Source organism: uncultured Eudoraea sp., assembly GCF_947490415.1.
In the GTDB taxonomy this organism is placed as follows: Bacteria; Bacteroidota; Bacteroidia; order Flavobacteriales; family Flavobacteriaceae; genus Eudoraea.
Genome location: NZ_CANLGX010000001.1, coordinates 634,386 through 749,728 on the forward strand (window position 1 = coordinate 634,386; position 115,343 = coordinate 749,728).

Below are 115,343 nucleotides of genomic sequence, written 5' to 3' on the forward strand. Positions count from 1 at the left end.
TTATAGCTCTGATTGTTGAAGATTGTTATGAAATTGAAAATAAGGACAGAATCTTAGTAGGATTAAACCAATTACTTAAAGATGGATTTCTAGATTTTTCAGCACAGAAAAAATATGAGGTAATTGAGCAACTAGACATAGAAGCAAATTCCGCAACCCAAAAAATCCCTCATTATTTTAAGGACCTTAAGTCACTAACACAGTGGGGATATTTTTCATCCAAAATAGGGATCACTAAAGGACTGAGATACAACCCCATCCCCGGATACTACAAAGGCTGCGTTCCTTATAATGGTGAAATAGCCTGGTATTAATGACAATACATCAGTGTAAAGACTATACCGAATTAAGCAAGGTTGCTGCTGACTGGTTAATCCAGAGGATCAGTAAAAACCCCTTGAGCAAGATTGGTGTTGCCACCGGAAATTCTCCATTGGAAATGTATAGAAATATTGCAAAGACAAGAGACCTGAACACCAAATCTCTTTCTTTGTTTCAATTGGATGAATGGATAGGGTTATCCGAATATCAACATAGTTGCATGAGTTACATTGAAAAAGAGGTAAGAATCCCCTGGGGAATACCTTTGGAAAGAGCATATTATTTTTCTCCTGGTTTAACCCTTCCTGTCAATAAAATTCAGGCGGAGGAGGCAGCCAATTTTATGGGAAAAAAGCTTGAAAAGAAAGGCCTTCTGGATATCCTCATTTTAGGAATGGGAAAAAACGGACATTTGGGTTTTATAGAGCCCGACGAAAATTGGCCTTCTGATGAATGCTATGTTTCCGAATTGGCGCCATCTACTCAGAATCACAATATGATTAGCTCAGAAAATACACCCCCTGAATTTGGAGTAACTCTGGGTATTAAATCAATCCTGGAAGCAAAAGAAATTTTATTTATGGTAACCGGAACTGAAAAAAAAGGCATCTATTCGGAATGGCTTAAAAAGGTGGTCACCCCAAAATTGCCTGCAAGTATTTTATGGAAACATCCCAGAGTTTCCCTGATAACCGATTTGTAACTCCTAAATAGCCTTGATTTTTTCTAAGCACAGCTGATCCTGATCATTTACTGCATTAAGCCTGTTTCAGATATTTACTGATTAAAGGGAACCGAATTCGTGCCTATACTGTAGATAAAAATACTGGTATTTTTTAAAAAAATCCGACATCATCTTTTAACTAAAAGCCTGCCTGCCATACTGGGAGGCAAGTTCAGCAAATACTTGCTATATGCCCTGGGGGAAATTGTCTTGGTAGTGGTTGGGATACTCATAGCTTTAAGTATAAATAATTGGAATGAAGATCGTAAAGAAGAAATTCTGGAGCTGGAATATTTGGAGCGCATTATTACTGACCTTAAAGCAGATACCCGTTATTTTAATCGACAAATAGTTGAATGTAATGAAGTTATGGATTTGAGTTATCAATACATTCATAAGGCTTACGAAGAACAAAAGAGCAAGGAAGACTATATTGAATTAATCGAATTATTTACTGATAGAACAGAAAATTTGGTGGTCTAGAATTCAACCTATTTAGAACTAAATAATGCAGGCAAATTAAGTATATTCAAAAATCAACAAGTAAAAGACAGCTTAATTGCACTACATAGGGATTATGAATATACCGCTTCAAGAATTAAGGAATTTAATGATTACCATGCGAATTTATTAAGTTCATCAATGCGTGTCTACCCCAGAAAGTATTCAAAAAAGCGCGTTTATCTTCGACAAACCCTATATGTTTAATACCAGGGAATGGGAATATATAAATGACCCAACTTCAGAAGAATTTAGAGAACAAGAATGGATAGTAGCCATGTTTCTTGTAAAACATGCTGAGGCCATAGAATTTCATAAGGACCTTCTGTCTAAAATTGAATTTCTTAACGCGCTTATTGAGGAAGAATTGGATAATAGAAAATGAGCATGTTATTTAAGCTAGAAAATTCAATTCTCCGATGAAATGCATAAAAAATACGACTAAACCACAACTTTTGGCCCTTTCACAACAATTCTGTCTAAAGTCACCACAAGAAATCGTAACTTATTACTACTAAAAATATGAATTTAAAAACCCTTGCTATGGAATCGAATTCAAACAAACATCCCGTATTAAACACTATTCTTTCTGTATTAAATATTAGCTTAGAGGTATTACTGGCTTTAATAGCCCTTGGAGTTATCATTGGCCTTTGGGGGATTTTAAGCTAAATAGTATTTCTTTAGTTTGAAGTTTTAATCCAAGTTTTACCGCTTAGAAATTTTGATGTTTTCTAACTATTGTCACTTAATGGATTTAAGGAGCAGTATGCCAGGCTACTTCTCGGGTCAATTTCTTTTATTAAGTTTTCTCGTCCCACTGGAAATGATAAGCTTTTCTGTAAAGCTAATCCAAAACGGACTGATGATTAAGGTTAAAGAAATAAGGCTAATAGTAAACTTATAACTATAACTTTCAATAATATTAAGGCTGTAGGCCGTTGAAGCGATCAAAAAACTTAATTCCCCGATTTGAGCGAGCAGGGCTCCGCCCAAAAAAGCCTCTTTCCATGGGCAGGAAAACAAACGTAAAATAAATGAATTAATCAAGTGGTTCGTTATATATACACAAATTAAAACCGCTAGAATGGCCCATATATTTTCGATAATGAAGTCAAAATCCAATTGTAACCCAACACTTATAAAAAAAATAGCTACAAACAAGATCCTAAAGGAGTTTAGGGTATTGTATATCCAATGAGTTGCTTTGGAGGCGTGCATGACCATACCTCCCACAAAGGCCCCTAAGGCCGGTGATAGTTCAAAAAAAGAAGCTCCCAAAGCACCTCCGAAGCAAAAAAGTATGGCTAAAAAAACCTGAAGTTCATGATCCTTTTCAATTGCTTTGGAAAAGGGAAGTTTTATAGTTTGCTTTTTGTAAATGTAGATAAGAGAAATAATAATAACTAAGCCTCCTGCGATATTCAGAAAAATTGCCTTGGTAGATTCTTCTTTCCCCCCAAGCATTGTTACTGCTATCAAAAGCGGGACAATTATGATGTCTTGCATCAATAAAATGCTCAATACGTTCTTTCCTATCCTGGTATTTGTCAGGTTTTTATCTGAAAGAAGTTTTATGATGACTGCCGAACTACTCAATGCGATTACAAATCCGAGGATAACCGAACGTTCCATGCGCCATCCAAAAAAATAACCCACTGCCAATATGATAACAACACTTAAAACAACCTGAATTGTTGTCCCTATGGCAGCAACTTTCCATTGTTTAATAAATTCCGGCAGACTTATTTCCATTCCAATGAAGAAAAGCAGAAGTATAATTCCCATTTCCCCCAGATGATCAATAGTAGACGGGTCTTCTATAAAACCCAGTCCAGATTGGCCAAGCATAGCCCCTACCAATATATAGCCAATAATATAAGGCTGTTTTATCTTTTTTAAAAATAACCCCACGGCTACGATCAATATTGCTATGACCGAGATGGACCCAATTAAAGGATCAAAACTTATTAACTTGGGCAGTAGTGCGTTCATTGATTTTTTTAATTTCCGGAATTAGGAAGTAATTGATTTCCTTCGTATTCCAAATGTATAATTTTTATTCCCAGGAGTGCAAAAAGGTTAGTTATAGCTCATGACAATGGTTATGCACTAAAGCCCTGAGCATAAATAATTTTCTAACTTAGTAAGAACTACCAACCATAATTAATTTCTTCCATTATCGAAACAAAATCACGCCAAGGCGTGATCAAATGTCCAGTGGACATTTGGTTGAGATAGCCGCTTGCGGGCGTCTTGACAATATACTTAGAACCTATGATTAATTTTTATAGGCGAATACGCAGAAAACTCGCAGACGATAACAAACCTTTAAATTACATGAGGTATGTTTTTAGGGAAATCCTACTTGTTGTGGTTGGTATTTTGATTGCCCTGCAGATCAATAATCTAAATAACCTCGTAAAGGACCGGCTTACCGTACTGCAGCTTCGAATTGATGACATTGTACAAGACGACCTGAATTTGGTCCGTTTTACCAGGGGTTCCAAAACCAGACTGGATGTCTATATAGAAAGGAAACCTGAAAATAATTATTCCGAAATTTTAAAGCAGCCAAAGGTACGTAACCTTTTGGCCATGAAACTTCTGCTTACCGTTGACGTAATGGAATTTAGAATTGATCTACAAAAAGAAATTGACCGGATTATTGAATTAATCGAAATAGAGTTGGGGCTTTCTAAACAGGAAACATAATTTCCCTGTCGTTTTACGCTTATCATAATTCCCTTTCTTGTAAAAAGATAGCTCCCGGAAATATTTATCTTTGTATAAGTATGCATCAGGAACTGGTATTCTTTAACGCGCCCAGATATAAACTAATATTGAGCTTTTCCATTGGTTTATTTCTGTACTTTTTTTTAATTGCTTTCCTGCCTTTTGGAGTCAACAACTACAATCCAAACCACACCTATACTTTTGAATTTCTCTACGAGATAGGCCAATACATTCCAATTACCATTCTCACCTCTCTTATTAATGAATTTGGCATTAAACCTCTGTTTAGGGGGCGCTTCTCTTATGCTTTTATTATTGGGTGGACTATCTGGAGTCTTCTATTCCTGGGGCTGATCATGTTCGTTACCTATAATTATCAGGGCGATTGGCATGACTGGAAACTTAGCAGTGTTTATGGCTTTGTGGCCGATGTTTCCAAAGTATTAATTTTCCCCATGGTGGGTACATTCTTTTATTTCAGGTATAAAGCCCTGCAAGAAAAATATGATGCCTTCCTTACCAATATAGACAATAGTATCGATGACAAACGCATGATACATTTTACCGGTCAGGGTACAAACGATAAGATTTCTATGATGGTGGCCGACTTTATTTATGCCAAAGCGCAGGACAACTATATTGAATTGCACTATCTGAAAAATGGGCAAAACTCAAGGTTCCTGATACGTTCCTCTCTGGCAGGTCTGAACGATTCCCTGGATTATGGTTTTCTGATCCGTTGCCATCGCTCCTTTATGGTAAATCTATACAATGTTAGCTCTATCAAAGGCGGCAGGAACGATTTAAGGATCACAATGAGCCATGCAGATGAAATGATCCCCGTTTCAAAAACCTATGTGGATGACACATTAGAGGGACTAAAAAAATACAAACGTTTCCAGTAAGTCTGTCATTTACCACAAATAATCAAATTTTACCACAAACAAGCTAAAAAGCTGGTGCCCTTGGCCCCCGGCTTTTAAATTCGTCTCAATATCAATCATTAAATCTAAATTTTCATGAGAACAAAAATTAAAACAAGTAAGAAACAATGCGCCTCGCTTTTACTTAGTGCCGCATTCTATCTCCTGGTGTACCCGGTACAATCACAGGAAAACAGTAAAGAACATCATGCAATTTTACAGTCTTTTGTAGAAAGCTATAAAACAGATCCCATGGCCTTGTCGGTTACATTTGGGATTGCAGTGGGTGAAGAATGGTGGCATGTTGTATCGGAGCGAAAAGAGGAAGGTTATAAAGTAGGTAAGAAGAAACAATATACCTTTCATAATTATGGTCCAAATGAGGTAACCCTTCATCAGGGGAAACCTAAAGAACCTACCTGGTATTTTAAATTTGCCGATGCCTCGGTTTTACAAAAAATTAATGCTAAAGTCTGGACCGCAAGTACCGCCAATGCCCGTTCCACCTCAGCCGATGAAGTGGGCCTGGATATCCTTTCCATGGATGGATTTATATATACACAAAAGACAGATGCTATCTCCTACCAGGTGCTGGAACATTTTTGGAAGAAGGATGCCATAGAAATCACCCATTTTACCCGTGATAATACCCTGCCCAGCCATGGTGCGGAAATAGTTTCTCTATACACCATGAAAGACAAACGCATAGGGTGGTTCAGTCTGGGAACGGATGAGGCTGCTAATGCAGACGAGCGTCTGGAAAAAGGTCAGGTACCTAACCTGATGATCTTTACCAAGGGCAAGGGAAAAGGCCTTTTTGGGGAGGAAGAATTTGATATTGAGCCCGGAATGAGTGTATTTATAGGTCCCTATGTAAAACACGTGATCTATAATCCGTATGAAGAACCGCTGGAAGGCATCCTGGTACTCTTTGGCGATAATATTGATTTTGCCAAAGGTCAGTCGTATCTGGAATTTTTGGAAAGGGAGCAAGACTTCCTGGAAGAAAATGAAAAAAATGTTCAGATAAGCTCCGGAGACCTGGGCAGTAATTAGCCTTCCTTTAAAATATACCATACAAAAAAGACCCGGAAGTTTGCCGGGTCTTTTAATATCAATGATTGTTCTGCCATTTGTACTGCCAAACAACGCTCAGGCTTCCAACGCCCTGGTCTTACCCTTTAAATAAGATTTCTTTCTCCTTAGTACTGCCCTGAACAAGATGTCTAGTATAATATATGCTGTAAGTACCAGACTTAAGTAAGGCAAAACATCTCCTATAGTGTTGTAAATAGTAGCTACTCCTCTGGTCTTCACATTTGCAATTATAGTCTTATCAGCGGAAGAGAAAAAATCCATTTTAGCGATAATATTCCCATAAGGATCCGTTGCCAAAGAAGTTGCCCTGGATACAGGTCTGACTATGGAAACCCCATTTTCGATCCCCCGTAAGACGGCCATCTGGGCATGGTAGGGATCTATTGCTTTCCAGTCTCCGGACGGGATTAGCAGAATATCCGTTTTATTGCTCCCTGCCTGTTTCATAAAGTGAGGAAAATCAGCATCGTAACAAATTACCGGGGATAATTTGCCATAGGGCGTATCGATGACCGGCATAATATCATCGGAACCATAATCCTGTTCGGCAAAAGGAACCGGATTGCTTTTCAGATAGGTGTTTGCCAACTCACCTTCCGGGGTAAGGGTCATTGTTTTATTGACCAAAAGCAACCTGTCCGGACTATACGGTCCCGGATTTATCACTCCCAAAGAAATGAAGAGGTAAATCCCTTTTTCCCTGGCAAACTCTTTGGCCCTTTGAATTACTCCTTCCTCCTGATTATTAATAATTAAACCTATGGCTTCGGACCAGACAACTATCTTCGCGCCTTCATCGGCCAAAAGGGCCGTTTTTTGAAAAAGGAGTTCCAGATTACCTTCAAGTGTCTTTAGTGTCCTTTTATATTTGTCATCGGCAGGATTTTCAATAAAAGGTATCATGGCCTTATTGGCTTCCTGAAGTTCCGCGGAAGCCTGTGAAGTTTCCGGCGAAATACTGATCGTTTTTCCAAATTCGTCTTCATAAAGGGTTTCCATTACATTGGTATTGTCTATGGTAACCCCTGCTATTTTAACATATTCATCTGCTGAAGTATGGCTAAACGCCAATCTGAAAATTCCAAAGGCAAGGACTACCACATAAATTGTGGCAGCTATGGCGACTCCTCTTTTGATTTTTTTCCATTCCCATTGTAAGCCTGTCATCCAGTTGAACAGCGATGCGAACCAGGCAACTAAAAATGAAATCCCCCAAATACCAAAGACAGATGCAATTTGCTGAATAGCTTTAAACTGGTATTGGGTGTTGGCAATGGAGCTCCAAACATCCCCGTTTTCGAAGGTATTTAGGTATTCCAGGCTTATGAATGCCGCAGGAAAAATAAGTGTTCCCAAAAAACCTTTTTCTTTCGCTTTGCTCAGTTTATCTATAAGGTAGGGGATTATAGATTTCAATGATACGATCATGAGTATGATCATAAAAATGGGCAGGGGAGCCGGGAATACTTCATAGGTGGCCAACAACCCGGAAATATAAAGACCCAGTACCCCAAAAACCAGCACTTGCCATAATTTGACATTCCTCGAAAAATAAAGTAAAAAGGCAAGTCCAAACCAGGGTGCAATAAATATGGTCCACTTGGCTGAACCGAAGATCATAAAGAGCATTCCCAGAACTAATGCTACGTACGGATTCGATAAATAACGTTTTAGAGTTTTCATGATATTCTGAATTTTTTGATTATTGAACAAAGTAAGTGCATGAATTGCCCAAAGTCGACAGTATACATGAAGTCGAACCAAAAAAATGAGTATGATTTTCAGTCCCTGATATCGTACCTGTTAAAAGATCAGGTAGTGCCGGCTTTAAAAGCCGTTGGGGTTATTCCTGTATATTTTTTGAAAGCCGTATTAAAGCTCGACTTGGAACTAAAGCCCACTTCATACATTACTTCCAGCACAGTTAGTTTGGTATCCTGAGATTCCCTCAGGATACGTTTTGCCTCTTCGATGCGGTAACTATTGATCAGGTCGAAAAAAGATTTGCCCAATTCCATATTGATCAAGGTGGAGAGCTGACGTGGAGAAATCTGCATTTGCTCTGCAAGCAAATTCAAAGTTAGCTCCGGCTCCAAAAATGGCTTGTTTTTAGACAAATGCTCCCGAAGTTTTTGGAGCAGGGATTCATTTTCTTCTGATTCGACCGTGCTTGTAACCACACTTCTGGAAGCGCCAAGGAAGATCTCATTTTGGTGGAGCCCTTTGAGCAAGACACTGTTAATAAAAAACAACAAGCCTATTAAACCTAACGCTATTGCCCCCTGATCCATGCGAATAATCTGACTGTGCCTGAGTACGTTGCCAAAAGTACTTGCCAGCACGGAAATGATAAAAAAATTGACTAAGAAATTCAACCAGTTGAGATTTATCTTGTCAATATTCGAGAATTGCTCCACAATGGTGCGCCGGTAATGTTTAATAGTTATTTTAATGGCTACCAAATAGGCTAGTTCGTATATAAAACCGAAAACAGAGATAAGAATAGTGCTGAGATTCTTTCCTGCCTTAACATCTTCCAAAACCCATTGTTGCTTTTCCGGAGATTGGCTGTAATAAAAAACAACCAATAAAATTATAATTATTACAAAAGGTAACGCATGCAGTAAATGAATGTATCTGAGACTAAATTTAGGGGTGGTCAGGGACTGGGTATATAACAGTAGCAGTGGGGCGTGAAAAACAACCAGACTGTTAAGAATTAGTGCGTACTGGCTTTTCTCTTCATAGAATTCGGTGATAAGCAGGTAATAGTCCAGTAATCCAAAAGCCAAACTCAGGAAGAAAAAGGCCAGGAGGTAATTGCTCAATTTTCTGCCTTTTTTGGAAAAGAAAAGGAAGAAGCTTATAAAAAACAACTGAAAGAGTACGAGTAAGGTCAGAAAATTAAAAAGTTCTGCCATTTATTATTAACTGTTAGTTTCTGTATCAGATGGAAGGCAATATTTATTATTGCTTCTTATAAATGTATTACATAAAACCGAGTAAATAAAGTTTCTAACCTCAAGCGCTGTGATAATTCTCCTTAAGGGACTTTTCAATATTCAAAAACTGAACTAATTAGGGATTTTACGAAAGAAGTTGATCATTGGAACTGGTAGAGCTATCCAGCGTAGTGAATTATCTATAATTATAGTATAGTGGTTTGTTCAGAAACAGGAATTTAACCTTCACATTAGAGTGAGGACCAGAACAATTATTCACCTGGGTATTTCTTTCTGTAATACCCTTATTTATCCGGTTTTGGGTACGTTCATTTTCACAAATTCTACCCTTCTGTTATTAGCTTTGCCTTCAGGTGTGCCATTATCAGCCACCGGTACATCTTCTCCAAATCCTTTTGAGACCATCCTTTCGCCGTCAATCCCCTGTGCAACTAATTCATCCACTACTGTCTTAGCCCGCTGTTCCGATAAAGTCATATTAAACTGAGTGTCACCATCACTATCCGTATGTCCTTCAACACTAAAATTAATTTCCGGATGCTCCTTCATTAGTTTCGCAACTTCATTAATTACACCCATAGATTCAGGTTTTAAAGTTGCTTTTCCTGAATCAAATTTTATTCCGTTAGTAACAATTTTCCCATCGGTTAAAAATCGATCATATAGTTGTACGGCGCCTTCTGCTATGCGGATATTTTTTATCATTGTGGGATAATCACCAGTTTGGCTAAAATCATAAGTACTCCCTTTCAAACTTATTGCTTGTGGATTTCCTTTTACATTGGGCAACATTAACAATCTGTCCTGATCAATATATATTTTTAGCGCTCTTATATTAAAGGAAATTGCCACATGACGCCAGTGGGGATACTCTTTTTGAGATTCTTTGGGTAAATTTCGACGCATTCTACCGCCGTCATAAGAAGCTCCTTGTTCATAGCCCACATCAATAACACCAATATCTCCTAGTTCAGATGGGCGGTGGTGAGCTTTTCCTTTATCCCAGAATAATATTTCATATTTGGTAGTTCTATGTGACAAATACATGTCGAATTCTATGGTAAATTTTTCCGGTAGATAGTCCCCCTCTTTCTTCATAAGTGGTTTTATGGTTGCCCCGGAACTTTCAACAGGAAACCGAATAACATTTTCACCTTCAAATAAGGCATTTTCAACGTAGCCATCAATTAAATCCCATTGTGAGGGGAATTCCCCATTTTGCTCTCCCTCTAAATTGTCTTCAAATATTACTGTTTCACCCGGCACAAAATCATATTTAGACCAGGGTTTAGCAACCTGGTCATCTGTGGTTTCTTCAGCCTTCAGTTCATTTTCTTTGGTTTGTTTTTCTTCTGGTTGAGGTTCTTCTTCTTCCAATGCTTTTTCAACCTCCTTTTCGACTTTCTTTTTTAGTTTACCCAGTATTTGTGCCTCAGACACGGCAGGCATCTGAAGGAACAAACCAACTATCAGGAATAAAAATATGTTTTTCATGATCTGTAGATATAAAAATGATTTCTTTTCGCGTTTGGAACAAAACTATGAACCCCTTTGGAGGATGTCAATGATATAGGTCAGTACCGTTTAGTATTTCTATATGAGATTATAGCTTCGTTTCCTGCTATCTAAAAAAATAGACAAATTCAAAGTGCTTATGGTCGTTTTTGATGAATTTATCTCCAGCACTATCCTACAGGCACGCACGGGAACCCATCAATTCTCTAATTCCATATCACCATCAAACACTTGCATACATTTTTCGATTTCCTTATTGGCCCCCTCCGCAGTAAAACCAAGTCCAATAGCATATTTAAAAATCAAATTCCGCTCCGCTTCATCAATTTCATGATCGGCACAGATAATGCTGAACAGGTCATGGAGCCGTTCAATGCGTTCTTCTAACGAATAGGGTGGAATCAAGTGGTACTTCCGGGGATTTTTAAGTATAGGTTTTACTTCTTCCTCTGAAACATCGAGCTTAACGGCCAAACGTTTCAAAACAATTTCTTCTTCGGGGTTGATAGGGCCATCTATGATCGCCAACTTTACAATAGCGGCGAAATGCGATACTTTACTTTCGTGCTCCCCCGATTCGTAAGCTTCAAAGATTGACATATTCTGTTTCTTTTATAGGTTGCCGTATATTTAATAATTCTTTTTTTTGGCCTTAAGGCGGGCTTAAAGCATTCCTCCTATATAATTGAACACCCTTGTTTTGTAATCGTTAAGCCCGGTATAGAATTCCTCAAAACGATCTTTTAATTCCTTATGGTTTTCCAGGTAAAAGGTATCGCAAGAAATGTCCTGACACTCCAAAATACCTTGTAACTTATCTTCATATTCAGAAATTTCTTTCTTTAAGTTCTTCGTCTCCCTTGCTCTGGTCTCAATTTCATGCCTGAACTTTTGCAACCGCTCAAAAAGATTAGGCGTGTTTTCTTTGTAAATATGAGCATTCAATAACTGTTCTATAAACTGGGTTTCAGTTTCAATATATCCAAGGATCAATTTCCACCATTGGGCATCATGGTGAAAAGCGGTCAATAGTTCTTCCTGTGTGTTTTGTTCACCCAACATTTTTAGTATTTTAAAATTGATGGAAAAGTTACGTTTTTTGGTAACGCTTTTAAATGATCCATATCAGTTCTGTGTCTTTTTTTCTAAGAAATTTGTAATACTTTTGCCCCCCTGATTTTTTGTTCCTTTACCTCAATAAGTGCTTTATTTACCTGTTCTAAAGGATACAATTGGTACTCGGGTTTAATGGAGGCCTTTTCCGCCAGCTCCAAAAAATCGGACACATCTTTGGCTGTTAGATTAGCGACCGACTTAATATTTTTCTCCATCCAAAGATGATCCTGGTAGGACAGGTTTTGCAGATATTCCCGGTCCTTATTTTCCTTTCGAATAGCGTTGATAATCAATCGGCCTCCCTTTTCCAAATTGCGAAGTGCTTCCACAACAGGAGCCCATGCAGGAGTGGTGTCGATAATGGCATCGAGCTTTTCGGGGGATGTATCAGTCGTTTTACCAGACCAGATCGCCCCTAGTTCCATGGCAAATTGCCTTTCCTCAGCTTTTCTCGCAAACACAAAAACTTTGGTATTCGAATAACGATGTTTGATCATTTTGAGTACCAAATGTGCCGAAGCACCAAACCCCATAAGTCCCAAATTATCCCCGTCCCTAATTTGGGCAAGCTGAATAGAACGGTAACCGATAGCACCAGCACATAGCATAGGTGCTGCTTCAGCATCAGTAAAAAAATGAGGAATAGAACAGGCGTATTTTTCTGGAACGGTCATATATTCTGCATAACCTCCATTTACGTCTTTTCCCGTTGCAACAAAATCATCGCAAAGGTTTTCATTACCCTCTAAACAAAATTTGCATTTGCCACAGGCGGAAAAGATCCAGGCTACGCCAACCCTATCTCCTACCCTGAATTTTGAAGTGCCTATACCTAATTTTTCTACAACACCAATAACCTGATGGCCAGGTACCACTGGAAGTTTTGGAGGTTTTAATCTTCCTTCGATTTCATCAAGTTCAGTATGGCAAACCCCACAGACCGAAATTTTAATGCGTACTTCATTTTTTTTTGGTTCAGGAATGGGAATATCGCACAATTGAAGAGGTGCTCTGTTTTCTTTCAGATCAGATATTTGGTTTAATATCATTGCTTTCATATCTGTATACGTAAGGTATCATATAAAAATAAGCGCAATGCTTCATGCCTGCCATGACCTTTATCAGTAGCCGTAGTAGTAAAAATTGAAAATAAGAGTCGTTTAAAGTAGAAAACACAAAATCTGCAACGTGACCTAAATCATTTCATAAGTGACACAATATGAATTCCTTTGGATACCATTAAAAATCATGATTATGAAAACAAAGACACTTTTATTCATTTGGTTACTCCCTTTTTTAGTGATCTCGCAATTTAAAACCGGGGAGGATATCACCATTTCAACTCCTCAGAACGACGATGTTTACCTGACAGGCAAGGATATAAGTATTGATGCAATGGTCAAAGGGGATTTAGTAGCCGCTGGCAGCTATATTACCGTAAACGATTCTATTACCCAGGATCTTATTGTGGCCGGTGGTGAGATAATTGTCAAAGGCTATGTGGCAGATGATATACGTATGGCTGGTGGAAAACTGACCATTGACTCAGAAGTCGGCGATGATGTCATCGTTGCCGGTGGCGAACTTACTATTACCAAAGATGCCGTGATAAATGGCAACCTGATAACCGTGGGAGGCAAGACCAGAATAAAAGGAGTCATCATAGGAATGCTAAAAGCAAGCGCGGGTGAACTGGTAATGAATGGCATAGTGGAAGGCGATGCAATGCTGCAAGGAGGGGAATTGAAAATTGACGGAATAATACATGGCACCTCCGAAATCGTGGCAGAAGATCTTGAAATCGGTGAAAATGCCCAATTTCATAAAGATGTTTCTTATTGGTCGGAAGACGGTCAAATCGATTTTAAGAATTCGCTGTTCAATGCAACGGCCAAACTAGATGAAACCCTGATGGGCGAACATGAGGAAATTCCCTGGAAATTCTTTGGTATTGCCGCTTTTGGCTTTTGGGTCTTTTATATACTTTCAGCATTTTTGGTCATCCTGTTATTGAATTACTTTTTTAAACCTCTTCTTACCGAGGCGGTTACCTATATCAAAGAAGATTTGTGGAAAAGTTTTGGCTACGGTCTTATTTATCTTTTTGGCCTGCCTATCCTTATCGCGTTTACATTTATGATCATCATCGGCATCCCCATCAGCCTGTTCCTTCTGTCGTTCTATCTTTTTAGTTTGCTGTTCGGGCATTTAGTTGGAGCCTTGCTGCTTACCTATTATTTGGAAAAACGAAATGGCCAACCCTGGGGAGTTTGGAGAACCTCGTTTATAGCACTGGGCTTTGCAATTGTCTTACGATTATTAACTTTTATTCCCTTGTTGGGGTTTCTAATTGCATTCCTGGTAATGACACTTGCGTATGGTTTATTGGCCTACACGATATGGCAAAATAGAAATCGAAAAAATCCAAAATTAGTTGAAGAATGATAGCATCCGAAGAAATACGTAAAACCGTTTCTATTAGAATTGAAAGTATTGTCTTAAAAGGAAATCTGATCGTACCCGCAAAAGGGACCGGTTTGGTTATTTTTTCTCATGGCAGCGGAAGCAGCCGACTAAGTCCAAGAAATAATTATGTAGCTGAAGTGCTACAGAAAAAAGGCCTGGCTACATTACTCTTTGACCTTTTGACCGAGGATGAAGACCGCATTTATGAAAACCGTTTCAATATTGATTTACTGACTATCCGCCTGATCAACGTAACGCAATGGGCACAACGGCAAAACGAAATCCACGGCTTACCCATTGGGTATTTTGGCGCAAGTACAGGAGCCGCGTCCGCATTACGGGCGGCCGCCTTTTTTGGCAAGGATATCAAGGCAGTAGTCTCAAGGGGTGGAAGACCTGATATGGCCTTGCAGGAACTCAAAAAGGTTACTGCCCCAACACTCTTAATTGTCGGTGGCTGGGACAACGTGGTCATAGAGCTCAATGAAATGGCCTATCAAAAATTACAATGCGAACGCAAATTACAGATAATACCCAAAGCAACACACTTGTTCGAAGAACCCGGCAAACTGGAAGAAGTCGCAGGCATATCGGCCAATTGGTTCGCCGCGTATCTCCTAAATAAAAAAGTTGAAAGTCATGTTTGAAGATAGAGTCGATGCCGGAACGCAATTAGCAGAAAAACTAGTACAGTTCAAAAATAATAATGTAGTAGTGCTGGCCATCCCACGAGGAGGGCTCCCCATTGGTTCTATAATAGCAAAGACCCTAAAAGCTCCTTTGGATGTCGCCCTGACTAAAAAAATTGGTCACCCTTATCATAAGGAGTATGCTATTGGTGCGGTAAGTTTGGAAGACATGATACTTACCGATGCCATAGGAGTTAACAAAAGCTATATAGAAGAAGAAGTCTATCGGATCCGGAAAAAACTAAGAGAGCGCCATAATCAATATTATAGAAACCGTCCTCCCCAAAATTTAAAGAATAAAACGGTAATCATCGTAGATGACGGCATTGCTACGGGGAATACCCTTATGGCTACTGTGGAGCTTGTCAGTAAACAAAAACCAAAAAAAATAGTTGTGGCAATACCTGTGGCCCCGAGTTCCGGGATACACAAATTTGAAAACAACCCGAAAGTCGATCAAATTATTTGTCTCCATGCTCCTTATTATTTTCAAGCTGTGGGACAGTTCTATAAAAAATTCGAACAGGTTTCTGATCAGGAAGCGATTCAGTTGTTGGAAGAAACCGATGCAACAATGAAACCTAACCTTTGACTACCACTACAGGTTTAAGTTTAGCTACTTTCCTGGCAATACCGGAATTACTTACGGTCTCGACCACCATATTAACATCTTTATAGGCTACGGGCGCTTCTTCGGCTATACCCTTAAAGGAACCTGCTTCAACAAAAATGCCTTTTTCTTTGAGATTTTCTTTGAGTACCGGAGCATTTACTTGTTTCTTTGCAGCCGTCCTGGACAACCTTCTTCCCGCTCCGTGGCAACATGAACCGAAGGTCAGTTCCTTGCTTCTGGTAGTGCCGGCCAATACATAGGAACAAGTACCCATGCTTCCGGGAATAATCACGGGTTGCCCTACCGATTTATAGGATTCAGGTAATTCTTCAAACCCCGGACCGAAAGCTCTTGTAGCCCCCTTACGGTGTACAATAACCTCAACTTGCTTTCCATCGACTAAATGTCTCTCAACTTTGGCAATATTGTGCGCCACATCATACATCAGTTTAAGAGGTTCAATGTTTGGTCCAAAAATATTCTTCCAGGCGTTTCTGACCTCCCACGAAATTACTTCCCTGTTGCACCAGGCATAATTGGCCGCAGCACACATGGCTTTGAAATAATTCTGTCCTTCTTTGGAATTGAAAGGCACGCAAGCCAATTCCCTATCGGGCACTTCAATGCCATAATTGGGCATTGCCGATATGATTTGACGAATGTAGTCAGTGGCGACCTGATGTCCTAACCCACGGGATCCGGTGTGAATCAATATCACTACCTGACCTTTGGCCAGTCCGTAAGCTTCCGCAATGGACTCTTCATAAATCTCCGCCACATAATCCACCTCTACAAAATGGTTTCCTGAACCTATGGTGCCCAGTTGGTCAGTACCCCTTTTTTTTGCCATATCGGAGACCAAAGACGGATCTGCATTTTCCAACCGACCATTGCTTTCCATAAAAGCCAAATCCCTCTTTTCCCCATATCCTTTTTCAACAGCCCACTCGGCTCCTTTGAGAAGCACTTCATCCATTTCTTGCGTAGAAAGTTTAATTTGCCCGCCTTTTCCCATCCCAGAAGGGACCTGGGCATACATTTCTTTGGATAGTATCTCCAATTTATCTTTGATGTCTGCTATTTTTTGGTCGGAAGTAAGTAACCGTACCCCGCAATTGATATCATAGCCTATACCCCCTGGGGAAATTGCTCCGTCTGGATGCAAAGTGGCCGCCACGCCACCAATGGGAAAACCATATCCTTCGTGAACGTCGGGCATAACAAGGGAAGCTCCCTTTATACCGGGCAGGGATGCCACATTTACCAATTGCATAAGGGACCGATCTTCCATAATGGCGTCGAGCAAAGGTTCTGATGCCAATATCCTTGCGGGTACCCGCATATTAGGTCGGAACGCTTTGGGAATCTCCCACAAGAAGTCTTCTATTTTATGGATATCGGCTTTTTTAATTTTCATTTGTTAAATATCAAAAATGATCAGGGTTTCCCAGTCCCTGTTATTATTTTTTTGCACATCAGCCTCATGGTAAGTCACTGCCTTGATTTCCTCGTCAAAACCTTGGGCTTGTTGTCTGCCATGAATCTCTGCCCTTATCTTCGTGGTTGTCAACTCAAAAATTTTTACTTCACAAAAAATCGCTTTTTCGGAATAAGAATTAGATAGTACTTCAGATAAAAAATCAATAAGCAGGCAGGTTTCATCATGTGCCGTAAGTTCAATTTTTAACTTGACCATAAATGGGCCATTCTTATCACAAAAACCATCCCTTAAAATGTTACCCATTCCCAATACTCCTGCAGTAAAAAGCTCTTCTAGACTGGAACCCTCTATTTTCATGCGGATATCCGCAGTGTGGGGAAGGTATCTAATCTTCATTTTTTGGTCGCTTTCACCACTAGAAAGGAACCCTCTCCAAAACCTGGTTTTGGAATTTGTATTTCCTCGATCTCGTCTAAATCACCAAAAAGGGTCTGGTTGAATTCCAGGTTTTTGAATCCTGCTTCCTTTAGCAATGTCTGTATTCGGTCTACGGTATAAAAATTGGCCTTTGCGAAGAACGTACTTCGATGGCGTTTTTCGATATATTGTTGCGCTATACTTCTATCCTTATCCAAAAACCCGATCAACACAGAACCTTCGTGTTTTAAAACCCTGTGCGCTTCGGCCAAAGCATTCTTTAAACTAGCCAAATGGCAAACGGTTACAAAAAGTACAAAATCGAATTGCAGGTCTCCGTACGGAAGGCGTTCAGCTAACACCTCAATAACCTCTATTCCCCTGTTGATGGCTTTTTCTGCCATACTCCTGGAGGGCTCTACGCCTTCTTTAATTCCTAAAGGAAGGGCAAACCTTCCGGTTCCCAAACCCACCTCAATACCTCTGATATTTTCCGGTAGTTTTAATAATTGTTCCCTAATCGCAGCAAGTTCGGAATGATAGACTTCAGAATAGTCTTCGTACCATTTCTCATATTCTTCTACGTGTCTGTCAAATATTTCTGTATGTGTCATCGTGCTTCTGTTTTTGATTCCCTAAATATCATGAGAATTAAGTCCAGCTGCAATGATCTATGTCAATAGGGGCAGCTTTTTAGAAGTAAAAAAACCAGGCCTGCGCTTAGTGCACCTGGTAAGAATGTCAACAAAAGATAAGGTACCGCCTAAAGGAAATTCAGCTTTTCCGCAGTACCTTATCAAACCAATCTAATTAAAGTCAACCAATTTTAGTGTTCCAATACTTCAAAAGTTACTTTGGTATTTACACGATATTCAGAAATCTTATTATTAGTTACAGCTACCTGCATGTCTTGCACGTAGACCGATTTGATGTCTCTCACGCTTTTTGAGACTTCGTTAATAACATTTTGTACGGCATCTTCAAAACTTTCCGTAGAATTTCCTAAAATTTCAACAACTTTTAATACTGACATAATTATTTGTTTTTATTAATTTATAAACTAAGTTCCTGTTCTTTAGTAATCAATAGCTGAACTTCGGTGTTTATCGCTTCAAAATTAAATTACTGATTAAGCCTCACTAGAAGTTGAATCAATCTCCCAAGAATCGAATTATTCAATACGGTATATTTTCCCTGGAAACCATCAAAACCTAAAAACAGCGTTCATCGGACTTTCCTTTACGGGCATTTGTTCAGGAGGCAAAAAATACACTTCACCCCCTTGTTCAAAAGTTAGCAGAGCTGCCAAATTGGTCAATGATACATTGTTAATTTCGTTTTTCTGATCTATTGTAACTTCATTGTCCTTCTTATCATAAATGCCAAATACATCGCCGCCTTCTTCTATAAAGAGTGTGTCAATCTTGCCATTGATAGCAGCATTAACAATGACATCTATCTCATAAGAAGTCTTCTGTGTATGGTATAATTCGTTGAACTTGTTAATCTTAGTAAACTGAGGTCGCCTAAAATATTCCTCAACCAGCGCCCAGGATTCCCGATGTCTTTCATCATCATTTTTATATTGAGGGTCTCCTGGCAAGTGCTTGTCATACAGATTGTGATGTGTATTTGCTTCTGCATACATCGCGTACAAGCGATCAGTACATGAAAGAACCAAGGGAGCCTTCGAATCTGTGGCAATTTTTTTTACGCCATCATCCAACATCCTGAAGTACCGGAACAATTCATCCTTTTCGTCTTCCTTTCCCTCTCCCTGACCATGGAACGATGCCCCATGTGTAGCTTGCCCACTCCTGAACTGCAAATTCTTTTGTTCATAATCCGATCCAACGGCATCTTCCAGTTGTCCCGGGGCGAAATCCTCCAGATATAAATCCTTAAAAGAGTAACGTGATGCCTGATATAGTTTTACATAATCCTGGCTAAGATCCAACAGATAGTATAGCCCATCGTTATGATATAATGGCAGCAGGGGCAAAAGATAAAAATGGCCCGCTACATAGGTTTTTGCATCGAATGATATGGGAACCATATAATATCTCATCCCCTTCTCTGAATCCAAAAAAATAGCCAATCCATCTGAGGGGTTCCTCCACAGTTGTACCTTGTCTAAAAGCTGCTCTACAGGTTCGAGATATTCCTTTATTTCGTTCATATGCATTTGATGTTCAATCAACTTTTTCTGTACCTCGTTGATACTTTGTCTTAGCCGGGCCTGCGCTAAATGCATATTCTGTTCCTTGCCTTTTTTATCCATGGGCAGGAATATGGAAACACAATAAAGACTGCGTGTTTCGGCTAGGGTTTCAAAGTCTTTTTTAGGCAGTGGATGTTTTTCGGAAGTATTCATGACTCAACTATTTTGAACCAAAATACCCAAATCAAAGAAAACTCAAAATGATTTTAATCAGTAGGTTGAAATTATTGTGATAGCCATAATGTGCAATTAACGACTTCTCATGCCAGCAATAGGACGTTATTTTTTAAGTATTTTTTGCTTATTTACGTGTTTTTCAATAGTAGTTAAAAGGTCTTCAAGTTCAAAAGGTTTGGTTAGGTAATCATCCGCGCCGGCATCGATACCTGCCTTAATATCTATCTTTTCCGATTTTGCGCTGAAAAAAATAAACGGTATTCTTTTTAGATCAGGATCTTGCCCCACATGTCTAAGTACCGCAAAACCATCCATCTCCGGCATAAGAATATCACAGAGTATCAGGTCCGGGGTTTCACATTTAATCTTTTCGAGACCCGTCCTACCGTTCGAAGCGGCAGACACAAAGTAGCCCTCGAGCTGCAAAAGTTCTGCGGTATTCCCGCGAATGCCCACATCGTCTTCAATAATAAGAATGCGTGTCATAAGCAATATGAATTGGGTTATAGAAGATACAAAAACAGTTCTTATTGAAAGAATAATCCTATCTAAAATGTGAACTTTTTTTCAAATAAGGAAAATTCACATTCTAGCCACCCTCATTCCTGTGCATCCCTTAACAAACCAGCACCATGTAAAGCATATCCCCGGCATGGAAAAAAGTGGTCTGAACTTATTTTATCCACGAAACTGCCAATGGAGAGTAAGGAATGATTTATATCATTTCTGATTAGCGTCAATGTAACTTCCTTTATACCAGAATTTTTAAGTAACAAACTTTGTTAAAATGAAAACTATAAAAATAGTTGTGATAGTACAGGAAAAGTAATAACGGTTAATAAATAAACATTGAAATGAATAAGATTATCACCCTGACCATGAACCCTGTGGTCGATAAAGACACCTCTGTAGCAGGCATTGTGCCCAACAAAAAGTTGCGATGCAAAGCACCTGCCTATTATGCAGGAGGTGGAGGCATCAATGTTTCAAGGGCTTTGAAGAACCTGGGTTTTGAATCGCTTTGTATGTATTTGTCGGGCGGCCCAATGGGAATCCACTTGCAACAATTAATATCCAATAATAATATCGAACAAAAAGTAGTTCCAATTGAAGGGTGGACCCGTGAAAACCTTTCCGTAACCGATACAAATACCCAATTGCAATACCGATTTGTAGTGCCGGGGCCCATCGTAAAAAAAGAAGAATGGAAGGGGGTACTGATCCTTTTGGAGGAAATTTTACAAAAAGACGATTTTTTAGTCGCCAGTGGAAAATTGCCTCCCAAAATGCCAACTGATTTTTATGTGCAGGTCTCGAAAATCACGGATAAAAAGGAAGCGAAACTGGTGTTGGATACTTCCGGCGAAGCATTGCTCCCCAGCATGAAAGCTAATATTTTTCTAATGAAGCCCAACTTAGGTGAGCTGAGCACTATTCTGCATGTAGCATCCATCTCGGCTATGGAACTGGAACCTTTGGCCAAAAGGCTCCTTGAAGAAATTAGTTGTAAAGTACTCGTGGTTTCCTTAGGTGCGAAAGGTGCATTATGGGCGACCAAAAATGAAATAGAATATATTCCCGCCCCTACGGTACATCAAAAAAGTACCATTGGCGCAGGCGACAGTATGGTCGCTGGTATGGTATTCAGCCTAACCCATGGAAAATCATTAGGGGAAGCCGTAAAATATGGCGTAGCATGTGGTACGGCCGCTACTCTTCATCCCGGCACACAACTTTGTAATAAGGAAGATGCGGACAAATTATATGAGTGGATAGAAAATAATACTGTTAAAAAAGCGAAAAAAATCCCCAAACTGATCTAGGTCATTTGAAACCAGAAATTGACCTTGTATTTTTGTGGTTTAGTTAAGAATAACAAAGTTCATTGAAAAATTTACAAGCCTTACTCGGGGGAATTAAGGCTTGACAGGACGGAAGAGGCATGACGTTCCTTTAGACCATTTGAATCGCGATAGGATTTAGCTATAAATTTTGTTGAGGTCAGTGTAAGCGGTAATCGGATCAGAAAGCATCATCCGGGAAACCGGAACATTTGGGTGTTCCGGTTTCTTTTTCAAAAAATAGTATTAACCTGACGAAGGTCATGTTGAACCTGGACGCCATTCCTTAGTTTAGCATCTTAGTTGAATGGAATAGTTCTTTGAAAATGAAGTCTGAACGACTTCTATCATGATAAATAATAAAAACTTATTATTCGTGGGGAGTAATAAGGTCTAGCATAAGAAGGTGTCGGAAATGCCCCATGCCGTGTAATTTTAGCTATGGCCTAGCAATAGGTTTCACTCAAAATTACGCAAAGCGGTCAAAGGTAGTTTTTACACTTTCTTGGAAACTGGAACATGCAAATGTTCCAGTTTCTTTAAAGTATTGATCGGCATCATTGCAAAATGGTAAAGGTCATAGTAAAGGAAATGGATGCAGTCAGTTCTCCAATCGATCGTTTAGGTCGTTTTAGCAATAAAATGGTTTAAGAGATTGATATAAAAGTGTTGATGAATCCCCTTTCTTTATGAAAAACAGGAAGTTTCGGCTTCCTGTTTTTTTTTGACTTCAATATATAGGCTTCAAAACAGCAATCACTTGGCGACCATGGGCTTCATCTTCCCTCAAATATTTTGGGAAAATTTCCCGCAAATATATTATGATGCCAGGTATAGAAATGACTTATCTCATTTTAACCCGATTTAGATTTTACATCAATAATTTTTTCTTTCTCGTATAGTACGGGTCAAGAATCAAGACCAAAGGCATAATATTGTTTTCCGGGCGTATCTTCATATATACCTTCAAGCATCACGCCGCCCTTTTTATTTTCCAAAATCGCAACCAATTCCTTTATATTGGTCACTTTTTTACCATCAATATGGGTAATGATATAACCGGGACGCATTTGAGTACTTTGGCGTAACAGGCCGGGATACAGGTTAACGACTCTTACTCCACCATCTAAATTCAACTTTTTAGCAGTTTCCTTATCCAGTGTTTCAAAATCAGCACCCAGATAATTGAGCATTTCCACATTTTCCTTTTTCGTAATATCAGTAGTGCCCTTAACGTTTTCAAGAGTGACTTTAAAATCCTTTTCTTTTCCTTTTCGGTTTACGATGATTGATAATTTGTCTCCCGGTCTGTGCTGGGCTATGATTTCCTGCAATCTTGGAGAAGTGGCAACTTTTATTCCATCTACTTCGGTGATAATATCCCCGGCTTCGATGCCTGCCTTCTTAGCCGCACTATCCTCTCCCACGTTTTCGACCCAGACCCCTTTAATAAAATTCATCTCCTTTTCTTTGGCCAAGCCGCCGGTCATGGTCCGTATAGTTACCCCGAGCATTCCCCGCTGTACACTACCATATTTTAAAAGATCGGCAACTACTTTGGAGACGATATTGCTGGGTATGGCAAATCCATATCCGCTATAACTTCCTGTTCTGCTTGCGATGGCCGTGTTGATGCCAACAATTTTACCATCAAGATTAACCAAAGCACCACCGCTGTTACCTGGATTAATGGCCGCATCGGTTTGTATAAAACTTTCCACAGCTAATTTTTCAGGATTGATATTAATATTACGTGCTTTCGCACTGACAATCCCTGCAGTAACTGTGGAGTAAAGGCTATACGGGTTTCCGATGGCCAATACCCATTCCCCGATCTCTACTTCGTCAGAATCGACGAATGACAAATACTGTAGGTTATCTCCTTTGATCTGTAACAACGCAATATCGGTAGTAGGGTCGGCGCCAATTACCGTGGCTTTATAGGTTTCATTGTCATGAAGGGTAACTTCCAATTCCGTGGCATTATTGATAACGTGGTTATTGGTTACGATATGGCCTTTCGCGTCGATAATGACACCAGAACCTGAACCGTACATTGGTTGTTGAGGCATATTCTCCGGCATTTGAAAACGATCTCCGAAAAAATCTCTGAAAAAATCCGGCAATTCGCGGGGCAGCATATCCGAATTTTTATCGATGCTGGTCTGAGTAGACCTGATATGTACCACAGCATCTAAAACCTTTTTAGCGGTTTCGGTAAAATCTACCGGTCCGCTTTTGACTTCTTTAACGTCATTTTTTACCGTTTCTTCATGACTTTTTTGCTCAGCGTATAATTGTAGGCGCTCATCATCCGGACTTTCCTGTTGTCCATTTAAATCTTTACAAGACGTAAGCGAAACTGATATCGCCGCTATCAATAGTATTCCGATGCCTGTTTTTATTTTTCTCATGACTTTAAATTAATTCTACAATGGTTTATCCGTTACTTCTACTCATATTTCTGTTGCTTCCCGGGGTATTCCGATTGCTCCTGCCTCGATTGGCATTATGCTCGTCATGGTACCCCCGAATGTTATCATCACTATAATCTCGAATCCGTTCATATCGTGATCGCCTTAAATCGATGTTTCGGTAACGCGGTGGCAATGTGTTGCGCCGTACCCAAACGTTTCCATCCAAATACAGATAGGTTCTTGCCGACAGATCGTAGTAAATCATGTATTCGGGAAAATAGACATAGCGCACCACCTCTATTCGGTTTGGATAAAACCAGGGTGGCGGCGGATTGTGGGGTCGAGAAGTAACTACAACCGGGCCACATCTTGCCAATAACAATAAAACTATGACCATAATAAATAGTATTCCTGATTTAAATAGCCCTCTGTTTTCCATCACTTTTAATTTCAATAACAAATTAAAGGGAGGATAGAGAAATTCGAAATGACCTACATCATATCAGAATACATGCTTTTAAAATAATTTTGTGATTGTTCTACGGAAAAATACCCGTGTCCTAATATATGATGATAAAGGATTGTTCAAATAAATACAACGAACCATATAAGGTCATGAAGACTTTAAGCACAGACTTGTCAGATACCGTAGAAGCACTATATCAATTTGCAATTTTGGAATGGAATGAAACAAGTGTCAAATAAAAATAAAAAAGGAGCATCCAATATTTCGGGAAGCAATAAAAGCTCCCCTAAACCGCCCTATGGAGGTTATGGTTTCAGTTGGTACTATTTCTTTCTATTTGGACTCATATTGTGGTTTGCTCTCTTTTCCAATCCCGTTTCCGGTACCAGGGAAATCAGTTGGTCTTTTTTGCAGGACTCCCTTTTAGCACAACAGGAGGTCGCAAAAATCGTAGTGGTTAACAAAGAATTTGCAGAAGTCTATATCAAAAAAGATCGCTTGGCAGACCCTAGATATAAAGAGGTCAGAGAAAAATTGTTCAGCACTGAAGTAGGGCCGCAATACCGCATGAACATAGGATCGGTAGAGACTTTTGAGGACAAATTGCAACGGGCGCAAGAGGATTTTTCCCCTTCAGAAAAAATAAGTGTACAATATGAGACCCGTACCAGTTGGATCGGCATCCTGTCCTGGCTGTTACCTTTTGGGATTATCATTTTATTCTGGATGTTTATGCTACGGCGAATGGGTGGAAAAGGTACAGGTGGCAATCCGCTTTTCAATTTTGGGAAATCAACACCCCATATTTCGGAAAAAGGCACCAAAAGCTCAGCAAGCTTTGAAGATATTGCAGGTTTAAAAGAAGCCAAGTTAGAAGTCATGGAGGTTGTGGACTTCTTAAAAAATCCTGAAACTTATACGAAGCTAGGCGCTAAAATCCCCAAAGGCGTATTGTTGGTAGGCCCTCCCGGAACGGGAAAGACTTTAATGGCGAGGGCAGTTGCAGGCGAGGCGCAGGTTCCCTTTTTCTCAATGTCGGGATCCGAATTTGTAGAAATGTTCGTGGGTGTGGGAGCCTCCAGGGTACGCGACCTCTTTAAAAAAGCCAAAGAAAAAGCACCGAGTATCATATTTATTGATGAAATAGATGCCGTGGGCCGCTCCCGTGGCAAAGTCAATGCGTTCCAGGCCAATGATGAACGGGAAAGTACTTTGAACCAATTACTTACGGAACTTGATGGCTTCGGCCCCAACACAGGAGTTATTGTACTAGCTGCCACCAACCGTCCCGATGTGCTGGACAAGGCCCTGTTGCGCCCTGGAAGGTTCGACCGCCATATCTATCTTGAACTGCCTACCAAAGAGGAACGAAAAGAAATCTTTGGAGTGCATCTTCGTCCTCTAAAGCTTTCAAAAGATGTAGATGTGGATATTCTTGCTAAACTGAGTCCCGGTTTTTCAGGAGCGGATATTGCCAATATCTGTAATGAGGCTGCACTGATCGCGGCCCGAAAGAAAAAGAAGAAAGTGGAACAAGAAGATTTTATGGAGGCCCGTGATCGGGTCATTGGTGGTCTGGAACGCAAAAGCAAGATCATCTCGCCCAAAGAAAAAGAAATCGTGGCACACCACGAGGCGGGGCACGCCGTGGTCAGTTGGTATCTTAAAAATGTAGATTCTTTGGTCAAGGTGTCCATCATTCCGCGAGGAAAATCTTTAGGTGCTGCCTGGTACCTGCCCGAAGAAAGACAAATTGTAACCAAATCACAATTTATGGATCAGATTTGTGCCTCGTTAGGAGGCCGGGCTGCGGAGGAGATAATTTTTGACGAGCCTTCCTCAGGTGCTTTAGACGATTTGGAAAAAGTGACAAAACAGGCTTATACCATGGTAGCCTACTATGGTCTGGATGAGGAGATAGGACCAATCAGTTTCTACGACTCCTCGGGACAAAATGAAAGGTTATTAGGGAAACCCTACAGTGAAAATATGGCGCAACAGATCGACAAGGAAGTAAAGGAGCTTGTGACCACGGCTTATGAAAGAACAAAAAACTTACTGTTGAAACATCGTGATGAACTGGAAACACTGGCACAACTTCTCTTAAAACAAGAAGTGGTTGAAAAAGATGATCTGGAGAAGATATTGGGGAAAAGAGGCGTAAAAGAACTGTTAGAAAGCAAGGAGTGAAATTATAGAACAGAATAAACGTATAAAAATTAAGTGATCATGGAAAAAACACAAAAACCGGAAGAAGTAATCTTTAATGAAGATTTACATTTTGAACACCAACAATGGCGCTCAGAACTTGCATTTTGGGAAGACGAGTTAAAATCCTTTAATAACAGATTAAGTGAACTTGTAACCCGGTGGACTGATAAAACAGTATTGGCAGAATTGGAACATTATCAAAATGAATTTATCCTTCATGGTGGTGTCATAGACGATTTGCAGGAAACTATTGAGCAACATGAGACCCGTATTGCCGCCCAAACAAAAACAGGACAAGATACTTTAGATGCCCTACTCGTAAAAAGACATCTGGAATTCAGAAACCGTATGGAGACGCAGCGACAGATCTATGCCGATTTGAAAAAAGCATTTTTTAAGTTTCTTTCAAGATACATGTAAATAATCTTGATTTATAACTATCTCGACTAAAACAAAATTAAGCTGACCAATGTCATGATTAATTATTTATTGTTATGATACATTAACACATTATTTATGACGTATGGAGTCCTTTTAAGGCCTCTTTTATATTTTGTGCTTTTGGTTAAATTTGTCAAAGATCAACCGAGAACAAGATTACAATGGCGAAAAGAAAAACATCGGCTACCAAAAACACAACCAAAAAAGTGCCTCTCAATAAAACGGGAAGTACTAGTGTGAAGGAAGACAAATTCCTTATTGTAGGTATGGGGGCATCTGCTGGCGGTCTTGAAGCCTTCAAAGAATTTTTTGCTAATATGCCCCAAGATCCGGGAATGGCATTCGTGTTGGTGCAACATCTGGATCCTACCCATAAAAGTCTGATGGTGGATCTCTTAAAAAAACATACCGAAATGCCGGTATCTGAAGTGAAGGATCGCACTGCAGTTAAACCCAACCATATTTATATCATTCCTCCCAATAAGGATATGGCCATATACAATGGCTCGCTTCGTCTAATGACGCCAATCGCAGCCAGAGGTTTTCGAAAACCAATAGATTACTTCTTTCGGTCATTGGCACAAGACCAGACTGAAAGGGCAGTGGGAATCATCTTATCCGGTACGGGAACTGAAGGCACTTTGAGCCTTAAGGATATCAAAGGGCATGGGGGTTTATCTATAGTACAAGACCCTGAAACGGCAAAATACGATGGTATGCCCAGAAGTGCTGTTGCCGCCGGGGCCGAAGATTTTGTTCTTCCCATCAAAGAAATGCCTAAAATGCTACTCAAATATGGCAAGAACCGAAAACTCAAACCCGAAGAAAAACAGACTAAGATTGAAGCCGCGAACGACCTTTTGGACAAAGTTTTTATTCTGTTACGCAATGAAACAGGCTGTAATTTTGGAGATTACAAAAGCAGTACTGTAATAAGAAGAATAGACAAGCGCATGGCGCTCAATCAAATTGATAAGCTGGAAAACTACTTAAAATACCTTCAAAAAAACCGTGATGAAGTCATTAAGTTGTTCAGGGAACTACTGATCGGTGTGACCAGTTTTTTTAGAGACAAGGAAGCGTATGATGCCTTGCAAAAGTCTATCATTCCGGAGATCCTGAATAAAAAAATGGATGGCGATACTATCCGTATTTGGGTGCCCGGTTGTTCAACAGGAGAAGAAGCTTATTCGCTGGTGATTCTATTTGATGAGGCCATACGAAAACAGTCCAAAAAACTTAAAGTACAACTTTTTGCCTCCGATCTTGACGGAAACGCCATCAACCTTGCTCGTCAAGGTGTTTATCCCGAGACAATCGCAACCGATGTGAACGAAGAACGCCTCTCTCGTTATTTTCAGAGCTACTCGACAACCTTTAGGATAAAGAAAGAGATTAGAGATCAGATTATTTTCGCTGAACACAACCTGGTTAAGGATCCCCCGTTCTCGAAACAGGATCTGATTAGCTGCAGAAACCTACTGATCTATCTGAACCTCGCTGCGCAAAAAAGAGTATTTACCATTTTTGATTATGCCCTAAAACCCGGGGGGATACTTTTTTTGGGCAGTTCTGAATCCTTAGGAGAGTTTGCCAATCATTTTGACATAATCGACCGAAAACACAAAATATTCAGGCATAAAAATATAGTATTGGCCAAAATGCCCAATATCGGCGAACTTTTCCGGGAGCCAACCAATATAAAAACAGAAAACCCATCGCTCTTGAAAATTCAAGCCAAGGAAAATTTAGCCGGAATTACAGAGCGTCTGCTCTTGGCAAATTATGCCCCAGCATGTGCAATTATAAATAATGAAGGCGATGCAATATATTTTTCCGGAAATACGGGAAAATACCTACAACCCTCTCCCGGCGAGGCAAAGTTGAACGTGATAGACATGGCTCGTGAAGGGCTTAAAACCGACTTGCGCACCCTTATCTTAAAAACAGGGAAAAGCAAAAAGACCGAAGTAAGAAAAGGTATTACCGTAAAAACCAACGGTAGCTTTCAGACCATAGACCTCAGAATCAGGCCCTTGAAACCTTCCGGTGTCATTGAAGGCTTTTTCATGGTTACCTTTGAAGATGTACAAAAAGTAAAAAATATACCTTCCAAAGTCAAACAGACCACTGCCGAGGAAACTTCGGAACTACATGCTTTGGAACAGGAACTTACCGCCACCAAGGAATATCTGCGTTCTACCATAGAAGAACTTGAAGTCTCAAACGAGGAACTGAAATCGAGTAACGAGGAACTGCAATCAAGCAACGAGGAACTGCAGAGCACAAACGAAGAACTCGAAACCTCGAAAGAAGAACTACAGAGCGTCAACGAAGAGATCGTTACGGTAAATACGGAACTTACCTCTAAGATAGATGAGCTTGCACAGGCCTACGACGATATGAACAATCTTTTGTCGAGTACCGAAATAGGAACTATTTTTTTGGATTCCGATCTTAAAATAAAACGTTTTACGCCCCCCATGACCAAGATAATCAACCTGATCGAGAGCGATGTGGGAAGACCCGTAGAGCATTTATCATCGAATCTGATTTTTGATGGTTTCGTGAAAGAAGTGAAAAAAGTGCTGAACAAGCTTAGGCCTTTTAACACCTCCGTAAAAAGTAGCGATGGTACTTGGTATAAAATGCAGATCATGCCCTACCGCACCTCTGAAAACGTTATCGAAGGCGTAGTTATCACTTTTGTCGATATTACCCATGAAAAACAATTGGCTGAAGAATTGAAAGAAGCCAAGGAAAACTATGAACATTTGCTCGAAATGTCAAAGACCATTGTCTATACACAGGACAAGGATTTAAAATATACCAGTATTGCAAACATACAGTCAGACTTTCAGTTCAGTGCCATGGTTGGAAAAAAGGATGTCGATTTTTTCTCAAAGGAAGATACGGAAAAACTGGAAAAAATAAAGAAGCAAGTTCTAAAACAGGGAAAGCCCATACGGGAAAATATAGCTCTGAAAATCGGGCATACACAACACTTCTACGATCTTATGGTGCGCCCTGTTTATACGGATGAAAAAGTTGAAGGAATCGCCTGTATCTTAATAGATATTACCGAACTTTCAGAAACCGAACGGGCATTGGCAAAACTTAAAAAACAAAAAAATGGCAGCTAAAAAGCCATTGCATAACACGTTACGTGACAAAGCGGAGGCCAAAGTCAAAAAATTGCCTCTATCGGCTTTGGACCTTACCATGGAAAAAGCCAGGGTTATGATGCATGAGCTGGAAGTGCATCAGGTGGAACTCGAGATGCAGAATCAAGAACTGCGCGAGGCACAGCACCGTCTGGAAGAAGCTCGTGACCAATATACCGATCTATTCGACTTTGCCCCGATAGGCTACCTCATCTTGGACAAAAAAGGTGTAATCAACAACATCAACCTTACAGCTTGTAATCTGCTGGGTATAGAGCGTGTGCATTTGAAGGGGAAACCCCTCTCGGCCTATATGTTTAGTGGCGAGGCCAATAAACTGTTATTGAAATTGCGAAAAGCCTTTAAAACTGGTACTTTGCCCGCATTGGAGCTGCATCTGAAACGTAATGGAAATAAAGACTTTACTGCTCTGATTCATGGTATAGTAGTTGTAGGTGGAAATCAAGATAATCCGTTATGTCGCATTGCTATGCAGGATGTTACTGAACTTCGTGAAGCAGAAGCCCTCCAACAGCGCCATGAAGACCTGCAAAGAGAAAAGGAAAGCATTCAACAATACAATGAGGAACTGGAGGCCATTGTAAAAAAACGTACGAAAGAACTAAGTGAAGCCCTGGAAGCAGAAAAGCAGATCAACGAAATGAAAAGTGCCTTTATAACGATCGCTTCCCACGAACTACGGACACCGATTACCATTATCAAGTCGTCGGTCATTCTTATAGAGAAGTTTAAAAATCTGGGGCGGTACGATAAAATCGACCCACATGTCGAACACATTAAATCGTCTATCAATAATTTTACTGCAATTCTAGATGATTTTCTTTCCCTCGAAAAACTAGAAAGGGATGCCGTGAGGGTCAAAAAGGAAAACTTAGAAATTCCAGAATTTATAAAAGACCTCAAGACAGAAATGGAAGGTATTTTAAAACCTGGACAACATATTAATTATTACCATGAGGGAAGGACTGAGGTCATACAGGACAAAAATATCCTGCGCCATATAATATTCAACCTGTTGATTAATGCTATAAAATACTCAGAAACCGATGTAACCTTGCGTACCCAAACTTTGAACGGGACGTTGACCGTAATGGTGAAGGACGAGGGGATTGGTATTCCCCTTGACGACCAAAAAAATCTCTTCAAACGATTTTTCAGAGCCAAAAACGTTAAAGATTTTCAAGGTACAGGATTAGGTCTGAGTATTGTTGAACGCTATCTTGATTTGCTGAATGGAACCATCCAATTTCAAAGTATACCGGGTAAAGGCAGCACGTTTACGATAACTCTGCCTCAAGATTCCTAATCTATTCCTTCCTAAAGTTTTGAAAAATTTAACAGTTATTACTTCGGCCAGCTGATGTAAATCATTTTAACGCCCATAATGCAATACTAACTTTGGGCCAGTTTAAAAAAGTTTAATCTAAATTTATGTAACCATGAAAACGGATGTGGAAATTAAAGATGATGTACTGGACGAATTGGCATGGCAACCAGACATTGATGAGACCGAAATAGGGGTCATTGTTGAAAACGGAGTAGTAACGCTTAGTGGTGTAGTAGATAGCTATTCTAAAAAAATTGCCGCTGAAAAAGCGGTAAAAGGCGTTGAGGGCGTAAAAGCCTTGGCAGGAGATATCGAGGTAAAATATGGTGAGGCATTCAAAAAAACAGATAAGGAAATTGCCAAGGCTGTTGTGGATGCCCTGGAATGGGACTCTTCTGTGCCAGAAGAGGATCTGACTATTAAAGTTGAAGACGGTTGGGTATACCTTTCTGGTGAAGTCAACTGGAGCTATCAAAAAAAGGCAGCGAAAAGTGCCGTTGAAAATTTACTCGGCGTTCGGAGCGTTATTAATAACATTAACATCAGACAAGATGTAAAACCTTTTGAGGTAAAAGAGAAAATCAAGAAAGCTTTCGAACGAGCAGCAGAAATCGATGCGAACAATATTGCTGTTATAACAGATGGCCATACAGTAACTTTAAAGGGCAAGGTAAGTTCCATTAAAGAAAAAGAGGATGCGGAAACAGCAGCATATCGCGCTCCTGGTGTCAATTATGTAAACAATGAGCTTAAGGTGCAATATTATACCGAATACGCATAGGTAAAGTGAAAAAATAACCGGATTTTTTTGATGCTCAACAAAAACGACCCCGATTTATTTCCAAATCGGGGTTGATTTTATCCGCTATTTAATAATACTTAGGTGTCCAGTATTAAAGTCAACAATCCCTGAGCTGTTCCATTTAAACCAGTTTATTACTATATTGTGTATACGTCTTATTAAATCAAATAAAAGTATCTTAAGAACAGACCTGGAAATTAAAAACGATGTGCTGGAAGGGTTGACACAGGAGCCATAGATTGATTAACCCTGAACAGTTTTGTTGATGAATATAACAAAAAGAACATTGCTGAAAACGCCTTTAAAAAGGTAAAAGGCGTCTTAAATATGCGAATCTCGAATGGGAAAGCTTTCGGCCTATTTATAGAGTAAGGTTTGCCTTCCTTATACTACCATCAGGATAATAAAAGTACTATTTAATAATTCAATATTGTTGTTTCCTAAATTCTTAGGTTTCATATTATAAATCTGCCTTAAAATATTTCTCCAAAACCTTTAACTGCCAATTACCGACTGCAGAGGTTTTCGCCTCGGCGTTCATCAATACCAACCCGTAGCCCAATTGAGAGAGCTTGCAATCACCAATTATTTCTCTGTCTATACTACTAAAAAGTGGCTTAAAATGTTGGTGAATGTCCAGCCCTGAAGATTTGCCAACCTTGATTGCACGAAGTACAGCATCGCTTATCTGCTGAGGAGTAAGGCCTTCGTACAAAAGATCGCTGGCAAGATATTTCATTTGCAAGCTATAATAAAAATCCATGAAATGCGTGATGCTTTCAGAAGTCCCATATTCTTTCCTGAAAATGCTTATTTCCATAGTCCTACCTTACGAATTTGTTTGCCTGTTTTTGCCTTTCGCCTTTTTAGTTCATAGTTTTTTAACATACCTAAAGACCATTTTTTTAAAATCGCGAAAATCACTCGTAAAAAGTTGCATACGTTTCTTTAAGTTTTTATGCCTGTCTCTGTAATCGGCATCCGCAATTCCTTTTTCGCCTTTTTCCAAACGGGCCAATAATTTTTCATGACTGATAATATCGTCCACCAGATAGTCGAACAGATTCTCATGAATCTTGTCCAGATTACTTAGCATTTTGCCATATTCCAATTCCCCGCCGTCTTTTTTGTGCAACAGATCGGCGAAGAACCTGGTCTCGTCTTTCCAGAAGGCAACGGTTTCCAGCCATTCCAGACTCTCTCGATGCAGAATGTCCAATCCTACACCCAATAAAATATCTGAATTTGGATTTGAAGTTTTCGTGTTCATAATTGTATTAATTATAGATTCATTCCTTTGTTCTATTATAAAAACTCGTTTTGAGTGCCTTACGGGCATCTTCTAAAAGTTGTTTCACTTCCTGAAGGCTTTGATTTCTAATTCCTGCGATTTCCTCGACATTAAAATGGTGTTCCGTTGCAAGTTCGTAAACAGTGCGCATAGGTAGCGGCAAATGGTACAATACCATTTCGGCATGCTTCCTGATATTCTCCTCGCCCCATTCTTTGTCTAGCTTGGCAATCATTTCATTATTGTCATCTTCTACAAAAACCTGGTTCAGTACATAATCCTTATTTCCGTAGGATATATCATCCAATTCTTCCATCATGACCAGATCACCATCGCCGTCAGTAGAGAATTTTTCTTCCATAGCATTCCAGGCAGGTTTTGAAAAATCATCGATGTTCTGAAAGAAAACCTCATCGAATTCCTCATCTGTAATGGTATTCTCGAGCAGTTCATCGGCCTTTTTGAATATCCATGGGTATAAGTCTTTTTCCCTTTTTACCTCATCAAAATGTTCATATGCCGTGATGAATAATTGATCTATAAAATCGGCAGGTCTGTATTTTCCCTGGGGAAGATTTCCTATTGATATCGCAGTATTTAGTCTTTTGACAATGTACCGATTTACCTTAGGCAAGATTTTTAACAACAATTCGTTAAACTCTTTTTTCTCACCCATTTTCTTATACCGGACCAAATCAGAAAAAGTACTAGCCACATATACTCGGAACTCCTTTTGGCTTTTGTAATACGTTCTCGTGTTTTCCATTTTATTGATATTTTATAAAACAAAAATGCGAACATAAAACGTTCGGTGAAATGATTAGGATCAGTCAGAATGTTTTTGTTGGTGATGATAAAAGCATGTTAAAAATCAGACTGACTGATTTGCATCATTTTCAATGATCCTTGTTAAGGCTACTTTTAAGGTAAATGAATTATTGAAATAAATTGTCTTCCATGGGGTTTATCAAGAACCGGAACGAAGAACGGAAATGACTCCGTAGTAAAATTATATTCTGAATTTGCCCATGCAGTAAGAATACTAGAAGAAAGGATGAGATCTGTAGAGAATCCATATAGCGACAAAATCTATTTTCCTGTTTCGGGGATTACCAAGGGAGACCTGATCCGGTATTACGAAGAAATAGCAGATTATATGTTGCCCTATCTCCAAGACCGTCCGCTGACAATGCACCGGTTTCCAAACGGCATAACAAAAGAAGGCTTCTATCAAAAGAATGCGTCGGACTATTTCCCTGATTGGATCAAAACAGAAAAAATAAAGAAAGAAGATGGTTGGGTTAAGCATGTTATCTGCAATAGCAAGGATACTTTGTGTTATTTGGCAGCGCAGGGAACGATTACCTTTCATGTCACCTTAAGCAAGATCGATAAACTGAACTACCCTGATAAATTGATATTAGACCTAGATCCATCAGGCCAAAATTTTGATTCAGTCGTGAATGGCGCCCAAATACTTCGGAGATTGTTGGAGGAAGAATTGAAACTCTCAACTTATGCGATGCTTACGGGTTCCAACGGACTTCATCTGCTAGTTCCACTTGTGCGTGTCGAAAATTTTGACGAGGTACGGGGTTTTGCCAAAAGAGTTGCCGCGTACCTGGCGAAACTATATCCTGACGATTTTACCATAGAAATGCGAAAAGACCAACGCAGGGGTCGATTGTTCCTGGATTACCTTCGGAATTCGTATGCGCAAACCGCGGTTTGTCCGTTTTCCGTGCGAGCGTTTGAAGGTGCCCCTGTCGCCGTACCTATTGCTTGGGACGAATTGGCAGAAATGTCCAATTCCCGTGCTTTTAACATACATACCATTTTTGATCGTTTGAAGGAAAAGTCAAATCCCTGGCAAAATTTTGGGAAAAACGTCAAACTCTTGACTAGCGCCAAAAAGAAACTGGAAAAATTAATGGACAGACAGGTTGACGCCGATACTATTTCAAAATCAATTTAAAATAATAACATCATGAATACTTCGGAGCAAAGAATAGCGGTCCTCGATAAAGTAAGCAAGAAATTGGAGAATGCTTTGGATTTAGATCCCCTGATAGAAAAGCTCTCCGATTCACAAGTAGTATTATTGGGCGAGGCCTCTCACGGCACCCACGAATATTACACTTGGCGCACAGCCATAAGCAAAAGGTTAATCGAAGAACACGGTTTTAATTTTATTGCTGTAGAAGGCGATTGGCCAGATTTTTATCGCGTGAACCGATATGTAAAACACTATGAAAACAGTCATAGCAGTTCCGTAGAAGTATTAAAGGAATTCAACCGATGGCCTACCTGGATGTGGGCCAACTGGGAAATAGAGACCCTGATCAACTGGTTGCACATGCACAATGAAAAGCTGCCTGCCAATGAAAGGGTGGGTATCTACGGCCTTGACGTTTATAGCCTATGGGAATCCATGGAAGCCATCATGGACTACCTGAAGACCCACGACCTTAGCTTAGTGCCTTCGGCCAAAAGGGCCCTGGGCTGTTTTGAACCTTTCGGCGATGAAAAAGGCATGGCCTACGCAAGATCATTGCAGCGTTTTCTACCCAAAACCTGCGAAAACGAAGTGGTATCATTGCTTCAGAATATTAAAAATCGTTCGCAACATTTCAATACCGATTTAGAGGCCTCACTAAATATGGAACAGAATGCCCATATCGCGAAAAATGCGGAAGCCTATTACCGTTCCATGGTACATGCCAACCAAAGTTCATGGAACCTGCGCGACCATCATATGATGGATACCCTAAAGCGCCTGCTCCATTTTCACGGACCCAAATCAAAGGCAATTATCTGGGAACATAACACCCATGTTGGCGATGCCAGGGCAACGGACATGGCATTGGACAGTACCGTAAATGTAGGTCAGTTGGTACGCGAGCAATTGCCGGGCCTCAATCCTAAAATAGTAGGTTTTGGATCATACAAAGGTACGGTCGTAGCGAGTGCAGAATGGGGCGCTCCCATGCGGAATATGCATGTGCCGGAAGCCATCGAAGGTTCGTGGGAACAGCTTTTGCACCAAACCGGAAAAGGGGATCAATTGTTGTTTATGAACGACTTAAAGGGAAACAACCTCTTTAAGGACCCGATCGGGCAACGTGCCATTGGGGTGGTGTACCACCCGCACTTTGAGAAAATAGGTAATTACGTACCCTCGGTTATGCCCGAACGCTATGATGCCTTTATCTATATCGATACTTCGGAAGGGGTGCATGCTATGGATGTGTATGTAGATAAATCGCAACTGCCCGAAACTTACCCCTGGGCATTTTAACCCATTATATTCGGTTTTATCGAACCTTACCGAATTACCTTCTATTACAATATCCGGGAACTTACCAATTGAGAATGCGGTATCCCATTGGTCATCTTCTGAAAGCATTTTGAATTCTTAGAGCGTCATTAAAAGGAGGAAGATTTGCTCCCCTTATCTATCATTCTTGCTCAGGGTTCCAGAAAATATTTATAGGAGCCATTAGATCACTCCATAATGTTTGGCTATTTCGTATTCTTGGGATAATCAGGCTCGTGCAGACAGTGATGTAACCGTTAAAAAAGCACAGCTTTTTTATTAAAACTGACCAAAATCATTAACTCGTATAGTAGTTTTTAAATAAATTTCGAGGGTAATATTAATTTAAACGAATATCATGGAAAGTGTTAAGTTCGTGAGGCAAAACATTAAGGAGCGAGAGTTTGCCCATGAGGTACGCAAACGTGTACGTGCCTATTTCAAAGATAATAACAAGTCTATTTACGGCAACTTTAATATGTACCTGAAATCGGTTGTTATTTTAGGTGTTTATTTAGTGCCCTTTATCATATTGCTCACCAGTCCCGTATCAGCCTGGACAGCGCTGGTTTTCGCTGTTATAATGGGTATAGGGGAAGCCGGTGTGGGGATGTCAATCATGCATGACGGGGTACATCATGCCTATTCTTCAAAAAAATGGGTAAATGATCTCGCTTCGTCTACCATGTTCCTTTTAGGCAGCAATATCTTTAATTGGAGAATACAGCATAACATTCAGCATCATACGTTTACCAATATTTTCAATTATGACCCTGATATTTCTAACTTAAAGATTATCCGTTTGTGCCAATACGGGCCACTTAAAAAGTATCATCGTTATCAGCATTTCTATGCCTTTCCGCTTTATGGCCTCATGACATTTACAAGATTGTTTGGTGAAATTGGAGTATTGCTGGAGTATAACAGAAAAGGTATAACCCTCGAGCAAAATGTTAACCCAACATGGCAACTGGTAAAACTCATTGCCATTAAAATTGCCTACTTTGTAACTATCATTGGCATGCCCTTATATTTTACAGATTTCACTTTCTGGCAAATATTAATCGGCTTTATTGTTTTGCATGTAACCGCAGGGATGATCATGAGCACAGTATTTCAAATGGCACATGTGGTAGAAGGCACGGATCAGGTTCTTGCTGATAAAGACCAACAAATTAAAAACGATTGGCTGGTACATCAACTTCACACCACATCAGATTTTGGAAGAAAGAATGGCTTATTCAGCTGGTATATCGGCGGACTGGATTTTCAGATTGAGCACCATATTTTTCAAAATATATGCCATGTGCATTATCCTGCCATTGCCGGTATTATAAAAACAACTGCTGAAGAATACGGGTTCACCTATAATCTTAAACCCAATGTTTTGAGTGCACTAGCCTCACACTATCGCAGGTTAAAAGAGTTGGGGAAACCAGATGCAACATTGCCTGTCATTACATCCGTTCAGTAGTTCCATATTGATGCCCCCGATCGCACGAAGAAGGTAATTTCCGAGTTTACCTGCCCTTACGGTTTTGCCTCCCGCCAGTTCCTGTGGAACATTCAATAAACGCGAGGAATCATCAAATGGCGAAATAAAACAAGTGGCTTATTCCCGGCCAAAAATACTTCCCACGCGCTTTACGAACTGGGCCAGGACCAAAGAACCAAAAGCAAACAAAATAGTAACTCCTAAATGTCCGGAAGAAAAGGTCTCCAGAGAAAGTGCCCGGGCCACCGGCGGTATTAGATAGGCCCCGAGCGTAATCATTATAGACAACACAATAGCGCCCCATACCCACGGATTTTTAGTCACTTCATTGACAAAGAATAATTCTTGACGTTTGGGCATGTTGAAGACATTGAACAATTGTGCCAAAACCAAAGTATAGAATGCCATGTTATTAATGGCCATGGGGGCTAGTTTTAAAATGAAGTTTCCATAGGCCACAACGCCTAATACGGAGGCACTTATAGAGAGACCGTATATCATTGTGTCGTACCAGTCTTTTCGCTCCATAATGGGGGCTTTTGGGTTTTTGGGTGGTTGATCCATAATATCTTCTTCACCTTTTCCCAAACCAAGGGCTAAAGCGGGAAATACATCGGTTACAAGGTTAAGGAACAAGATCTGCAAGGGTAACAATGGTGCCGGAAGATTCAATAAAGCTGCCAGTCCTACGGATAAAATTTCGGCCAGATTGCACGACAAGAGATACACCACGAACTGACGGATGTTCTGAAAGACTACCCTGCCTTGCCTGATAGCGAGTTCAATGGCCGTAAACTTGTCGTTCTTTAAAATTACATCTGCAACTTCGCGCGCCGCTTCCGTACCCCGAATACCCATTGCTATGCCAATATTTGCTTTTTTTAAGGCCGGGACATCGTTGATCCCGTCGCCGATCATTCCTACAATATGATTGTTATCTTGATAGAAAGTTACTAAATCCAATTTCTGTTCAGGTGTTACCCTTGCGAAAACGGATGCGTTGAGTAACTTTGCGGTACAATTGTCACTTTTGTCAAGACCTTGCTGCAAATCTTTACCCAGCAAGACCTTTTCTTTAGGCTCATCCTCCTTTAATATCCCTACTTCCTCTGCAATTTTTTTAGAAGTTCCCGGGTGGTCACCTGTTACCATCACGACCCGTATGCCCGCTTTCCTGTAAATGTCGATAGTTGCCTTAACATCTTCGCGCGCGGGGTCTATAAAACCAATGATACCCAAAAAAGTCAATTCGTGCAATAAGCTTTCCTTTGTTGGGCATTCTGAGGTTTCTTTTATGGCAAAAGCCAAAGTGCGCAGGCCTTGTGAGGCCAGTTTATCCAGTTTTTTATCCCAATCTTCTTTAAGGTCGAAGGGTTTTCTTCCAGATGTATCCCAATAAAAACTACAATAGGGAACGAGACTTTCATATGCCCCTTTAACATAAACTTCAAATTTTTTTTGATACTGGTTTACTGTGGCCATTAATTTCCGTTTTGCATCAAAAGGGAGTTCCATTATTTCGGGGTGTTCATTTTTGATAGACACAGTATCGTAGTCCAATTGTTCGGCAAAATCCATTAGCGCAAGCTCTATAGAATCACCAGGTTCGTCTTTTGGCATACCCACAACATTGTTGCAGAGAATGGAAGCCAATATTATTTTATTGAAAGCAGAATATTTGCTTCCAGAATCCAAAATATCCGATTTGACCGGATATTCTTTTGTCAAAGATTCATTTCCGAAAAGTACGGTATGCACTTTCATCTGATCCTCGGTCAGCGTTCCCGTTTTGTCCGTACAGATAATATCCGTTGCCCCTAAGGTCTGTACCGCTTCCAGTTTTTTGATGATTACTTTTTTCTCTGACAATCTCAACATGCCTTGGGCCAATGCAATTGTCGCCACGATTGGGAGTCCTTCGGGTATTGCTGCAACGGCAAGGGCTACTCCCGTTTCTATCATTAGTAGTAGGTCTATTCCGCGAATATAACCCGTGACAATAATCAATACCGCAAAAAAAACAGTCAACCAAATGAGCCATTGGCTTAACTGGTTCAATTTCTTTTCCAGAGGAGTTCGTTCTTTTTCAGCATCCAGGCCCATCTGCTGAATATTGCCTAATTGGGTGTGCTTACCTGTCGCGGTTACAATAGCTCTTCCCGATCCTGCAAGCACCGAAGTTCCCCTAAATACCATATTGGATTGATCAGTAATCGGGGTTTTTGCCTTTAGCTCCTCCACTTTCTTATTAACTGGAGCGCTTTCGCCCGTTAAAGCAGATTCCTTTACTGAAAGATTATCGACTTCGATCAGTCGGCCATCTGCAGGAATTACATCCCCGGTATATAGCAGTACCACATCGCCCGGCACTACTACGGAAGCCTTGAGCCTGATTTTTTTTCCAGATCGAATAACATATGTCGTAGCCTGACCCATTTTCCGCAAGGCCTCCAGGGAGCGTATCGCCTGAAGCTCCATAAAAAAGCCAATACCGACCGAAATTAATATTACAATGATTATGGCAATCCCCTCCAGGAGATCGCTAAATACAAAAGCCAGTACGGCGGCAACCGCAAGAATATAAATTATCGGATTCAGCAATTGATCGACAAATATGATCCACCGCTTTTTAGGGCCTTGTTCCGGAATTTGGTTAAAACCATAGTGTTCAAGGCGCTGGGTAGCTTCTTTCCTGCCTAGACCTTGAACATCATCGCTGTCTAATTGGGCAACAATCTCTTTTATGGAAAGGGTGCAAGGGTCTTGAGGCATTATTTTGAGTTTTGCAGGAAAATATAATGCCCCCTGACCAATACTATTCAAATGGACGCCTGGTTATTGGCAAGAGGGCAATCAGAATTCAAATGGTCATTAAGCGATTTCTATCACTTTGGGTGGACGTTTTTTGGCCTCTTCTTTTTTAGTCAGCTTAAAGCTTAAGATACCGTCTTTGTATTTGGCCTTAATTTCTTCTTCTTTTACGCTCTCGGGTATTTTCAGAGAACGTTCAAAAGAATTGTAACTAAATTCCCTTCGGGTATAGTTTTCTTCTTTTTCTTCTGCCTTGCTTGACTTTTCAGCAGAGATGTTGAGGCAGCCATCATCAATGGTTACATTGAAATCTTTTTTGCCAAAACCAGGAGCGGCAAGTTCGATCTCGAAATTGTCATCCGTTTCCCTGATGTTTAAAGCAGGTTCCATTCTTTTCCCATTCCAAAAGTTAGTAGGTAGCATATTTCTTCCCCATCTGCGGTTATCCAAAAAATCGTCCATATCAAAGAAATCTTGGGTTACCAGACTGCCAAAAGGCCTTCTTCTAAATTTTACCAGTGTCATGATCTTATATTTTTAAGTTAAACAATTAATTAAACATGACCCGAAGGTACCTTGTGCGGCCTATATGCGAAATGATTTGGGTCAGTCCGAAATAGTTCTAAAAAACTTTTTGATCACCCTATTTCTGAAGATTAAAGTCATTTAAGAAGATGCCAGATATCTATACATTACCTAAAATGTTGGATTGATAATCTAAAAATATGAAAGCAATAGAAAAACGAAAGGAATTTTTATGGAGAACAACCTATAGAAGTAGCTACTACAATTATTGCCTTAGATTTATTTTATGAAGTAACAGGAAAAAACAAATATAAAAATCAACTTGAGTTAGCCTTTAGTTGGTTTTTGGGAAATAATCATTTTAAACGAATCATGTATAATACGGAAAACGGCGCCTCCTATGATGGTCTTGAAGATACACACATTAACATTAATCAAGGAGCAGAATCTACCTTATATTTTTTCAAAGCACAAATAATTATGGATAAATACACCATAAAACCAACTGCTCATAAATCTGATAAGTCTATACGAAAAGATCACTTAAAGATCACTTAAATCTACTTTACAAAGCTTTTCGGTTACGCCGGTCGTGCCATCGGAATGTACAGTTCAATAGCGTAAGCCATGTCCGAAAGCACCCTGCACCCGGCAAATCTCTGCAGCGAAGGAAGCAGCTTTCTCAAGGGAGTTTTCAATCAATAAGGCCGGTTGAACACCGGTGTTGGCTTTGCCTCCAACATAGGAAATCAGGAATCCGCTGATGAAAGCATCTCCTGCTCCGAGCGTGTCCTTTGGTATCACTACCCGGGGAGCTTGTCTAAACCAGGATCGACCATCGAACAGAATGACTTCGCGGGGACCCCTTGTGGCCACTGCAAGGGTACAGCCTTTATTCACCGCTTTCTCAAGAAGTTCTTTTGCCGCTTCTTCGGTCCATTCGGCACAGGAAAAAAAACCAAAGTCGATGTACTGACATAGGGAAAGCGCATATTCGCTATCGAAGTCATCCGAAAAGTCGTAGCTGATCAAGGGATTTAGTTGTTGCAATTGGGATAAGTAGCGATCCATATAGCTGTACGCACTGGTATGCACAATTGAAAACGTTTGCAGGTAATCGAGATCGTCGAAAATGAATTCCATTGGAACGGATTTGCTGATTCCTCCTTTATTCGATGAAATAAAAACTCTCTCGCCATCTTCGATTGTCAAAATTGCATGGCCATTTGGTCCTTCAACACAGCGACAATGGGAAGTGTCTACGCCTATTCGGGCGAGTGTTCGTTGCACATGCTTAGCACTTTCATCACTTCCAAAAATACCCAGATAGGCCGAATCGCAGCCTAACATCGACGCATATACCGAAAAGTTAAGCGCGTTACCGCCCGGAAACATTGTCCGAATGTGACTATAGTCGTCCACAACATTGTCGCCGATACCTATAACCTTCATTGCGCTATCTCCCATCATCAAAATTAGTATTCCACTTTACCCATATAACGGCGTGTTTCAAGTGGATGATTGCGAATATTTGCCAATGCTTCCCGGTAATCACACAGCACGCTGTAGAACAAGACCGGATTAAAAAACTCGACAACAGACTCGGGAAGCACCCCAATACCAAGCTCTTTGGCGTCGATTACTACATAATTCTTGGCGTAATTTTTAAGGAAGGCAATCACCCTCTCATCAAGGGGACGAGTGCGACCTTCATTCACCAAAAGAATGAAATTGGTTTTTTTGTCTGTAACTTCAAAAGGACCGTGAAAAAACTCACCGGAGTGAATTGCGCTCGCGTGCAGCCATTGCATTTCCATCAAAGAGCAGATCGCAAAGCCATAAGCGTGTCCATAGCTCGCTCCGCTAGACAAAATATAGAACATTTTCTCATTCTGATACGTCTCTGCAAATGTCAAGACTCGCGAGCCCACTTTGTTGCGTGCTGCTGCAACGACATCATCTATCTTTAACAAAGCTTCCTGAAATTTGTGGTAATTGACATATCCCTCCGAGTATTGCAATATTTCAAGACAAAGCGCCAGTGTAATTGCCATCGGATTATTTTGAACGCTTGATTCATCTCCCCATTCGTAAACAACATTATAATCCGAAAAAGCAGCAATATCTGATGACTTGTTATGAGTTAATGAGACCGTAAGAGAACCTGCTGCTTTTGCAACTTTCACCGCCTCAACTATTTCCGGGGTAATACCACTGTGCGAGCATAAGATGACAACCGACCGTTCCCCAAGCACCTTCGGTACCGCATGAACAAACTCGTTGGCCGTATAGAGATCAGTACGCAATAGACGGCTTTCACTCCCCAGGAAGAATTTGGCCGGGTAGAGATCTACCAGTGAGCCTCCACAGGCAACTAAAAATACCTCTGACATTTGAACACCGTCTTCAGCTCTCGCTATGAGCATTTTGACTAGTGCCTTAGTATGCAGGGTAATTGAATTCATAAATAATTAATCTTGATATTATGTTAGGTGCTTTTTTAATTTTAATAAACAGAAATAGTCAACAAGATCATTGTTGTAATCAACAATAGTAAAAGCAGAGGCATTATAAATTGCACCCACTTATTGAACCCTATTTTCACAATAGCCAACGCTGCCAGGATTAGACTTGTAGGATTGATTAAATAAAACAGACCCATCCCATATTGATAAGTGTTAACAATAGTCTCTCTTCCAATGTTTACAGTATCTGCTAATGGCGACATGATTGGCATGGTTAAAACAGCCATTCCTGAGGACGAGGGCATGAAAAAGGATAAACCCCCATAAATAAAGAGCATGACATTCGTAAACACGCCTTTGTTCATCCCTTCTGTAATTGTACTGGCATAATATAAAATAGTATCGCTAATAAGACCATCTTCCATTAAAATGGTAACCCCCCGGGCAATCCCAACAATAAAGGCAACACTGAGTAAGGAGGCTGCACCTTTTGCAAACACCTCCACAAAAACAGTTTCTTTGATCTTTCCAATAATCCCAATAAGTATTGCGCCAACAAGAAAGGTAGTTGTCATTTCTACAAACCACCAATCTAAAAAAGAAACACCCACAATCATTACTACAAAGCATAATGAAAATACAAGGGTAATGAGTCTCAGTCTATTTGTGAATTCCGTTGTTGTGTTCATGGGTTTTATTCCAAACACCTTCTCCAGGGCCTCTTTTTGGTCATAAATAATTGACTTCGAGGGATCTGCTTTTACCCGTTTTGCATAGCGAAGAATATAAAGAATGGTAATAACCAAACAAACAAACAGCATGATTAGGCGATTGTTGAGACCCATTGTCCAGGCTATTCCAGCAGCATCCGAAGCAATAATCGTAGAAAACGGATTTATAGTAGAGCACATTGTCCCAATTCCTGACCCTAGAAAAATACAGGCAAGCCCAACCATCGCATCGTATTTTGCTGCCAGGAATACAGGAATTAAAATAGGGTAAAAGGCCATCGTTTCTTCCGCAAGACCAAAGGTTGTTCCACCAGCTGCAATTAGTGTTGTTACCAATATAATTAGAATATACTCTCTGCCTTTAAGCGTTTTTGCCATCCAGGATATGCCAGCATCAAATGCCCCTGTGAGATTCATAATGCCAATTAAGCCCCCAATAATAAGGATAAGAAAGATGATGTCTGCTGCCGCGATTATTCCTTTTATTGGCGATTTCGCCAAAGCTGCAAGGCCTTGTGGTTTTGATTCCAGTTCTTTATAGGTATTAGGAATTCCAATGGGCTTATAGATATCACCACTTGTAAATTTGTGAATAGGAATTTTAATGTTGAGGTTCTCTAAAGTTTCTTGCGTTGCAGGCAATTCTACACTTTCTTCTATGCTAGTTTTGGTAAATGTATTACCTATAGTATTGTAGGCCAGACTATCGTATTTTCCTGCAGGAACCAACCAGGTTAAAAGTGTTACAAATCCGGCGATGAAGATTAGAATGGTTTGGGCTGTTGGAAATTTTAGTTTTTTCATTTATGAATTCTATTACTATTTCTTAGTTAGTCCAAAAGCACCATAACGGTTTTAATAAACGACTCTTTTAATGGCGTATTTTTGTTATTCGATACTGTTTATTCTTTAAATAAGAGGCATTAGCAACATAAATATAACCGGGGTATAATTTCTTTTTAAAGAACATTTTTAATTGTTGAATTCGGGTTTGATGATAGCATAAAATCCCTCCATCTAACAGCAGATAGTATCATTGACCCTGAAATTATAAAAGGCAATATTAAGCGCTTCATTTTCATCCCCATTCAGGAAATTGAGTAGTATTCAGATCCAGTGTTGCAATGGTCTGCATATCAGATTCAGCAAGCTCAAAATCGAAAATATCCAGATTTTCAATCATATGTGCTTTTTGGGAAGACCTTGGAATTGCAATAATTCCTCTCTGATAGTGCCACCTTAAGCATACCTGAGCGATGCTCTTAGTATACTTCTTGCCTATGGCAGCGAGGGTTTGGTTGCTGAAAATTTCATTTCGCCCGGCAGCAAAAGGAGACCAGGCTTCCATTTGCGTCCCAGAGTTTTTCAAAAATTCATATGACTTGTCCTCCTGGAAGAAAACATGGGTCTCGATTTGATTGATTGCAGGTCTGATTTTAGCATATTCCATCATATCATCAAGTTGATCAGGTAAAAAATTACTCACGCCAATGGCTCTGATTTTGCCTTCCTTGAAGAGCTCTTCCATCGCCTGCCATGTCCCTTTTACATCTCCTCTGGGCCGGTGGATAAGATAAAGATCTAAATACTCAACACCCAATTTGTTTATAGATGTTTCAAATGCCTTCTTTGTGCTTTCATAACCCGAATCGTCAACCCAAAGTTTTGACGTTATAAATAGTTCCTTTCTATCAATACCACTTTGCTTAATCCCTTCTCCTACAGCTTCTTCGTTTCCGTAAATATGAGCAGTATCAATAAGGCGATAACCCACTGAAATTGCATCAAACACACATCGTGTACCTATAGCTCCTTTTAGGGTATTTGTGCCAAAACCAAGCCTTGGCATTGGTATACCATTGTTGAGCAATACGGTTGGAATTGAATTATTTATTGGGGTAGCGGAAAGCGCTCCAAATAGTTTTGAACTTCCTAAACCCACAAACACTGTTGCAGCAGCAAACTTTGTGCTTCTTTTTAAAAACTCCCGACGTTTTACTAAACCATTCCTATGATTTTCCATACTTATTTCTCACTTTTAATTTATATAAAAATAGCTAAAACTCTGTTGAGTTTCAATTTCTTTTAGCGGATGCTCACGAAGATCGGAGATTTGTAACTTAGTTAAACAAACCTTTTCGGAGTCATCAACAAGAAATTAAGAATATTCCATTGGAAAGAGAAACAGTCAAAAGGGTATAAGGCAAGAAAATAGTACTTTTTACAGGCGCCCACAAAACGCATTGTAAAAGTCCACCACTTCCAAGGGCCCGGTCAATGAACGGTTGTTTATTTTTTCTGCAAGGGTGGGGCAATCCCAAAAATAGCTGGCCAGGCGTTTCTTTTTAAGGCCAAAGATACCTTGGGTGGCCCGTTCCATAGTGGTTTCACCTTCCCGAAGAAACAGTTCAAATTGATCCAGGTAATCATTGTCGTCATGTATAAATTCCCTTGCATAACAACCTAAGGGTCCCTTGGCCAATACCTTTAAAAAGACTTTTTTGCCATATCCGGGCCGGCTATAATAATGAAACCTAAAAAACTGGTTTTCCTCAGCATACCAAAGGGATTCATACGTATGTATCCCTGCCTTATAGCCCAATAGGTCTTCCGCACTATAGCGCTTTACCTTGCCGCGTTCATCCTTGAACCTGATCTTTTTAAAGAGCGTCCCATCATTCCGGTCTTTCACCGATCCATAAAGTGAATCTTTACTGTTGAGAACTATGTATCCGGGTTCATAGGTTTGGGCACTAACGGCCTGGGGCGAACAACAGAGAATTAGTACGAAGAGCGTGAAACCTAAACCTTTACCTCTATATAGAAAAGCATTGAATGTCATAAAAAAAGTTTATAGGTCCCTAAAGACAAAGAATATACCATAATCAGCGAACCTGTTTGTTTTTCGCTCAAATGCTAAAATTTCAGGTCTCCTTTAAAACTGCACCCCTTATGATCCTCAAATTAAGCAGGAATGTGCTCTTCTTTTTCCCCCAGGTCCTGGCGAAGCTCCATCTTTATGCCTCGTGCAATGGTAGAGCCCGGCACATCATTATAAAGTAGTAAGGTGGAAGCATATATTTTCCTTGTCATATGATGGCTGATGGACTTGTTGATGCCGACAATATGCTCCTTTAACCAGCAAAAAACGTGGAGTCTACAAAAGGAGTGCTATTCAGTTCTTCTATAGCAATGATTGTCAATATGATTATAGGAATTGCTATAATAGCAACCGTCACCCAGGTTGATTTGCTTTTACTCTGTATAAAAACATTATCTATTTCATTAGTATCTAAAGGGATTTTGACCATATTCTTATTTAGTTTTTTAAGGCCATAGAATTTCCCCTCTTCAAACACAATTTGTTCATAATGGTATTTTTTCTGGGAGATGGTATTAATCTTAGTCCGTTTTTGTTCCCGGACAGCCTGCTCCAAACTTACTGAGGCACTTTGATAAGCCACACAACCCTGAAACATCATAATTGATATAAAGAAAAGGGTAATTGATTTCAGCCATTTTTTAAGTGTTTTCAAGGCAAAAAGGTTTAGATCTATAAGTCAAGGTAATGAAAATGAAGGAAAAGGGAATTGTTTTTCAGATACTTATTAGTGTTTTCACGGCCACTGCGATTGAACCACCAGAATACTTTTCCAGATAATTTAGTACCTTGGGAAGACCAACCAACCACTTCCTTCCTATGATCAACTTCTTCCAGGACAGCCCACCAAAAAAATGTCTGGCGACAACTAGTCTTTTAAATACATGAGGTATGCCATTGGGAAGGTAGTATTGGTGGTGGTTGGGATTCTGATTGCCTTGCAAATCAACAACTGGAATAAAAACCAACGAAATAGATATCAAAATAAATATAACTAAATAAAGCCTGCCACGCAGCATACCAGAGACTGCCGGCAGCAATAAGAAATGAACATAGAAACATGCATAAAATATCTCGAATTTGTATACTATGAATGTGAGAGATTCCTGGAAGATGGACGCGTTACAGATGATGAATTAAACAAACTAATCATTGAGTTTCACAGATTTCTGGACCAGGCATCTGAGAGTACCTTGCCTGTCGGAATAAAAGATCGAATCGCTGAATTGAATATAGATTACCCCAGGGCTCAAATTAGACGTGGGTATTGGTACATGTTCTCCGTTGTATTCACATTGGGATTAATGGCCATAATTTCCACTAACTTAAGACAAAGAAAGCGAAAGAGAGTTTTGGAAAATCTAAAAAGCGATACGGCAAACACATTAATTTTTATCAAAACGAATTACTAAAATTATTAATACTATACTAACCAATTAAAAAGGATTCAAATGAGTACTATGAAAGAAAAAGTTGTGCTGATCACCGGGGCAAGTAGTGGAATTGGAAGGGCAACTGCAGAAGCTTTTGCGGCGAAAGGTGCACACATTGTTGTTGCTGCACGTCGAAAAGAAGAACTAGACAGCTTAGTGGCTTCTATCGAGGCAAAGGGTGGCAAGGCATCAGCTATCAAGACCGATGTTTCTATTGCTAAGAGCGTAGAACAAATGGTAGCTCATACTATCGAAGTATTTGGCCGTTTGGATTATGCAATTAATAATGCCGGCATAGAAGGAAAACTAAATGGGATAACCGATCTTTCTGAAGATGATTGGGATCTTGTTCTTGACATCAACCTAAAGGGAACCTTTCTTTGCATGAAGTATGAGGCAAAAGCCATGCTCCAACTTGGTCTGGGCGGTGCTATTGTAAATATAGGCTCAGTTAATTCATTTCTGGGTTTTCCAACCGGATCGGCCTATGTAACGTCTAAACACGGTCTCATTGGATTAACGACCAGTGTCTCTGCCGAATTAGGACCAAAGGGCATCAGAGTGAACCTTTTATGTCCGGGTGTTACAGATACACCTATGCACCAGCGCCTGAGAGGTGTTGTTGGTGACGACCTGTACGATAAAGGATTGCTGCCTACTGTACATCTACAAAGAATTGGCCGCCCGGAGGAAATTGCAAAAGCTATTGTGTTTCTTTGCTCAGATGAATCCAGTTATATTGCTGGTTCCACACTTACAGTAGATGGCGGACTCACTTTAACCATGTAGTTCCATTTATAAACTATGAAGTTAGCATCCTAGTTCAATTTAATAGTAACATGTATTATGCTCAAATAAAGAACTAAATGATAAAATGCATTAGAAAAACTCATTTTATTAAGGGCGTTAGCCTTCATTGCTCCACCGCCAGACTACTTTGACGTCCGCGTGCCGCCGAAGCTTTAGCGGAGGCACAAGTAGTTTAGCTATGAAGGCTGAAAAGCTAGGGCAGCAGAAACTATGACCAACTACTTCCCTGTCTATGATCCCCAATTCAAAAAAAATACGAAAAAACATCAAAATCTGTATTGAGGAGGAACAATATCTTTCAAACGCAGGTAAGTGGTTGCCTGTCCTTTGTGATGCACCGTGTGATTATAGGCCAGCATCAGGATGTCATAAGTAGAGAAATAAATTTCCCCGTCCCGGGTGCCTAAATTATGTTTAGGGTTGTACAGATCACTTGGATTCAGCTGATTTAATGCAGCTTCAAATCGTTCAAATCGCCCCTGCAAATAAGTCAATACTACTCCCTTTTCAACTGATTCGATCTCCTCTTTGTGTAAGGTGCCATCGAGGATCCCGGCATAATAATCCAGGCTAACACCGATATGAGAAAAGAGCTTGGCAAATGACATGACGTCCTCAGTGGGTTGGAAACCTAATTGAGCATCCGGCATGGCTTCATACACTTCAAAAGTATGCACTCGCAGTCCCTCCCACCTTGCCGAGAAGGCTTTCATAAAATTATCATCTGATGCAGTATACCCTGCGACCGATGAGGCCCGGGGAAAAGCGTTTTGCGCAAGAAGAAGCGATCCCATGCCTAGTAATCCAATTGATTTTCTTCTATTCATACTCTTTCCTGTTTCAGTGTAATTATAAAAATCTACGATTAACTCTATTGACTACGGCAGTTGAGGCTTAAGTTTATTAAAATTAAAAAAAAGGTTTAACTAAGGCCTACGCCCGAAGGAGATTTAATCGAATTAGTTGGTATTTATAAAAGAATCCGGAAACATATTTGATGGAACCGGATTAAATAAACACTGACTGATTGTGAACACAAAATGGAATCAGAAATACAATTGGAATGAAGATTAATTTATAAACAAATACATGTTCTGTAAGACATAAGATGGTTGCCCCTTTTATAATAATAGCAATGTTTTCACGTTTAGTTGATTCATTAAATAAAAACTAAACATAGTAATAATGAAAAATCTTTTAATTATTTTGATGGTCTCAGGCGTTTTCGCATGGAATGTTAAGGGACAGGAATTGCATTTTGGTGTTAAGGCCGGTGCTAATTTCTCCAATCTGAAAATTTCATCTGATTTTGGAGGTGTAACCCCAGATGGAGCCACCAGCTTTTATGTAGGTGGTTTGGCAGATATCGGGTTTTCTGAAAAATTTCATGTTCAGCCAGAAATTCTATATTCAATAGAAGGCGCTAAGGATGCAGATATCAGTTTTCTGAATATCCCTGTGATGATGAAGTATTACCTTTTTGGAGGGTTAAACGTTCAGGCAGGACCTCAAATAGGATTTCTACTTGATGCTGAAGGGGGTACTGATGGTTTAAAATCGAGTAATTTCGGTGTTAACTTTGGCGCTGCCTATGAACTGGCCGGTGGCTTTTTCGTGGATGCGCGTTACAATCTGGGATTGTCTGACATATCAGATATCGAAGTAGATCCAGGTTTTTCTGGGGATCTATCCTTAAAAACCAAAGGTTTTCAATTAGGAGTGGGATACCGTTTTTAGTGAATTACTCCTAAATTAATACAAGCGAGGGTTAATGCCCTCGCTTTTTTTTTGCTCAAATCCCTAATAGTCAAGCAATTTGGACGGCCTATAAGTCCAAACAAAATCTTTATATTTTCCAGACTAATTAATGTCCTGACAGTAATTTTTACCTTTAATGGGGGAATCAAAAAATGAGGAATTAATTAAATATTGATTGCATATTTCAATAGTTATAAATCAATCTTATCCTGCATTATAGCTGAGCTGTGCATAATTAATTTTGGATAATGGCCCTCTACGAATACAAAATGCTTTCCGGTGATGAGCGTCATTTGTGTTGCTACTCTGCGCATAATAACAAAACCTTAACATCTTTTTCTTGTTTAAAGGCATGAATCTGTTAGGTTACTACCTACAAAAAATCATTTTTATATGAAACTATTATATATCAAAAGAAAAACGAAAACAGAAAAACGTTATAGTTTTATGATGGGCGAGCTCACTACAAAGGTTACCTATATTAAAAGATACTTTATGGGTCTGCCGATCAAAACCATGCATAAATATCGTGAAACATACTACGGTAAGGTCAAAAACTGCGATGATTGCATACTCTTCATTTAATTCATTCCTCTTGTAAGATCTTTAACTCATCCCTCATATTTAATAATTCCTTACCTTAGAAAGACCAACCTCTTCTTTCTAATGATAGGCTTCTTTCGTAAAATCCGTAAAAAACTCGCAGATGACAACAAGCCTTTGAAATACATGAGGTATGCTATTGGTGAGATTGTACTTGTCATGATAGGAATCCTTCTGGCACTTCAGGTGAATAATTGGAATGAAGCTCGCAAGAGTAGAATTGTTGAAACCGTATTGCTGAAAACTATAAAAAGTGATTTAGCCAGAACCTTATCTGACGTCAAAGATGATTATGAAAATCATCTCAAAAGTCAAAAAAGTGGTAATAAATTTAAGCGCTTCTTATTAGGTGAGAATATGTTGGAGGATTCAATATTTCTGCATTTTAATAGATTGAGTCAAGACAGGCATTTTTTTCCAAAATCATCAGGTTATGAATCTTTAAAATCGTCTGATATGAACATAATTTCAAATGATTCTCTTAGAATGATAATTACTGAATTATATGAACTAACCTTTCCGAGGATAAAAGAATGGGACGAATCTAATCCTAGATGGGACATTGGAATTGTACTTTATCCTTATTATAAAAAACATTTTATTTTGACAGATGAAGTAGTAGAAAATAAAATGTTTACTCCTGCGATTCTTACATATAATTTCAAATTAAAATCTCTTGAAGATATTAGGAATGATAATGATTTTCAAATTGATCTACAGGAAGTATTTCAATTAAGAAACCGTAAAATTTGGTTGAATAGACTAGGTATTGGTAGCATAGAATTGGTTCTTTCAAATATTAATAAAGAACTTGAAAAATTAAATGTAAACGATTAGATTATTACCATAGGTTATATAAGCATTCTAAATGATTTCTATTCTGCATTACGGTTGCATGGTACTTACCTAATTTAGGCCTATGACTCTCTACGAATACAAAATACTTTCGGAATATTGAGTCTATTAGTAATCATATAAGGAGTTATATGGTATTCACAGTCAATTAATTTATTACTTGAATAATGAAACTAATATCCACAATCCTTCTCTTCCCAATAATTACAAATCTTCCTGCACAAAGAGATTTCTAAATCAATGGTATTGACCTTTACTTAAGAGCGTCACTTTATTAGGAATCTTAAACCATAATTTTATCTATCTTGTATTTTGTTGTAAACTATGCCAATGCGCACCCTTGAGTTTTAAATGAAGATTCGTCTATTGAAAACTTACTAGATGATTAAAAAAATATTCTTTCCTGTTATTCTGGTCTTGCTCGGATGGGCCTTTTTTATAAACCCTACGATCAAGTAAGTAGGTGCCGGTGTAGCTATTCTTCTTTTTGGAATGATCATGTTGGAAGAGGGTTTTAATGCTTTTGTAGAAGGGCCACTGCAAAAGTTGTTGAAACGCATGACTGATAAGTTATATAAAAGTTTGGGGCTGGGATTCGTGGTAACCGCATTTTTACAATCCAGTAGTGCGGCCATGGCATTAATTCTCACTGCACTGGCTGTCGGGCAGATCACTTACGACAATTCATTGGCCCTTGCTATGGGAGCTAACATCGGGACTACAATAACCGCGATACTGGGGTCCCTCAATGCCAATGTTGCCGGAAAACGACTTGAAAGACTTAAAGAAAAAGCAAATAAAAGCGATGTGTTGGTCGATGGCACACTAGATAAATTGATTAGGGAGCAGAAGATATCCAGCGTAATAGCAACATCTCTCGCCAATGACAGTGATATTGTTGCGGACATTATGAAAAAATTGATTGAAACTGCAGAATTGCTTTATATAAATAGTGATACGCTTATAGGATTGACCGAAGAAGAAAAGAAAAAAGAGAAGGAGGAAAAAAAAAGAAAGTAAAAAGTTAGGAATCTAAATTGCCTTGTGCGATAAAAACTATATAGCGTCTAATCAAGTTTTAGCCTTCCCTTTTTTTACAACCATTAATTTTAATTCTCTATCATAGGGAAAGTTCAAACAACGATTGGTATTACGTTCAAAATAAAGGAATCGTTTCCGCTCTCCATTGATAAAAGAGAATAGTAGCTTTACACAATTATTGGAGTGCAAGCAAAAAATAAAACCTGGTAAAAATGCTATATTTATGGAATGAATAAGCACTGCAACATCATTATTGCCGGAGCGGGAGGAATCGCAGAAGCAGCTGGTCTGCTCCTGATGGAATGGAGTGCAGTACCACCAACCATTTTTATCGGAAATCGAACACTTTCAAAAGCACAAAAGGTGGCCAGATGGATAGAAGAGGGTACAATTAAACCCTGTTCCGTTACGGCATTTCATCTGCCCGAGAAAGGCCTTACAGAAGAAATGAAAGAAATTCTGGGTCAGGGTAATGTACTCCTCGATTGCCTCCCCGGTCGACTGGCGCCGAAAATAGCCCGGCTGGCCAAAGACTTTCACCTGCATTATGCAAACATGACCGAGTATGTTGCAGAAACCACCGAAATAATAGAATTGGCAAAGGATGCCACAACGGGTTTCGTTCTTCAAACCGGTCTCGCACCCGGCTATATCAATATCGTGGCCAACCACCTTTTCCAAAAGTTTTGCAGCGATTTTGAAGTAGACAATGTGGACAAGCTGGAGTTTAAAGTAGGTGCCCTGACCGACCATGCTGTTTCCCCACATTACTATGGATTTACCTGGAGTCCGGTCGGAGTGGCTACGGAATACATAAAAGATACTTTGGTGCTTCGAGATTTTAAAAAAACAAGACTTCCTGCATTGTCAGAAAGAGCCAGCATCATTATCGATGGCATTACCTATGAAGAGGACCTGACTTCCGGAGGTGCCGCTGATCTGCCTGACGCATTAGCTGGAAAGGTGAGTTCCCTCGACTACAAGACATTGCGATATCCTGGACATTATGCATGGGTAGAAGAACAACTTGCCGGTTTGAGAAATACTAGTGAGGCTATTGCTGCCTTACAACAAAAAATGGAAGCGCTAATTCCACACAACGAAGATGACCGGATCATTTTGTATGCAGCTGTGGAGGGTAAGGATACAGCTGGGACTTTGCACAGACGAGAGATTAGCAAACGGATTCTCCCACAAACCATAGGGAGGCATAAACTGCGGTCCATCCAAATAACCACGGCAGTGTGCTTGCTGCAGTCAGCACAACTGTTGGTTGAATCCAATTGTAGTGGTGTTGTCCTGCAAAGCCAAATAGATCCAAAGTCATTTTTAAACGGTAATTTTATTATCCCCGTCTTTGGAAAAGTGTAAATCTCTCAATAAAAGTTCCCATAGATTAGAAAAGGGGGGAACAGGCATATTGGAACAATTCGGTGATTGAACCCACAAAACAGAGCCCATAATACACAATTCTTTGGTAGAAAATGCCACGGTTCCCGGTACTATGAATCTGCCCTGTAAGGTTTTGATGTGTTTGAAGCCTGAAATGCGTTGTATCTGAACTGTAACAATTTTATAAAAAGATCTTCTTTATTTTTGTTAAACCAACAAAAACACTCTTTTATGATGACCTCACTAATTTCATTAAAAAACAGCGCTTCGAGCTTCTGGGGAATGTGTATGTTCCTTTCACTGGCAGCCTCTGCCCAACCCAACTATCCACGAACACCAGAGCAGGCCAAGGTTGTTTATACTGACCTTGTGCATTTTGTTGAGGCCTACAACGAACTCGTTACCAATACGGATACGCTCCAGGTTTTACAAACCATGTATTTCGATCGTGGATCCGAAGGTTTAAAAGAATTTATAGGCCGACACCAGCTAAGCCCGGAGCTCCTCAGGGATGCTATGTTGGCCAATCCGGAGCGCTATGCTCTGCTTCCAAATTTTCTTGCCAATATCTCTGCCGTGGAAGAAACCTACCTGAAACTCATGCAAGACTATAGCAGCGTGCTGCCCAATGCCATGTATCCGCCAACCTATCTCCTGGTTGGGGCAAATAGGGGCATAGGCCAGGCCTCCCTGGTGGGGCAGCTGATCACCGTAACCCGTGCAGCCGATAATCTGGAAAAATTGCAAAAAATAATGACGCATGAATTGTCGCATTTTCAACAAGCCATGGCCATGGGGGGTCAGAAATATGCAGCACTGTATACCGCCCCTAACAATATGCTTGGCATTTGCCTTAGGGAAGGAGGGGCAGAATTTGTCACCTCTTTGGTGCTCAATGACATTACCCAAAGTGCCGCCCTGACCTATATTAAGAAAAACGAAAGCAGCCTGAAACAGAAATTTACAGAAGACCTGGAAACACAAAATAAAGACTTTTGGCTTTGGGCTTCAATCGGCCAAAATGAATATCCCAAGCTCCTGGGATACGCCATGGGATATCTGATTTCTAAAAAATATTACGAACAGGCCCCTGATAAAACCGCAGCCCTTCAGAACATTTTACTGATTGATGATGCAGAGGCTTTTGTGCAATCGAGTGGATATTTCGGTAAGTAGCAGGGAAGTTGCCTTTTCGTGGAATCTTACGAAATTTTTAAAAACCCTATGGCTATTGGTTTAAAAAATAAAAGTCCGACTTAGTAAATAAACCGGACATGTATTCTTGTGGTCGTCCATAGTATAGCTATGGTTGGCAAACGTTTTAGATTGGCCTATTATGTTTAATTTTCTTTTACTGCACTTTTAAACACTTCAATGCCTCCCACAATTGGCAAGTTGATCGTTGTTGCATCTAAATCAACCGTTAATTCAGTTCCGGGTTCCGGGTGTAATGTATATTCTTTATCACTTGAAAAAATCAGGAGTCCTATTTGTTGGCCTTTTTTAATTATTTGATCATCAGGCATTAAATCAAAGGATACCTCATAGAATTTACCGCTCTTTAGGGGTTCACTTTTTCGTAACGAGCTATGATTTTGCGGATCTGCCCAACCACGGGTAATAATGTTATCGGTGATTTTAGCCTCTCTTCCTTCATTCCAGGGCAACGAGACCAACCATACCGAAAGGTTTGCAGCGGGTTTACTGCTAGATAATCTGACTTTTACTTTTGGCGTTCCTGAAATATGAACATCTTCAGATAATTTTGGAGAAACATATAGCAAGCGATGATTTGTCTGTTCGGCTTTGGCTAAGGATGTCCCTGAAAAAGAGTAATTATCAACAAGTGTTTCCATACCTTGATTCGGTGTTTTAGAAAGACTTAGAGCTCCTGTCTTTGGGGCTCCAGAACTTAAATACAGCGTCACTAACGAGGCATCCGGATTAGGGTAGTCTGCATATGCTGTTGGATTATCTTTCCTATCATATTCACGAACTATCCATGCTTTAGCGTCATTTTCTACACCATTTTCCACACCGTGCAAATAGTGTGTAAACCATCTATTCATCATTGTAATCGGCGGTGGTCCTCCGCCATGATCGCTTTGGTGATAGAAAATTTGTGTTGGAAGTCCCATTTCCCGGGCTTTTTTATATATTCTGTAGCTATGCTCAGGCATGACATTCCAATCATTAAATCCGTGTGACATCAGCAGCGCAGCTTTCATTGGGGCCATATCATTTAAGTAGTCTCGACCCGCCCAAAAATCGTTATAATCGCCACTGATTCTGTCCATGCCATTTTTCATTTCGGTATCACGAATTTTAGAATTGCTATAGGCTCGTTTTGATTCGTCACCACTATGGATAAAGTCATATAAAACATCAATGTCTTCACCAAGATAACCCCCGGGAGATCTAACCAAACCATTTGACCGGTAATAATGATAATATGATGTATTTGGTGCTACCGGGATAATTGCTTCAAGTCCTTTTACACCGGTAGTTGCGGCAGCAAGAGAAAGGGTTCCATTATATGACGTCCCCGTCATTCCCACCTTTCCAGTAGACCAAAATGAGGTTACTTTTTCATTCCCATAAGGCGTTTTATATCCTTCAGCACGACCACAAAGCCAATCGATAACGGCTTTTGGAGCCAAAGATTCGTTATCTCCGCCAACAGTAGGTGATCCCTGAGATAAGCCCGTTCCTGGCGAAGATGAGTGTACCACAATATATCCTCTTGGCACCCATGTCCTAATCTGTGAATTAGAAATGACAGGTCGTTTGCCTGTACGAGTTACTTCCGGATGTACACGAGGTTTCCCCATTTCGCCAAGTTCATGCCTAACATCCCAAAATAAACCATCAGGAATAGGATTGGCAGTACCCGCATAATATGGGCTTGACTCATAAACCACAGGGAGTTTTAATCCCTCAGAATCCGTTTGATGCGGACGCGTAACGTCTACATGCATTCTGTCTAATTTGCCATCCCCATCCGTGTCAAATTCTGTCTCAACCCAGAGATCTTCTCTAATCCATTTGGTTTCATCCTCAAAAGCGGGAACTATCTGGGCCTCTCCATCTTTGAAAATGGGAATTGCTTTTTCTGATGTTTGTGAATTAACAGAAAATACATTTGCAATAAATAGTACAAGCAGGAAGGATCGTGTAATGTATTTTTTCATTATATATTCGTTTAGGATTGTGACCATGTTTGCCAACGGTAGGCATAAATAATTTATATTTTGAATATTCTTTTCATCTCGATAATCTGCAGATGGTGCCGGTCAATGTGATATCTAATGAATTCAAGCCTTTGAATTACATTTAAGGGACCACAGAGAAAATGAGGATATATTACTTCATTTAAAGGCAAGCCATCTAAAATAGAATTTAATTCTTTCAACAGGTCATCACAATTTCTGAAATGAGCGGACCACACTCCAAGAGTCCATTTCCCGTTAGGCGTAGCTGAGGGAGGTGCCTTTTCTTTTGGCTTCCAGGTTCTTTTTATTATTTCTTCCATAGACAATCCATCATTCTCTGATTTGCCTTCCCATACAGGTTCGCCTATCCGAAATTTTTCTGCTGCAGTGTAAATAAGATTAAAACCACCTCTTTCTGCCAAAACCAAATGTTCAATAACTTCTTGAATATTCCAGGATTCCACATCATTTTTTTTAAAGCCATCGGCCGCCGAAATACTATTTATTTCTTTGAAGATTCGAGATCTTGACAATTTGATTTCATTTTGCAAAGTGACTAAAACTTGATTCATACTATTTTTGTTTATTAATATGCTAAGTTGATACCAATTTTATTCAAATGACACCAAACCACCTTGATAAACGGACGTTTTATGCTTACGCCGAAGCTTCAGCATAAGCGCTAATGCCGTTTATTTTTTTGTTAGTGGCTGTTTGTTTCATAGGCTTCAGGAAAATTTCTTTTTGTCAAAAATGATCCTTTATCCATAATATCCATCGCTTATAGATATCCTTTCTATGTACTGGGTCATTTGGAAAATGGCCCGAAACCGGATAGGCTATGAATTTAGTTTCTACGCCATTGTCTTTTAAATTGTGAAATAATTTGAAAGATTGAGTAACTGTTACTCTTTGATCCAATGTATTAGAAAGAATTAGGGTCGGGGTTTTAATTTGGTGCGCATAGGTTATAGGCGATTGCTTGCGGTAATTATCGGCATTGTCATTAAGCCAAGGAGAACCACCGAGACCATAACCCGACCAAATATTCATGTCGGCCATATTATACCAGTCAAACCAATCTGTAACGGCGGCCCCGGCAACTGCGGCTTTCCAGCCCTGATAATGAGAGGTAAGCCAAACAGTCATAAAGCCACCATATGACCACCCTGATACAGCCATCTTATTTTCATCAATAAAACCTAGCTTTTTAATGGCTTCAATTCCTGCCATCACATCCTTTCCTGGCCCTTCACCCGCATCGTTTATGACAGATCTTTGATAAGCTTTTCCTAAATTATTACTTCCCCGGTAGTTAGGTTGGAAAACGACCCAACCCTGAGCAGCAAAAGCCTGTGCGAAAAAATTAAAATCTTCTAATGAAGAACCCATCGGTCCTCCATGGATATACAATACCAATGGGTATTTTTTATTTGATGAAAAATCAGGTGGATAAGTGATTACTCCGTCTTCGTCAAAGCCATCCTCACTTTTCCAGTTTATAGAGCTAACTTTACCTAAATTTAATTGAGAAATAGTGTCGTTGAAAGAAGTAATCTTTTCAGGAATGCTTTGATGATTTTTCATATAATACAATTCTGATGGCTCACTTGCTTTCGAACCAATAAATACTATTTCGTCATCAGGTCCTATAGCAATATTATTAAGCGAAGGAAGGACTCCATTTGTATCCAGATTCTTGTAAATGCCATCTAACAGACCACGCCATAAACTTACTTTCGTTCCATCAGGTGCACCAACAAGCAAACTCTGATCAGAGAACCAGAAATGTCTGGAAATGTTACGATCGATATCAAGAATTACATCTTTCTTTTTGACACCATTCTGATCCACAGAAAATAATCCCATGGGATTAAAAAATGGCTCTAATCCTCTGGTTTTGCTATATAAAACGACAGATAAATCTTTAGAAAAAGATGGATTCGCGGGAACTCCGGGTCCTTTGTCCAGCACAGTAATCTTCCTGGTTTCTATGTCAATAAGTTGCAATGAACTGTTTAAGAATTCTGCTGAATGTGGTTTAGGCTGTGCTATATAGACTAACTTTTTGCTGTCATTAGACCAATTTATACTACCCGAAAAAACATTGTAGCCAACTTCCCCTGAGGTTAACTGATACGCATTTTTACCTTCATTGGAACAGATCCAAATATGGGCCGGCACTGAGGCTTTTTTCGCCAGATACCAATCATAACCTACTTCAAAGGATTTGTTATGCTTTTCAACCCCCGTTTTTTCCGCTAAAGAATCCTTTTCAACATATGCAAAAAAAAGTCCGTTAGGGCTCCATTCGTATGTAATGACACCCATTTTACTATGTGTCAGTTGTTGGGCTTCCCCCCCTTGAGTTGTTAGTTTAAAAATTTGTTGTTTCTTATTGTTTCCTTCGGCTAAGAACGTTATGTGTTCACCATTAGGAGACCATTCCGGTTGATGAATTGAAGGCCGATTATAGGTAAGTGGTTTGGCTTCTTTAGTATCTTTTGATACTATCCATAATGAATTGATATATTTATTTTCTTCGAAGTCAGCTTTGCGGTTTATTAGCAATATTTTCGTTCCATCTGGGCTAATTTTTGGACTGCTTAAACCGACTAATAAGTCAAAATGTTCCAGTGTAAGATTAGACGACTGGGCAAAAACGGAATGCGATTTTGGAAAAATGGAAATAGCTAACAACAATAAGATGGGCAAGTACGGAAGTTTAAAGTTTTTCATTTTAATAGGAAGGATTTTGTCATTGTCTTAATAGTATTATTTGATATTATGTTGTTGTTTCTTTTTTTAATCATATAATTATCCAATATTCACATTAAACATATAACCAACCAAAGCAGTCAGTCCCATTGCAACCGTTCCCCAAAAAGTAATTCTTAAAATTGCTTTTCCAATACTTGAACCCCCTGTTCTAGCTGCTAATGCTCCTAAAATTATAAGAAAAAATAATGCAAAACCGTAAAGTGAATATTCCATACTTTTTAAAGGAAGAAATAGTGTAACTAAAAATGGAAGTAATCCTCCTACTGTAAAGGCTGCGCCAGAAGCAAATGCAGCCTGCATAGGTTTAGCTTGACTTATTTCATTAATTCCTAATTCGTCTCTAATATGTGCCCCTAACGCATCGTGTTCCGTTAACTCTTTAGCTACAGTTAAGGCAGTTTCTTTTTGCAGTCCTCTTTTTTCATAAATTTCCGCTAGTCTTTGTAATTCAATTTCGGGCATTTCATTTAGCTCTGACTTTTCACGTTCGATGTCGGCTTTCTCAACATCTGTTTGTGAACTTACAGAAACATATTCTCCAGCTGCCATTGATAAAGCACCTGCAACCAGTCCAGCTAATGTTGCCAAAATAACAGGTTCTCGCATATCACTCGCAGCAGCAACTCCAATCGCAATACTAGCGGTTGATAAAATTCCATCATTAGCTCCAAGGACAGCAGCTCTCAACCAATTACTTCGATGTATGTAATGATTGTCTAAATAATTGTCTAAACCCTCTGTTTTTTCTGACATCTGTTCTGTTTGTTCAAATTACACAAAACGGTTAGTATATGGCGCGTTTCAATGCGCTATATATTGTTATACCTAGTTTTTATTCCCTCTTTCAGAAGTTTTTATTACTTCCATTATAACATTCAAAGCCTTGTCATTCCCATTAAAATAATCTGTCGATGATAAACTGACAGGAATATGTGGAGCGATCCATTTACGATGGTCTTCTGCTTTATAAGTTTGATGATATTGGGAAGCTACAATTCCCATTAAACCAGAATATGGTAACTGAAACCATCCCGCTTCTCCAATAAAACTTGGTTTTGATCCACTAGGCTCACCCACTAAAATTGCATTTGTGAATTTTGTTATTTCAGTCAATAAATTTTGAGCTGCAGAAAATGTTCCTCTACCCATTAAAACGAAAATTTTTCCTTCAGGGTTTATAATTTCAAATTCGATTAATGTTTTTAGCATGGGAGGTACTATAGATCCATCTCCACCACTATTAAACCGCAAGTCTAAAATTAAGTTTTGAGAATTGCTTTGTTTTATATTTTCTCGAAGCTTTAAATTAAAATCCATCAACGTCAGTTCTTCTTTTTGTTGAACTACGTTAAATTGTATATACGTTACATTATGCTTAGGCAATGTTTTTGCCCAATAATTATCTTCTGTTTTGGATAAAAATAAAGGTTGATTCTCTGTTTTTAGCTTTGGTAATATTGGCATACCAGTAAACTGCCAAGCAACCGGATTCATTGCTACTTTTTCAGACTTTCCATCTTTATCACTTAAGGTTATTGTTACTTGATTCGCGTTCTTAATAATTCCCAAACCTTTTAATACATCAGGTAATCCCAAATAATAAGGCCCTAGCCAAAGTATTTGCATATCATTATCTCTTGCATTTACGGCATTTGTTTTTTGAAGTGCAGCTTCGATAGGTGTGTTTTCAATCGACTCTACCTTATAACCAATCCATTGTTCCAAGCCTTCCTCAGCATCAACAATAAATAGCCCATCATTAAACTGATAAAACTGAACGGGTAGTTTTTTAAAAGCGCCTTTGTTTGGAGATGTAGGTAAAATAAAATTATGTCCACTTCCTAAAGCTCCAAATAGTTTAATTATTTTGAAAATTATTTGTTCGTCAGATAATGACGCTATAGTTGTTTTTATATCCAGAATTTCTTTTGATAAATCTGTTTTAGAAATAGCTTGATTAGGGCTATAGCGTAGCTCATTAATTCGTTTTTCTAAATATGTAATATCTCTAGACCAGGCTTCTTCTCTTGTTATATCTTTTTGAGTATCATTCCCAAATAGCGCTAGAAAATCTTCATCTTCATTGAAGTTTTTAAAAGCAGAACTGCCCTTTAAGAACGGCTTTTCGTCATAACGTGCTGCAAAGCCTTTTCGCAGCCATAACATGGCATTAGCTTTATCTCCATCTTCAGCATATGCTTCAGCAATTTTTATCATAATATCATTTGAAGGTGCTGAACCTGTCGGAATTCCTGTTAAGATAGTTCCCCCAAGATCGAGGGTTTTCTTTAGTGCAGTAATAGCATTTTGATACTGCTCATCTTGATAATAGGAAATTCCTAATAAATAAAATATATCTCCATCGTTTTGATAGTGTTCCGTTAAGTTTTCTAAAATTGGAATCGCCTCTTGCCATTTTTCACTCTTTACTAAACTTACGGCTTCATTTCTCTGAAAAAAGTATTCTATCGTGCTTTCTATATTGCCGTTTTTCGTTTGGGAAAAAGCATAAGAGATATTAAGAAATATCAATAAGAGAATACTTGCTATGTTTAATTTGTTCATGTTTAATTCTTATTGTTTAAGACAATTAAGATTAGAATTGTTACAGTTTAATAAGTTTTAATTAAGCATATCGTCTCGGCTATGAGTAGTTGCGTGTCCCGATAGCTATCGGGATAGCATACAACTATGCAAGTATACACTAAACTGATCCCGATAACTATCGGGACCGTAGAAATTTTCAGAGCATGCAAGAACAAGCAACCTGTCCGCCTCTGGCGGATTACTTATAGCTATTGTTGGCGGTTCGTTTGTTATTTTCTTAAATGCTTTGTCCAAATGTCAATAGGTTGGTGTCTGGGTCAAGTACGGAAAATTCCTTTTGTCCCCAGGGTTTCGATTCCAATTTTCCATTCGGGTGAATACTCGTTTTATTATCTAACAATGTTTGGTAAAAATCATCAATGTTGTCAGTTCTAATATAAACTTTTCCATAATTCTCTTTGGGGTTAAGCTCCTTAAATTCAAAGAAGTGAATTTGAATTTGATCTTTTTCTACCATCAAATAACCATCAAAGTCTGCACTTCCAAATTCTTTAAATCCCAACTTATTTATATAAAATTCTCTCGTAACATTTTTGTCACGCATTGGTAGTTTCGGATTAATGTCAGTTAGCATAATTCGAATATTAGCTCATGTAAATTCTTGCTTTTCATATGTTCAAACTCAATTAAAGTGTTCTGTAAACTTCATCTGTAACGTGTTCTTCAAAGACCGCCAATGGTTTGTGAATGGTGCGTATCCCGAAGGGTATGCACGATACCTATTGTTGTGCTTAGTATTTGGTATTATTCTTTTTCATATTCTTTATCAATTTACCCAAGTCTTTACCCTTCTTTTTCCTTTCTGCTGCACTTGATTCATAATGAATTCTTTCTTTTTTCATTTTGAGGAAATTCTCATAAGTTTGAGAATTCAATTCACCCCTGTCTAAGGCGCGCAATACCGAACACCCATCTTCGTTAGTGTGAGTGCAGTTATTGTATTTGCAATCTTGAGAAAGATTTAATACTTCGTCAAATGTCATTTCAAATCCTTCGGTAGCATCAGTTATTCCGATTTCCCTCATACCTGGATTGTCAATTAAAATCCCATGCTCAGATACAATTAATTCTCTGTGCGTAGTGACATGTTTACCACGATCAATGTTTTCACTAATTTCACCCGTATACATTAATTCTTCACCTATCAACGTATTAATAAGAGTGGATTTTCCAACTCCTGAGGATCCTAATAAACAGAAGGTTTTTCCTTTGGCTAACTTGGAAATAACATCATCAATTCCTACTTTGGATTGGTTACTTAGAGGGATTATGGGAACGTTTTTTATTCTTTCTTGTACCTGAATTAACAATTCTTCCAATTCCAGATTCTCGATTAAATCGATTTTACTCAGAATTATAAAAGGTTCAATGTTTGATGCATTGCAAATTGTCAAATACCGTTCGAGCCGGTTGATGCTAAAATCTCTATTTACGGATTGAATAATTATCCCAACATCTATATTTACAGCAATAATCTGAGATTCACCTGACTTCCCAACAGCCTTTCGTTCCAAAGTTGAATACCTAGGGAGAACAGCATGGATAAGTGCTTTATCTTCATCGTATTCGGAAATTGCAACCCAATCACCTACTGATGGTAATTCATTCTTATTAGTTATTGTAAATCTTAAGTTCCCAATAAGTTCACAATCAAATTCGTTTGATTCAGTTTTTACAGTATAACGATCCCGGTGTTCCAGGACAACTCTACCAATATCAAAGGAGTCAAGGTTTTGTTTCTTTCGATATTCTTCTAATTCATTATTATACCCTAAATCTTCGAGAGTCATTTCTGTTTTTTTCTTATTAAGCACAACGGTCTCGTATAACTGTCAGTTATGGGTTTTAATTTACTAATTTTTGGTTAAGCACAGGCTTTAGCAATTCCAAGTGGATTCGGACGAAGTGGAATCCGCCGTAATTGTGGTTATACATTGTTGTAAACTGTTTTTTACTTTTTTTCTGGTTTATAAACATCTCGGAAAATCCTCCACTTATCTTTTTCTTTTTTCCAGACCAATAAGCATTCACCCTTACCTCTAGGTGTACCATCGCTATGAAAAAACTCAACGTATGCATCCTCGATTATGATATTTTCATTCCCCCATAAATTAATTATTCTGAATTTAATTCCAGTTATACTATCTCGTGTCATCTCGTATACCTCTTTCACAATATTATCTCTGCCAGAATAAGCACCAATTATTTTTGTGTCCAAAGTGTAAATGTCTCCAACAGCTATGGAATCTCCAATTTTTAATGCATCTTCAAATTCTTTGCTTCTTTGTTCAACAATTTTTGTTGCAGCTTCTATATCAAAATTACTATTGTTATTATTTTGAATTGAACTCGCTTCTGATTTTTCAGCGTTGTTTTTACATGACATATTAGCGAGTATTAATATGGCAAAAAATATTTTTACTGTTTTCATGTGTATTGGTTTTAAATTACCCACAACGGTCTTGTATAACCGTCAGTTACGGGTTATAATTTACGTTTTTTTCAGTTGTGGGAGTTGTTGATTTGTAGTACAATTCATTCGATTATCCATCTACCGCCGTTATTGCGGTTATACATTGTTGTGCATAGTATTTTATTTACTGGGTATTCTTAAAAGTATCTTCAAAAATTTTTTTCCATTCCCCATTAACCAATTGTTCCCCATATTCTTGAAAGCCTCCCTCTTGAGTTCTGCTGAAAAAAAATCTAGTCTTTTCATCTCTCCACACGATGAGCTGTCCATCCTTGTATTCCGCAGGATATCTAGCGGCGCCTCCTTTAGAAAATCGGTAGTAGTAGTATTTTTGGTCTTTTTCATCGTAATTGATTATCGTATGAAGTTGCAAAAACTCGGTATTCAACTCAATTACCAAAATACTCTTGTCTAGGTCATAGGAAATGTTTTCGTACGCTGAACCTTGTCTGGCAACAACCCCATTTTCATAAACTTTTGTCGTACCAACCCATTCTCCAATCATGAAGTTTAGTTGTTCCATCTTTTCTTGCTTTAGGTTTTGGGCGAACACTGAATTATGCAGAAAAATTAGAACAATAAAATAAAAGTATTTAGAAGCTTTTCGATATCTCATACTTGTTCGTTTAATATTAAGCACAACTCGTTGTATGAATACTAATATACCCCAATATCCCTAAAACTTCCCGGGTAAGTATCCCTTTTGGGAATTTATCCCATTATCATAATTCAGTTTGCTGGATTTTGCAAGACTCGTTACATAAAACAATCAACATTCATTTTACGTAAAGTACGAACTAAAAAGAGGCGAAAATAGGCCTGGTCGTAAACGTGTTTGTAAACTTTAGAAACAAAAAAGGAGGTATATTTTTGTAACTTCCACTCCGCCTTCACTACGTTGCTGTGGACAGGCTGGGCTAGTTTGCTTCGCTCCTGGATCAGAGAAACTAACTTATTCTTAACCAGATATTTGACAGCAAATAGCCTCTTCGGTTTTTATTGAATTGACATGACCAATATCATTTACATTGGTTAATCTAAATCCTATATTTTGAAATTAGATAACCACCACATATATACAAAATAGGCTTCTAAAAATATAATTTGCTTTAGTAAGGTATCATCCTCCCTTTCTGAGGTTAATAGTCAAAAGCAGGATTAATTAAATACCATTAACCATGATTACAACAAGAGATCGTCATGAGGTGGAGATGGAAATGAAAGAAACATTAGGATTGGTGCCTGGTTTCTTTAAAAGTATCCCTGATCAATACCTCGACTACGAATGGCAAATGTTCAAAAAACTTGAATTGGGAGAAACACTAATCCCAAATAAGTACAAAGAACTTATGGGCATCGCAATTCATGCGGAGACTAAGTGTGCTTATTGCACTTTATTTCACACAGAAGCAGCAAAACTTTTTGGTGCTACCGAAGAAGAAATACAGGAAGCTGTGCATTTTGCTAAGATGAGTGTTGGCTGGAGTGTTTATCTAAACGGCATGAGAACAGATTATGAAGAGTTTGCCAATGAGTTTACTCGAATTGGGGCTTTTCTTAAAACTAAACAACTCACCAATGCAAATTAAAAAAGGACAAAGAAACATTTTTCAGATTACATTAACGGGATATGAACTAGCGACCTTAATATCATCGGCCAGATGGATTGTTGATGGAGCTAAAGGCGAATTAACTTTGGAAGCTGCTAATAATCTTAAACAACTATTGGACAACTATGATAACGAAGCAAAAAAGCTGTATAGCCAATCCTCTTCGTGAATAAGATCCATTTAAAAGTTGCCAAAGATTTCATGTAAACCTGAATTTTATATTCCAAATTAAGAAAGAGATGTTTCCTTTTAAAAATTTGTAGGCAGATGCCAGAAAAATTCTGGTGTCTGTTTTTTTATTGGGATGCCTTTTTCTTCTATCCTTAATGATAAATAATATTTGCAAAATTATCCAATAGTATATTAATTATCACAGTATCCTAATGACCCAAATCATTTACTCCCCTGGTTGTGGCCTCTATCTTTATCCTTGCCATAACGTTTATTGAAATAGTGACTAAATACAACGCTGGTGAAAGCACTAAAAAATGGTTCAAAACCACAGCACTGTTCCTTTCAGGATTGATCCTCTTTCAAAGTTGTTCCGCATATAAAACTCCTGTAACCCTTGAACAGGCCGTTCAGGAAAAGAAAAAATAAAAATTATTACTACAACCAATGATGCTTTTAAATACAACTTCATTGTATTTGAAGATGGTCAGTTTTATGGTGTAAAGGTTGACTATGATACAAGAGAGAATGTAAAATTTCCAATTAATAAGGAGGAAGTGTATGAAGTACTACTCAAAAAAGGAGGATTTTCTACCTGGCCTACTTGGGCATGGATTGTTTTTGGAGTATTAGGAGTAGGAGTAATTTTAGGAATTATTTATTTAATCGCAGCGGCTACTTGCTGTGACATTTCCTGGATAAATGATTGAAGTCATAAAATTCCTAAGGAAATTTAATAGGTAGACATAAAATGAATGTTGTTTGATCTATGTGTCAAGTCTTATGATTTCCACTAAAACGAATTAACAATATTTAATAATTCAGTACCTTAGGAAGAACAACTAACTGATTCCTTCACATGATCAACTTTTTTAGGCGTATAAGACAGAATCTGATCGCCAATAACAAGGTATCTAAATATTTACTATATGCTGTTAGGGAGATTGTTTAGGAGGGGATTAGTTATGCCAGAATTTTAAGATTTTTTGGAAGGCCTCTGACTTGTGATATGGTTTAAAAAGCAGGTCGTTTTGAAAGGTTGAACTGGTAAATCGTTTCCCAGAACTAACGGCTTTTAATAAATTATCCATGGCTTTTTCCTCATCGCCTGCCATGGCATAATATTGAGAAAGCGCATAATCGACATTCCCAAATTGATATTTAGTCCGTAAGGTGTTCAAGTAAGCTAACATTTCCAGGGCCTTGTCTTGTTTCCCGTTCTGGTAATACGTCATGGCCAAATAAGAGGCATTTGAAATTTCATCAATGCTCTGCGTTATTAAGCTTTTCAATAAGGGCTCTGCCCCGAGATAGTCTTTCTTATAAAAAATGGTTTCGGCCTGCAATTCTTTCTCAGATTGTGTAAGGTCGTTTGCTTTTGTATTAAAATTTTTCAACAATCGATCAAGATAGTTTTCCGCTGTCTTGGTCTTTCCTAGCTTCATATATTCCAATCCTGTTTGGAACATCATGATCTCCCAAAATTCTATTCGCCCTAAGAGGCGAATTTGCTCTATAAGGTTCATCACTGCATTAGTATCACCATTTAAGACATAAGCCTTCATTAGGGCCTCCTTTATCCATTCATTACCTGCAGTCCGGGAATAAGGCTCCAGTAATTCTATAGTTTCATCAGTCTTACCTAAAGTCAAGTTGGCCATGCCCTTTACAAAATACCGATATTGGCAGGAAATACAATTATCAAGGTCAAAATCCTTCATATTAAGCGCGGTATAGATGCTATCAACATCCTGAGGCCTATTGACAAATTGCAGTGCCAAGACCATAGTACTTAGGTTTATTTCCAAATCTATCGGAACCTTATTGTATTCTTCCTTATAGGTTTTATAGGCCGTTTTATTGTCTCCCCTTAAACAAGCTTCATAATGATTAATTATATTCAACTGTTCTTTTTTGGTCACCGTTTCACTTGTCAAAACCTTCAACAATGAATCAGCCACAGCAAATTGGTCGCGATTGTAATAATAGGCTACACGATCTATTTTGGGCTTAAAAAAACTACTGTCTGCCGCAATGGCTTCATTAAGATATTTTAACTCTTCTGACGATTGCAATTGTGAAAGGGCGCTGCTTTCCAACCATAATTTATAAGCCTTAAAATTCGGAGGTGTTTCTTCATTTAACAATATGGTTTTGCCTTTAGAAAGGAGATAACCCAAAATCTGTTGCTTTGCGGCCTCAATGCAATCCAGTGGGCTCTTGGGATCACATTCCGTCACCTCAAAAGAGATCAATGTTTTATCCATAGTTCCATTTAGTACGGAACATTGCAACAAGAGTTTATCATTATTAAGATAATAGGCCCCGGTAACTACTTTTGTAGGATTTAAATATTCCTTAAGTACGCCATTTTCAATGCTGGGAACAAAAGAGGCCTTTAAAACTTTGGTATAATCATCAACAATTTGGGGAGAGATCACCTGACCCAATTTATTCTGTGTAATTCCATGCATGATCCAATCCACCGCCATTCTTCCTATAACCTCTAAATCTGGCTCTGTGGTGTTATTTTCAAATTTTAAAACGGCTATCCTGTTATTCCCATTTGCTTCGTCTTTTTCAAACACTAAGGCGCTTATATTATCTTCATTCAAAAAGTTTGCTTTCACAATAAGTGTGGCCGAAAAAACAGCAAGTAAGGAAATAACAAAAAGTGCAGTAAAATATATTTTCTGAAAAGGACTGTAAAAATGGATTCCCGGAAGATGTATTTTCCTTTTCTTTACTTCCATATCCCCTGATCTGGAGGAGACGCTTTTAGAATTAAATTTGAGGTCTTTTCTTCGGCTTAACTTTGATTCCAGAGGTTTTAACCGATATTTCCAAAGCAAATAAATATAAAATGGAAATCCTAATAACAAGACCAGGAGCAAATAAGTCATGGATATTTTGGGTAATCCAAAAGGTTCCCAGATTACCGATAACACCTGAATAAGTACCCAACTGGAAACAATATAGATCGAAAGGTTTTTAAACACCTCTTTTTCATGACATTCCTTAAAAAATTCTTTTAAATTCATTGACTACTATGTATAACACGGACATGATTTGAAGATCCCTCTCAATGACCATGCACCCTGGGTTCCAAGATAAGAATAAATTGAGAAGAAGAGATTTACATTAATAATTTGTTTCGAAGGAGAAGACTATCTTAACCAACCCTCTGTTCCATAAATTCCAAAATACAAGTTCCAAATTCCAAAAGAGTGGGTACGCCAATAATTTATTGGAATTTGTCATTTGCTATTTGGTGCTTACGACTACCTCAACCATACTTTCCTGTCCAGGATCTCATATTGAACGGCTTCATAAATATACCTGAATGTGTAAGGCTGATCTAGGCAAAATTCAAAGCTGCGGGCGACGCCTAACAAATCCTTAGCAGAAATCATGAATTAATTATTTGCGTACCTTGTTAAGGAAACCACCGACCACTACTACACATGATCAACTTCTTTAGAGGACAGAGCGTGTATCGTAAGAGACAAATTGTTCCGCCGGACCAATTTAGCAGCACATAGGGGCCAGATATAGCGTGTGGATAGCAGCCTGCCGCGCCGGCGTTTAAAGCAAAAACTATGATTAATTTTTTAGGCGAGTTAGACAAAAACTTGCAGACGATAACCAGACCTCCGCTAAGGCTTCGGCTGGTATGAAAACAGAAAAATACCTTAGTTATGCCATTGGAGAGATTTTATTGGTGGTTATTGGGATTCTGATTGTGTTGAGTATTAATGATTGGAATGAGGAAAGGAAAGAAAAATCTGAAAGAGATTATGTTATTCATGAATTATTAGCTGAGTACCCAGATAATCTAGTAATACTCAGATGATGTGTTGAGAAAAATAAGGGATCTTTAAGTCAAATGGATGCTATGTTCATTGATTTTAAAACAATGCAATACTAACTTGTTGTATTTCATTCTATTTTCAACTGCAGGGCAATCAGATCGCCAAAGGCACTGAGGAGTTGACAAATATCATGTTTTATGGAACTTTATTTAGGGATCTTTGGGCCGTTTTAGTACTCCCAATAATTTTAAAACTAGTTATGGAATTAATGAAGAAGATTGCAATCTGGCTTGGGCTAAGTATCCTGATGATGATTTTATGGGGAGTAGGTTTGATGATTGGGAATTTGATTTTTCCGAGTAATCTCATGGAAATGGAAACGGATAGCGATGGTGCTGCAGGATTCATTTTCTTTTTGGTAAGTGCACTTAATGCCGGGATTATACTTAAACTAATTTACAAAGCCCGTTATACGGGCTGGAAGCTGGCGGGTCTTGCCTTCCTGGTTTCCTTTGGGATCCAGTATTTCATGTCCCAAATTGAGACTGTTTGGTTTAATGATAGTCTTGGTTTGCCCGGCAATGGTATTGCGGCTATCGTTCTTGGAGGAGCATTTACCCTTGTTACTTTTACAGTGATTGCCATAATGATCACAGGCAAATTTAAAACTGAGCCCGACAAAAGCAATAATACTCCTGGTTTTAGATTTAGTGTCAAAAAGATACTATTACTTTCGGTGGTCATTTGGCCATTGATCTATTTTGCCTTCGGCTATTTTGTTGCCTGGCAATTTGCAGAAGTTCGCCTCCTTTACTCCGGGACCAGAGAGATAGATTCGTTTAAGGAGATCATGAAGGGAAATTTCCAATCCGGACTTTATCTGTTTCAGATCTTTAGGGGGTTTTTATGGGTTTTTATTGGTATCCTGGTTTTGAAGATGGCCAGGGGGGCCAAGATCTCGAAAGGTATACTACTGGGGCTTTTATTTACTATCCTTGGCAGCAGCGGATTATTGCTCCCCAATCCTATCATGCCCGAAATGGTGCGGATAGCGCATCTTCTTGAAACAAGCACATCCAGCTTTATTTGGGGGTTTATCATTGCGTGGACGCTGTGGCAGCCGGTACCGGGAACAGAAATGGAAAATAATGAAACAGAATAGGTTTTAAATACTACACAGGTTATCGCCAGGGTTTTTCACCAGTTCGTGATCCCTCCCCTACTTCATTACATTTTGGAGGATACACCCGTTCACTAAAATCATACACTGAATATTTTTTAACGCTCCGACTTATTTCGAAAATGAAAGCGTTTGATCATTCAAAGACTGGCTTAGGTTTTCAATTCCTGCTTTAATCAATCGGCGTTTTGGACCCGCTTTTTCCGCCAGAGCATATTGGACTTCCGCATCTTTGTACCTCCCCATTGCAACTAACCAGTCTGCATAGAGTTCGCGGGTTGGTTTTTGAATAGATGGCGGACCGTAACTATAGCTGACGCTTTCTTGCAGTTCAATTGATTTCAGCAGATGTTCTTCTGCCGTATTATGCCTCGCGACCAAATCTTCCCGCAATCCCAAAAGCTGCTGCTGTCTGGCCTTAGAAGTAATAATATCTGATGGCGCGGCCTCAGCCCTGGTCACATTTGAACATAATGTTGAGCTGGAAAATTCCTGTACAAAAGTTTCTCTCTTAATGTCAGACTCCATGATAGCAACAATGCTATCCATTTGCACCGTGTCTTTTGCTATATATCCTTTCATTCCTTCTAAAAAATAATATTGGGAACGAACCGAAATATTCAGATCGGAAATTTCTACCGGAATATCGGCTACCGCACTCTCCCACTCATCAGTTTCAGTAAGGTAGGTCCCCTTTAGAAACACCATATGAACCCGGGCCCTTGAGGATGGTTTTTCATTCATAAAACGCTGCATGTCCAACACCATTTTCCTGGCTTCTGCCCTGTTGTCTTGCTGCAAATAACCATACTCGAGCCAATGATAGGCATGGTATCCCCTGGCATCATTATCCAGTTCTTTTCGCTTCATTCTGTTCAGGCTGGCTTGATACGAATCAATATTAGAGGCAACTACCCGATCCCACATCCCCATAGCCACATAAATATGAGATGGCATATGTAGGGCATGACTTGCGTCCGGAGCGACTTTAGCATAGGCGTCGGCAGCCTCCAAAGCTAATACAGCGTGCTTAGGGTCATCGTATGAATGAATGGTATAGTGCAGGGCTCCCGGATGATTGGGGTTTTCAGCTAAAATACCCAGCGCAATTTTAGCACCCTTACCATATAATTCTTCATCACGTCCGTCTGGCACGGAGCCTAGAAGCGATAACGCATAAAATGCTGCCACTTCATGGTTGTCCGGATATTTTTTGGACAAACCCTCCATAAAATCCGCATAGGCTACATCCCGTTCCGGTTTGTCAGTTTCCGGTTTAAACAGAATCCTGACCCCCCCAATAAAATCCTGCTCCAGTTCTGTTGCGTTTTTTTCCAGATCCAGGGATTCCAGTTTTTTCAAAACTTCCACCCCTTCTTCATACTCTTGTTCACCCCATAAGCTATGATTATAGGTCATCGCTTCACCCCAATAGGCCATAGGCATTTGAGAATCCATTTCCTGAGCATTCCTGAACGCTTCACGGGCATCCTGATATTCGAAAGAATGCAGTAATAAAAGTCCTCTCTCAAATTGAGAAACCGCTTTTGCGTTTCCGGTTACCTCAAGATTAACCATTCCCAAAAATTCGGTCCTGGGCTTATTTTCTTTACATCCTATCAACAATATTGATGCAACAATAAATGCAACTGTTTTCATTCACTTTCCAAATTTATGTCGTTACCACCTGAATATTAGCGTGTACGTTAAAGATACTATTTTTAAACAGAGTGCAATAAAGGATGCTATGAAAGGCGCAAGGTTTAAAACTGCTGCATTATATAAAAGAATAAAATTTGAGCCCCGGGAACTTTAAACTATATTATGCACTCTTAAATGATTTAAATCCCAATACATGAAAACACAGACCTTACTAGATGCCATACGCTTTATAAATACCCATGAACCTACAAAAGCATATATTCAGGAACATGAAGCTGCCCCTAAAAACTTTGAGATTTACCAAATTTCGGCAACGGTAGGCAACTATGAAGATCGTATTGTTCGGGTTTTAATAAATTTTGCCAAAAGGGGGAATGCAAAAGGGCTGAATGAGGATGTTTTTATAGACATTCAAGGCAATGATCTCACCGATTTCAAAATTATAAAGATCACCCCGGTTGAGTTTCGCCCCTGATCCAATAACGCTTTTCCAAAAGGTGTTTCAACATATTAACTGACCCAAAAATCCCCCTATTTGACAGCTTGTCAACTTAATGGGAGTCCGAATTGTATGCCTTATTTTTTATATTTTTCCGCCAATACGAATTCATCCTTTTCATTAATTTAAGGCTATCATACATCCTATCAACTCAATCCAAACCTCTGTGCCTGAAATACCATTATTTCTTTCCCCGATGCAATTTGCCACTCCATGCTGTAGGGTTCTCCCAGGGTGAGGCAGAAAAGATATATGTATCTAACCTCACTTAACTGAGCATTACTTTCAATAGCATGTGCAACGGGGATTGGGAAAAGATTTCAGGAAATTACTAAGGATATTATGGGTTTCCAAAATAGGTATGTATCAATTCCTTGTATCGAACCTCCCCATGCAATAATTGTATATCAGGTTGGAGTTTTATCCATATCAGGTTTTTATAGCCATTCTCAAGTGCTTTTTCCAAATAGTCCAGGGCTTCACTTTTCCGGTCCTGAACTGCCAGTAATTGAGCAAATTCAAAGTAAATCGGCTCCTTCAACTCCAATGCTTGTTTTCCAATTTCCCAACCAGCAGCTTTATCTCCAAGTTGCGTAAGTACTATGCCATTATAAATAAATGCTTTTGGGTCATCCGAATTTTCCTCCAGCCATCTTTCTGCTATTTTACTATATTCAAGAAAGTGACTCCTGGCGGTTTCATGCTGACCGATTAAATTGTAATTAACTCCCAGGTCATAATGGGGAGAAAATTCTTGAGGATTTTTCCGGAGGATTGTCTCCAAAACATCAATGGCGTTATCAAACTTTCCCTGAAGCCGATAGACATGTGCCAATCTGTATTGATTCATCAAAAAGTTTGGATCTAGACTACCCGCTTTAAGATAAGATGCCTCTGCTTTCACAAAATTATTTTTACCGACATAAGCGGAGCCTAGATAAAAATGACCCCAAGGATTATCAGGAGCATATGTAATCATGCGATTAGACCATGTTAAGGCAGAATCTATTTGACCTAAATATTCCAGATATATCCAGTTTATACCACTATTAGTAAGCATCATGTATGGATTAATCTGAAGCGTAGTTTTATATTCATCCAAAGCCTTATCATACCGACCCTGTTTTTGAAAATACCATCCCAGGTTATTATGCGCGGCCGGATCGTCAGGATATAACCCAAGTCGTTTTTCTGTATACCCGATACCCTTGCCCAGGTCATTTTCAACATTTACGGCGTAAAAAGCAAGAATGCCAAATTTTTCCCTGTCGGTAAGATTATCTATAGATACAATAGCTTTATCTAGCCATTTGCGCCCCTCGTTTCGATCAAATTTTTCAAAAAGTAAATTTCCCAGGGAAGCCTTCGCCGCGGTAAAATTACTATCAAGGCGGATTGCATTCTCATAATGCGTCCTGGCTTTTTTAAAGTCAAGACGTAGATGACTTTCAATACCCAATGAATATTGCTTTAGTGCCTTTAACGAGGAAGTAGTAACTTTCTTAAGAGGTTTACTCTGGTTTGAGATCCTAAAACTAGATTCTCCAAGGCTTCGTCGTATCTTTCTGCTTAACTGATCCAATTTTTCAATAATCTCATCCTGGCTATCGGCATAAAGAACTTCAGACTTTAGGGTATTCGCGGTTTGGGCTTCAAGGATTTTTGCGGTAAGAATATACCGGGTACCCACCCTGCTAATTGTTGGAACTACAAAAATTTCTACCCCTTCGCGAATTGCAATTTCCCTACCGGTTTCTTCATCGATAATTGTACTATTTTCTTTTTCCATTCTCTTTAATGTCTCAATCATTCGCTGCCTGGTCATCACATTTAAATATCGTGATTGATTGATACTAAGAATAAATGCTGTATTCAGGGAGTGGTCTAAAATTGTTTCATCGGTAAGATTTTCAAAATCCGATATCACAATCCAATCCCGCTCGGTAAATGGAATTGTTGTGCTGCCATAAATCACAAAAATAGTAGTAGCAAGCGTAATGGCTATAATAAATACGGGTATTGCCTTTAGTATTAGAATAATAATAGGCCTCCGTTGATTATTTTTGTTTACCGAATTCTTAGCCGAGCTGCGTGCAACCGGAAGTTCTTCACAATTGACATTATAGATTTTAACCGGCTCATCTACGTTTTTAAAGAACTTCTCTTCAATAAATTCGGTGCGTATATCGGTCTTATTTTTCACGTCCTGGTAAACAGATTCCGTAATGGCAATACTACCCACCTCAGCAGTTGACTGCAAACGGGAGGCAATATTTACGCCATCGCCAAATACATCCGACCCTTCAAATACTACTTCACCTTCATGGATGCCAATTCTCAAAGGAATATTCTTTGCCTTACAAGCAATCTGAATTTCTATAGCACAGCGTACAGCATCAGAACCAAGATCAAAACTGATCAACATCCCATCGCCCATTTCCTTGATAAGCGCACCATTATATTTCTCTAGTAATAGCTTATGAATATCCCGGTTGTTCCTGAGCATCTCAAATGCACGTTCCTCATCTGACCCCATCAAGGCAGTATAGCCCACAATGTCGGTAAACATGATTGCTACCAGGCGGTGTTGTTGCATCTCTTGATATCGTTGTATTTACGAATCATTTTAATGACCGTAAAAATTAAGATTCTAGTCTAACTTAAAACTTAAGCAACCCTTCTGATTTGGGCAATGATTTTCATCAGGTATTTGGGTAAGATTTCCTGACCTTTATTAGACCCTTACATTAGATACTTTAACTGATATTTTTATATTAGGAGGTTTAATAGCTAATCGAAAATCTGCTGGGTATACTACGCACACTACAGTGAAACAACTCAATGTATATCAGCTCTTTGCATTGCAGGCCAAAGCCGTGCGTTTTTTTCCTGATAAAGTTCCATATCCTTAAAGATGGTGCTCAGCAATTTAATGGCCTGGAGAATATAGGGCCCTTTGTTAAGCATAACACAATCTGTACGTTGTGCCATAGCGGCATCGGTCATTTCGGCCCGGGAAGGTATCCCCTGTTTTGAGAGATTTTCCAGTACTTGTGTGGCCCAGATTTCAGGAATATGTCCCGCTCTGCACAGTGAAAGAATTTCCCTTTGAACCCTGCCAATATTATCCCATCCACACTCTATCGCCAAATCTCCCCTTGCGATCATCACACCTACAGGGTAGGTCTTCATGGCCTCCAATAGAATTTTGGCCAGGTTATTAAAACCACTTTGTGTCTCAACCTTAAGAATGATCCCGAATCCTTTTGGAGGATTTAATTTTTGCAACTCCGCAATGAGATCTCTTACATCCTCCTTTCGGTTTATAAAAGATACGTTTACGATATCCGCGTTTTGAACCACAAATGCGAGATCTTTTTTGTCTTTGGCGGTTAAACCTTTGATTTCCAAATTACTTCCGGGAAAATTTATTCCTTTGTCTGCTCCTAGTTTACTTCCTGCTTTTCTGGAATTGACAATTTCTATCATCATTTCGTCCCGGGCCAGCTGGCGAATAACTCCTTCAATCTTGCCGTCATCAAAAAAGATAGGCTCCCCTTCCCTTACCTGCTCAAATATATCCCCTGAAGTACAAGAAATTTGTGCCTGGCTAATCACATTGTCATCCTTATCCCTAAGTGCAGGTTCACCAGGCAATGCATCCTTATGCAATCGTAAAAAATCTCCCGTGTGCAACCTTATGTATTGTTCCACCGCGGGTAATTCCCCTATCACGATTGGCGTAGAAGAATAATCTGCATTGGTATATAATTTCATGCCCGTTTCCAGAAAAGTGGTTTTACCACATTGGGCAATACAGCCATTTTCTGTGGTTCCTGTAATTGTAAATTCCCTTTTCTTGTTTCGGGTATCCCTAAAGAACAACTGGTCCCCTACTTTGAGTTTTTCCAAACTTTCTAATGCTACAGGCAGATGCGACAGATCCACGTTGGGATGAGGAACCGGGCCAATCCAGAGCTCACAATCCTTAATGACATTGCCCCGCACGTCCTTTGTTGGTCTAAATTTTTTAACTTTTGGGCCAGCTGTTAAAGCACAGGTCCGCACTTTTGGGCCTCCCAAATCCATGGAGATCTTACATTTTTTTTTCAATTTTTTGGACGCTGTCTTAATGTGGCCGATCATCAGGCTCCATTCTTTTTCACTGTCATGTGCACAATTTATTCGTGCACAATTCATTCCACTGGCAATCATATCATGGGCCAATTGGTAATCATAGGCAACTTCTGTAGGTAAGGTAACCATTATACGGGTGCGTCTTCCCTTAGAGCGGTATCCCAACAACGATTTTGCATTAGATTTACTTATCCGATTACTTTTTTTAAAAGTTAATTCGGCCTTGTGCTTTTTAATGGGTTCATTGTTGAGAAAGCCCTCCAGGATGGCCTTACTGGCCAATAAACTTGCCATAACATGGCTTTCTGGTTTGTCGAGCCGGGAAAGCCCCAGATTCGCAAGCTTTTTCTGGATTGGCCTTATATCTTCTTTACGAAGCGCACGGTAATGGATAAGATTACGGGCACTTTTGATAAAATTTGGATGGACCTCGGATAGTTCGGCCAAATATTTGGCCTCGAATTGCTGCAAACGTTCTACGATTGCCGAAATTTCACTAATAAGCCATCGTATATTTTCTTCTTTTTTGCCAATTTCTGCCATTGTATGTTCCTTTAACAGCCGGGAGCATTATAAATTTAATGGTTATTTCGCACATTTAGGTAATAACTGCATCCTTAGAATTACTTTCTATAAGAATATTAAGGAACTTGCCTGTGGCAAATACTGTGTGGTGTTTGTCCTTGCTGTTTTGGTAGCTTTCTAAATAATGGTTTTAAACCAGGCAATATTCAAATCGCGTCCACATTACCCACTGTAAAAATTATCAAAACATGATGCTAATCATTTTACTTTATGTTCTTCCTGCGTACTATTGATAGCGGATTATTAAGAGTCCCCCAGGAAAATCATTGCAGTTAGTTATTATGGGGATTCCTGTACCTGTTTTTCTCCGTATCTTCTATACTCAATATACCATGGTTGTAGTTTGACCTCAACCTAAGAGAAAGGATATCCGGAAAGCATAACTTACTTTAATAATATCAATAAGTAAAAATGAAAACAGCACTATTAAAAGACTTAAAAAAGATGTACCCGATACATAAAGGGAATGGCTTCTATTATTTGAAATATCAAGAGCCTGCTTTATTTAAATTTTTAGCCCCTGACCCGGAAATTATCATGACTGATAAAAATTTAAATGAAATAATTGCCGAAAGGAGAAGAAGAATAAACTCCTATATGAGATTTAGAAGAGAACAACAAACCAAGAGTGTGTTATGACAACAATAATCCTATACCTCGCAATGCTGCTCGTAATTTCATATCATGGAGAGGCACTGGCTTTAGTTCAGGAAGGGTATTTAACAATAAACCCAGAACTTATATAACCACTTTACTAAACCAGGCAACATTCAAAGCGCGTTAAAATCTTCATTAACTTTATACAATCTTGGCGGCAGTTATTTCTTAATATCAATTTTTGATAGCCAAGAAAACATTTTATCAAAAGCGTCTTCTCTCACCACTTTCGGAGATAAAAATATATCATGCTGTGCATTGTTAATTCTCAATAACGTCACCTTATCACCAAGCTTTAACCCAACTCTTTTTATGTCTTCAATATTTAATACAATATCTTTTGACATCGCATCTTTAGAAAAAGTTGAAATTTTAATAGAATCAGAAGAATGCAAAATCAAAATGGGGATTGTTATGTTTGATTCTTCTAATTTTCTTTGAGCTGTTGCAATCGCAACTATCCATTTAAAGTAGGTTGGAAATCCCTTTATTGGTTTCCAGTCTTGGTTAAAATCCCATTCACCATAAAAATCTTTATGAATGCTTTGAGCATAGGCAGAAGACAGGGCGCCATTAATTTTTGAATAAACTGATATTTTAGAAATAATTTTTGAAATGAAATAACTAAATGACTTTTCGAATTTAGTTTGATTGAAATCTAAAAAAGGAGAATTTAAAATTAGCCCATCAATAAGATTTCTATCCTTACCGTTATTCATATAGCTACTCGCTATTAAGCCTCCTGTAGAATGACCCAACAGGTAAATTGACTTGCTTTGAATTTGAATCTGGCGAATAACAATGGAGATTTCCTCAAAATATTCCTCAATATTTTTGCAATAGTTGGGATGATGATGTTCTAAAAGCGATCTACCATATTTCCGAAGATCGAGAGCGTAAAAATCAAAATTATATTCATTAAATTTTTCTCCTAAATGTGGATGAAAAAAATAATCAATATAACCATGTATATACAAGACGCTCTTTCTGTTGCCTAAATTAAAGTTTGAAGAAATTAATACAGAGGTTACTTCTCCTTCATAATCAGGATTGAGTTTAATGGTTTGACTAGTATAATCTTTGTTTAAATCCATTCCTATGTTATCAATACTATTACCGCCAACGGTTTCGTATATGAGCCATTTTGAATGGTTTATATACAATGTTATACTTAGCTTTTCTTTTTCTTTATTTCAATTTCTCCAAAATCAACGTCAAGTAGATTTTCCTGATCTAACGAAAAGCCCAATATCTCTCTTTTCGAATTAAAATTAAAGGTTATATAACCATCAGGAACTCTAATATCATACCAATCAATTTTAAAAGTGTCAAATTGCCAATGGATCAGTCGTCCCTTGAACAATGGTGTATGAGAGAACGAAAGCTCTAGTTCATCATTATTGGTAAGCGCTAAATTGATATCCCCATACATCTCGTCATTATAATCACCTGCATAACTAATAAGAGGTAAGGATGGATTAGATTCTTTTGGTCTGATTTCATTGGTAGCTGATTCTTTTAAATCCGCTATTTTTCGTTTACGATAGTCCTTTCCTCGTTCATACATGTCAAAGGTCTTATCATTGAAAATAAGTTCAAGGATTTTTGCTTTTATCAAAAAAGATGCAGGTTCTTCCGAATCATTACATAGAATAACCACACCAATGTTCATGTCCTTTATCATGAACAGCTGTGCAGACATTCCATCGATTCCGCCACTATGTTCTATGATCTTATGGCCATTCCAGGGAGTGAGCCACCATCCAAAACCATAGGAGGAAAACTCGTTGCCAAATGGAGGACCAATTATTTGGAATAATGTCTGAGGTTTAAAGAGCTCATCGACCACGTTCTTGCTTACAATGGTATCATTCTTAAAGGCTCCATCTTTCAGCAAAAGTCTCATATAACTGTTCATATCCTTTGCTGATGAATATATGAAACCTCCAGGCCCCAGGTTATCTCCATTTTCCTGTTCTATGGTAACTTTCTTATATTCTGCATTCCAAATATGAGGCTGGGCCAAATTGATATTGGCTTCTCTATCTTTGGACAACGAAGTACTGTTGTTCATTTCTAGTTTGTCAAATACTCTTGATTTTAGAAAATCATCCCAGGTCATTCCTGAAACCTCTTTTACTATTTCGGAAGCTACAACAAACATTATATTTTGATAGGCAGGTTTCTCTCGGAAGCCAGAAACGGGCTCAAGATATTTAAGTCGCTTAATGATTTCAACTCTGGAATAGTCTGAGTGATACCAAAGTGTTCCGGCACTAACTTCTTTCAGTCCGCTTCTGTGTGTGAGCAGATCTCTAATGGTAAAGTTTTCTGTTACATATGGATCGTACAATTCGAAGTAGGGCAAGTAGTCCTTAACTCTGTCGTCCCAATTTAATTTTTTTTCATCCACTAGCACTCCGAGTGTTAATGCTGTAAATGATTTGGAAATTGACCCAATTCCAAAAGCAGTTTGGTCGTTGACCTTTAGATCTTTTCCGATTTCTCTTAATCCAAAACCTTTTGAATAGATAACAGTGTCATTTTGTACAATACCGACTGAAAGCCCTACTACCTCAAAATCCTTAATAACTTGATCAAGGTATATATCGAGCGAATCCAGTGGTATTTTTTGAGCATTTGAATAATTCAAAGAAATAAACCAACTTATTAATAAGAACAAGGTTTTATTTTTCATAATATTCATTTTAATTAAGTAAAACTCGTTATATGTATACTAATATCCCTATAATTTCCCGGATATGGATCCCTTTTACGGATTTATCCCATTATCATAATTCTGTTTACCAGATTTTGTAAGACTCGTTATATAAAACAAGTAATCTCCATAGAAACTCCATTGTAAAGCAGTACCGTAGACACAAAGGTTTTTCTTGGCCCATGATGGCCGATAGATTTGTTGGTGCCTGCAATTCCTGCTATTTTCTTTAAACGGCTTAAATAACATTATCTTTAACTTCAAATGGGAACCTCAAACAATTTTCTTAAAAGATCAGGATTTTTGGCCCTCCTGATGATTTTTGGTTTAAGTTGCTCCGGGGAAGAGAACGTGCCGGTTTCCGTGGAAGCTGATGAACCCCGTACGTCCAAAATTGAAGAAATTCTATTTATCGGTAACAGTCTCACCTATTACAATTTGGGAATTTCATATCACTTAAATCTCTACAGTGCTAATGATTCATTACCCTTTAAACCTTTGATCCAGGAACTTGCGTTTAGTGGTTATAGTCTGGCTGTGCATTTGGTTAATGAACAAACCCTGTCTAAAGTAAATGAACGCTCCTGGGATGTTATTATACTACAAGAAAATACAGAGGTTGCGGTAAATGATGGTATGGCCACTTTAGAATCTATAAAAGCATTTAAAGAGTTGGTGGGCAATAAAGGAACAAGCATCTATTTATTAATGCCCTGGCCCTATAAGGATCAGCCGGAAATGGCTATTCCCATAAAAAAGACCTTTGAAGACGGAGCTCAGGCCATTGGAGCGACCATTATTCCTGTAGGAGAAGTTTGGAAGGCAATAAATCAGGAAGGAAACCCCAACATTGATTTATATGATGCGGATGGCTTGCACCCATCTTTACAGGGTACTTTTTTGGCGGCGTCCATGTGCTACTCGTCCATCTATAATCGAAATCCTTCTGAAAACCCGTATACGGCCGACCTGGAAAAAGACATCGCACTTTATCTTAAACAAAAAGCGGATTAATTTAATCCTTTTAATCTGATAATAGAGCAATCTGCATAAATCAGGAACCCTCTTTTTGTAGTATAAAATTTTCCATAGTACTCCCGGGTAAACTTTAAACCGGAGTGTCCAAACAATTCACTTACTATCTCCATTGGAAGGTCTTTGTAAAGCAGTACCGTAGACACAAAGGTTTTTCTTGCCCTATGATGGCTGATTTATTTGTTGATGCCTGCCATCAGAGAACTGCTGCAATATTCTCATGTATCCTAAAAACGAACGAAAGATTAAATTAACTCTGACGGGGTTTTTCTTTTTAGGTATGAAAACGGGTTCGCTCTTATATTTAAATATTCTATGCAATTCCCCAGGTAGAGAATACCCACCATAAAACTAACACGCAAACCGCCAGGAGCACCGTAATTTTAACGTCCATATTAGACCAAACAAATTCTTTTTTGGAATTTAACTGAAAGGTAACTTCTTTTAAAGTTTCCGGATCCTGGGGCTTCCCTAACTTACTGATAAGTATTAACAGGATAGAACACACCACAAACAAGAGTATGGCATAATGTAAAAAATTAATCTCCATAAAAGAGGTTAAAAGACTTCCTTTGGACAACGAAATAATCCCGGCTCCCATAAGATACTCTGAAACTAATCGCAACATTCCTAATCCAAACCCAGCCCAAAGTGTAATGATAGCGGCCCGTGCATTAATCCATTTATAAAACAAGCCAAACAAAAAAACAGCAGCTATAGGAGGGGCTATATACGCTTGAATACTTTGTAAATAAAGGAATATTCCTCCTCCCATCAGGGCTTTCATAAATGGTATCCAACCCAAGCTTAGGGCGACTAATACTACGGTGGCAATTCGCCCAAAACGCACCAGCTTTTTTTCGCTCACTCCAGGATTGTATTTCTGATAAAAATCGATTGTTAAAAGGGTTGAACTCGAATTAAAAGCGGAGGAGAGAGAACTCATTAAAGCAGCTAATAAACCCGCAATGGCTAATCCTTTTAATCCGGTAGGTAAGAATTCTTTGATTAAAGCAGGAAGTGCGCTATCTGCATTTTCCAGGGAAAAATGAATGAGCCCCTTTTGCATAAGTGCATAGGCAATTACTCCGGGGATGAAAAATAAAAATACCGGCAATAATTTTAAATAACCTGCAAAGAGAGCGCCTTTTCTGGCATTGCTTTCATCTTTTGCCGAAAGGGCTCTTTGAACAATATACTGATCTGTACACCAATACCAAATTCCTAGAATTGGTGCTCCAAACAACATTCCCGTCCAGGGATATTCTGTGTCGTTACTTGGTCTCCACAAATTAAAAAAATGATCCGTAGAGGGATTCCCGGCTGTTAAACTAGCCTCGTCTATTATTAATATCATTTCGTCCCAGCCTCCCAATTGATGAAGGCCGAAAATTACTACGGCAGCAGTTCCAAAAATGAGCGTTATTGCCTGAACCATATCGGTATAAATAACAGCCTTTAACCCTCCAAGTACCGTATAAAATCCAGTAGAAAGCACCGTTATGATAGCCCCGGTCCAAAACGGAATCCCCAGAACTTCGAACACTAAAGCTCCTGCGAAGATAATCAGGGATATTTTAGTAATTATATAGGCTAAAACTGAAATAACAGACAGATAAGTTCTACAGGCAGAAGAATAACGTTTCTCCAAAAATTCTGGCATCGTATATACAGAAGACCTTAAATAAAATGGGACGAATACCCATCCAAATAAAATTAATACCAAAGATGCCAGGAGTTCGAAATTTGCCATAGGCATATCTCCCCTGGCTCCTGCGCCAGAAACTCCCAATATAATTTCAGAACCAATATTCGAAGCAAAAAGCGAAGCTCCAATAACAAACCATCCCTGGTTTTTTCCCGCTAAGAAATAATCGACAGAGGAAAATTCCAGATTCTTTTCGCCTTTCGAAGCCCATCGGGCAATCCAAAGTATTAAGGCGAAATAGAAAAATAAAATGGAATAATCTAAAAATTGGAAATTGGATAACATAATTTGATTTTTAAATGGATTTAAAAAACCTAATGATATATATTTTAACTCAGATAGGGAACTAAAAATGTCACTTTTTAAGACCCGGAGTTCTTCTCCCATTTCTTTAAGTTTTGACGTGGCGTATTCTCTTGTTTCCGATTTCCCCGATTTCCGGGAAAAGCATAACCCGCAGGAGCGTTTCTGTTTTTCTATGAATCGATTCGCCATTGCACTATTTCCTCATTATTTTTCCTCCGCGGGCGTCATTGAAATGTATATTGCCCTCTTCAATATGGGGGTCAGTTTTACTTTAACATTTTTCTTAGTACCAGGTGTGTTTGATAATTCCTTACCTTAGGAAGACCAACCAACCGCTTGCTATGATTCCTTTCTTTAGAAAAATCCGCAAAAAACTTGCTGACAACAACAAGCCTCTAAAATACATGAGGTATGCTATTGGGGAGATTGTGCTTGTGGTGATCGGGATATTGATTGCGCTGCAAGTGAATAATTGGAATGAAAATCGAATTAATTCACAGAGAGAGAAAGTGATTCTAAATAGTTTAAAGTCTGAATTAGTCATTAATCTTCAGGAATTAAAAACAGATTTTGAAAGAACTTACATTTATCATCAGGCTACACTAAAAGTTTATGATATTATAATTAAGCAACCGAATGAAATAGATTCTTTTTATAAAGATTTTTTTAATTGCGTACAATTCACATATTTCTTTCCTAAGACTTCCACTTATGAAACCTTAAAGTCAGGTAATCTAGAACTAATTAGTTCTGATGGTCTAAAGGAAATTATTACCGATGTTTATGAAACTGGTTTTAAGCGAATAATGAACAAAGTAGATACCAGAAGAAATGCAGGTCGACTTCTATTTCCTTATTATCAAAGGAATTTTAAAACAAAATTTATTGAAGGTGCAGATCATCCAAATAATTTAGAATCTAAACCCAAGGTTGGTGTACCGAATAATTATTCGCGCTTGTTAAATGATCCTGAATTTGAAACTCTGGTAGTAGAGGCAATTATTGGCAGAGCGAATATTCTAAGAGATTATGAAAGAACAATCGATAATGTAGAAATATGTCTTGACAAGATAAATAAATATTTGGAAACTGAAAAAGAATAAAATATTACCCTTTATTACCAAAAATAAACGAAAGGCTAACGATGCTTATAAGTAATTCCTTATTCTTGCCTACCTTGAAAATTTCTGCGGTCCCCATAAATATAGGGATCAGCTTGGTATGTATCTGCCAAATGACAGGCAGGCTTGTAAAGTTATGTGCTATCCCGATAGCTATCGGGACACGCAACTACTCATAGCAGAGAGCGTTATGGTGCATTCAATTAACATCCTATTAAACTAAAAAACATGAGTGTATTTATTAGTACAATTTTATTCGTTATGATGGGAATTGTATGTAATGCACAAAATTTTACAAGGCAAGATTCCTTAAGAGGTTCCATCACACCAGAAAGATCGTGGTGGGATTTATCCTATTATTATCTGGATATAGCAGTTGATATTGAAAAACAAACTATTCAGGGTTCAAATACTATTAGATACAGAGTGTTACAGCCAAATCAACGTATTCAGATTGATCTTCAGCCACCAATGGGCATTAACAAAGTTTATGAAGATGGAAAAGAACTAAAATATACAAGAGATGGTAACGCTTACTTTATTGAATTAAAAAAAGAACAAATCCCCGAAGACTATAACGAAATCATAATCTGGTATAGTGGAAAACCCAAAATTGCACCACGTCCACCTTGGGATTCAGGCATGGTTTGGGAAAAAGATAGCCTTGGTAAACTTTTTGCTTCAAGCATAAGTTGGGGAGCTGGTTCAAGTCAATGGTGGCCTTGTAAAGATCATATGTATGATGAGGTTGATAGTCTTAAATTTAGCATTAACGTTCAAGAGGATTTAGTAGCAGTTGCCAATGGGAGATTGATCAATATTGAAACCAAGAAAAATAAAACGCATACCTACCACTGGGTTGTTGTAAATCCAATTAATAATTACGGACTAAACTTTAACATAGGCAATTATGCGCACTTTTCCGAAGTGTACCATGGCGAATTAGGTACTTTAGATTGTGATTATTATGTCTTGGAACAAAACCTAACCAAGGCAAAAGAACACTTTAAACAAGTGCCAATGATGCTAGAAGCTTTTGAATATTGGTTTGGTCCCTATCCATTTTATGAAGACAGTTATAAACTTGTAGAGACTCCTTATCTGGGTATGGAACATCAAAGTGCTACAGCATACGGAAATGGTTATCAAAATGGCTATTTAGGGAAAGATGGTTCTCAATCAGGGTGGGGAAATAAATTTGATCATCTCATTATTCATGAATCTGGTCATGAATGGTTCGCATGCAATATTACATTTAAGGATGTTGCCGATATCTGGATTCATGAGTCTTTTACGACATATTCAGAAGGACTTTATGTTGAATATCACTACGGAAAAGAGGCCGGGAATGACTATCAAATTGGGATCAGGAAAGGTATAAATAATGACAAACCAATGATTGGTTATTATGATGTTAACGATTTGGCTTATTCAGGAGATAATTACCCAAAAGGTGCTGCAATTTTACACATGCTAAGGCAAATTGTAGATGATGATGAGAAATGGAGACAGATTCTAAGGGGACTAAACAAAGAGTTTTATCATCAAACAGTAACCACACGACAAGTGGAAGATTACATAACCGGGAAGTGTGGTCTAAATCTAAATCATTTTTGGAATCAATACCTACGAACAAACCAAATACCACAGTTCGAATATTATTTCGTTAATGGGCGATTGTCATACCGTTGGGCAAATGCTATTGAAAAATTTGACATGCCATTAAAAGTATTCATTAATGATAAAGAGCAATGGCTTTACCCTAAAACAAATTGGCAAGAAAAAGACGTTAATTCGGAGCAAATAAATCTGATTGTTGATCGCAATTTTTATGTACCTTCCTTTTATAGTAATTCAAAGTAAATAATTAATGTCAATTATTAATAAACGACACTATAACATAGTATATAAAGAATTGCTGGTTTTTGCTTAACTAATGTGAGTTGCTTTGTTTGCTTGTTTCTGTTTTTATTCAAAAAAAACCTCGCACAAAAACACGCAACTTTCCAAATACATAAACGTTGGTAGTCATTATTTAGCTATACATGGATATAAAAAAAAATAACACAATTGATCGCAGAGAATTTATTGAGATTAGCTCAAAAGGTGCCGCAGGCATTAGCCTGACTTCATTTGCTTTTACATCTGGTTGTGGAACTGACAAAACATCTAAAACGGTGCATGGTGCATGCTATCATGATTGCCCTGATCGATGCAGCTGGAATATCACAACAGTAGATAATACGGTTACCTCATTTAAAGCCAACGCGAATAATCCGTATACGGCCGGAAATTTATGCGATAAAATGATGGACTTCCCAAATGATGTAACCTTCCACTCCGATCGAATTTTAACGCCCCTTAAAAGAAGTGGCGCCAAAGGAAGTGGTGAGTTTGTTAAAATAAGTTGGAAACAAGCCATCACCGAGGTTGCGGCTAGACTTAAAGATATTATTGCCCAAAAGGGAGGTGAAGCTGTACTACCCTACAGTTTTGGTGGCAATCAGGGATTGGTACAAAGAGGGGCGATTGCCAACAGGTTCTTCGCGCATATCGGTGCCAGTCAATTAGAGAGAACGATATGTGGAGACGCAGCAGTAGCGGGTATTTTGGCTACAAATGGTCAAACAACAGGCGTGCTGCCTGAAGATATTATTCATAGCAGATATATCGTATTATGGGGTACCAATCCTGTTCTTTCAAATCAGCATTTATGGTCTCTTATTAAGCAGGCTAAAAGCAAAGGAGCAAAGATCATTACGGTAGATCCATTTCAGTCAAGAACTTCTGAGGAGTCTGATTGGCATATTCAGCCTCGTCCAGGAACAGACACGGCCCTTGCCCTTGGTTTGATGCATGTTATTTTAAATGAAAATATTCAAGATCAGGAATATATAGATAACTATACCTTAGGTATTGAACATTTGAAAGAGCATGTTCAGAAATACGACCCTACAACAGTAGCTCAAATCACTGGCTTAGGAAAAGAAACCATCATTGCCTTTGCCAAAGAATATGCTCAAAGCACTCCTTCATTAATTCGTGTGCTAATTGGCATGGAGCATCAGGTCAATGGAGCAAGTGCTTTTAGAGCAGTGGCGATGTTGCCCGCATTAACGGGCGCATGGCGCCATTTCGGAGGTGGATTGATGCATATGACCTATGAACTTTTTGGGAAAGCATTAAACTGGGAAAGCATAAACCTTCCTCCTGAGCTGGCTAATCTAAAAACCCGTTCAATCAATATGATTGAATTAGGAAAGGCGTTGAACAGTAGTGAATTGAATCCGGGCATCAATGCGCTATTTGTTTATAACTCGAATCCCGCAGTAACTACACCTAATCAAAATTTGGTTATCAAAGGCCTAAAAAGAGATGATCTGCTAACTATTGTATCAGAGCATTTCTTAACCGATACCACTCGATATGCTGATTATATTTTCCCGGCAACGAGTGTGCTAGAAAATTGGGATGTCCTCAGTTCGTGGGGTACGCCCTACCTTAATATCAATGAACCTGCGATCCAACCTTTGGGAGACTCCAAGCCTAATTCAGAATTTTTCAGACTTTTGGCAAAAGAAATGGGGTTCAAAGAGGACTACTTTTATGAAACAGATATTGATATTGTAAAAAAGACAGTTGATAGCCAACATGAATATATGGAAGGTATTTCTTTTGAATCGCTAAGAAAAATGGGAGGGCAAAAGTTAAATCTTCCAACGAAGTGGATGCCCCATAAAAAAGGAAATTTTAAAACCAGCTCGGGAAAGTGTCATTTTTTTGATCCGAATCTGGAACAAGCCCTTCCTGATTTTATTCCTTTCAAATACAGTGATGAAGAAATGAAGCAGTATCCGCTGTATTTGTTATCTATCAAGACCCCTAAAAATTTCTTGAATAGCAGTCATGCCAACGTGGAGCATATCCTTAAGAAAGAGGGTAAGTTTTATTTGGAAATTAATCCAAAGGACGCTGACATACGTCATATTGCTGATGGTGATGAACTTAAAGTGTATAACCAGCGAGGTCGGGTGTTTATAACCGCACGAATTAGTAATAAAGTACAACAGGGAGTAGTTTGTATGCCACAAGGATTCTGGCCTTCATTATTAGACGGAGGATCGTCAGCCAACGCATTAACCAGTCATTTGTTAACTGATATGGGTAGAGGAGGTGCTATTCAAGAAACAAAAGTAGAAGTTAAAAAAGTTTAAAATGAAAAGGATCCAATAACAAATGATTAAATTTTTTAGACATATTCGCCAAAGACTACTGACCGAAAACCCGCCTGCCGGACGGGCAGGTAAATTCAGCAAATACCTGCTATATGCTATTGGGGAGATTGTTTTGGTGGTTATTGGGATTTTGATTGCTTTGAGTATTAATAATTGGAACTACAAACGATTGGAACGAAAGGAGGAAATCGAGATTTTAAATAGTGTCAAGAATGATATAGAAAATACAATCGCGGAATTTGATCATTTAAATCAAATAAGAGAAAAGATGCTTTCTTCCACTAAAAGCATTTTTAAATTGACCAACTCTATGGATTTTGAAAATAAAGAGTTAGATAGTCTGATAGGGCTAACCTTTTACCGGCCTACTTTCAATAACATACTAGGCACAATTGATCAATTATTTTCTTCAGGTAAGATCAGCCTTATCCAGAATGATTCTATCAGGAATTTCCTGATCTCCTGGCCGGGATCAATTAATGACATGATTGAAGAAGAAACGTATGCCGTGACATTGTTTCAAAATAATTATTACCCTGTAGTGGCTAAATACATTCTCATCCAGGATGTCATTGACCAGAACTTTTCTACATCATTCTTCGGCACAGGAATAAGGGAAGAAGAATATTCCGATATTCCACTGAAAAGCGACCGTGAGGGCTTACTAAAAGACAGGGAGTTTTTGAACCATTTACGAATGAGAGCCTCACATTTACAAATTACAAATACTGAAACCAAGGAACTCACCCTTCATGCCAGAAAACTTATTGGAATGATAGATAATGAAATCAAATTCTAGTCATAATATCAATAAAATGAAGTAATGAAAGGCCAAACCACAGACCAATGATAAAATTCTTTCGCCAAATACGACAAAGACTGCTTACTGAAAACCCGCCTGCCGGACGGGAAGGTAAATTCAGCAAATACCTGCTATATGCTATTGGGGAGATTATATTGGTGGTCATCGGAATTTTGATTGCTTTGCAGATTAACAATTGGAATGAACTTAGAAAGACTCACCTTCAGGATCTTGAGTTTCTTAACAATCTGAAGGTTGAATTGTCAGTAGATATTTCCGCCCTAACCGCTAGAAAATCTCAATATCAGAGCATTAATGATAACATAAAAAATACTATAAAGTTGTTTGATGGTGGTGTTCAAAGTCTTACTCATGATGAACATCAGGAAATCGTTTCGGCTCTGACCCTATTTCAAATACTTACTCCGATTAATAAAAACATCAATCGAAGTGATTTGGCAATTGCGCAAGGTACGATTGATAGAATTGACAAAGAATTAAATCGCAAATTCTTAACCTACCTTCAAGAAACCCAATCCATTAATGCTGCTATTACAAAACTGGGTGAAACCCTACAACAACTTCAAATACTTTACATTCATCCAAATGTCGATTACAATGAAATAAATCCTGCAGCTGATAAGGTTTATTTCGATTTTAAAGAAATTTTTAATAACAGAGGTGTCAGAAATGCACTGCAAAAATCATTCAGGTATCGCAGAGCATACATTGACTCTATGTCTGGTAAAATTGAAGAAGCCGAAAAACTAATCGCCCTCATCGATCATAAATTGGCTGGAGCAGATTAAAAAATAACGAAAGGCTAAAAACCTATATAAAATCATTACGCAATAGGCGTGACGGCTCATAAGCCAACCGTTATCTAAGGGTCCTTGAAATCCTCGCCGTCTCCTCACTGAACCTTTTCTGCCCTACTTTTCTGTAATATTCCTAGGGTATCTTTATACTGGAATGACCCCCTCCTTCGCTCCGCTGCGGTGGGCAAGTCCGCCTTCACTACGTTACTGCGGACATGCTGGGTTAATTCACTTACTATCTCCATTGGAACTTCATTGTAAAGCAGTACAATAAATGCGAAGGTCTTTCTAGCCATATTTAATTATTTATTACCTTAGAAAGGACAACCAACCGCTGCCTTATATGATAAAATTCTTTAGATTATCGAAACTTAATTTTGTGAAACAAAATCGAATGTCCTGTGGACTCCCTATAGTTATCGGGATAGGCGTCTAGAAAACACCGTTAATAACTATGTTTAAGTTTTTTAGAAAAATCAGATTTGACCTAATGGAAAAAAATAAAACCGGAAGATATCTAAAATATGCTATCGGAGAAATTGTATTGGTGGTTATCGGGATTTTAATCGCCCTGCAAGTCGGCAATTTTAACGAAACCATAAAGGAGCGCGAGATCTATTTATCCTATTTGTTGCGCCTTAAAGAAGATTTTTTAGAATTACAGGAAACCGTAAAGCTAAAAAAGGAATTTGAGGCTGAGTTAATTGACCTTGCTGAGTATCAATTAGAGGTCTTAACCGGAAAAGAAACCAACCCGGATATACTTAAGCTTGCAATTTCAATTGAATTTACAGGCTCTATAAATCGATATGAAATATTGAGTCCCACTTATCTGGAACTGACCTCAACCGGGAGGCTGACCCTTATTGAAAATGATAATATAAAAGATTTTTTGTCCGGATATTACAAATATTTGCTGACCAGAAATAATGAAAAAGCAGAATGGGATCCCTGGGTACACCAATATAGATCGTTGGTGCGTAATATTCTGAATCCGGAGGATCGATCTTTCATAGACTTTGAATTTGGTAATGCAAACGCAGACATGGAGAGTCCGACATGGAAGAATTATACCCTTAAATCAAAAAAGGAAAATGTAGTGAATGACCTTTTGAAGGTCCCAAATTTAACCGGGCTTCTGCAGGATATCCTTACTGCCAGAAGGATCACCCATAGTTATCTTGATTTCGAGTTCCATATCAGTAATGATTTCCTCCAACAGATTCAGAGTGAAATAGATCGATTATAAGGAACTGGGTAGCTCCGGATTTATGTGCTCTAAACAAAAAGTAGTCACAAGGCCAGGATTATATAGATTTTTTGTGCTCTGAAGAGAACCAGCTTCAACCCATGCCCCGCTTCTTCCGCCAAATACGTCAAAGACTGCTTACTGAAAACCCGCCTGCCGGACGGGCGGGTAAGTTCAGCAAATACCTGCTTTATGCAAAAGATAAGTTCTTTGTTGAGGTTATTTGGGAAATTAAACAGGATGAAATCATAGGAAAAGGACAGTTGAAGGAGATAGCCTGAATAAGTAGAGTAATGTTCCCAAGGAGATTTGAGGATTAAATCAAACAACTTTGTGTGTGAAAAACTAAGCTCGATATAAAAACCCCCAGTTAAGGGGGTTGGTGTTTTTTGGATGTTGAGGTTTACGAGAATTAAAATGAATGCGGAAAACAATTTCTGAATTTTGGTATTTTAAATCCTTCTTTATAAGTATGTGATTTCCAAAAATCCCTGCATAATTTCACGTTATCAACATTCCAACTACTTATATCTCTATTGAATCTAGAATAAGGAAACATATGTTCCATCCTTTCAACATTACTCACGTTCCAGTTACCAATCGATTTATCTTAAAAAAGCTTTAAATTTACTCCAAAACAATATGGTTATATGGACTTTTCTTTATATCCATTAGTTAGCGGTAATTTCAGACGAACTTTTATCCGTAGCAATTTTTAAAATGCGACCTTATGTCAACAATAAAAAAGACTATTCTATACCGACGAATACTCCTTTTATGCATTCTACTGCAGACCATCAGTGCATTTGGACAAGGTTATGAAAAAACAGAAGCTGATTTAATTAACGCTAGCCCAATAGATAATTTACCACCATATATAAAACTTGTAAGTGGTTTTGGAGAACGTCCAGATTGGTCTCATGATGGCCGATTCATTCTATTTTTAGACAAACCAATGGGCGAAGTATATGAATTGGAATTAGCAACCGGAATAATACGTCCAAAAACCAGACATTTTAATCATTACGGCTTTACCAGGGCAATGTATTTGTCAAACGGAGATATTCTACTTTCCGGTCCAAAGGCGCTCTTTGACCCTACGGACCATAAGGAAAGAGATAAAGCGCGTGACCTTACCTGGTTATACATCATGGATAAAAGTGGTAAAACACCCCCGGTTCCTTTAAATACCCTCTGTGCTGAAGGGCCAGCTATTTCCAGAAATAGGATGAGAATAGCTTGGACACATCGAGATCGCCAATTACCTGAGCTAGGTAAAAATAGGGCAAAGCTATTAATGGCCGACATAATTTATCAAGATGGGATACCAAAGTTATCCAACGAAAGGGTGATTTTTGATTCAAAGCAGTTGCCATTTTCACTGGGTCATGCAAGTCTTGAAACACAAAGTCTTGTTCCACCAGAGGACGTAAAAGTAACATTTGCTGTTTATACCATTAATAATGGAAATAATACTGATGTTTATATGGTAGATAGCGAAACTGGAGAATATAGAACTATCACTAATTCTCCCTGCTGCTACGATGAGCCCGAAGGAATATTCCCTGATGGTTTACATACTCTGGTCGAACACGGACCCTCCGAGAAAAATGCCTGGCCATTGCTTGATCTGTATAAATTGAAATTAGATGGGTCAGGAGAAATGCAAAGATTAACTTATTTCACTGACTATAAGGGATACAAGGCTAATCAAGGAGTAATTTCAGACGATGGAAAATATTTATGTTTTCAGATAGGAAAAGATAATACAGAATCTGGTGTCGGTTTTGGTTTTCTAATTATGGATTTGGAAGAAGCTGCAAAACACCTGGAGAATTTTAAAACTTATGATGATTAATTATAATAAAACTACCAGCCTAAAGAACCAATTGAATTATTGACGCGTGAAGAAACGGCTCAATCCCTTAAAATATCCTTATCCACCCTATGGCATTGGAGTAAGAAAGGAATTTTACCGTCGTATGGTATTGGAAATAGAGTGTATTATAAGCGGAGTGAGATTGAAAACAGTTTGATTAGGATAAATTCAATCAGATTTAATCCGTTTTTATGTTGTTTTCTTGGGTTTTATGTAGGAATTTTATTGTTGGTAATTTAACTTTTTGAATTATAGCAATCTTTAATAAAAATTACTTCAATACATCAGTTTTATACCAATATGGGTGTATATAGTCGTATTATACATTCATATAAACAAGTTAGCCATTTTATCCTTGATTTATGAAAATAAAGAAATTGATAAAAATAATCGGAAAAGGCTTCTTGTTATTAATTTGCTTAGTGATAGTGGTAGGATTTACTTACGAACAAATTAGTCGATACAAGACAAAAGAATTTGTTGAAGAAAGGATTGGTAGTTTTATTGATGTTGGAGGGCATCAGTTGTATTACGAAAAGAAAGGTGCTGGAAATGTGACTGTGATTTTCGAGTCCGGAGCTCCAGGAGATCATCGGGCATGGGATGATTTGTCAGATAAGATTTCAGAATATTCAACAACAATGTCATATGATAGAGCTGGACTATTATGGAGTGAACGTGGGTCAAATACTAAAACACCCAATAACATAAGTGCTGATTTAGAGACTATTTTAACTAATGAAGGATTTAAAAAACCTTATGTGGTAGTAGGTCATTCTGCTGCTGGAATCTATTTACGACCATTTATAGAAAAACACCAAGATGATATTTTAGGGGTCATTTTAATCGACCCCTCTCATCCTGACCAATTAATGAAAGCTCCTGAAGAATTAAAGGAATATATGCAACCTCCATTTTTTCCTCCTGAGTGGTTAGTAAGTTTTTTAAATGAAGTAGGATTTGTAAGACTATTGTCAGGAGATCCTCTTATTTATCGCGGTATTAAAAGTGGAGGCGTATATGGTGAAATAGAATTTTTAATGAATGAAACATCAAAGTCAAGTCCCTCAAGTAAATCTTGGAAAGTTCCGCTGGTTGTAATTTCGGCAGGAGCACAAGATTCTTTTGGTATTTCTGATGAGGTTCTTAAAAATGAAATGCAGGAATATTGGGATGGTTTACAAACAGAAATTTCCCAATTATCTGAAAATGGAAAAAGGATTATTGCAGAAAAAAGTGGACATAATATGTTGGATAGTGAAGAGAAATTAATAACCGAAGAAATAATTAAAATAATCAAGTCACATCACAATACTCAGATTGAATAAATACAATGGCTAACAAAAAATATAGTGCATTTGGCAAATGTTGCTAATATTGAGATTGGTAGCAATAAAAAACATATGTATGAGCTGAAAGCCAAGAGCGTTGAAATGCCAAACTCACCATATTCAGCCCGTTAGCTTTAATATATCATCCGAAATAAATATTTAATTAGATAAAATCATGAAAAGAAGAGAATTTGCAAAACTTGGCGGTTTACTAGCTGGCAGCACTCTGGCTCCATCAAGTGTTTACTCTTTGGGAAAAGGAGTGCAAAAGGTAACATTAGGAAAACAAATCGATTTTATCTATGACGGCATTGAATTGTCACCTTTGGAATACACGCAATTGCTGATGAAGTTAGTTGATGAGGGAAAAGTAAAACCCGATAACTACTCAAATGGTGGTGTAGTAGAAGAATTAGAAGAAAGTTTTGCCACACAATTAGGAAAAGAATCTGCTGTATTTATGCCTACTGGCACCTTAGCAAATCACGTGGCAGTGCGAGAATTAGCTAAAGAAAAAAGAAGGATAATTGTTCAGGAACAAAGTCATTTATATAACGACTGTGGCGATTGTTGCCAAACGCTTAGTAACCTAAATTTAATTCCTTTAGGAAAGGATTCTGCAAATTTTACGATTGAAGAAGTCGAACAAGTAATTGCCAAAACTCAATCTGGAAGAGTAAAAACCCATGTTGGGGCAATAATGATAGAATCTCCAGTAAGACGAAAGAACGATGTTATGTTCGGATTTGATCGTATTAAGACCATTACCTCATATGCTCAAAAAAATAATATTAAAATGCATATGGACGGTGCTCGTCTATTTGTAGAAGCAGCTCATACGGGAGTCAAACCTCATCTTTATGGTGAATATTTTGACACAATATATACCTCCATGTATAAATGCTTTAACGCTCCTTCTGGTGCAATTTTAGCAGGCACAAAAGAATTCACTGAAAATCTTTTTCATACTAGGAGAATGTTCGGTGCCGGATTGCCAGCTTCATGGCCTTTTGCCGCAATTGCATTGCATTATGCGAATTATTTTGAAGAGGAATATCAAAAAAGCTGGAACAACGCTAAAATATTCTTTCAGGAAGTCACAAAGGATGAGCGATTTAGCTTGGAGAAATATGAAAATGGAACCCATATGGTACGATTCAATATTAAGCATCCTAATCTCAAAGGATTTGTCAGTAAATTAGGTGAGCATCAAATATCTTTAATACCACCAGACGAAAGTGGAGTTAGGCTTAAAGTTAACCCAACAATTAATAGACAAGACCCCCAACAATTAGCGGAGATTTTTATTAAATGTTTAAACCAAACTAATTAATACTAAAGCTAACAATGTATAAAAATAATAGCGGTTTAATCGCTAGAACCAAAGTGAGTAAATTTAAAAAAGGTCTGTGTTTAATTGGAAAGTTTGTGTTTCAAAATTCGCTACTATTCTTATACTAGACCCTTGTGAATCATTATCCAAAACTCGACTTATTTAATAATCATACCTTTCGAGAAACTGCCAATCAATGATAAAATTCTTTAGAAAAATACGCTATGACCTTATGGAGAAAAATAAAACTGGAAAGTATTTGAAATATGCAATTGGTGAAATTATACTTGTCGTTATTGGAATTTTGATTGCCTTACAAATTAATAATTGGAACGAAAACCGAAAAGCTACAAATGAAGAAGTGAAAATTTTAAATGCTTTACATTCTGACTTTAAAGTTTCGAAAGAAAGAATTGAGGAAACTATTAAGATTCAGTCAAAGGTATTGAACTATAGTCAAATTCTTATTCGAATTCATGAAAGACAAAATAAAAGTGAGTGCCAATATTTTGATACACATTTAGACTCGTTAAGTAACCTTATTGGTTATGGTACTGCGTGGTATCGTGCAGAACCAGTAACTGGAGCATACAATTCGTTGATTAGTGCTGGGAAAATTGACTTAATAAAAAATAAAGATTTAAGACAATTATTAGCTCAATTTATAGCAGACTTTGAATCTGGATTTGAAGACCACGAAACTTCAATACAACTTTTAGCAAAGCTTAATAATGAAACAGATCATTTTATTTTAAAAATAGCCGATAATAAAACTAGAAAAAATGATAATTATAATTCTAGAAAAAATGACAGTCTTAAAATCGCTGAATCTTTTTTTAAAAATGATTCTTATTTTGGAAACTTATTTTTGAAATCTAATGATGAGGGTCACAGGTTAGAACGACAAAAACACATGTTGGAACAAGTAAATTCTATTTTAAATATTATTAAACAAGAGTTAGGAAATAAATTAAGTTGAAAAATAACGAGAGCACAACAATGGCTATAAGTAATCCGCCAGAGGCGGACAGGTTGATTGTTCTCGCTTACTCTGAAAATCCTCGCGGTCCGGATAACTATCGGGATCAACTTGGTGTGTACCTGCCAAATGGCAGACAGGTTTGTAAAGTTAATGCCTTAAATTTGCTATTTTTCATATACAAAACCATTCCACAACATGCCTAACCAACATAAGACCAATTTTTGGCTGGATCTATTGGATCAAATTGTCGATGTTTTTTTTAAAAGTTCGCGTAAAAGTTCACGAGGGAGAACCTATCATCAACATGTGGTGCCTCACAAAAAAGGTTGGGCTGTGCGACGTGAGGGGAATAAACGTATTACGTCTAAACACCGACGCCAGGATACGGCCATTCGTAAAGCAAAACAACTGGCTAGAAAATACAAGGCTGATGTTATTGTGCACAGAGCAGATGGTACGATAAGAGATCGGATGGGGTATGATTAGCGCGTACTGGTTTTATTGTCTCTTTTCTTACCCATTTCATCTATCATAGCAATAAATCCTTCTTTATAATTGCTACTTATAGGGATCTCCTTAGCGTCAATAACTACAGCGTGTTTTTTGACCGTTTCTATATGTTTTAAAGCTATAATATAGGATCTATGTATTCTTATAAAATATTCTTTTGGAAGTAATTCTAAGACTTCAGATATTTTATAACGAGCCAAAATAGGTCGTTTGTCGGTATAGAAAGTCACATAATTGCCATCACTTTCAACGTATTTTATATTTTGAATAAACAACTGATGAAATTCTGATCCACTTTTAATAAAAACTGTTTGTTCAGAAATATCTGCAGGTATTTCAGAACTTACCGTTGCTATTGTACTATTTTTTTCTAAAAGCTGTTTTACTTTCATAACTGCTTGAAGCAGTCTGTCAAATTCTATGGGTTTTAAAAGATAGTCAACTGCTTTAAGGTTATAGCTTTCCAAGGCATATTCTGAATACGCTGTAGTAAATATAATAAGCGGTGGATTTTGCAAAAACTTAGGAAAGCTAATCCCTGATAATTTTGGCATATTTATATCTAAGAAAATAAGATCAATTTTATGCTGAGGCAGATATTCCAGTGCATCTAAAGGATCTCTAAAAGTTTTCTTTAACACCACAAATGGTATGCTACTTAAATGAAATTTAAGCACGTCAATAGCAGCGGGTTCATCATCAATTATAACACAGTTCATAAGTATTCCTAATCAAGTTGCAGAATAAGTAAAGATATATAATATCCATTTTCCTCTTTTGTGTCCAACGTATACCTGTTCGGATATAAAATGGAGAGTCTCTTTTTTAAATTATCAAGTCCGAAACCTGAAGGCTCATCAATTAAGCTATGAAAACTTCGATGTATAGTATTGGTTACTTTAAAATGCAACTTTTTTTGTTCCACCTTTAAAGAGATATCGATTATAGATTTTGTTTTCGGATCAATTCCATGTTTAATCGCATTTTCAACAAAAGGAATTAGCAACATGGGACTTATTTTAACAGTATTTACAGTTCCTTTAACGACAAAATTTATAGACACGTCGTCGTCGTTGGCAATGCGTAGTTGACATACTTGAATATATTTTTTCAGATGATGAATTTCTTTTTCGAGTGCTACTTTATCTTCATTCGTTTCATATACCATATAGCGCATTAATTCCGCCAATTTTGCAATGCCATCTGCCAATTCGGGCACATTGTTTTTTAATGCCTTTGCATAAAAACTATTGAGCACATTAAACAAAAAGTGAGGATTTATTTGAGCCTTCAAAAAAGCCATTTCTGTGGAAAGTTTTTCCTCAAGTAATATTCTTTTAAGTTTTTCATTTTGTATCCAATATTTAACCAGCGAATAAGACAAAGCAACCAGTAAAATAAAGAAACTAACAACTGAATTGTAAAGTAAATATACTATGAAAGACTCACTCGCAGTAGAGAAAAAAACTGCCAAATACCTATAATCTATAATGCTTTCAAATAAATTAATCAGTACAAAACCCCCTAATAAAGAAAAAATTAATACCCTGATTTTTTTTAACCGCAATAGTTTTGGAACCAAAAAAAATGCTGTTGTATAAAAAACGGTCTGATTCATAAGCATGCCAAAAAAGAGGGCAACCCAATAAGGGCCTTTATCTTTTCTAAAATCACCTATAGTAGATGTATAGTTTAAAATTAGAAAGTAACCTATTCCCCATACTAAAATATGAATTATTGGTTCTACATATTTTTTCATACTGAATTGTTTCTTAGTCAAGAAAAGGAATTAAAATAACTTAAAAATGTCCAAGTTGTGAAAGATACCATTATAGTGACCAAATACCATAGTACTGTGAAGTTTGTCTTTTTTCACATAATTATGGGTATCTATCACGGCAAAGCAGGCAACGATCACATTTTTTTTATGGTGTCCTTCAAACATTCTAATATTACTTCAAATTAATTATTAAATCATATAAAAATGAAAAAAGCAGTTGTAGTATTCATCGCATTAATCTTAGGGATTAATTCCTTTGGACAATCAACCTCCAACAAGGAATTAGAAAATAATATTGACGGCTTATTTGAAAGTTATTCTTATTACAACCGCTTCGTTGGAAGTGTTTTAATTAGCAAAGACGATCGCATCATTTATCAAAAAAGTTTCGGGTATGCTAATGTAGACGAGCATAAAAAAAATACTGAAAAATCAATATTCAGTATTGCCTCACTCACAAAATCATTGACAGCGGTTGGAGTAATGAAATTAGTTGAAGATGGTAAATTGACATTGGATACTCCTCTTTCAACTTATTTCCCAGATTTTATGCCAGACTTTTCAAAAGAGATAACGATACAACATTTGCTAAATAACAGTTCTGGCATAGAGGCCAATATAGGCAGAACAGATGATAATGGAAATGGACTTATGCCAGAAGAAACTCCCATAACTTTTGATGAACTTTTCGAAAAATTTAAAGATTCCAAATTAAAATTTGAACCAGGAACAGCTTACGACTATAATAATTTCGGGTACTTACTTTTAGCAAATATCATTGAGAAAATAAGCGGACAGTCTTATGCTGACTTTATGGAACAAGCAGTTTTTAAACCTTCTGACCTGAAAAATACGGATTTAGCATCCTTTAAGCCTTTAAACCAAAAAGCGCAACCATATTTAGGTTTAGGAATGAATAAAATTCAAAACTTTAATTCATCTATCCACCCATCCTGGCTCAAAGGTGCGGCTGATATGAATTCGACCACTGTCGATTTATTCAAATTTATGCAAGCTTTAGATAACGGGACATTATTAAAATCAGAATACAGGAATAAACTATACACCTCTTCACAAGAAATGGGAGTTAATGAAATGGTATCTGGCCTGGGCTGGGTTATTGGCCATAAAGGAGGTGAAAAATGGGTTTACAATAATGGGTTACTTCCTGGTTATGCTTCTGTGATGGGTTCCTTGCCAGAAAAAAACATTAAAATAATCATTCTATCTAATGCTACATCTGTAAATCCTGTAATTGATGAGTTTCAAGGTGAAGTTACTTTTGTTCCCGAAATTACTGATAAAATAATTTTACTGTTTCAAGGTAAAAGCATAGAAAATTTACCAATACCAAAAAAGATTAAAAACACAAGTATAGTTAATGTCAGTAAAGAATATCAATTAGATGATAAACACTCTCTTCTCCTTAAAAAGGAAGGGAACACATATACATTAGAAACAGCAGATAATGAACCTTGGTCGGTTTTTACATATACATTTTCAAGAAATGAAAATGAAAATGATGCCTTTAGTGAAACTGCATTGTTTTTTGCGAATGCAATGAGTACTCAAAATTTTGAAGGCCTTATACAATACGCCAATGATCAAATGAAAGGTTTTTTAGGTACAGAAGAAGGTTTAGGGCAATTAAAAGGAATGTGGAGCAATTTTTTACAGCATGCCGGCAAATTTATTTCATATAATATCTATAAAATTGATGGCGATGATGTTAAAAATGTTCATGTCAGATTTCATTTTGAAACAGTTGATGTCGGAATCGTATTAAGTCTTAATACCGATCATAAAATACAAGGAATGTTTATGGATGATTCAGTTAAAACAAATCATATTAATACTGTAAAATTAATACCTATAAGTGAAAATGAATTTTTCATCAATGGTCATCAAAATGGTGGCATGCAAGATTTAAAAATAACAGCATCTAATAAGGGATTAATCTTAACAGATGGTTCCATAAATTTTAAAGCTGAGGTTATAAACCCATAGCAGCATACTATAAGTCCGCAACCATCTTTTTATGAATATATCAGGGATTTTAAAAGTGGTCCCACTCCTCCTTCGTTTTACTTCGGAGGGCCGTCTGGGTTAGTTCACTTCGCTCCCAGAACAGAAAGGCTCCGTTTCTGCAATTACTGAATTAAATTTATTCATTTTGACAAGATATACTATCCAAAATAGTGGGTTTGCACATCAGTATCAAGTAACCACATAGAGGTATGTGCTATATCGCATGTTAACGATAGCCATAAAAAGCAGTATCAAAATGAGTCACCAATTAATCCTTTATGCAGCGACATGAAAGCCCAACCACTTTTAATGTACCATTTGGTTCTACGTTTACTGCGCCAGTATCCCAAGCCAGATTACGAGGAAAAGCTGTTGATACGTCTTTTTCAGTGGAAGACCACCAGTCTCCATTATTATTCATGAAGTTAAAAATCCCTTGTCCATCCTGACTTCCTTCACGGTTGCCTCCTGGCAATCCCGTGAAACCACTTTCATTAGTTGCTTCAGTATTTGGATCCGACCAGTATTCTGTTCCTGTAGCCTTCATTTTCCCGCCTGCAACGCTTTGTCCTCCGAGAAAATCGGTCAGGGTGGTCCATTCTGCATCAGTAGGCACATGCCATCCGGTTGGACATAAATTATTGGTTTCTATGGCATACCAGTTATAAAGTGCTCCGAAAATATCTTTATTAGCCGTCTCATCATTGTCATACCAGCAATATGCCCCGGTAGTTAATCCGACCCATCCTGCATTATCGGTTTCCAATGGAATATCCGTGCCATTATTGTATTTGGTGGTTTTCAGGTTTTCCGCCATCCATAATTGCGTGCCAATATTAACTACAGGATAGATATTGCCATCAATATCCTCAAGCCCGGATGTCGTAAATTCCAATTCCTGTCCATAAGCAATCCCCCCATCGCTTATAGCGAATGATTTCACATAATAGGTAACATTTGAGGCTAAATCTGTTAGTGAACTCATAAAATCTCCAGTGCCTGCTCCATCTTCTGTTTTTGTTATCAGATCAATAGTGGGTCCGGGTTCAACATCCCATACTATACCCCTTGACGTTATAGGATAACCCCCATTATCTCCAATATTTCCACCACTTAATGCCGAGAAGAAAGCAATATCATTTGGCATGACAGTTTCAATTGTAGCTTGTCCGGTTTTAAACGTGATCTCATCTCCGTAACCCGTCCCGGTGGCATTGGTTGCATATGACCTAACATAATAATCTGTTGTCCAAAGTAAATCAGTAATGTCACTTGTGTAGCCATCCGTTCCTGTTCCATCCTCTGTCCTGGTTGTCAAATCGATCGTAGGATTTGGCTCGGAACTCCAGACAATTCCTTTAGCAATAATTGAAGATCCACCACCATTACTAATATTTCCTCCGCTTACAGCCGAGAAAGCGGAAATTGATGAAACTACTGTTGTTGAAAGTACCGGGATATCATTGGTAGTTGCAATCACTTCATTTGAATTAGGACTTGGCGCATCATTTGAATTGAAAGCATAAATCCTGTACGAATATGTTTTTCCCTGCTCAAGGTTGTTATCGCTGTAAGTAGTCACATTCTCGCCTGTTGTTGAAATAACTATGTAACTATCTGTTCCGGTTTTACGCTCAACCTTAAAACCAGTTTCATTGCCTGAATTATCTGTCCATGAGAGGTCTATCTGATTTTCAGACGCTACAGTTGCAACCAGATTAGTAGGTGCCTCAGGAGCAGGAATGGTTTCATCATCACTACAACTACTTAAACCAACCACAATAATTAAAATGGAATAAATCCAGACTTGATCAATTTTTTTCATTTGCCGAAAATTGTATTTTATATTAACGATTATCAAAATCAAATATTGTCATCCCTACATGCCTGTATTGTTAAATTGATAAAATTTAAATTTCAATAATTATTCATTAATCTTTTTGGCAATAGGTATATCAGCTTCGGCCAAATCATAATTGTTCAGCTGAGTGAGTTCCACCCAGGCATATTGATCGTGATCGCAGTCTTTACTAGGAGTGGAGTAGAAATGTATGAAATTGTTAGTTAGTAGATTTTAAATTATTTCAATTTCTCTGATATCCTCTCCATTTCCTCACTAATCCTCTTCTGTACAATCTTTCCATAGTGTTCCTGGGTAATCTTCATACTGGAGTGCCCCAAAAGTTCACTTACTATCTCCATAGGAACATCATTGTAAAGGAGCACAGTAGATGCAAAGGTCTTTTGGCTATATATAATTATTCATTACCTTAGGAAAGGCCAACCAACCACTTCCTATGATCAACTTCTTCGGTCGCATCCGCAAAAAACTGTCAGACGATAATAAGCCTTTGAAATACATGATGTATGCTTTAGGGGAAATTATACTTGTGGTGATCGGGATCTTAATTGCCCTGCAGATCAATAATTGGAATGAAGACAGAAAACGGAGAGCCATTGAAATAAAAATCTATGAGGAGATTTTTCATGAACTGTCGGAAGCCTTATTCGATATAAGAGATGATCTGGAAGATCATTACAGAAATCAAAGAAGTAATGAGATTGTAACCCTGGTTATGCTCCAGAAAAAGGCATATAACGATACTCTGAGACTGCATCTGGCACTTTCAACAGACGATGAAAGACTTACCATAACTACAAGTGGGTTTGAGTCCCTGAAGTCAATAGGTTTTGATATACTTACAAACGACAGCATACGGCGTTCCATCACAAATCTTTATCAGGCTATCTTGCCATCTTTGAAAGACAGGAATATGAATTTTGGCTTGCTGTGGGATATTAATGAAAGTACCATGCCCTTATTACAACAACATCTTAAAGTTAATCCGGTCATAAACCGAAATAGAGGTTATCAATATTTAATCAAGGATTACGAGGCCTTTCTTAAGGACGATTTATTATTAGTTAAATTCCAGGATACTTTCGCCAAAAGACGGAGTATCATTCGTGAATACGAGTACACCGCAAAAGTAATTGAGAATATCATGAAAGCCATTCAAAAAGAATTGCATATCCTTAAAAGCCCCTGATACATATCTGTGAACCCAAACATATAAACTAAATTCTATGATCCGTTTTTTCCGACAACTTCGCCAAAGACTCATAACTGAAAACAGGTTTAGCAAATACCTGCTATATGCCATTGGGGAGATAGTATTGGTAATGATAGGTATTCTGCTGGCATTACAAGTAAATAATTGGAACCAAAACAGGCTCGATAAAAATGAAGAAGTACTATTATTTGACGCAATTGCAAAAAAAATGAATCATAACAGGTTTCAGCATCAACGTGGAATAAAAAGATATACTGAAGTAGTTAACGGGGCAAGAAAAATGATTAAATTAAGCAGAAAACCAATGCATGATAGTTTGAGAAGCCACATAGAACAAAGCCTTTTTGATGTAAAAAAACGTTTTCTGATGGGCAAATCTAACCAAACCAGTGTTTACGATGAATTAATTGCTTCTGGTAAGCTAAACCTTCTAAGGTCAAAAAAACTACGTCAAGCGCTGACACAATTAAAGGCCAATTTAGAGTTATTAGCCGCTTATGAAGATCTGCAAAACAATTTTGTGGACAACCATTTAAGTCCAGCTTTAAATAGACAGGTAGACTACATTTCAATAACCAATATCGCAGTAGACAATGATGCTACTAATAAAGTTGAAGGTTTTGATTATGAGCCATTGTCTGCAAATGCCGATGACTATTCAAATTTGTTACAAGATCGAACTTTTTTAAACTTATTGGCTGAATTGGTCACACATACCAACACATTATTACCCATTTACCAACGAATTGGAGAGAATATTCAGCGTATAGATTCTATTGTTAAACCTTCATTTTGAACCTATTTACAAATGATCAATTTCTTTAGAAAAATCCGTAAAAAACTTGCCGATGACAACAAGCCTCTAAAATACTTGAGGTATGCCATTGGAGAAACTGTATTAGTGGTAATTGGGATTCTGATTGCGGTCCAAATTAACGCATGGAATGGAGAGAGGAAGGATAGGAAATTAAAAATAAATTACCTCGAAAACCTTAAAAAGGAATTGGTAGTTAATATCCAACTTGCACTTGAGCAAAATGAGTTCAGTGATTTTCAAATAAAAAATGGAGAATTAATCCTTGCTTCGTTGGAAAGCAATTTTCGTCAAAACCCAACGGAATTGGTTATAGCACTAGAACATATTGGGTGAAATCATGAAATCATTTTTATAAGTTATTTTTGGGGTGAGTTGTATGCAACGGGAAATATCGGAATTATTAAAAATAATGAGATTAAAAGCAAATTAACCGACATTTATAATGTAATGAGCCTGGTCAACAAGTTTCAGGAGAACGAGTGGAGTGCATATAATTTTGGTGTACAGAGATTGTTCGGCGATGTCCTGTCTCCTGCAATTCGGCTGAAGATTTATGAAAATTTAGAACCAAATGGGTATACTGGAGAAAAAATTAATATTCCAAATCAGGACAGGACAATTGAAAAACTGAAAGACCTGGAAGGGCTAAATGGCTACATAGTTGATATTATTGGAACACGAAAAACTTCTAATGTTTTTATGCTTGGTCAAATTGAAGGTATGAAAAGCGTTATTACCCTTATTAATAAAGAATTAGAATAACGAAAGGCTAACAACATATATAAATAATTAAAACGGCTCATATACAAATCCGTTGTGTGCAATTTAAAAAAATGAACAATAAACAACACTATCTAATCAAAATACAATATGAAGATGCTCAAGAAAATCAACTACCCGTATATTGGAATCATTTTACTCGTACTTTTTACAATTGCTTGTAAAACTGATAAAAAACAAGATGTACAAACAGAAGCTGAAAAAAAAGAAAACAACGTTATTGAAGTGATTACCAGAAGCATGGACTTCCAGACAGCAGATACTTTAAAATCTGGGTGGAACACCTTTGCTTATAAAAACCTTTCTGGTGAAGTACATTTTTTCATAATGGATAAATTACCTTCTGACTCCATTGTTGAGAGCGACATTAAGGACCATTTGTTGCCTCCGTTTGATGATGGTATGAAGTATTTAATTGAAGGGAAAGCAGATAGTGCAATGGCGGCATTTGGTAAAATACCTGCTTGGTTTAATATAGTAAAACGATATGGTGGTACTGGATTAATATCGCCAGGTAAAACAGCGGTCTCAAGTATCAATCTGGAACCTGGCAAGTATATGATGGAGTGTTACGTAAAGGCTATCAATGGCGAATGGCATACATCACATGGTATGTGGAAGTTTATAACCGTAGTTGATGAAACTACAAATTTTTCTCCGGATGAAGCCGATCATATTATCAGTGTATCAAGTACGGATGGATATGCTTTTGATACACAACCTAAATCAGGAAAAAACAGATTTAAAGTAGAGTTTATTGATCAAGTTCCTCATGAGCATTTTAATGGTCATGATGTTAATTTAATTAAATATGACGCTTCAGCAAACATTGATTCTTTAGTATACTGGATGAATTGGATGAATCCCACTGGATTAAGGACACCTACACCAAAAGGCTTTACTTTTTTGGGCGGAATGAATAATTGTGAAGCCGGCGAAATAGGTTATTTTGAAGTAGATTTAGAGTCTGGCAACTATCTTTTAATTTCCGAAACACCAAAAGCAGATGAAAAAGGTATGCTAAAAACTTTTTTTGTAAATGATAATTAAAAAAACTTCACACGACAATGGCTATAAGTATTTGATTGTTCTCGCCTAATTCTGAAAATCCTCGCGGATTTTCAGTTTGGTTTGTACTTGCAAAGTTAAGTGATATCCCGATAGCTATCGGGACACACAACTACTCATAGCCAAGACCGTTGGCGGTAATTTGGTGACGACAGTATAAATAAATCAGAATAAATTATTGTAAGTATAACACTATAAATTAGAGTATTAATTAATCATTCATTTAAACCATAAAATTATGAAAGCTTTTGAAAACGCGACAACATTTTTCCACAATTGTGAATCTGCAAAAGGATGGGAAGCCTGTAAAGATTATGCAATAGAAAATGCTGAATTTAATGCTCAAAGCGAGCCCCTAACTGATGTTACAAAACTTGAGGATTATGTTAATTGGATGAAAGGGTTAGGGACCATTACAATGCCTGGTTGTTCCTATAAAGTGCATTCTTCTGCTTATGATGAAACAACTAATACTGCAATATTTTTTGCCACTTTTACAGGTACACATTCTGGTGATGGAGGACCCATACCACCAAGCAATAAAACTACAAACACAGATTATGTATATGCTATAAAAATGAATGATGAGGATAAGGTAGAAAGTATGACTAAAATTTGGAATTCCTCGTGGGCATTACGAGAACTTGGTTGGATGTAGAGTATTTAAACCTATATGTAATTTTTGATTTTTTGACCAATTATAAAACTGCCGCCAACAACGGCTATACGTAAGGTGGTTTCATACTAAATATGTAATATATAGTTTTAAACGTAATTAGTAATAAATTGAAAAAATATTGTGCGAAATTCCACACTACATATAGCCAAACCGTTATCAGCAATAACTGTAATTATGTTAAAAAAACTTGTAAATCCAGCTGGATTCCTTTTTTCTATCTTTTTAATTTTTTCCTGTGTGAGACAGGAAGCAGTTAAATTATTTAAATGAGAATCCCTTGATGGTTGGGAAGGATCAACCTCATTTTTTAGAGTGGAGGAAAATGCGATCATAGGAGGTAGTCTAACCCAACCAATTGATAAAACTTATTCCTCTATTTATCCCTCTATTGTATTTTTAAAAAATAAAAAACCCTTAACTATCTATAAATAAGATTATTAAGGGTTAATATTTGTGGCCCCACCTGGTCCATTCGCTTAACAAACGATCCCTGTGTACTCTTCGTAATCACAATTCTGCAAATGACAAATATCATAGTTTGAAGTTCTTAAAATTCATTATTTTATCGTAAGTCCGATACACGATATAGCGCTATATTCAAGTGAATTTCACTTAGAATCAGATTTCTATGGATTTGAAAAAACTTTACAGAGAACTCGTAAGACGCAATGTTTTCAGGGCAATAGTAGCGTACCTGGCAGTATCTTGGGTTTTAATACAAATAGCGTCTACCCTGCTGCCGGTCTTTGAGGCCCCTGCGTACCTTCTGGAAGGCCTCATTTACCTCCTTGCCATAGGATTAGTATTCTGGACTGGTTTTTCATGGGTATACGACCTAACCCCGAGAGGAATACAGAAAACCCCAGAAGCACACGACACCAATGGAACCAGACAGTTGAACAGCAAAAGGCTGAATGCCGTTATTGTTGGGGCGGGCATTACGGCTGTATTGATTTTGTTGGCAGGTAGTTTTTGGGCCGGTTCCCAATGGAAAAGTGGCAAGGAATTCGCCTATAATTCGGGTTTCCGGATTGCCGTTTTGCCTTTTGAAGACAGGTCTGACAATGCCGAATTTGGATATTTGAGCGAAGGACTTGCCGAAGATGTCATTAGTAAACTATGCAATATCTCGTCCTTATCTGTAATCTCTTCAAGATCAACATTCCAATTTAAAGATACCGATAAATCTATCGAACAAATCTCCAGGGAACTCAAGGCTGATATTATACTGATGGGCAGTTATACAATTTATAGTCAAAATTTGGATGTGAAGGTTGAAGTCATCGATGGAAAGGATAATGAAATTCTGAATTATGCTTCCATATCAGGAAACCTGGCCCGAATGGGGGATGTTATAACGAGAATAGGTGACAATATTTATGGGGCTTTAAATATTACAGACAGCGAACAGAAAATAAATGACAATACCGAAATGCGGGATATTAATATAGAAGCCTATAAATACAATGCTATGGGAAAGAGTGCCATGCACGATAATAAGGGTCAAATGCTAGAAGAAATAACCCGGTATTTCCAGGCTGCAATTGATTTGGATTCTACCTATGTTGATCCCAACATTGGTATGGCAGAAGCTTTTATATTTGATGTTAATCGCGGTTATATTTCTCCGACTGAAGGAGCCCAAATGGCTAAAAAATATGCCCTTAGGGCGGAAAAATTGAATCCGGGTTCAGGGGAGGTAAGTGGAATATTGGGTTTCATTTATTGTATGGATTTTGATTTTAAAAATGCGATTCCCTACTTTGAGAAGTCATTGGAGAGAAGTCCAAATTATGGCCTTACCTACCAATGGTATGCATTTGCATTGGAAATATTGGGAGATTTTGATAAAGCTGAAGCACTGCAAAAAAAAGCGGCTATTTTAGATCCGCTGAACATATTCAATGATATTTTTCTGGCATTGAATTACATTTATCAAGGTAGGCTTTTAAAAGCTGAAGAAGTGATAGATACCAAGCTGGCCCTTGAGCCTAACCATAAGCAATTCCTATGGTTGAAAGCGGTATTATTGGTTGAAAAAGGATTATACGATGAGGCTTATGAAGCTTTGTTAAAAAGAAATTTTGGTCTGGAAACAAATTTCATAGCAGGTTATGTCTTCACAAGAATTGGCCAGGAAGACAGGGCAAATGTGGTTTTAAATAATATGCTGGCGGCTTCAGAAAAGCGTTATGTGCCTCCATCACAAATAGCGATTGTCTTGTGTGGCCTAGAACAATACGATCGGGCATTGGAAGAGCTCGAGGAGGCTTTCTTAGTACATGATCAATTCATTGGCTGGATAAAATTTACTTCCATGGCGGATCCAATTAAAGAACATCCGAGATATATTTCTTTAATGGCGCAACTTGATTGGGAATAAACAAGAAGCCAAAAGCTGCCCCCATCAGTGAACTACCCCAGTAAGGCTCTCCGGAATGTATTGATATTGACGAGATAGTTGGTAAGGTAGAGTTTAAATGCGTTGAGACCTTGGACAAGTACAGTATTGTTCCTAAGGAGATTTGATTTATCCATTACACTTCTCACATTCCCAACCAGCGGGCAAAGTTCCTTCTGCCCAAGATTCACATTCAGCTTTTGTTTCAAAACATGGGTGCCTTAAATCAATACTCCACACAGTCCAAGGTATAGAGGAAGGGCAACTGTCACACACAGCTAGCCAATCTTCATTATCACTACCACAGGTGCTTAAAAAGAAAATTGAAACAAATAGGATTAAAGAGAGTCTACTAGTTTTCATCTCTTCTGATTTACGCATAAAAGTATTGCTGGTAGGCGTGATATGCAATGATATGGGTCAGCGCAAGGATATTTCAGGATAGCAACCTTAGATGACTACCCTTACCATTGTTTTACCGAGAATGAGAACTACAAATTTAACTACAAGGGAAAGGTTGAGACTGAAGAGGACTCCCACGAAATGTTTTATCCTAATCGTTAAACTCAAAGAGTATATAGAGAAACCTAATAGAGGGGGTCTAATTACCATCGATGGCAGAACCTACCAACAAAATCACAAATAAACCACCTAAAACCATTAGTATCCATGCCCACCAGGGGATTCCTCCATTTTTCATTAATAGATTCGCTACCTCTTCCTTATCGATTGGAAATTTAACATCCTCCCCTGGATTGTCTTTTACCCCATAGAACTGTCCGTCTTCGTATACAATATACTTGTACTTGTAGGTGTCGTCATCAACCGTTATAATCTTGACCGCTTTCTCTTCTTGCGCAGCTTGTTTAAGGGTTACAGGGGTTTTGTAAGTAGCACAACTTTGGAATAAGATTAATGCAGATAAGATTAATGCAATGACCTTCAGACTTTTCTTCAACTTTTTCACCTCTTCTGAATTTCCAATAAAGCTATTGCCGGTAGGCGTGATGTGCAATGATATGGGTCAGCGCAAGGATATTTCAGTATAGCAATGTCCTTCTACAAACTGTCCTTTTCCTACTATCTCATCTGTCAAGGTTGTTCTTTACTTCCTCTCCGGATTCTTAATTTCTAGTCAAATAACCTTCAAAATATACTATTATTGGATCTGAATTAGTTATTCTTACATTTCTTATAAGCACATAAAGTCTTTCGTTTTCTGTTCCAAAGTTTTCAAACTCCAGTCCTTCTAAAACCCTGTCAGTCCCTATTAGAACTGCTACT

Annotated in this window: 109 protein-coding genes and 1 pseudogene (2 of these 110 cut by a window edge); 60 read left to right on the top strand and 50 right to left on the bottom strand. The window is 38.2% G+C overall.

Annotated features, from left to right (window positions below):
* The 5 genes from Q0874_RS02790 to Q0874_RS02810 all read left to right on the top strand — a co-directional run.
* A protein-coding gene (locus Q0874_RS02790) for a gluconate 2-dehydrogenase subunit 3 family protein (RefSeq protein ID WP_299159100.1) crosses the window boundary here: on the top strand, positions 1 to 314 show its 3' portion. The gene continues 217 nt to the left of window position 1, outside the view; only the last 314 of its 531 coding nucleotides appear in the window; the start codon falls outside the window, past its left edge; its stop codon occupies positions 312 to 314.
* Positions 314 to 1,024 (top strand): 6-phosphogluconolactonase, encoded by a 711-nt coding sequence (locus Q0874_RS02795; protein WP_299159102.1) that lies wholly within the window; start codon positions 314 to 316, stop codon positions 1,022 to 1,024. The genes Q0874_RS02790 and Q0874_RS02795 overlap by 1 nt, the downstream gene beginning before the upstream one ends.
* A gap of 204 nt (positions 1,025 to 1,228) precedes the next feature.
* Positions 1,229 to 1,528, top strand: a complete 300-nt coding sequence (locus tag Q0874_RS02800) for a DUF6090 family protein (RefSeq protein WP_367275390.1) — start codon at positions 1,229 to 1,231, stop codon at positions 1,526 to 1,528.
* A 163-nt stretch (positions 1,529 to 1,691) separates the two neighbouring features.
* Positions 1,692 to 1,931, top strand: a complete 240-nt coding sequence (locus tag Q0874_RS02805; protein ID WP_299159104.1) for a hypothetical protein — start codon at positions 1,692 to 1,694, stop codon at positions 1,929 to 1,931.
* A gap of 158 nt (positions 1,932 to 2,089) precedes the next feature.
* A complete protein-coding gene (locus tag Q0874_RS02810; protein WP_299159106.1) occupies positions 2,090 to 2,218 on the top strand; it encodes a hypothetical protein in 129 nt (42 codons plus the stop codon).
* A 117-nt stretch (positions 2,219 to 2,335) separates the two neighbouring features.
* On the opposite strand, the gene Q0874_RS02815 is transcribed toward Q0874_RS02810, so the two are convergent.
* Complete coding sequence (locus Q0874_RS02815; protein WP_299159108.1) at positions 2,336 to 3,541, bottom strand: cation:proton antiporter; 1,206 nt, start codon at positions 3,539 to 3,541, stop codon at positions 2,336 to 2,338.
* A 282-nt stretch (positions 3,542 to 3,823) separates the two neighbouring features.
* Here Q0874_RS02815 and Q0874_RS02820 point away from each other — a divergent pair, with 282 nt between their 5' ends.
* The 3 genes from Q0874_RS02820 to Q0874_RS02830 all read left to right on the top strand — a co-directional run bounded on the left by Q0874_RS02820 (position 3,824) and on the right by Q0874_RS02830 (position 6,261).
* The gene (locus Q0874_RS02820) at positions 3,824 to 4,261 is read left to right on the top strand and encodes a hypothetical protein (RefSeq protein WP_299159110.1); all 438 of its coding nucleotides are present in this window, start codon (positions 3,824 to 3,826) and stop codon (positions 4,259 to 4,261) included.
* 80 nt (positions 4,262 to 4,341) lie between these two features.
* Complete coding sequence (locus tag Q0874_RS02825) at positions 4,342 to 5,187, top strand: LytTR family DNA-binding domain-containing protein (RefSeq protein WP_299159112.1); 846 nt, start codon at positions 4,342 to 4,344, stop codon at positions 5,185 to 5,187.
* A gap of 114 nt (positions 5,188 to 5,301) precedes the next feature.
* Positions 5,302 to 6,261, top strand: a complete 960-nt coding sequence (locus Q0874_RS02830; RefSeq protein WP_299159114.1) for a hypothetical protein — start codon at positions 5,302 to 5,304, stop codon at positions 6,259 to 6,261.
* Between the two features lie 96 nt (positions 6,262 to 6,357).
* On the opposite strand, the gene Q0874_RS02835 is transcribed toward Q0874_RS02830, so the two are convergent.
* The 6 genes from Q0874_RS02835 to Q0874_RS02860 all read right to left on the bottom strand — a co-directional run bounded on the left by Q0874_RS02835 (position 6,358) and on the right by Q0874_RS02860 (position 12,946).
* The gene (locus tag Q0874_RS02835) at positions 6,358 to 7,986 is read right to left on the bottom strand and encodes a nitrilase-related carbon-nitrogen hydrolase (protein WP_299159116.1); all 1,629 of its coding nucleotides are present in this window, start codon (positions 7,984 to 7,986) and stop codon (positions 6,358 to 6,360) included.
* A 128-nt stretch (positions 7,987 to 8,114) separates the two neighbouring features.
* Positions 8,115 to 9,224, bottom strand: a complete 1,110-nt coding sequence (locus Q0874_RS02840) for an AraC family transcriptional regulator (protein WP_299159118.1) — start codon at positions 9,222 to 9,224, stop codon at positions 8,115 to 8,117.
* 330 nt (positions 9,225 to 9,554) lie between these two features.
* On the bottom strand, positions 9,555 to 10,760 hold the full coding sequence (locus Q0874_RS02845; RefSeq protein ID WP_299159120.1) for an OmpA family protein: 1,206 nt from the start codon (positions 10,758 to 10,760) through the stop codon (positions 9,555 to 9,557).
* Positions 10,761 to 10,979: 219 nt separating this feature from the next.
* A complete protein-coding gene (locus Q0874_RS02850; protein ID WP_299159122.1) occupies positions 10,980 to 11,381 on the bottom strand; it encodes a TerB family tellurite resistance protein in 402 nt (133 codons plus the stop codon).
* Positions 11,382 to 11,444: 63 nt separating this feature from the next.
* A complete protein-coding gene (locus Q0874_RS02855; RefSeq protein ID WP_299159124.1) occupies positions 11,445 to 11,843 on the bottom strand; it encodes a hypothetical protein in 399 nt (132 codons plus the stop codon).
* A gap of 83 nt (positions 11,844 to 11,926) precedes the next feature.
* The gene (locus Q0874_RS02860; RefSeq protein WP_299159126.1) at positions 11,927 to 12,946 is read right to left on the bottom strand and encodes a zinc-dependent alcohol dehydrogenase family protein; all 1,020 of its coding nucleotides are present in this window, start codon (positions 12,944 to 12,946) and stop codon (positions 11,927 to 11,929) included.
* A gap of 205 nt (positions 12,947 to 13,151) precedes the next feature.
* On the opposite strand from Q0874_RS02860, the gene Q0874_RS02865 reads away from it, so the two are divergent.
* The 3 genes from Q0874_RS02865 to Q0874_RS02875 are packed head-to-tail and all read left to right on the top strand — an operon-like array spanning position 13,152 to position 15,644.
* The gene (locus tag Q0874_RS02865) at positions 13,152 to 14,342 is read left to right on the top strand and encodes a hypothetical protein (protein WP_299159128.1); all 1,191 of its coding nucleotides are present in this window, start codon (positions 13,152 to 13,154) and stop codon (positions 14,340 to 14,342) included.
* The gene (locus tag Q0874_RS02870; RefSeq protein WP_299159130.1) at positions 14,339 to 15,010 is read left to right on the top strand and encodes a dienelactone hydrolase family protein; all 672 of its coding nucleotides are present in this window, start codon (positions 14,339 to 14,341) and stop codon (positions 15,008 to 15,010) included. Before Q0874_RS02865 ends, Q0874_RS02870 begins: the two co-directional genes overlap by 4 nt.
* Positions 15,003 to 15,644, top strand: coding sequence for a phosphoribosyltransferase (locus tag Q0874_RS02875; RefSeq protein ID WP_299159133.1), 642 nt, complete (start codon positions 15,003 to 15,005; stop codon positions 15,642 to 15,644). Before Q0874_RS02870 ends, Q0874_RS02875 begins: the two co-directional genes overlap by 8 nt.
* Here Q0874_RS02875 and Q0874_RS02880 read toward each other — a convergent pair.
* The 6 genes from Q0874_RS02880 to Q0874_RS02905 form a co-directional block, all read right to left on the bottom strand.
* A complete protein-coding gene (locus Q0874_RS02880; protein WP_299159135.1) occupies positions 15,634 to 17,082 on the bottom strand; it encodes an RtcB family protein in 1,449 nt (482 codons plus the stop codon). The genes Q0874_RS02875 and Q0874_RS02880 overlap by 11 nt on opposite strands.
* A gap of 3 nt (positions 17,083 to 17,085) precedes the next feature.
* On the bottom strand, positions 17,086 to 17,502 hold the full coding sequence (locus Q0874_RS02885; RefSeq protein ID WP_299159137.1) for an archease: 417 nt from the start codon (positions 17,500 to 17,502) through the stop codon (positions 17,086 to 17,088).
* Positions 17,499 to 18,137, bottom strand: coding sequence for a class I SAM-dependent methyltransferase (locus Q0874_RS02890; protein WP_299159139.1), 639 nt, complete (start codon positions 18,135 to 18,137; stop codon positions 17,499 to 17,501). Before Q0874_RS02890 ends, Q0874_RS02885 begins: the two co-directional genes overlap by 4 nt.
* A 212-nt stretch (positions 18,138 to 18,349) precedes the next feature.
* Complete coding sequence (locus Q0874_RS02895) at positions 18,350 to 18,556, bottom strand: dodecin family protein (RefSeq protein WP_299159141.1); 207 nt, start codon at positions 18,554 to 18,556, stop codon at positions 18,350 to 18,352.
* A gap of 171 nt (positions 18,557 to 18,727) precedes the next feature.
* On the bottom strand, positions 18,728 to 19,897 hold the full coding sequence (locus Q0874_RS02900) for a hypothetical protein (protein ID WP_299159143.1): 1,170 nt from the start codon (positions 19,895 to 19,897) through the stop codon (positions 18,728 to 18,730).
* A 126-nt stretch (positions 19,898 to 20,023) separates the two neighbouring features.
* Positions 20,024 to 20,407 (bottom strand): response regulator transcription factor, encoded by a 384-nt coding sequence (locus Q0874_RS02905; RefSeq protein ID WP_299159145.1) that lies wholly within the window; start codon positions 20,405 to 20,407, stop codon positions 20,024 to 20,026.
* A gap of 368 nt (positions 20,408 to 20,775) precedes the next feature.
* Here Q0874_RS02905 and Q0874_RS02910 point away from each other — a divergent pair, with 368 nt between their 5' ends.
* Positions 20,776 to 21,744, top strand: a complete 969-nt coding sequence (locus Q0874_RS02910) for a 1-phosphofructokinase family hexose kinase (RefSeq protein WP_299159147.1) — start codon at positions 20,776 to 20,778, stop codon at positions 21,742 to 21,744.
* A gap of 926 nt (positions 21,745 to 22,670) precedes the next feature.
* On the opposite strand, the gene Q0874_RS02915 is transcribed toward Q0874_RS02910, so the two are convergent.
* Entirely contained in the window at positions 22,671 to 24,176 is a 1,506-nt protein-coding gene (locus tag Q0874_RS02915; RefSeq protein WP_299159148.1) for a Do family serine endopeptidase, read from the bottom strand.
* A 25-nt stretch (positions 24,177 to 24,201) separates the two neighbouring features.
* Positions 24,202 to 24,618 carry a hypothetical protein gene (locus Q0874_RS02920; protein WP_299159151.1) on the bottom strand — a complete coding sequence of 139 codons (417 nt, stop codon included), beginning with the start codon at positions 24,616 to 24,618 and terminating at the stop codon, positions 24,202 to 24,204.
* A 246-nt stretch (positions 24,619 to 24,864) separates the two neighbouring features.
* Here Q0874_RS02920 and ftsH point away from each other — a divergent pair, with 246 nt between their 5' ends.
* From ftsH to Q0874_RS02945, 5 genes are all read left to right on the top strand, one after another.
* The gene (gene ftsH, locus Q0874_RS02925; protein WP_299159153.1) at positions 24,865 to 26,835 is read left to right on the top strand and encodes an ATP-dependent zinc metalloprotease FtsH; all 1,971 of its coding nucleotides are present in this window, start codon (positions 24,865 to 24,867) and stop codon (positions 26,833 to 26,835) included.
* A gap of 39 nt (positions 26,836 to 26,874) precedes the next feature.
* Positions 26,875 to 27,276 (top strand): hypothetical protein, encoded by a 402-nt coding sequence (locus Q0874_RS02930; RefSeq protein ID WP_299159155.1) that lies wholly within the window; start codon positions 26,875 to 26,877, stop codon positions 27,274 to 27,276.
* A 182-nt stretch (positions 27,277 to 27,458) separates the two neighbouring features.
* Complete coding sequence (locus Q0874_RS02935; protein WP_299159157.1) at positions 27,459 to 30,440, top strand: chemotaxis protein CheB; 2,982 nt, start codon at positions 27,459 to 27,461, stop codon at positions 30,438 to 30,440.
* The gene (locus tag Q0874_RS02940; RefSeq protein ID WP_299159159.1) at positions 30,430 to 31,788 is read left to right on the top strand and encodes a PAS domain-containing sensor histidine kinase; all 1,359 of its coding nucleotides are present in this window, start codon (positions 30,430 to 30,432) and stop codon (positions 31,786 to 31,788) included. Before Q0874_RS02935 ends, Q0874_RS02940 begins: the two co-directional genes overlap by 11 nt.
* Before the next feature lie 133 nt (positions 31,789 to 31,921).
* On the top strand, positions 31,922 to 32,590 hold the full coding sequence (locus Q0874_RS02945) for a BON domain-containing protein (protein WP_299159162.1): 669 nt from the start codon (positions 31,922 to 31,924) through the stop codon (positions 32,588 to 32,590).
* A 481-nt stretch (positions 32,591 to 33,071) separates the two neighbouring features.
* Here Q0874_RS02945 and Q0874_RS02950 read toward each other — a convergent pair whose 3' ends face one another.
* From Q0874_RS02950 to Q0874_RS02960, 3 genes are read right to left on the bottom strand one after another with little or no spacing between them, the layout of a single operon-like run.
* On the bottom strand, positions 33,072 to 33,431 hold the full coding sequence (locus Q0874_RS02950) for a hypothetical protein (protein WP_299159164.1): 360 nt from the start codon (positions 33,429 to 33,431) through the stop codon (positions 33,072 to 33,074).
* Between the two features lie 51 nt (positions 33,432 to 33,482).
* Positions 33,483 to 33,881, bottom strand: coding sequence for a hypothetical protein (locus Q0874_RS02955; RefSeq protein WP_299159167.1), 399 nt, complete (start codon positions 33,879 to 33,881; stop codon positions 33,483 to 33,485).
* A 19-nt stretch (positions 33,882 to 33,900) separates the two neighbouring features.
* Entirely contained in the window at positions 33,901 to 34,668 is a 768-nt protein-coding gene (locus Q0874_RS02960; RefSeq protein ID WP_299159169.1) for a sigma-70 family RNA polymerase sigma factor, read from the bottom strand.
* A gap of 288 nt (positions 34,669 to 34,956) precedes the next feature.
* On the opposite strand from Q0874_RS02960, the gene ligD reads away from it, so the two are divergent.
* The 3 genes from ligD to Q0874_RS02975 all read left to right on the top strand — a co-directional run bounded on the left by ligD (position 34,957) and on the right by Q0874_RS02975 (position 38,692).
* On the top strand, positions 34,957 to 35,877 hold the full coding sequence (gene ligD / locus Q0874_RS02965; protein WP_299159171.1) for a non-homologous end-joining DNA ligase: 921 nt from the start codon (positions 34,957 to 34,959) through the stop codon (positions 35,875 to 35,877).
* Positions 35,878 to 35,889: 12 nt separating this feature from the next.
* Entirely contained in the window at positions 35,890 to 37,200 is a 1,311-nt protein-coding gene (locus tag Q0874_RS02970) for an erythromycin esterase family protein (protein ID WP_299159173.1), read from the top strand.
* Positions 37,201 to 37,576: 376 nt separating this feature from the next.
* Positions 37,577 to 38,692, top strand: coding sequence for an acyl-CoA desaturase (locus Q0874_RS02975; protein WP_299159175.1), 1,116 nt, complete (start codon positions 37,577 to 37,579; stop codon positions 38,690 to 38,692).
* Positions 38,693 to 38,830: 138 nt separating this feature from the next.
* Here the strand turns inward: Q0874_RS02975 and Q0874_RS02980 are convergent, their stop codons facing one another.
* Together Q0874_RS02980 and Q0874_RS02985 are read right to left on the bottom strand one after the other, a co-directional pair.
* Positions 38,831 to 41,485: a cation-transporting P-type ATPase gene (locus Q0874_RS02980; RefSeq protein ID WP_299159178.1), complete on the bottom strand. Its 2,655-nt coding sequence runs from the start codon at positions 41,483 to 41,485 to the stop codon at positions 38,831 to 38,833.
* 99 nt (positions 41,486 to 41,584) lie between these two features.
* Positions 41,585 to 42,049, bottom strand: a complete 465-nt coding sequence (locus Q0874_RS02985; protein WP_299159180.1) for an Hsp20/alpha crystallin family protein — start codon at positions 42,047 to 42,049, stop codon at positions 41,585 to 41,587.
* A gap of 372 nt (positions 42,050 to 42,421) precedes the next feature.
* Here Q0874_RS02985 and Q0874_RS02990 point away from each other — a divergent pair, with 372 nt between their 5' ends.
* A complete protein-coding gene (locus Q0874_RS02990; RefSeq protein ID WP_299159183.1) occupies positions 42,422 to 42,607 on the top strand; it encodes a hypothetical protein in 186 nt (61 codons plus the stop codon).
* Between the two features lie 54 nt (positions 42,608 to 42,661).
* On the opposite strand, the gene Q0874_RS02995 is transcribed toward Q0874_RS02990, so the two are convergent.
* The 7 genes from Q0874_RS02995 to Q0874_RS03025 form a co-directional block, all read right to left on the bottom strand.
* Positions 42,662 to 43,519, bottom strand: a complete 858-nt coding sequence (locus Q0874_RS02995; RefSeq protein ID WP_299159186.1) for a fructoselysine 6-kinase — start codon at positions 43,517 to 43,519, stop codon at positions 42,662 to 42,664.
* 5 nt (positions 43,520 to 43,524) lie between these two features.
* Positions 43,525 to 44,514 (bottom strand): SIS domain-containing protein, encoded by a 990-nt coding sequence (locus Q0874_RS03000; RefSeq protein WP_299159189.1) that lies wholly within the window; start codon positions 44,512 to 44,514, stop codon positions 43,525 to 43,527.
* 41 nt (positions 44,515 to 44,555) lie between these two features.
* Positions 44,556 to 46,049 carry a YfcC family protein gene (locus tag Q0874_RS03005; RefSeq protein ID WP_299159192.1) on the bottom strand — a complete coding sequence of 498 codons (1,494 nt, stop codon included), beginning with the start codon at positions 46,047 to 46,049 and terminating at the stop codon, positions 44,556 to 44,558.
* Positions 46,050 to 46,323: 274 nt separating this feature from the next.
* On the bottom strand, positions 46,324 to 47,268 hold the full coding sequence (locus Q0874_RS03010) for an aldo/keto reductase (RefSeq protein WP_299159194.1): 945 nt from the start codon (positions 47,266 to 47,268) through the stop codon (positions 46,324 to 46,326).
* 198 nt (positions 47,269 to 47,466) lie between these two features.
* The gene (locus Q0874_RS03015) at positions 47,467 to 48,087 is read right to left on the bottom strand and encodes a hypothetical protein (protein ID WP_299159197.1); all 621 of its coding nucleotides are present in this window, start codon (positions 48,085 to 48,087) and stop codon (positions 47,467 to 47,469) included.
* Between the two features lie 122 nt (positions 48,088 to 48,209).
* Positions 48,210 to 48,338 (bottom strand): hypothetical protein, encoded by a 129-nt coding sequence (locus Q0874_RS03020; protein WP_299159200.1) that lies wholly within the window; start codon positions 48,336 to 48,338, stop codon positions 48,210 to 48,212.
* A 41-nt stretch (positions 48,339 to 48,379) separates the two neighbouring features.
* Positions 48,380 to 48,781: a hypothetical protein gene (locus Q0874_RS03025; protein WP_299159202.1), complete on the bottom strand. Its 402-nt coding sequence runs from the start codon at positions 48,779 to 48,781 to the stop codon at positions 48,380 to 48,382.
* A 164-nt stretch (positions 48,782 to 48,945) separates the two neighbouring features.
* On the opposite strand from Q0874_RS03025, the pseudogene Q0874_RS03030 reads away from it, so the two are divergent.
* The 3 genes and pseudogenes from Q0874_RS03030 to Q0874_RS03040 form a co-directional block, all read left to right on the top strand.
* Positions 48,946 to 49,094: pseudogene (locus Q0874_RS03030) on the top strand (hypothetical protein); the annotation flags it as partial.
* Between the two features lie 78 nt (positions 49,095 to 49,172).
* Complete coding sequence (locus Q0874_RS03035) at positions 49,173 to 49,538, top strand: hypothetical protein (protein WP_299159205.1); 366 nt, start codon at positions 49,173 to 49,175, stop codon at positions 49,536 to 49,538.
* Between the two features lie 48 nt (positions 49,539 to 49,586).
* A complete protein-coding gene (locus tag Q0874_RS03040; RefSeq protein WP_299159208.1) occupies positions 49,587 to 50,348 on the top strand; it encodes an SDR family NAD(P)-dependent oxidoreductase in 762 nt (253 codons plus the stop codon).
* Between the two features lie 287 nt (positions 50,349 to 50,635).
* Here Q0874_RS03040 and Q0874_RS03045 read toward each other — a convergent pair whose 3' ends face one another.
* Positions 50,636 to 51,163: a DinB family protein gene (locus Q0874_RS03045; RefSeq protein WP_299159210.1), complete on the bottom strand. Its 528-nt coding sequence runs from the start codon at positions 51,161 to 51,163 to the stop codon at positions 50,636 to 50,638.
* 391 nt (positions 51,164 to 51,554) lie between these two features.
* On the opposite strand from Q0874_RS03045, the gene Q0874_RS03050 reads away from it, so the two are divergent.
* The 5 genes from Q0874_RS03050 to Q0874_RS03075 all read left to right on the top strand — a co-directional run bounded on the left by Q0874_RS03050 (position 51,555) and on the right by Q0874_RS03075 (position 57,194).
* Positions 51,555 to 52,106: a porin family protein gene (locus Q0874_RS03050; protein WP_299159212.1), complete on the top strand. Its 552-nt coding sequence runs from the start codon at positions 51,555 to 51,557 to the stop codon at positions 52,104 to 52,106.
* 687 nt (positions 52,107 to 52,793) lie between these two features.
* Entirely contained in the window at positions 52,794 to 53,567 is a 774-nt protein-coding gene (locus Q0874_RS03060; protein ID WP_299159216.1) for a DUF6090 family protein, read from the top strand.
* A gap of 495 nt (positions 53,568 to 54,062) precedes the next feature.
* Positions 54,063 to 54,605, top strand: coding sequence for a Na/Pi symporter (locus Q0874_RS03065; protein ID WP_299160094.1), 543 nt, complete (start codon positions 54,063 to 54,065; stop codon positions 54,603 to 54,605).
* Positions 54,606 to 54,854: 249 nt separating this feature from the next.
* On the top strand, positions 54,855 to 55,997 hold the full coding sequence (locus Q0874_RS03070) for a saccharopine dehydrogenase C-terminal domain-containing protein (protein ID WP_299159218.1): 1,143 nt from the start codon (positions 54,855 to 54,857) through the stop codon (positions 55,995 to 55,997).
* A gap of 252 nt (positions 55,998 to 56,249) precedes the next feature.
* Positions 56,250 to 57,194, top strand: coding sequence for a DUF2268 domain-containing putative Zn-dependent protease (locus Q0874_RS03075; protein WP_299159220.1), 945 nt, complete (start codon positions 56,250 to 56,252; stop codon positions 57,192 to 57,194).
* Between the two features lie 164 nt (positions 57,195 to 57,358).
* Here the strand turns inward: Q0874_RS03075 and Q0874_RS03080 are convergent, their stop codons facing one another.
* The 9 genes from Q0874_RS03080 to Q0874_RS03120 all read right to left on the bottom strand — a co-directional run bounded on the left by Q0874_RS03080 (position 57,359) and on the right by Q0874_RS03120 (position 67,614).
* On the bottom strand, positions 57,359 to 59,209 hold the full coding sequence (locus tag Q0874_RS03080; RefSeq protein ID WP_299159222.1) for a Xaa-Pro dipeptidyl-peptidase: 1,851 nt from the start codon (positions 59,207 to 59,209) through the stop codon (positions 57,359 to 57,361).
* Positions 59,210 to 59,262: 53 nt separating this feature from the next.
* Positions 59,263 to 59,802 carry a hypothetical protein gene (locus tag Q0874_RS03085; protein WP_299159224.1) on the bottom strand — a complete coding sequence of 180 codons (540 nt, stop codon included), beginning with the start codon at positions 59,800 to 59,802 and terminating at the stop codon, positions 59,263 to 59,265.
* Positions 59,803 to 59,977: 175 nt separating this feature from the next.
* Positions 59,978 to 61,969: a S9 family peptidase gene (locus Q0874_RS03090; RefSeq protein ID WP_299159226.1), complete on the bottom strand. Its 1,992-nt coding sequence runs from the start codon at positions 61,967 to 61,969 to the stop codon at positions 59,978 to 59,980.
* A 78-nt stretch (positions 61,970 to 62,047) separates the two neighbouring features.
* A complete protein-coding gene (locus tag Q0874_RS03095) occupies positions 62,048 to 62,764 on the bottom strand; it encodes a VIT family protein (protein WP_299159228.1) in 717 nt (238 codons plus the stop codon).
* 72 nt (positions 62,765 to 62,836) lie between these two features.
* Positions 62,837 to 64,576 carry a hypothetical protein gene (locus Q0874_RS03100; RefSeq protein ID WP_299159230.1) on the bottom strand — a complete coding sequence of 580 codons (1,740 nt, stop codon included), beginning with the start codon at positions 64,574 to 64,576 and terminating at the stop codon, positions 62,837 to 62,839.
* Positions 64,577 to 64,835: 259 nt separating this feature from the next.
* Positions 64,836 to 65,192: a VOC family protein gene (locus Q0874_RS03105; RefSeq protein ID WP_299159232.1), complete on the bottom strand. Its 357-nt coding sequence runs from the start codon at positions 65,190 to 65,192 to the stop codon at positions 64,836 to 64,838.
* A 157-nt stretch (positions 65,193 to 65,349) separates the two neighbouring features.
* Positions 65,350 to 66,408 carry a ribosome small subunit-dependent GTPase A gene (gene rsgA / locus Q0874_RS03110; RefSeq protein ID WP_299159234.1) on the bottom strand — a complete coding sequence of 353 codons (1,059 nt, stop codon included), beginning with the start codon at positions 66,406 to 66,408 and terminating at the stop codon, positions 65,350 to 65,352.
* Positions 66,409 to 66,569: 161 nt separating this feature from the next.
* A complete protein-coding gene (locus Q0874_RS03115) occupies positions 66,570 to 67,049 on the bottom strand; it encodes a hypothetical protein (protein WP_299159236.1) in 480 nt (159 codons plus the stop codon).
* Positions 67,050 to 67,215: 166 nt separating this feature from the next.
* Positions 67,216 to 67,614, bottom strand: coding sequence for a hypothetical protein (locus Q0874_RS03120; RefSeq protein ID WP_299159238.1), 399 nt, complete (start codon positions 67,612 to 67,614; stop codon positions 67,216 to 67,218).
* Positions 67,615 to 68,269: 655 nt separating this feature from the next.
* Between Q0874_RS03120 and Q0874_RS03125 the strand changes: the two genes are divergently transcribed.
* The 3 genes from Q0874_RS03125 to Q0874_RS03135 all read left to right on the top strand — a co-directional run bounded on the left by Q0874_RS03125 (position 68,270) and on the right by Q0874_RS03135 (position 69,301).
* Positions 68,270 to 68,680, top strand: coding sequence for a carboxymuconolactone decarboxylase family protein (locus Q0874_RS03125; RefSeq protein ID WP_299159240.1), 411 nt, complete (start codon positions 68,270 to 68,272; stop codon positions 68,678 to 68,680).
* On the top strand, positions 68,670 to 68,870 hold the full coding sequence (locus Q0874_RS03130) for a hypothetical protein (protein ID WP_299159242.1): 201 nt from the start codon (positions 68,670 to 68,672) through the stop codon (positions 68,868 to 68,870). The genes Q0874_RS03125 and Q0874_RS03130 overlap by 11 nt, the downstream gene beginning before the upstream one ends.
* 242 nt (positions 68,871 to 69,112) lie before the next feature.
* Positions 69,113 to 69,301 carry a hypothetical protein gene (locus Q0874_RS03135; RefSeq protein WP_299159244.1) on the top strand — a complete coding sequence of 63 codons (189 nt, stop codon included), beginning with the start codon at positions 69,113 to 69,115 and terminating at the stop codon, positions 69,299 to 69,301.
* Between the two features lie 530 nt (positions 69,302 to 69,831).
* On the opposite strand, the gene Q0874_RS03140 is transcribed toward Q0874_RS03135, so the two are convergent.
* A complete protein-coding gene (locus tag Q0874_RS03140; protein ID WP_299159247.1) occupies positions 69,832 to 71,913 on the bottom strand; it encodes a hypothetical protein in 2,082 nt (693 codons plus the stop codon).
* A 632-nt stretch (positions 71,914 to 72,545) separates the two neighbouring features.
* Between Q0874_RS03140 and Q0874_RS03145 the strand changes: the two genes are divergently transcribed.
* Together Q0874_RS03145 and Q0874_RS03150 are read left to right on the top strand one after the other, a co-directional pair.
* Positions 72,546 to 72,725, top strand: coding sequence for a DUF6090 family protein (locus tag Q0874_RS03145; protein WP_299159249.1), 180 nt, complete (start codon positions 72,546 to 72,548; stop codon positions 72,723 to 72,725).
* 227 nt (positions 72,726 to 72,952) lie between these two features.
* Positions 72,953 to 73,846, top strand: a complete 894-nt coding sequence (locus Q0874_RS03150; protein ID WP_299159252.1) for a hypothetical protein — start codon at positions 72,953 to 72,955, stop codon at positions 73,844 to 73,846.
* A 129-nt stretch (positions 73,847 to 73,975) separates the two neighbouring features.
* Here Q0874_RS03150 and Q0874_RS03155 read toward each other — a convergent pair whose 3' ends face one another.
* A complete protein-coding gene (locus tag Q0874_RS03155; RefSeq protein WP_299159254.1) occupies positions 73,976 to 75,523 on the bottom strand; it encodes a hypothetical protein in 1,548 nt (515 codons plus the stop codon).
* A gap of 196 nt (positions 75,524 to 75,719) precedes the next feature.
* Here Q0874_RS03155 and Q0874_RS03160 point away from each other — a divergent pair, with 196 nt between their 5' ends.
* Positions 75,720 to 76,001, top strand: coding sequence for a hypothetical protein (locus tag Q0874_RS03160; RefSeq protein ID WP_299159257.1), 282 nt, complete (start codon positions 75,720 to 75,722; stop codon positions 75,999 to 76,001).
* Positions 76,002 to 76,365: 364 nt separating this feature from the next.
* Here the strand turns inward: Q0874_RS03160 and Q0874_RS03165 are convergent, their stop codons facing one another.
* Both Q0874_RS03165 and Q0874_RS03170 read right to left on the bottom strand, forming a co-directional pair.
* Positions 76,366 to 78,621 (bottom strand): tetratricopeptide repeat protein, encoded by a 2,256-nt coding sequence (locus Q0874_RS03165; protein ID WP_299159260.1) that lies wholly within the window; start codon positions 78,619 to 78,621, stop codon positions 76,366 to 76,368.
* A 242-nt stretch (positions 78,622 to 78,863) separates the two neighbouring features.
* Positions 78,864 to 80,705, bottom strand: a complete 1,842-nt coding sequence (locus Q0874_RS03170; RefSeq protein WP_299159264.1) for a pyruvate kinase — start codon at positions 80,703 to 80,705, stop codon at positions 78,864 to 78,866.
* 453 nt (positions 80,706 to 81,158) lie between these two features.
* Here Q0874_RS03170 and Q0874_RS03175 point away from each other — a divergent pair, with 453 nt between their 5' ends.
* Positions 81,159 to 81,386, top strand: coding sequence for a hypothetical protein (locus Q0874_RS03175; protein ID WP_299159267.1), 228 nt, complete (start codon positions 81,159 to 81,161; stop codon positions 81,384 to 81,386).
* 179 nt (positions 81,387 to 81,565) lie between these two features.
* On the opposite strand, the gene Q0874_RS03180 is transcribed toward Q0874_RS03175, so the two are convergent.
* Positions 81,566 to 82,498 carry an alpha/beta hydrolase gene (locus Q0874_RS03180; protein WP_299159270.1) on the bottom strand — a complete coding sequence of 311 codons (933 nt, stop codon included), beginning with the start codon at positions 82,496 to 82,498 and terminating at the stop codon, positions 81,566 to 81,568.
* Between the two features lie 77 nt (positions 82,499 to 82,575).
* Positions 82,576 to 84,102, bottom strand: coding sequence for a serine hydrolase (locus tag Q0874_RS03185; protein WP_299159273.1), 1,527 nt, complete (start codon positions 84,100 to 84,102; stop codon positions 82,576 to 82,578).
* A gap of 285 nt (positions 84,103 to 84,387) precedes the next feature.
* Here Q0874_RS03185 and Q0874_RS03190 point away from each other — a divergent pair, with 285 nt between their 5' ends.
* Positions 84,388 to 85,137 (top strand): hypothetical protein, encoded by a 750-nt coding sequence (locus Q0874_RS03190; protein WP_299159276.1) that lies wholly within the window; start codon positions 84,388 to 84,390, stop codon positions 85,135 to 85,137.
* A gap of 334 nt (positions 85,138 to 85,471) precedes the next feature.
* On the opposite strand, the gene Q0874_RS03195 is transcribed toward Q0874_RS03190, so the two are convergent.
* The gene (locus Q0874_RS03195) at positions 85,472 to 87,151 is read right to left on the bottom strand and encodes a sodium:solute symporter (RefSeq protein WP_299159279.1); all 1,680 of its coding nucleotides are present in this window, start codon (positions 87,149 to 87,151) and stop codon (positions 85,472 to 85,474) included.
* A 67-nt stretch (positions 87,152 to 87,218) separates the two neighbouring features.
* Here Q0874_RS03195 and Q0874_RS03200 point away from each other — a divergent pair, with 67 nt between their 5' ends.
* From Q0874_RS03200 to Q0874_RS03235, 8 genes are all read left to right on the top strand, one after another.
* Positions 87,219 to 87,491 (top strand): hypothetical protein, encoded by a 273-nt coding sequence (locus tag Q0874_RS03200; RefSeq protein WP_299159282.1) that lies wholly within the window; start codon positions 87,219 to 87,221, stop codon positions 87,489 to 87,491.
* 22 nt (positions 87,492 to 87,513) lie between these two features.
* Positions 87,514 to 88,275, top strand: a complete 762-nt coding sequence (locus Q0874_RS03205) for a DUF6090 family protein (RefSeq protein WP_299159285.1) — start codon at positions 87,514 to 87,516, stop codon at positions 88,273 to 88,275.
* A gap of 246 nt (positions 88,276 to 88,521) precedes the next feature.
* Positions 88,522 to 90,156: a M1 family metallopeptidase gene (locus Q0874_RS03210; RefSeq protein ID WP_299159287.1), complete on the top strand. Its 1,635-nt coding sequence runs from the start codon at positions 88,522 to 88,524 to the stop codon at positions 90,154 to 90,156.
* Positions 90,157 to 90,338: 182 nt separating this feature from the next.
* On the top strand, positions 90,339 to 92,507 hold the full coding sequence (locus tag Q0874_RS03215; RefSeq protein ID WP_299159290.1) for a molybdopterin-dependent oxidoreductase: 2,169 nt from the start codon (positions 90,339 to 90,341) through the stop codon (positions 92,505 to 92,507).
* 22 nt (positions 92,508 to 92,529) lie between these two features.
* A complete protein-coding gene (locus Q0874_RS03220) occupies positions 92,530 to 93,327 on the top strand; it encodes a DUF6090 family protein (protein ID WP_299159293.1) in 798 nt (265 codons plus the stop codon).
* A 47-nt stretch (positions 93,328 to 93,374) separates the two neighbouring features.
* On the top strand, positions 93,375 to 94,139 hold the full coding sequence (locus Q0874_RS03225) for a DUF6090 family protein (RefSeq protein WP_299159296.1): 765 nt from the start codon (positions 93,375 to 93,377) through the stop codon (positions 94,137 to 94,139).
* A gap of 499 nt (positions 94,140 to 94,638) precedes the next feature.
* Complete coding sequence (locus Q0874_RS03230) at positions 94,639 to 95,397, top strand: DUF6090 family protein (protein WP_299159299.1); 759 nt, start codon at positions 94,639 to 94,641, stop codon at positions 95,395 to 95,397.
* Between the two features lie 101 nt (positions 95,398 to 95,498).
* Positions 95,499 to 95,678 (top strand): hypothetical protein, encoded by a 180-nt coding sequence (locus tag Q0874_RS03235; protein ID WP_299159302.1) that lies wholly within the window; start codon positions 95,499 to 95,501, stop codon positions 95,676 to 95,678.
* Positions 95,679 to 95,809: 131 nt separating this feature from the next.
* Here the strand turns inward: Q0874_RS03235 and Q0874_RS03240 are convergent, their stop codons facing one another.
* Positions 95,810 to 95,998, bottom strand: a complete 189-nt coding sequence (locus Q0874_RS03240) for a BspA family leucine-rich repeat surface protein (RefSeq protein WP_299160097.1) — start codon at positions 95,996 to 95,998, stop codon at positions 95,810 to 95,812.
* Between the two features lie 129 nt (positions 95,999 to 96,127).
* Between Q0874_RS03240 and Q0874_RS03245 the strand changes: the two genes are divergently transcribed.
* The 7 genes from Q0874_RS03245 to Q0874_RS03275 all read left to right on the top strand — a co-directional run bounded on the left by Q0874_RS03245 (position 96,128) and on the right by Q0874_RS03275 (position 101,408).
* On the top strand, positions 96,128 to 97,255 hold the full coding sequence (locus tag Q0874_RS03245) for a hypothetical protein (protein ID WP_299159305.1): 1,128 nt from the start codon (positions 96,128 to 96,130) through the stop codon (positions 97,253 to 97,255).
* A gap of 39 nt (positions 97,256 to 97,294) precedes the next feature.
* Positions 97,295 to 97,516, top strand: a complete 222-nt coding sequence (locus tag Q0874_RS03250; RefSeq protein ID WP_299159308.1) for a helix-turn-helix domain-containing protein — start codon at positions 97,295 to 97,297, stop codon at positions 97,514 to 97,516.
* Positions 97,517 to 97,638: 122 nt separating this feature from the next.
* Positions 97,639 to 98,604, top strand: a complete 966-nt coding sequence (locus Q0874_RS03255) for an alpha/beta hydrolase (RefSeq protein ID WP_299159311.1) — start codon at positions 97,639 to 97,641, stop codon at positions 98,602 to 98,604.
* Positions 98,605 to 98,782: 178 nt separating this feature from the next.
* Positions 98,783 to 99,940 (top strand): low specificity L-threonine aldolase, encoded by a 1,158-nt coding sequence (locus Q0874_RS03260; RefSeq protein WP_299159314.1) that lies wholly within the window; start codon positions 98,783 to 98,785, stop codon positions 99,938 to 99,940.
* Between the two features lie 196 nt (positions 99,941 to 100,136).
* The gene (locus Q0874_RS03265; RefSeq protein WP_299159317.1) at positions 100,137 to 100,919 is read left to right on the top strand and encodes a DUF6090 family protein; all 783 of its coding nucleotides are present in this window, start codon (positions 100,137 to 100,139) and stop codon (positions 100,917 to 100,919) included.
* Positions 100,916 to 101,125, top strand: coding sequence for a hypothetical protein (locus Q0874_RS03270; RefSeq protein ID WP_299159320.1), 210 nt, complete (start codon positions 100,916 to 100,918; stop codon positions 101,123 to 101,125). Before Q0874_RS03265 ends, Q0874_RS03270 begins: the two co-directional genes overlap by 4 nt.
* Positions 101,118 to 101,408 (top strand): DUF2188 domain-containing protein, encoded by a 291-nt coding sequence (locus Q0874_RS03275; RefSeq protein WP_299159323.1) that lies wholly within the window; start codon positions 101,118 to 101,120, stop codon positions 101,406 to 101,408. The genes Q0874_RS03270 and Q0874_RS03275 overlap by 8 nt, the downstream gene beginning before the upstream one ends.
* Here the strand turns inward: Q0874_RS03275 and Q0874_RS03280 are convergent.
* Positions 101,405 to 102,151 carry a LytTR family DNA-binding domain-containing protein gene (locus tag Q0874_RS03280; RefSeq protein WP_299159327.1) on the bottom strand — a complete coding sequence of 249 codons (747 nt, stop codon included), beginning with the start codon at positions 102,149 to 102,151 and terminating at the stop codon, positions 101,405 to 101,407. The genes Q0874_RS03275 and Q0874_RS03280 overlap by 4 nt on opposite strands.
* Positions 102,152 to 102,159: 8 nt before the next feature.
* On the bottom strand, positions 102,160 to 103,191 hold the full coding sequence (locus Q0874_RS03285) for a sensor histidine kinase (RefSeq protein ID WP_299159330.1): 1,032 nt from the start codon (positions 103,189 to 103,191) through the stop codon (positions 102,160 to 102,162).
* 225 nt (positions 103,192 to 103,416) lie between these two features.
* Between Q0874_RS03285 and Q0874_RS03290 the strand changes: the two genes are divergently transcribed.
* Positions 103,417 to 105,219, top strand: coding sequence for a serine hydrolase (locus tag Q0874_RS03290; RefSeq protein WP_299159333.1), 1,803 nt, complete (start codon positions 103,417 to 103,419; stop codon positions 105,217 to 105,219).
* Positions 105,220 to 105,508: 289 nt separating this feature from the next.
* Here the strand turns inward: Q0874_RS03290 and Q0874_RS03295 are convergent, their stop codons facing one another.
* Positions 105,509 to 107,065 carry an FISUMP domain-containing protein gene (locus Q0874_RS03295; RefSeq protein WP_299159337.1) on the bottom strand — a complete coding sequence of 519 codons (1,557 nt, stop codon included), beginning with the start codon at positions 107,063 to 107,065 and terminating at the stop codon, positions 105,509 to 105,511.
* A gap of 472 nt (positions 107,066 to 107,537) precedes the next feature.
* On the opposite strand from Q0874_RS03295, the gene Q0874_RS03300 reads away from it, so the two are divergent.
* The 7 genes from Q0874_RS03300 (at position 107,538) to Q0874_RS03330 (ending at position 114,041) form a co-directional block, all read left to right on the top strand.
* Positions 107,538 to 108,290: a DUF6090 family protein gene (locus Q0874_RS03300; RefSeq protein WP_299159339.1), complete on the top strand. Its 753-nt coding sequence runs from the start codon at positions 107,538 to 107,540 to the stop codon at positions 108,288 to 108,290.
* A gap of 37 nt (positions 108,291 to 108,327) precedes the next feature.
* On the top strand, positions 108,328 to 109,110 hold the full coding sequence (locus Q0874_RS03305; protein ID WP_299159342.1) for a DUF6090 family protein: 783 nt from the start codon (positions 108,328 to 108,330) through the stop codon (positions 109,108 to 109,110).
* Between the two features lie 12 nt (positions 109,111 to 109,122).
* Entirely contained in the window at positions 109,123 to 109,464 is a 342-nt protein-coding gene (locus Q0874_RS03310) for a DUF6090 family protein (protein WP_299159344.1), read from the top strand.
* A 114-nt stretch (positions 109,465 to 109,578) separates the two neighbouring features.
* The gene (locus Q0874_RS03315) at positions 109,579 to 109,893 is read left to right on the top strand and encodes a hypothetical protein (protein WP_299159347.1); all 315 of its coding nucleotides are present in this window, start codon (positions 109,579 to 109,581) and stop codon (positions 109,891 to 109,893) included.
* A gap of 114 nt (positions 109,894 to 110,007) precedes the next feature.
* Positions 110,008 to 110,961 carry a hypothetical protein gene (locus Q0874_RS03320; RefSeq protein ID WP_299159349.1) on the top strand — a complete coding sequence of 318 codons (954 nt, stop codon included), beginning with the start codon at positions 110,008 to 110,010 and terminating at the stop codon, positions 110,959 to 110,961.
* A gap of 256 nt (positions 110,962 to 111,217) precedes the next feature.
* Positions 111,218 to 111,637: a hypothetical protein gene (locus Q0874_RS03325; protein ID WP_299159352.1), complete on the top strand. Its 420-nt coding sequence runs from the start codon at positions 111,218 to 111,220 to the stop codon at positions 111,635 to 111,637.
* Between the two features lie 649 nt (positions 111,638 to 112,286).
* The gene (locus tag Q0874_RS03330) at positions 112,287 to 114,041 is read left to right on the top strand and encodes a tetratricopeptide repeat protein (RefSeq protein WP_299159354.1); all 1,755 of its coding nucleotides are present in this window, start codon (positions 112,287 to 112,289) and stop codon (positions 114,039 to 114,041) included.
* A gap of 619 nt (positions 114,042 to 114,660) precedes the next feature.
* On the opposite strand, the gene Q0874_RS03335 is transcribed toward Q0874_RS03330, so the two are convergent.
* Both Q0874_RS03335 and Q0874_RS03340 read right to left on the bottom strand, forming a co-directional pair.
* Complete coding sequence (locus Q0874_RS03335; RefSeq protein WP_299159356.1) at positions 114,661 to 115,026, bottom strand: hypothetical protein; 366 nt, start codon at positions 115,024 to 115,026, stop codon at positions 114,661 to 114,663.
* 157 nt (positions 115,027 to 115,183) lie between these two features.
* On the bottom strand, positions 115,184 to 115,343 hold the final stretch of the coding sequence (locus Q0874_RS03340) for a hypothetical protein (RefSeq protein WP_299159358.1). The gene runs 869 nt beyond the window's last position; 160 of the gene's 1,029 nt are visible here — the last part of the coding sequence; the start codon falls outside the window, past its right edge; the stop codon is at positions 115,184 to 115,186.

Coding starts and splice junctions, on each gene's coding strand:
- Q0874_RS03260 (WP_299159314.1), top strand. CDS start 98,783: ATGAAAAGAAGAGAATTTGCAAAACTTGGCGGTTTACTAGCTGGCAGC.
- Q0874_RS03125 (WP_299159240.1), top strand. CDS start 68,270: ATGATTACAACAAGAGATCGTCATGAGGTGGAGATGGAAATGAAAGAA.
- Q0874_RS02950 (WP_299159164.1), bottom strand. CDS start 33,431: ATGGAAATAAGCATTTTCAGGAAAGAATATGGGACTTCTGAAAGCATC.
- Q0874_RS02825 (WP_299159112.1), top strand. CDS start 4,342: ATGCATCAGGAACTGGTATTCTTTAACGCGCCCAGATATAAACTAATA.
- Q0874_RS02840 (WP_299159118.1), bottom strand. CDS start 9,224: ATGGCAGAACTTTTTAATTTTCTGACCTTACTCGTACTCTTTCAGTTG.
- Q0874_RS03020 (WP_299159200.1), bottom strand. CDS start 48,338: ATGACAAGGAAAATATATGCTTCCACCTTACTACTTTATAATGATGTG.
- Q0874_RS02920 (WP_299159151.1), bottom strand. CDS start 24,618: ATGGAAAACAGAGGGCTATTTAAATCAGGAATACTATTTATTATGGTC.
- Q0874_RS02890 (WP_299159139.1), bottom strand. CDS start 18,137: ATGACACATACAGAAATATTTGACAGACACGTAGAAGAATATGAGAAA.
- Q0874_RS02995 (WP_299159186.1), bottom strand. CDS start 43,519: ATGATGGGAGATAGCGCAATGAAGGTTATAGGTATCGGCGACAATGTT.
- Q0874_RS03325 (WP_299159352.1), top strand. CDS start 111,218: ATGAAAGCTTTTGAAAACGCGACAACATTTTTCCACAATTGTGAATCT.
- Q0874_RS02795 (WP_299159102.1), top strand. CDS start 314: ATGACAATACATCAGTGTAAAGACTATACCGAATTAAGCAAGGTTGCT.
- Q0874_RS02900 (WP_299159143.1), bottom strand. CDS start 19,897: ATGAATACTTCCGAAAAACATCCACTGCCTAAAAAAGACTTTGAAACC.
- Q0874_RS02875 (WP_299159133.1), top strand. CDS start 15,003: ATGTTTGAAGATAGAGTCGATGCCGGAACGCAATTAGCAGAAAAACTA.
- Q0874_RS02860 (WP_299159126.1), bottom strand. CDS start 12,946: ATGATATTAAACCAAATATCTGATCTGAAAGAAAACAGAGCACCTCTT.
- ftsH (WP_299159153.1), top strand. CDS start 24,865: ATGAAACAAGTGTCAAATAAAAATAAAAAAGGAGCATCCAATATTTCG.
- Q0874_RS03085 (WP_299159224.1), bottom strand. CDS start 59,802: ATGAATCAAGTTTTAGTCACTTTGCAAAATGAAATCAAATTGTCAAGA.
- Q0874_RS03200 (WP_299159282.1), top strand. CDS start 87,219: ATGTCACTTTTTAAGACCCGGAGTTCTTCTCCCATTTCTTTAAGTTTT.
- Q0874_RS02830 (WP_299159114.1), top strand. CDS start 5,302: ATGAGAACAAAAATTAAAACAAGTAAGAAACAATGCGCCTCGCTTTTA.
- Q0874_RS03105 (WP_299159232.1), bottom strand. CDS start 65,192: ATGCTAACTGACATTAATCCGAAACTACCAATGCGTGACAAAAATGTT.
- Q0874_RS03205 (WP_299159285.1), top strand. CDS start 87,514: ATGATTCCTTTCTTTAGAAAAATCCGCAAAAAACTTGCTGACAACAAC.
- Q0874_RS03075 (WP_299159220.1), top strand. CDS start 56,250: ATGATGACCTCACTAATTTCATTAAAAAACAGCGCTTCGAGCTTCTGG.
- Q0874_RS03245 (WP_299159305.1), top strand. CDS start 96,128: ATGTCAACAATAAAAAAGACTATTCTATACCGACGAATACTCCTTTTA.
- Q0874_RS03210 (WP_299159287.1), top strand. CDS start 88,522: ATGAGTGTATTTATTAGTACAATTTTATTCGTTATGATGGGAATTGTA.
- Q0874_RS03155 (WP_299159254.1), bottom strand. CDS start 75,523: ATGAAAACAGTTGCATTTATTGTTGCATCAATATTGTTGATAGGATGT.
- Q0874_RS03050 (WP_299159212.1), top strand. CDS start 51,555: ATGAAAAATCTTTTAATTATTTTGATGGTCTCAGGCGTTTTCGCATGG.
- Q0874_RS02850 (WP_299159122.1), bottom strand. CDS start 11,381: ATGTCAATCTTTGAAGCTTACGAATCGGGGGAGCACGAAAGTAAAGTA.
- Q0874_RS02910 (WP_299159147.1), top strand. CDS start 20,776: ATGAATAAGATTATCACCCTGACCATGAACCCTGTGGTCGATAAAGAC.
- Q0874_RS02810 (WP_299159106.1), top strand. CDS start 2,090: ATGGAATCGAATTCAAACAAACATCCCGTATTAAACACTATTCTTTCT.
- Q0874_RS02870 (WP_299159130.1), top strand. CDS start 14,339: ATGATAGCATCCGAAGAAATACGTAAAACCGTTTCTATTAGAATTGAA.
- Q0874_RS03175 (WP_299159267.1), top strand. CDS start 81,159: ATGAAAACAGCACTATTAAAAGACTTAAAAAAGATGTACCCGATACAT.
- Q0874_RS02880 (WP_299159135.1), bottom strand. CDS start 17,082: ATGAAAATTAAAAAAGCCGATATCCATAAAATAGAAGACTTCTTGTGG.
- Q0874_RS03320 (WP_299159349.1), top strand. CDS start 110,008: ATGCTCAAGAAAATCAACTACCCGTATATTGGAATCATTTTACTCGTA.
- Q0874_RS03290 (WP_299159333.1), top strand. CDS start 103,417: ATGAAAAAAGCAGTTGTAGTATTCATCGCATTAATCTTAGGGATTAAT.
- Q0874_RS02815 (WP_299159108.1), bottom strand. CDS start 3,541: ATGAACGCACTACTGCCCAAGTTAATAAGTTTTGATCCTTTAATTGGG.
- Q0874_RS03305 (WP_299159342.1), top strand. CDS start 108,328: ATGATCCGTTTTTTCCGACAACTTCGCCAAAGACTCATAACTGAAAAC.
- Q0874_RS03215 (WP_299159290.1), top strand. CDS start 90,339: ATGGATATAAAAAAAAATAACACAATTGATCGCAGAGAATTTATTGAG.
- Q0874_RS03040 (WP_299159208.1), top strand. CDS start 49,587: ATGAAAGAAAAAGTTGTGCTGATCACCGGGGCAAGTAGTGGAATTGGA.
- Q0874_RS03165 (WP_299159260.1), bottom strand. CDS start 78,621: ATGCAACAACACCGCCTGGTAGCAATCATGTTTACCGACATTGTGGGC.
- Q0874_RS03010 (WP_299159194.1), bottom strand. CDS start 47,268: ATGGAAAATCATAGGAATGGTTTAGTAAAACGTCGGGAGTTTTTAAAA.
- Q0874_RS02915 (WP_299159148.1), bottom strand. CDS start 24,176: ATGAGAAAAATAAAAACAGGCATCGGAATACTATTGATAGCGGCGATA.
- rsgA (WP_299159234.1), bottom strand. CDS start 66,408: ATGACTCTCGAAGATTTAGGGTATAATAATGAATTAGAAGAATATCGA.
- Q0874_RS03090 (WP_299159226.1), bottom strand. CDS start 61,969: ATGAAAAACTTTAAACTTCCGTACTTGCCCATCTTATTGTTGTTAGCT.
- Q0874_RS03255 (WP_299159311.1), top strand. CDS start 97,639: ATGAAAATAAAGAAATTGATAAAAATAATCGGAAAAGGCTTCTTGTTA.
- Q0874_RS03140 (WP_299159247.1), bottom strand. CDS start 71,913: ATGAATTTAAAAGAATTTTTTAAGGAATGTCATGAAAAAGAGGTGTTT.
- Q0874_RS03285 (WP_299159330.1), bottom strand. CDS start 103,191: ATGAAAAAATATGTAGAACCAATAATTCATATTTTAGTATGGGGAATA.
- Q0874_RS03115 (WP_299159236.1), bottom strand. CDS start 67,049: ATGAAAACAGTAAAAATATTTTTTGCCATATTAATACTCGCTAATATG.
- Q0874_RS02955 (WP_299159167.1), bottom strand. CDS start 33,881: ATGAACACGAAAACTTCAAATCCAAATTCAGATATTTTATTGGGTGTA.
- ligD (WP_299159171.1), top strand. CDS start 34,957: ATGAGATCTGTAGAGAATCCATATAGCGACAAAATCTATTTTCCTGTT.
- Q0874_RS03280 (WP_299159327.1), bottom strand. CDS start 102,151: ATGAACTGTGTTATAATTGATGATGAACCCGCTGCTATTGACGTGCTT.
- Q0874_RS03160 (WP_299159257.1), top strand. CDS start 75,720: ATGAAAACACAGACCTTACTAGATGCCATACGCTTTATAAATACCCAT.
- Q0874_RS02905 (WP_299159145.1), bottom strand. CDS start 20,407: ATGACACGCATTCTTATTATTGAAGACGATGTGGGCATTCGCGGGAAT.
- Q0874_RS03060 (WP_299159216.1), top strand. CDS start 52,794: ATGATAGGCTTCTTTCGTAAAATCCGTAAAAAACTCGCAGATGACAAC.
- Q0874_RS03045 (WP_299159210.1), bottom strand. CDS start 51,163: ATGGGATCGCTTCTTCTTGCGCAAAACGCTTTTCCCCGGGCCTCATCG.
- Q0874_RS03190 (WP_299159276.1), top strand. CDS start 84,388: ATGGGAACCTCAAACAATTTTCTTAAAAGATCAGGATTTTTGGCCCTC.
- Q0874_RS03120 (WP_299159238.1), bottom strand. CDS start 67,614: ATGGAACAACTAAACTTCATGATTGGAGAATGGGTTGGTACGACAAAA.
- Q0874_RS02970 (WP_299159173.1), top strand. CDS start 35,890: ATGAATACTTCGGAGCAAAGAATAGCGGTCCTCGATAAAGTAAGCAAG.
- Q0874_RS02885 (WP_299159137.1), bottom strand. CDS start 17,502: ATGAAGATTAGATACCTTCCCCACACTGCGGATATCCGCATGAAAATA.
- Q0874_RS03230 (WP_299159299.1), top strand. CDS start 94,639: ATGGAAAAAAATAAAACCGGAAGATATCTAAAATATGCTATCGGAGAA.
- Q0874_RS03170 (WP_299159264.1), bottom strand. CDS start 80,705: ATGGCAGAAATTGGCAAAAAAGAAGAAAATATACGATGGCTTATTAGT.
- Q0874_RS03185 (WP_299159273.1), bottom strand. CDS start 84,102: ATGAAAAATAAAACCTTGTTCTTATTAATAAGTTGGTTTATTTCTTTG.
- Q0874_RS03265 (WP_299159317.1), top strand. CDS start 100,137: ATGATAAAATTCTTTAGAAAAATACGCTATGACCTTATGGAGAAAAAT.
- Q0874_RS03275 (WP_299159323.1), top strand. CDS start 101,118: ATGCCTAACCAACATAAGACCAATTTTTGGCTGGATCTATTGGATCAA.
- Q0874_RS03130 (WP_299159242.1), top strand. CDS start 68,670: ATGCAAATTAAAAAAGGACAAAGAAACATTTTTCAGATTACATTAACG.
- Q0874_RS02930 (WP_299159155.1), top strand. CDS start 26,875: ATGGAAAAAACACAAAAACCGGAAGAAGTAATCTTTAATGAAGATTTA.
- Q0874_RS03195 (WP_299159279.1), bottom strand. CDS start 87,151: ATGTTATCCAATTTCCAATTTTTAGATTATTCCATTTTATTTTTCTAT.
- Q0874_RS03225 (WP_299159296.1), top strand. CDS start 93,375: ATGATAAAATTCTTTCGCCAAATACGACAAAGACTGCTTACTGAAAAC.
- Q0874_RS03180 (WP_299159270.1), bottom strand. CDS start 82,498: ATGGATTTAAACAAAGATTATACTAGTCAAACCATTAAACTCAATCCT.
- Q0874_RS02895 (WP_299159141.1), bottom strand. CDS start 18,556: ATGTCAGTATTAAAAGTTGTTGAAATTTTAGGAAATTCTACGGAAAGT.
- Q0874_RS03095 (WP_299159228.1), bottom strand. CDS start 62,764: ATGTCAGAAAAAACAGAGGGTTTAGACAATTATTTAGACAATCATTAC.
- Q0874_RS03300 (WP_299159339.1), top strand. CDS start 107,538: ATGATCAACTTCTTCGGTCGCATCCGCAAAAAACTGTCAGACGATAAT.
- Q0874_RS03070 (WP_299159218.1), top strand. CDS start 54,855: ATGAATAAGCACTGCAACATCATTATTGCCGGAGCGGGAGGAATCGCA.
- Q0874_RS02940 (WP_299159159.1), top strand. CDS start 30,430: ATGGCAGCTAAAAAGCCATTGCATAACACGTTACGTGACAAAGCGGAG.
- Q0874_RS03035 (WP_299159205.1), top strand. CDS start 49,173: ATGAACATAGAAACATGCATAAAATATCTCGAATTTGTATACTATGAA.
- Q0874_RS03310 (WP_299159344.1), top strand. CDS start 109,123: ATGATCAATTTCTTTAGAAAAATCCGTAAAAAACTTGCCGATGACAAC.
- Q0874_RS02845 (WP_299159120.1), bottom strand. CDS start 10,760: ATGAAAAACATATTTTTATTCCTGATAGTTGGTTTGTTCCTTCAGATG.
- Q0874_RS03100 (WP_299159230.1), bottom strand. CDS start 64,576: ATGAACAAATTAAACATAGCAAGTATTCTCTTATTGATATTTCTTAAT.
- Q0874_RS03330 (WP_299159354.1), top strand. CDS start 112,287: ATGGATTTGAAAAAACTTTACAGAGAACTCGTAAGACGCAATGTTTTC.
- Q0874_RS02855 (WP_299159124.1), bottom strand. CDS start 11,843: ATGTTGGGTGAACAAAACACACAGGAAGAACTATTGACCGCTTTTCAC.
- Q0874_RS02990 (WP_299159183.1), top strand. CDS start 42,422: ATGTATAATACGGAAAACGGCGCCTCCTATGATGGTCTTGAAGATACA.
- Q0874_RS02975 (WP_299159175.1), top strand. CDS start 37,577: ATGGAAAGTGTTAAGTTCGTGAGGCAAAACATTAAGGAGCGAGAGTTT.
- Q0874_RS03235 (WP_299159302.1), top strand. CDS start 95,499: ATGCCCCGCTTCTTCCGCCAAATACGTCAAAGACTGCTTACTGAAAAC.
- Q0874_RS02865 (WP_299159128.1), top strand. CDS start 13,152: ATGAAAACAAAGACACTTTTATTCATTTGGTTACTCCCTTTTTTAGTG.
- Q0874_RS03145 (WP_299159249.1), top strand. CDS start 72,546: ATGAAAACAGAAAAATACCTTAGTTATGCCATTGGAGAGATTTTATTG.
- Q0874_RS03005 (WP_299159192.1), bottom strand. CDS start 46,049: ATGAAAAAACTAAAATTTCCAACAGCCCAAACCATTCTAATCTTCATC.
- Q0874_RS02945 (WP_299159162.1), top strand. CDS start 31,922: ATGAAAACGGATGTGGAAATTAAAGATGATGTACTGGACGAATTGGCA.
- Q0874_RS03015 (WP_299159197.1), bottom strand. CDS start 48,087: ATGACATTCAATGCTTTTCTATATAGAGGTAAAGGTTTAGGTTTCACG.
- Q0874_RS03150 (WP_299159252.1), top strand. CDS start 72,953: ATGAAGAAGATTGCAATCTGGCTTGGGCTAAGTATCCTGATGATGATT.
- Q0874_RS02960 (WP_299159169.1), bottom strand. CDS start 34,668: ATGGAAAACACGAGAACGTATTACAAAAGCCAAAAGGAGTTCCGAGTA.
- Q0874_RS03000 (WP_299159189.1), bottom strand. CDS start 44,514: ATGAATTCAATTACCCTGCATACTAAGGCACTAGTCAAAATGCTCATA.
- Q0874_RS02980 (WP_299159178.1), bottom strand. CDS start 41,485: ATGCCTCAAGACCCTTGCACCCTTTCCATAAAAGAGATTGTTGCCCAA.
- Q0874_RS03315 (WP_299159347.1), top strand. CDS start 109,579: ATGAGCCTGGTCAACAAGTTTCAGGAGAACGAGTGGAGTGCATATAAT.
- Q0874_RS02820 (WP_299159110.1), top strand. CDS start 3,824: ATGATTAATTTTTATAGGCGAATACGCAGAAAACTCGCAGACGATAAC.
- Q0874_RS03220 (WP_299159293.1), top strand. CDS start 92,530: ATGATTAAATTTTTTAGACATATTCGCCAAAGACTACTGACCGAAAAC.
- Q0874_RS02835 (WP_299159116.1), bottom strand. CDS start 7,986: ATGAAAACTCTAAAACGTTATTTATCGAATCCGTACGTAGCATTAGTT.
- Q0874_RS03080 (WP_299159222.1), bottom strand. CDS start 59,209: ATGAAAAAATACATTACACGATCCTTCCTGCTTGTACTATTTATTGCA.
- Q0874_RS03295 (WP_299159337.1), bottom strand. CDS start 107,065: ATGAAAAAAATTGATCAAGTCTGGATTTATTCCATTTTAATTATTGTG.
- Q0874_RS02985 (WP_299159180.1), bottom strand. CDS start 42,049: ATGACACTGGTAAAATTTAGAAGAAGGCCTTTTGGCAGTCTGGTAACC.
- Q0874_RS02935 (WP_299159157.1), top strand. CDS start 27,459: ATGGCGAAAAGAAAAACATCGGCTACCAAAAACACAACCAAAAAAGTG.